Origin of the sequence: Streptomyces sp. cf386, assembly GCF_900103585.1 — a bacterium.
Lineage (GTDB): Bacteria > Actinomycetota > Actinomycetes > Streptomycetales > Streptomycetaceae > Streptomyces.
Genome location: NZ_FNHV01000005.1, coordinates 168,357 through 281,904 on the forward strand (window position 1 = coordinate 168,357; position 113,548 = coordinate 281,904).

Below are 113,548 nucleotides of genomic sequence, written 5' to 3' on the forward strand. Positions count from 1 at the left end.
TCCTCCAGGAGCTGGCTGAGGTTGCGGCCCTGAAGCAGCTCCATGACCAGGAACAGGATGCCGTCGGACTCGCCGAAGTCGTGGACGACGGTCACCCCTCGGTGCTGAAGGGCCGCGGCCACCCGGGCCTCGCGGCGAAACCGCTCCCGCAGGACTCGGGTGAAGGAGTGGTCGTGCTGGGGCCCCAGCGGCTTGAGGCACTTCACGGCGACGTGCCGGCCCAGCGACTCGTCGCGCGCACGCCACACCTCGCCCATACCGCCGCGCCCGATCAGATCGAGCAGCCGGTACCGGCCCTGGATCAGCCTGCTGTCCCCCATCTCCCGCGATCGCCCCCCGTCACGGTCGAGCCCGCCCTCCCCCGGCTCGTCCAGTATGGCGAGCTATCGCCCGAGTTTGTACGGTGCCGGGCGCGAGCCCGGGCCGAGCCGTGCCATGGCACGCAGGATGTGTTTGGGCGGGAGTTGCCAGCGCAGACGTGCGGGAACGCAGCGCAGCAGGGTGCCCGTGGCACGCAACTGACGGGTGACGGTGGCGGGTTTCGGGGCCGGTCTGCCGTACAGCTCATGGGCGTACGGCGGCAGAGCGGCGTACGCCAGGTGCGCCACGCGCCGCCACAACACCTCGCGCGCCGGGACGAGAAGGGGATGCGTCGGCGGACGGAGGAGGAAGTCGTCCACCGCGCGTGCCTCGGGTCCGCATACGAGCTCGGGCCGCACCTTCTCGAAGTACGCCTCCATCTCCTCCCGGTTCGCCGGTACGACGTCGGGGTCGAGGCCCACCAGGCGGGCGCTTACCCGGTGTTCGCCGATGTAGCGGTCGGCCTCGGCGTCGGTGAGACGGAACCCGGAGCGGCGGGCGACCCGCAGATAGGAGTCGATCTCGGCGCAGTGCACCCACAGCAGCAGTTCGGGTTCGTCGACGCCGTACCGCTCTCCCGTGTCGGGGTCGGTGGCGCCGAGCATGCTGTGGATCTTCCGCACCCGGGCGCCCGCCTTCTCGGCGGCCTCCGTGGTGCCGTAGGTGAGGGTGCCGACGAAGTTCGCGGTACGCAGCAGCCGGCCCCAGGCGTCCTTGCGGAAGTCGGAGTTCTGCATGACGCCGCGTACGGCGCGGGGGTGCAGGGCCTGGAGGTAGAGCGCGCGGACTCCGGCGACCCACATCATGGGGTCGCCGTGCATCTGCCAGGTGACCGAGTTCGGGGTGAACAGCCCGGGATCTCCCATGCCCGCAGGCTAACGCCGTACCCTCGGCATCCCCAGACCGATCCACGAGATGATCTCCCGCTGGATCTCGTTGTTGCCGCCGCCGAAGGTGAAGATCACGGCCGAGCGGTAGCCGCGCTCCAGCTCACCCTGCAGCACCGCCCCCGCCGAGCCCTCCTTCAGCGCTCCCGGCGCGGCGACGATCTCCATCAGCCAGGCGTAGGCGTCCCGGCGCGCCTCGGAGCCGTAGACCTTGACGGCGGAGGCGTCCTGTGGGGTGAGCGTGCCCTCCTGGACGGCGCTGACCATCTGCCAGTTGAGGAGCTTGAGGGCGTCCAGCTTGGTGTGGGTCTGGGCGAGGCGGCGGCGCACCCAGGGGAGGTCGATGACCCGGCGGCCGTCGGCGAGCTTGGTCTCCATGGCCCAGCGCTGGACGTCGTGCAGGGCGCGGATGGCCATGGTGCCGTGGGCGGCGAGGGTGACGCGCTCGTGGTTGAGCTGGTTGGTGATCAGGCGCCAGCCCTGGTTCTCGGCGCCGACGCGGCGGGAGACGGGGACGCGGATGTTCTCGTAGTAGCTGGCCGTGGTGTCGTGCGAGGCGAGGGTGTTGATGAGGGTGCAGGAGTAGCCGGGGTCGGTGGTCGGGACGAGCAGCATCGTGATGCCCTTGTGCGGCGGTGCGTCCGGGTCGGTGCGGACGGCCAGCCAAACCCAGTCGGCAGTGTCGCCGTTGGTCGTCCAGATCTTCTGGCCGTTGACGACATACTCGTCGCCGTCGCGCGCGGCCCGCGTCTTCAGCGAGGCCAGGTCCGTGCCCGCGTCGGGCTCGCTGTAGCCGATCGCGAAGTCGATCTCGCCGGAGAGGATCTTCGGCAGGAAGTACGCCTTCTGCTCGTCCGTGCCGAACTGCATGATCGTCGGGCCGACGGTGTTGAGCGCCATCAGGGGCAGCGGTACGCCCGCCTGGGCCGCCTCGTCGAAGAAGATGAACTGTTCGATCGTGGTCAGTCCGCGTCCGCCGTACTCCGTGGGCCAGCCCACGCCGAGCCAGCCGTCCGCGCCGAGCCGTCGGATGGTCTTGCGGTAGTGGCGCTTCTGGGCGGCCGGGTCGGTGAAGCGGGGATGCGCGAGGTCCGGGGCCAACTTGGCGAAGTAGTCACGCAGTTCGCTGCGCAGCCGCTGCTGCTCGGGTGTGTATTCGAGATGCACGGCGCCTCCAGGCTCCCAGGACCGGTCCTGACGGCGCACACCGTAGAACGTGTTCCAGAAATTGGGAATGGCGAGGAGCCGGGGGATCCGATGGACTCGGTCGAGCGGGCTCAGTCGAGCGTGGCCATGAACTCCGTGCAGGCCCGTGCGCAGTCCCGGCACGCCTGCGCGGCGTCCTCGGCGTCCGGGTGCCGGTCGAAGGCGTGGGCGCACTCCAGGTTCACCGTCCGGGTCCACTCCAGCTGGGCGCGCAGGGCGGTCTCGTCCAGTTGGTTCTGCTCGGCCAGCACCCGGCAGGTCGCGTCACACACCTCGGCGCACATGATGCCCTTGCGGCGCAGGAGTTCCTGCTCCTCGGTCCCGTCCGGATCCACCAGGCTCGCACGCAGGGCACAGGCCCGGGCGCACTCGGTGCAGGCCTGCGCGCACGCGAAACGGTCCTCCAGGAACTGGACGAGCTGCTGCTGGGTCGTTGTCTGTGTCACGCCGGTCGGGTAGCCGGTCCGGGGCGCGCCAAACCCGGGGCGGGTTCACGTGGGAGGCCAGGGGTACTCGCGGCCCATGACCAAGGCATCCATGACATCCATCGCCTCGACGGACCTCGGCTCGGGAGGTGCGTTCGGCATCGGGCTGCTCGTCGCCGGTCTGGCCGTCGTGGCGCTGCTCATCGGCGCGTTCGTGCTGGGCGCCCGGATCCGGCGCCGGGAACCGCCTCCGCCCCGCCCCGAGGAACAGCCCCGGCTGCCCGACGACGGCCCGGTCCACAAGGTCCGGGAGCACCGGGAGCCGGCCGAGGTGCCCAGGAGCGACCGTCGGCTGACCCCGCATGAGATGCCCGCCCACGGCAACAGCCCGACTCGTCCCGGCCGGTCGCAGGAACGGCGTCGCTGGGGCTAGGGCGGCAGCGGGTCGTTCGTCCGTCTGTCAGTGCCGGCCGTCGTCGGCGAACCTCCGCGCGAGGTCTCGGTAATGCTCCGCCATCTGCCCCGCCTGGGCGCCGGTGACGACAGCTCCCGGCATGGCCCCGAGCCGTTCGATCTCCTCCGCGAAGCGCAGGTGCCGGCCGTGGGCGTGCTCGCGGCAGGCCAGGCAGGTGACGCTCTCGGGCCGCGGTGAGGTCATGGCGTACGGCACCCGCAGCCCACAGCCGGTGGCGACCGTCTCCGGCAGGTCTCCGACCAGGCCGAACGTGGCAGCCAGGAGGTCACGCGCGTGTGCGTCGGAGCGGGGCAGCTTCTTCTCGACGTGGATGTGCGGACTGGCGGCGTCGTCCTTCGGCCCTGTGGGCGAGTCCATCGGTTCCTGCCTGACAGCTTCGGTGGGTCCGGGTCGGTCCACTCGCAGGGTACGTTCGCCCGGGCCGGCGGCCGGAGTGCGCGGCCCGTCATCGGTCAGTACGGTGCTTCCATGGCCGGCGACAAGGCGGAGAAGCTGCCGCGCAAGACGTACGAGAAGGAACTGCTGCGCCTGCAGACGGAGTTGGTGAAACTCCAGGAGTGGGTGCGTGCGGAGGGCGCCCGCCTGGTCATCGTGTTCGAGGGGCGGGACGCGGCGGGCAAGGGCGGCACCATCAAGCGGGTCACGGAGCACCTCAACCCGCGGGTGGCACGGATCGCGGCCCTGCCCAAGCCGACCGAGCGCGAGCGCAGCCAGTGGTACTTCCAGCGGTACATCGGGCATCTTCCGGCGGCCGGGGAGATCGTGCTCTTCGACCGCAGCTGGTACAACCGGGCCGGTGTCGAGCGCGTCATGGGCTTCTGCACCAAGCAGGAGTACCAGCTCTTCCTGCGCCAGTGCCCCCTCTTCGAGCGGATGCTGGTGGAGGCCGGGATCCTGCTGCGCAAGTACTGGTTCTCGGTGAGCGACGAGGAGCAGCAGGAACGTTTCCGGCGCCGCCTCGAGGACCCGGTGCGGCGCTGGAAGCTGTCCCCGATGGACCTGGACTCGATCACCCGCTGGGAGGATTACTCCCGTGCCAAGGACGAGATGATGGTGCACACCGACATCAGCGAGGCGCCCTGGTACGTCGTCGAGAGCGACGACAAACGCCGGGCCCGGCTGAACATGATCGCCCATCTGCTGAGCTCCGTGCCGTACCAGGACGTGCCCCCACCGGTCCTCGACCTGCCCGAGCGGCCGGAGTCGACCGGCTACCGGCGACCGCCGCGCGATCTGCAGAACTACGTCCCGGACCACGCGGCGGATCTCTGAGCCGGGCCCGCGGACGGGGCGCCGACCTCACTCCTGCCCTGACCGGACCACGGCGACCGGGCAGTGCGCGTGGTGCAGCAGGGCCTGGCTGACCGAGCCCAGGAGCAGCCCGGCGAACCCGCCCCGGCCGCGCGCCCCGGCCACCACGAGCCCGGCGTCGGCGCTGGCCTCGATGAGGGTGTGGCGGATCCGGCCGCGCACCAGCCTGCGGTCCACGGCGACGTCGGGGTACCGCTCGCGCAGCCCGCCCAGCGCCTCGGCCAGCACCCGTTCCTCCTCGTCGCGCAGCCGGCCCTCGTCGTACGTCACGAAGGGCGGGTCGGACGGTTGGTCGTAGGCCCGGTCGCTCCGGGCGCTCCAGGCGTGCAGCGCCACCAGGTCCGTTCCGTACGCGGCCGCATGGGCGAAGGCGAACTCGACGGCGCCCCGGGCCGCGGGCGAGCCGTCGACGGCGAGCAGGACCGGCCCGGCCGGGTCCGGCCTGCCGCGCACCACCAGCACCGGGCAGGCGCCGTGAGCGGCCAGCTGACCTGCGGTGGAGCCGAGCAGCAGCACGCCGAACCGGCTCAGGCCCCGGCTGCCGACCACGGCCAGGGACGCCGTGCGCGACTCGATCTCCAGCACCGTGACCGGCTCACCGACGACGATCTCGCGCGTGATCACGATGTGCGGCGCCGTCTCATGAGCGCGCCGCTCGGCCTTGGTGAGGGTGCCGTCGATCAGCTCGCGCACCCCGCCGCCGCTCGGTTCCCAGATCCGCCCGCCGGGCGGTATGTGCGCGGCCGGCCAGCCGAAGGCGTGCACCAGCCGGAGCCCCACGCCCCGCAGCCCGGCCTCACGCGCCGCGAGTTCCACGGCGGCCATGCTCGACGGTGAACCGTCCACTCCTACGACGACCGGGCCGCTCATCGCGCTCCCCCTTCCGTGCGGGATCCGCGGGCGCCGTACGACTCCTGCGCGCCGGGGTGGCGGCTCTCCGCGCCCGACCCGGCCGGGCCGTCGGCTCTTGTCTTCCAGCCTCCCCCTGCCGGGCGTCTCCCGCACCGGGCCGGGTCAGTCGGGAAGGACCAGCCGCCCCGTCTCCCCGGGCTGCAGGGTCACCTCGCGACCGGGCAGCCGTACGTCGATCGGTGAGACGTCGTGGGACGGGACCGCGATCTCCAGCAGTCCGCGTTCCAGACGCAGCCGTACGCCCCAGTTGCCCTGATAGCGCAGGGCGAACCCGTAGGAGGACAGCTCGGGCAGCGGCACGGGGTCGAGCCACAGGGCGCCGCCCCGGGTCTCCAGGCCGGTCAGCCCGCGCTGGACGAGGTCGAGGGTGCCGGCCATGGCGCCCAGGTGGATGCCTTCGCCGGTGGTGCCGCCCTGGACGTCGGCGATGTCGCCCTGCAGTGCCTCCTGGCAGAACTTCCACGCCTCGCCGCGCCGGCACCGGGCCAGGACCCAGCCGTGGACCAGGCCGCTGAGGGTGGAGCCGTGGCTGGTGCGGTGCATGTAGTAGTCGACGGTGCGCCGCCACATCTCCTCGTCCAGCCGGACACCCAACCGGCCGAAAAGGCCCCCCAGTTCGGCCGGTGAGAAGAGGTAGCCGAGCATGAGGACGTCGGCCTGTTTGGAGGCCTGGTAGCGGTTGACGGTGTCGCCCTCCGCCTCAAGGATCCGGTCCAGCCGCCGAATGTCGCCGTACCGCTCCCGGTACCCCTCCCAAGCAAGCTCGGCGAGCTCGCCGTAGCCCGCGAACTGGCTGATGACGCCGCCGTGGAACGGCACATGGAGCGTCCGCGAGACGTCCTCCCACCGTTCGAGTTCGCCCCCGTCCAGGCCGGTGCGCTCCACGAGCTCGCGCCGGCGGGGCTCCGGAAGGACGCCCAGCAGCTCCAGCGTGCGGGCGAGCACCCAGGCGGCCGTGACATTCGTGTACGCGTTGTCGTCGAGGCCAGGCGCGTCGGCACCGGGGTAGGACTCGTGGTACTCGTCGGGGCCGACGACGCCCTTGATGCGGTGGCGGCCCAGGCTCTCGTCGTAGACCGCCTTGTCCGCCCAGAAGCGGGCGATCTGCAACAGCATCTCGGCGCCCTTGGTGTGCAGGAACTCCATGTCGCCGCTCGCCTCGCAGTACTGCCACACGTTGTACGCGATCGCCGAACCGACATGATGCTGGAGACGGGAGTGGTCGGGCAGCCAGCGTCCCGAGCGCGGGTTGAGATGCAGCTGCTGGGTCTCCTCACGCCCGTCGCTGCCGCTCTGCCACGGGTACAGGGCACCCCGGCGGCCCGCTGCAACGGCAGCAGTACAGGCCTGTTCGAGGCGGCGGTGGCGGTAGCGGAGCAGGGCGCGGGAGACCTCCGGGAAGTGCAGGTTGAGGAAGGGCAGCACGAACAGCTCGTCCCAGAAGACATGGCCGCGGTAGGCCTCGCCGTGCAGTCCCCGGGCGGGCACGCCGACGTCGAGGTCGGCGGTGTGCGGGGAGAGGGTCTGCAGGACGTGGAAGAGGTGCAGCCGCAGGATGCGGCCCGACTCCCCGGGGGCGTCCAGTTCGGCGCGACGCCAGAGCTGACCCCAGGCTGTGCGGTGCGTGTCGGCCAGCGCCTCGAAGCCGGGGGCCCGGCCCACCCGGTCGACGGCGGCGTGCAGCGGGTCGCTGATCGCCGGGTCGCGGGAGGTGTGCAGGGCCACTGTCTTGTCGACGGTGACGGTGTGGCCGGGCACCATGTGGAGCGTCAACCTCTGGATGGCGTACGGCCGTTCATGGCGGATCGTGAGGGGCGTCTCGGCGCCGGCCTGAGCGGTCAGTCGGGCCGCGATGCCGATCCGGGTGTCGGAGGTGCGGGTACGGCAGCGCAGCCAGACCGTGTCCGGGGTGGCGGTGCCGGTGTGGATATGGGTGAGATGGCGGCCGTCGAGGTCCCGGTAGCGCGCCACGCCGGAGTTGGTGACCGAGCCGTCCAGGGCCGCCTCCACCTCCAGCGGGCCGGAGAACCCCTCGGCCGTGAACTCGGTGCGCAGGGCGGCGAGATGAGGGTCGCCCATGTGCACCAGCCGCTGCTGACGCACCGTCAACACCTGCTCGCCGCCGAGGTCGTACCGAGTCCGGCGCTCCAGCAGGCCCTCGGACAGATGCAACAGCTGCCGGTGGTCGAGCACGGGCGTGGAGTCGGGGGCGATCCAGTGGCCGCCGGGGAGACGGAAGCGCAGGGGCAGCCAGTTGGGGACGTTGACCATGTCCTCGTTCTGCACCTGGCGGCCCGCGACCTTGGAAGTGAGGCGGTTGTAGATGCCGGCCACATAGGTCCCCGGGTAGTGGACGTCGTCGGCGGCGCACTCGGGCAGCGCGCCCCGTGTGGCGAAGTAGCCGTTGCCCAGCGTGCACAGCGACTCCCGGAGCCGTTCGTCGGCGGGCTCGTAGCCCTCGTACTCCCAGCTCCAGCCGGTCGCTTCGTGCTCCGAGCTCCAGCCCGTCCCTTCGGCCTCCGGGCTCCGGTCGTCCGTCACTTCGGCGCTCCTCCCGCGCAGAGTTCTCCGAGGTCGTGTACGACGATGTCGGCGCCGTGCAGCAGCAGCCGGGCCCCGGTGTCCGCGCCGGCGGCCCGGTCCACGCCGACCACCAGGGCGAAGCCGCCGCGCCGGCCCGCCTCGACACCGGCCAGGGCGTCCTCGACGACGGCGGCCCGGTCGGCGGGGACACCGAGCCGGCGGACCGCCTCCAGAAACAGGTCGGGCTCCGGTTTGCCCGGCAGGCCCAGCCGGGCGGCCTCGCCGCCGTCCACCAAGGCGTCGAACAGGTCGAGCACCCCGGCCCGGCTCAGCAGCTCACCGGCGTGCCGGGAGGCGGAGGCGGCGGCCCGGGGCACTCCCGCGGCGCGCAGCGCCTGCACCAGCCGTACGGTCCCCGGGTAGGCGTCGACGCCTACCCGGGGACCGTACGGGTAGGCGTCGACGCCCTGCTCGCGCAGCCGCTGCGTGAAGAGGCGCTCCTTGTCCGCGGCGACGGCCCGTACCGTCTCCGCCGACGTCTCGATGCCGCGTGCGGCGAGGAAGGCCTCGGCTCCGTCGAGGCGGGACTTGCCGTCGACGTGGCGCAGATAGTCGTCCCGCTCGTCGAAGGGGCGGCGCAGGGCGGGGTCCTCGGGCGGGTGGGCGCGCAGGAAGGCGTCGAAGGCCTCCTTCCAGGCGGCGGCGTGCACCCTGGCCGAGTCGGTGATCACCCCGTCGGTGTCGAAGACGACGGCGCGCACGTCGCGCAAGGCGGGGGCGAGCGCGTCGCGGGACCTGTCAGGGATGCGGGGCCGCTGCACCGGTCATCCCCGCCGTGGCGGGACGGCGACCGGGCAGGGTGCGGCGCGGCAGCTCGCGGGTACGGCAATCAGGGGATGCCCGCTCGCGACGGCGTCTCGGAACGCGAACCGCACGGCCTCCTCACCTCCGCTCGACGTCTGTCCCGCGCCCGGCGGGATCCGCTCATGGGTACCCGCCAGGCCCGTCTTGTCACCTCCGGGCGCCACCTGCCGCCGTAACGGAGGCGAACGGCCCTGGCGCATCCGCCGCACCCGTGGTGTGCTGGAGGTGACGGGAAGGACCCAGCAAGACGCGGAGAAACGGCTGGCGGCCGTGCACCGCGCAATCAGGATCCGCGAGAAGTGGATGGGGCCCTTCCCGCCCCATGCTGTGGCCCGCCGCCACACTCCTCCTGACACATCACCGCCCGCCTGTGCGCTCTCCCCCTGCCGAGGGCGTCAGTCGCCCCGGTAGAGCGCGGTGAGCAGTTCGATCGCCGCCTGCGCGGCGGGATGCGGGTCGTCGCGCCACCAGGCCAGCCGGACGGCGATGGGCTCGGCGTCCCGTAGCGGCCGGTAGACGATGCCGGGGCGCGGGTACTGGTTGGCGGTGGCTTCAGCGGTCACACCGACGCAGCGGCCGGTGGCGATCACCGTGAGCCAGTCGTCGACGTCGTGCGTCTCCTCGGTCGCCGGGCGCGCATCGGACGGCCACAGGTCGGGAGTCGTGGTCCCGGTGCGGCGGTCGACGAGGAGGGTACGGTCGCTGAGGTCGGCCAGCCGGACGGCGCGGCGCCGGGCCAGTGGGTCGTCGGCGGCCACGGCGCACAGCCGCCGTTCCAGCCCGACTATGGCGGAGTCGAACCGCCGGTCGTCCACCGGCCGGCGTACGACGGAGAGGTCGCAGGTGCCCTCCGCGAGCCCCGCGGTGGCCGAGTTGTGGCGCACGAGCTGAAGATCGGTCCCTGGCTGCGCGGCGGCCCAGCGGCGCTGGAAGGCCGGGGTGTGCCGGCCGAGCGCCGCCCAGGCGTAGCCCATCCGCAGCCGGGCGTGCCCGGAGGTGGCCTCGCGGACCAGGTCGTCCAGCTCGCCCAGCACGCGCCGGGCGTGCGCCAGGACCCGCAGACCGGTGCCGGTCGGGGTCACCTCGCGGGAGGTCCGCCGCAACAGCCGTACGCCCAGGGCGCGTTCGAGGGAGGCCAGCGAGCGGGAGACGGCCGCCTGGGAGACGCCGAGGGCGATGGCGGCGTCGGTGAAGGTGCCTTCGTCGACGATCGCGACGAGACAGCGCAACTGCCTCAGCTCCACGTTCATGACCGAAGCATCCATGACTCAAGCGTATAGCTGGGCTCGTCAACGCATTTTGCGCAAGGACGGCACGGCCCCACGATGGGCGCATGCGCACCCGCCCCGCATCAGCGCCTGCCCCCGCGACCTCGCTCGCGGTCCCGCTCGCGGCCCCCGAGCCGGCCGGTGGACGTCTCGCCGGTGTGGCCACCATGGTCGGCAGCGGTCTGTCCAACCAGACCGGCGCCGCGATCGGCTCCCTCGCCTTCCCCGTCCTCGGTCCCGTCGGCGTCGTCGCCGTCCGCCAGTACGTCGCCGCCCTGGTCCTGCTGGCCGTCGGCAGGCCGAGGCTGCGCGAGTTCACGTGGGGTCAGTGGTGGCCGGTCATGCTGCTGGCCGTGGTGCTCGGCACCATGAACCTCTCGCTGTACTCGGCGATCGACCGCGTCGGCCTGGGCCTGGCGGTGACCCTGGAGTTCCTCGGCCCGCTCGCCATCGCCCTGGCGACCTCCCGCCGACGGGTGGACGTCTGTTGCGCGGTGATCGCCGCGGCCGGCGTCGTCACCCTGATGCGCCCCCAGCCCTCGGCCGACTACCTCGGGATGGCCCTGGGCCTGCTGGCCGCCGGCTGCTGGGCGTCGTACATCCTGCTCAACCGCACCGTCGGTCGGCGCATCCCCGGAGCGCAGGGCGCGGCGGCCGCGTCCTGTCTGTCCGCCCTGATGTTCCTGCCGATCGGCGTGGTCGTCGCCCTCCGGCATCCGCCGACGGCCGGCGCCGTCGCCTGCGCGGTCGCCGCCGGTGTCCTCTCGTCGGCCGTTCCGTACCTCGCGGACCTGTTCACCCTGCGTCATGTCCCGGCCCGCGCCTTCGGACTGTTCATGAGCGTCAACCCGGTCCTCGCGGCCGTGGTCGGCCTGATCGGTCTGGGCCAGGGGCTGGGGGCACCGGAGTGGGCGGGCATCGGCGCCATCGTGGCCGCCAACGCGCTCAGCATTCTGACGTCGAGGGGCTGACTCGGAGGCGGGTGCGGCGGTCCCGAAGCGCTTGCCGCCGGTCCGCTCACCGGACCAGCTCCGCGACCTTGGTGGTCTTGCCGAGGAGCCACTCCAGCGGTCCCCGGCGGAAGAGACGGGACCACAGCACGGCGAACACGGTGACCGCGACGATGAAGCCGAGCAGGACGTGCAGGGGGGATCCGGGCAGTTCCTCGATGCCGAGGAAGTGGATGGCGACCACGTGGAGGACGTAGGCGGTGAGGGACATCGTGCCGACCGCGATCACCGGGCGGACCAGCCGGTGGAAGCGCGGGAAGGCGTCGACGGCTGCGATGCACGCGATCAGGACCGCCAGGGCCACACCGGTGTTGGCCACGACCGACAGGGTCGTCTCACTGTGCGGCGAGGCCACCAGGAGACCGTACGGGGTGTCACCGCTCGGGTAGCCCCAGGTGTCGGACCACCAGGCCGACGCGGCCGATCCGCCCTCGCCCCAACCGCCGTCGCCCAGCTTCGACAGGGCGCCCGGGACCAGGTGCAGGGCCAGCCATGAGCCGCCGTAGCCGAGCACGGCCAGCACGACACCGGTGAGCGCGAGACGGACGCGTACGGCGGTGGCGGCCAGGTCGAGACGGGCCACGGCCATGCCGGCGATGACGAAGGGGATCCAGGTCAGGGCCGGGTAGCTGCCGGTGAACAGCAGCGACACGATGCCGTCGCCGCCTTCGGGCCAGGTTCCTATGCCGCCGCCCACTGCGTCACCCGAGCCGCCGTAGTCGCCGCCCGAGTTCAGGGACTGCTGGATGACGTGGAGGACCTGCGGCAGGATCAGCGCGCCCGCCGCGGCGATGATCGCCAGTGCGCGGGCGCCGAGCCGGTACAGCGGGAGCACCAGCAGGAAGTACAGGCCGTAGAAGGCGAGGATCACCTCGACCGGGGTGCCGCTCATGGTGAGCGCGGTGCCCACGACCAGCAGGACGAGCGCCCGGACGACGACCTTGGCGACCGCCTGACGGCCCGCCCGGCCCTTCTTCGGGGCACGCCGCCCCGTGATCAGCATGATCGAGAAGCCGGCCAGGAAGGCGAAGAGCGCGGAGGCACGGCCGTGCGCGAGCTCCATCAGGTGCCCGGTGACGCCGCCCTCGGAGGGGTCGGGGCCGACATGGGCCGCGTACATGCCGTAGACCGCGAGGCCTCGGGCCAGGTCCACGCCGATCAGGCGTCCCACCTGGGAGCGTCCGGTCCGCGCGGTCCCGGCAGGGTCACTCGCCGGGGTTCCGGGACGGGCGGCGTCGGGCGCGACGAGTGCCGTGTCATGTGCGTTCTGGGTCATGTTTCCCAGGCTGGAGAGCGGCCTGAGCCCGGTGTATCCGGCGAGTGTCCGGTCCGTCCCCGCCGACCGGCGGGTGCGCCCCCGCCGGAAGGAGGCCGCTACTTGATGAGCGCGTTGGCCACCACGACGATCACCCCGAGCAGCGCGTCCGCACAGCCGATGGTCAGCGCGGAGCCCCAGGAGCGACCCGCCGCGCGAGTCGCCGTGAGGCCCCAGGCGAAGAGCAGCGCGATGTTGAAGCCGAAGGCCACGTACTCGATGCCCGCGGACTGCCACCAGCCCCAGCCGGCCCCGAGCAGCATCACCGCCGTGGGCAGGGCCGCCGCCAGGACCGGCCACTCGTCCAGCAGGACACGCAGGGCTCCCCGCACGCCCGGCCGGGAGCCGTCGCCGCGCCGGGCGATGATGTGCGCGTAGCCGTGCGCGAGCGCCGAGGCCGCCGCGGTGATCAGCAGCCACTTGGCGTCGTTCAGGCGCTCGGCGCGGTCGGTGTCGCCGTACTGCGTGAGCGCGGCGACCAGCGAGCTGGCCAGCACGGCCCCGTACACACCTCCGAACAGCACGTTCGGCTGGGCCGCGGCGCGGCGCAGGCCGCGGACGCAGTGGCGGAGGGATGGGTGAACAGGCATCCGTCCACGACAACCGATCGGCCGCGGGCACCGCCATCCGTCACGCCACCGGAACCACCCCACCAGCCGGTCCCCATGAACCCCCCGGTCGGCTGGACCCGTCCCCCCGAGTGGCGGGAGTGCACGGCCGAGCCGTCTCACACGGAGCGTGGCGCTCTACGGTCGGGTTTACCGTCGGAGCGGCGATGCCGACGATCAGCATCGGCCGAGTGCGCGGCCGGAGCCGTACGCACAGCACAACGACGACAAGGCGGGACACGCGTGATCCGGGTAGTGGTGGTGGACGACGAGGCCCTGGTGCGGTCCGGCTTCAAGCTCATCCTCGGCGCGGCCGACGACATCGAGGTCGTCGCCACCACGCAGGGCGCCGAGGCGATCGACACGGTGCGCCGGGAGCGGCCGGACGTCGTGCTGCTCGACATCCGGATGCCGGACGTCGACGGGCTGACCGTGCTGCGGCAGCTGCGTAACCTGCCGGAGCCGCCGGTGGTGGCGATGCTGACGACGTTCGACGCCGACGAGTACATCCTCACCGCGCTGCGCACCGGCGCGGCCGGGTTCCTGCTCAAGGACACGGAGCCGGAGCAACTCGGCCAGCTGGTCCGGACGTTGGCCGCGGGCGGGGTGGTCCTGTCACCGAAGGCCTCCCGCGCCGTCTGGAAGAACCACCCCGGCGCCGCCACAGCGGACGACGCCGAGGCCGGCCGGGTGGCGCTGCTGACCGAACGCGAGCGCGAGGTGCTCGTACTGATCGCGGAGGGGCTCTCCAACGCCGACATCGGTGCCCGTATCCACCTCAGCGCGGGCACGGTCAAGGACCATGTGAGTGCCATTCTCACCAAGCTGCGGGTCGGCAGCCGGGTCCGGGCGGCCCTGCTCGCCCAGCGTGCCGGGCTGCTCGACGAAGCGCCGTGCTCGGGGTCGGAGCGATGACCGCGCGCCGGCCGTGGTGGGCGCGTGTCCCGGCTCCGGTCGTCGACGCCCTGGTGGTGGCCGTCGCGGTCGCTGACGTCTGGTTCAGCCTGGGGGACGAGGGCGGCGTGGAGCTGGCGACGGCCGCGCTCGCCTGTGTCGCGCTCGCCGTCCGCCGGCGCTTCCCGCTCGCGGTGTTCCTGCTGACGCTCCCGGCCAGCCTGATGCTGGACATCGTGTTCGCGCCGTTCGCCGCGCTGTTCACCCTGGCCGAGCGGTCCCGCTCCCGACGGCTCCTCATCACCTGCGCCGTGCTCTTCGCCCTCGCCTCCGCGGCCCCGTGGCCGCTCGACGAACTCGCCTCGCACGACCGCACCTGGACCCTGGTCTACTTCTTCTACACGCTGGCCACCGCCGCGACACCTGTCCTGCTGGGCCAACTCCTCCAGGCTCGAGGTGACCTGGCGGGCCGGCTCGTCGAGATCGAGGAGGCCCGCGAACACGAACGGCTGCTGCACTCCCAGGCGGTCCTGGCCCGTGAGCGTGCCCAACTCGCCCGCGAGATGCACGACGTCGTCTCCCACCAGGTCAGCCTGATCGCCGTACAGGCCGGTGCCCTCCAAGTCGCCGCCCAGGACCCGGACATCAAGGAGGGCGTCCGCACCATCCGCTCCCTGAGCGTCGACACGCTCGACGAACTGCGCCACATGGTCACCCTGCTGCGCGCCTCCGGCGGCCACGCCACCGAGCTGACCCCGCAGCCCACGCTTGCCGACCTCCGAGGGCTCGTCGCGACCAGCGGCATCACCGCGGACCTCACCGGCGAACTCCCGCCGGACATCGGCCCACCCGCCCAGCGGGCGCTGTACCGCACGGTCCAGGAAGCCCTCACCAACGTCCGCAAGCACGCCCCGGGAGCCACCGCGACCGTACGGCTGTGGCGGGCCGACGACGGTGCCGCTCTCGGCGTGACCGTGACGAACACGCCGCCCACTCGCCCTTCGCTGCCTCTCCCCGGCTCGCAGCAGGGTCTGGTCGGTCTCAGGGAGCGGGCCGAACTCCTCGACGGCACCTTCGAGTCCGGGCCCACCGCCGACGGCGGCTACCGGGTACGGCTGCGGATCCCGGCCCGCGCCGACTGACGTCCGCACCTCACCTCTCCCGCCCTGGTGGGAGTTGCCGTCAGACCCAGGTATGAACTGTCGTCCCACAGTGAACGCACAGTGTGCGATCACCCTCTTGCACGGCGAAACACCCCCCACCTGGAAGGGATACGCCGTGCGCAGACGTACGCGTATACGTACGACCCCTGCGGGACAGGTGCTCCTCGCCCTCACCGCGACCGGCTCCGTACTCGCCACCCCTCTCTCCCCCGCCTTCGCGGCGCCGTCGGCCGCGACCGCCGACCTCCGCGCGGACGTCGACCGCGACGGACGGGTCGATGTCACCGGGGCCACCGACACGGCCGGCGAGGACGGATGGTCCGTCGGCCGGGGAGCCGTCTACCTCCCCAACATCGACGACGACACCAAGCGCTGCCCGGTCAAGGGGCCGGACGGTCGGCCGCTGTCCGACGCCAAGCTGGCAGCCTGCAATGACGCCGCCGACAAGAAGGTCAACGGCAGTGCCGACGCCGCCGATCTCGCGCGGGTGCGCTCGGTGCCGATGCCGGGCCTCGCGTCCGGCGCCAAGGGCAGCGTGCAGGCGACGGCCGGGGCCAAGCACACCCGGGTCTTCCTCAAGCGCTCCGGTGCCTGGGTCCTGGTCACGGCCGACACCCGGCTGTCGGCGGCCGAGTTGCGCTCCGGCGTGGAGTTCGGCGTCGAGGCCACCGACATCATCCGGGACACCGCGAAGTGGGACGGCCGGGCGGTGATCCGGCTGAGCGTGACGTCCGCCGGCCGGACCACGTCCGACACGGTCACCCTGCGCGTCGCCCCGCTCCTGACCCACCACCACCTGCAGAACGCCCAGCAGGTCATGGTCACCAAGGTGCCCGGCAACAGCTCCGCCGACCAGCCCTACCGGCAGTTCGTGAAGAACCTGGAGACGGAGGTGCGGCGCGCCGGCATCACCAAGCCGCTCGTGACCTTCGAGAAGTACGGCGACATCTGGGCGCAGGACTTCGTCGAGCCCGCCTACGTCAGCATGGCCGGCCCGGGCGGGCGACGGCACGCGATGCGCGTGATGCTGCGCTCGGCTCAGCCCGATCGCGAGGCGGGCCGGGAGCTGTTCGAGAAGGTGCGCGGCCGGGACATCGGAGTGGTGCAGGTCTCCGGTGTGCGTGACTCGGAGGAGGGGACGCTCAACTCCACGGGGAACCTGGAGACCATTCCGCCCCACACGCACGGCGGACGCTCCTTCCCGGCCGGCCGCGTCATCATGGGCCACCGCAAGGACACCGGTTCCAAGCCGGCGCTGGCGATGCGCACCCTGCTGAAGTCCCAGGGCCTGCAGGACCCGCTCCTGCTGGACACCTCGTGGCTGGGCGTCGGCCATGTCGACGAGTTCGTGCAGTTCCTGCCCGCCGACACCCCGCGCGGCTGGCGCATAGGGGTCGCCGACCCGAAGGCCGGGCTGAAACTGCTGCGCGACGCACAGCGTGACGGTCACGGCGGAACCAAGATGTTCTCCGTGCCCCGTCTGGGAGACCAGCCGGCCCCGAAGGAGACCATCGACCAGACCCTCGCCTCCCGGCACTTCGTGGCCGACAACACCATGGCCGCTGAGCGCATCGAGGCCAACCTCGACATCCTCAGGCGCGAGACCGGCGTCACCGACGACGAGATCGTGCGGGTACCGGCCCTGTACACCCGGGAGTCCGCGATGTCGGCGGCCGACGGACAGGACGTGTCCGTGCCGCGTCTGACGCGGATGGGCGGGGACCCGGCGCTGGTGGACAAGCTCGGCCGGTACGGCCAGCAGAAGTGGCTGGACAAGGGCCCCGGCGCCTCCGCCGCCCCGGCCGCCGCCGTCCCGACCAGCGCCTACGTCCCCGGCGCCGTCAACGGCGTCCTGCTCGCCCGCGACCGCTATCTCGCCCCGCGCCAGTGGGGCCCGGTCATCGGCGGCAAGGACATCTTCACGCAGGCCGTCACCGCCGTGTACACACGGGCCGGTCTGAAGGTGTCGTACATCGACGACTGGTACACCTACCACCTGGGCATGGGCGAGGTGCACTGCGGCACCAACACCCTGCGGGACGCCTCCGCGGCCTGGTGGAAGTCGAACTGACGATTGCGTGGTCCGCGCCTGCCGGTGCGGGCGCGGACCACATCCTCTCCCGCGCGCCTACACCTCGATGTGCGAGCCCATGATGACCGTGCGGTCCCGCGGGAGACTGAAGTACTCGGCGGCGTCGGCCGTGATGTAGGACGTGGCGATGAACAGCCGCTTGCGCCAAGGGGCCATCGTGCGCGCCTTGCCGCGTCGGAGCTCGATCTTCGACAGGAAGTAGGACGCGTCGTCGAGCCGCAACGGCCCTTCGGTCGAGGACGGGTCGAGGAGCGCCAGGGTGCCGGGCACGTCCGGGATGTCCATGTAGCCGAACCGGGCGGTGACGTGGATGATCCCGTCGTCGGCATAGCCGAGGTCGTCCACGACGACCCGCTCGTCGGCCGGGACACGGGGCACCGGCTCGGTCTGCAGGGCGAGGATCACGACCTGCTCGTGCCGGACGTGGTTGTGCTCGACGTTGGCCCGCATGGCGAGCGGCGTCGTCTCCTTGCCCCGGTTGAGGAAGACGGCCGTGCCGGGGACGTGGCTCGTCGCGGCCTTGCCGCTGCGCAGGTCGTCGACGAACTCGGGCAGCGGCCCTTCGGCGCGCGCCCGTTCCGCGGTGACCACCTCGCGACCTCGCTGCCACGTCGTCATGACGGTGAACGCGGTGAGGCCGATCAGCAGCGGCAGCCACGCGCCGTGCACGAGCTTGGTCATGTTGGCCGCCACGAACAGCATGTCCACGAAGAGGAGCACGCCGCCGCCGACGGCGAGCAGCCACTTGGGTGTGCCCCATTTGGCGCGGGCGACGTAGAAGAACAGCAGGGTGGTGATGGTGATGGTGCCGGTGACCGCCATGCCGAACGCGTAGGCCAGCGCCTCCGAGGAGCGGAAGGCGAAGACCAGGGTGAGGACCGAGACCATCAGCAGCCAGTTGATCCAGGGGACGTAGATCTGGCCGATGGTCGATTCCGAGGTGTGCGCGATGCGCAGCCGCGGCAGGTAGCCGAGCTTGGCCGCCTGGGAGGCGACGGAGTACGCGCCGGTGATCACCGCCTGGGAGGCGATCACGGTCGCCGCCGTCGCCAGCAGAACCATCGGCCAGCGCCCCCAGTCGGGCACGAGCAGGAAGAACGGGCTGCTGATGTTGTCCGGATCGTCGAGGATCAGCGCGCCCTGCCCCATGTAGCTGAGGACACAGGCGGGCAGGACGAGGAACACCCAGCCTCGGGTGATCGCCCGGCGGCCGAAGTGCCCCATGTCCGCGTAGAGCGCCTCGGCGCCGGTGACGGCGAGGACGATCGCGGCCAGGGCGAAGAAGGCGGTACCCCAGTGACCGAACAGGAAGCCCAAAGCGTACGTCGGCGAGAGTGCCTTCAGGATGTCCGGGTGGTCGGTGATGCCGACGACGCCGCACGCGCCGATGGCCACGAACCAGGCGATCATGACCGGCCCGAAGACCCGGCCCACCGCCGCGGTTCCCCGGCGCTGCACCAGGAACAGCAGCACGATGATCACCGCGGTGATGGGGACGACCGCGCCCCCGAAGGACGGTTCGACGACCTTGAGCCCCTCGACCGCGGACAGCACCGAGATGGCCGGGGTGATCATGCTGTCGCCGAAGAAGAGCGACGCGCCGAAGATGCCGAGCGCGGCGAGGACCACGGCGGCTCTGCGGCCACGCTGGGCGTTCCATCGCCGCAGCAGGGTGATGAGCGCCATGATGCCGCCCTCGCCGTCGTTGTCGGCGCGCATCGCGAGCAGCACATAGGTGACCGTCACGATGATCATCACCGACCAGAACACCAGGGACACCACCCCGTACACGTTGTCCGTGCCGACCGGGACGGGGTGCGGGTCGTCGGGGTTGAACACGGTCTGGATGGTGTAGATCGGGCTGGTCCCGATGTCACCGAAGACCACACCGAGGGCGCCGACGACCACCGCGAGACGCACCGTGTCCCGTGCGCTCGCCGCGTGCGCGTGCGGCGGCCCCGCCGCGGATCCGTCGCCCGGCTCGGTCCCCTGCCGGTCATCGGCCATGGTGGTCTCCTCCTCGCGGGCGGCGGTGCCGTGGGCCAGGTGCGTCGGGGCGGCTCGCGCTCCGCTACCGCCTCCTGTGCTGAGCCGATCTTCGCTTCCTGGCGTCGGTCGGGCCACCTAGGCGCTGTCCGGCGGATCATGGGCGGAGCCATAACCTGATGGCCGCGGTCGTGACGGTGCCGTGGAAGACGTAGCCCCTCTTGTCGTAGCGGGTGGCGACGGCCCGGTAGTTCTTGAGGCGGTTGATGGTCCGCTCAACCTCGTTGCGGCGTTCGTAGATCTCGCTGTCGAAGCCTGCGGCCGGCCGCCCTTGCTGCCGCGCCGCTTACGGTGGGCCCGCTGGTCCTTCGGCTCGGGGATCGCGTGCTTGATCTGACGTCTTCGCAGATAACGGCGGTTTCGGCGTGAGCTGTATGCCTTGTCGCCGCCGCGGCGGTCAGGCCGGGTGCGCGGGTGCCCGCCCCGGGGACGGGGAAGGCGGATACGTTCGAGGACTTCGATCATCAGCGGGGCGTCACCGAACTGGCCCGGTGCGACCAGGAAGGACATGGGGCGGCATCCGCCTTCACCGGCGAGGTGGATCTTGCAGGTCAGGCCGCGCGGGGACCGGCCGCGTGCTGATGGGCTCGGCAGGACGTCGAGTCCACGCCGGCCATGCTCCAGTCGATCCGGCCGGCCAGATCGGCGTCCGCCTGGACGGCCCGCAGGATCCGGTCCCACGTGCCGTCCGCCGACCACCGCCGATGGCGCTCATAGACCGTCTTCCAGCTGCCGAAACGCTCGGGCAGGTCGCGCCACGGTATGGCGGTTCGGACCCGGAACAGGATCCCGTTGATCACTGTCCGGTGGTCATTCCATCGGCCACCACGCTGTCCTGCCGAAGGCAGATGCGGCTCCGGTCGAGCCCACTCCGCACTCGTCAGATCACCCCGCCCCACGTCGGGAACAACGAGCCGGCAACCCGACAGTCACATGATCCGCCGGACAGTGCCCAGGTGCCCCGGGAGCGACGGAGTCAGTCCTGCACCCCGGGCCCTTCATCCGTGCGCCTCACCTGGTGTCGCTCGTCCCGGTGCGGTCGGCGACGGCCGCCCGGCCCGCTTCCAGTCGGGCCGCCGGTATGCGGAACGGCGAGCAGGAGACATAGTCCAAGGCCACCCGGTGAAAGAAGTGGATGGAGTCGGGATCCCCGCCGTGCTCACCGCACACGCCGGTCTCCAGACGGGGGTTGACGGCCCGTCCGGCCTTGACGGCCAACTCCACGAGCCGCCCGACGCCTTCCTCGTCGATCGACTCGAACGGCGACACCCCGAAGACGCCCTTCTCCAGGTAGAGCGGGAAGAAGGAGGCCTCGGCGTCGTCGCGGGACAAGCCCCAGGTCGTCTGGGTGAGGTCATTGGTGCCGAAGGAGAAGAAGTCGGCGGCCCCGGCGATGCGTCCGGCGGTGAGGGCCGCGCGCGGCAGCTCGATCATCGTGCCGATCGGGCAGTCGAGGGTCACGCCGGTCTCGGCCGCGACCTCGGCGAGGACCCGTTCCGCCTCGGCGCGGGCCAGGCGCAGCTCCTCGACGGTGCCGACGAGAGGGATCATGATCTCGGCGTGCGGACGGCCACCCGCACCCAGGCGGTCCACGACGGCCTCTGCCACGGCCCGCACCTGCATGGCCATCAGGCCCGGCACGGCCAGGCCCAGCCGGACACCGCGCAGGCCCAGCATCGGGTTCTGCTCCTGCATGCGCTCGACGGCGGCCAGGAGTTCGCGATCGTGCGGGTCGGGGCTCGCCGCGGAGGCCAGGCGGACGGCGAGTTCGGTGCGGTCGGGCAGGAACTCGTGCAGCGGCGGGTCCAGCAGCCGGATCGTCACCGGCAGACCGTCCATCGCCGTCAGGATGCCGGTGAAGTCCACACGTTGGAGCGGGAGCAGAGCGGCCAAGGCCGCCTCGCGTGCCGTGTCGTCGCGGGCCAGGATCATCGCCTCGATCAGCGCCCTGCGCTCGCCGAGGAACATGTGCTCGGTGCGGCACAGGCCGATGCCCTGGGCGCCGAGGGCACGCGCGCGTGCGGCGTCCTCGGGGGTGTCGGCGTTGGCCCGCACGTCGAGGCGGCGCACGGAGTCGGCGTGGGCTAGCGCGTCCAGGACGGCCTCGGTGACCTGGTCGGTGCTCGCGTTGGTCTCCAGGGCGCGGCCGACCTCGGACGCCGTGAGCGGGAGCGCACCGAGGTGGACCGTGCCGGCGGTGCCGTCCACGGAGACGGTGTCGCCCTCGTGCACGACGACGCCCGACGTCGTGGTGAACCGGCGGCCGACCGGGTCGACGGACAGCGCCTCGGCGCCGCACACGCACACCTTGCCCATGCCACGCGCGACGACGGCGGCATGACTGGTCTTGCCGCCCCGGCTGGTCAGGACCGCCTCGGCGGCGATCATGCCGGGCAGATCGTCGGGGGTGGTCTCCCGGCGGACCAGGACCACGTGCTCGCCGGCCGCGGCACGTCGTACCGCCTCGGCGGAGTCGAAGACGACGGCACCGACCGCCGCGCCGGGCGAGGCGGGCACGCCGTGCGCCAGGGGCACGTCGGACGGGGTGGTGTCGAAGCGGGGGAACATCAGCCGGGTCAGGGCGGCGCCGTCGACACGCATCAGGGCCTCGTCGGCGGTGATGGTCCCTTCCTCCCGCAGGTCGTGGGCGATGTGGAAGGCGGCGTCGGCGGTGCGCTTGCCGACGCGGGTCTGCAGGATCCACAACTTGCCGCGCTCGACGGTGAACTCCACGTCGCACAGGTCGCGGTAGTGGTTCTCCAGGGTGCGCAGGTGGTCGCCGAGTTCGACGTACGCCCGCGGGTCGAGCGTCTTCAGCTCGCTCAGCGGCAGCGCGTCACGGACGCCGGAGACGACGTCCTCGCCCTGGGCGTCGGGCAGATAGTCGCCGTACACGCCCCGTTCGCCGGTGGCGGGATCGCGGGTGAAGGCGACGCCGGTGCCGGAGTCGCCCCCGAGATTGCCGAAGACCATCGCCTGAACGTTGACAGCCGTGCCGAGGTCGTCGGGGATGTGCTCGCGGTGGCGGTACACGCGGGCGCGTTCGACGTTCCACGAGTCGAAGACGGAACGGATGGCACGGGCCAGCTGCTCGGCGGGGTCCTGCGGGAAGTCCTCGCCGGTCTCCTTACGGATGATGTCCTTGAACTCCTCGGTGAGCGCGATGAGTTCGGCGGTGTCGAGGTCGTGGTCGGTGCCTACGGCGCGCTGCGCCTTGTGGGCGGCGAGGCCCTGTTCGAACAGGTCGCCGTCTACGCCCATCACGGTCCGGCCGAACATCTGGATCAGCCTGCGGTAGGAGTCCCAGGCGAACCGCTCCTGCCCGGAGGTCTTGGCGAGCCCGGTGACGGACCGGTCGTTGAGGCCGATGTCGAGGATGGTCTCCATCATGCCGGGCATGGAGAAGCGGGCGCCGGAGCGCACGGACACCAGCAGAGGGTCGTCGGGCGCGCCGAGGGTGCGGCCCATGGTCCGCTCCAGGCCGGCGAGGGCCTGGGCGGCCTCGACGCCGAGCTCGTCCGGTTCCTCACCCGTGGCCAGGTAGACCTTGCAGGCCTCGGTGGTGACGGTGAAGCCCGGCGGGACGGGCAGGCCGAGCTGCGTCATCTCGGCGAGGCCGGCTCCCTTGCCGCCGAGGAGGGCGGCCATCTCCCGGCTGCCCTCGGCGAATGCGTACACGTACTTGGTGGGCGCGCTCATCAGGGCCACGGCCTCTCACTCGTGGGGGACGACGGCCACGGGGCAGCCGACGTGATGGATGGCGGCGTGGGTGACGGGTCCTGCGCGGGGAACGGTCGGGCGTTCGGTCGTCCGGCGGCCGACCACGAGCAGACTCGCCCCGGTGGCTGCGCGGACCAGCACGGACTGGGCGCGGCCCTCGGTCACGGTCTCGGCGACGACGACCTCGGGGTACTTGTCCCGCCACGCCTGGAGGACTGCGGTCAGGAAACCGAGCCACTCGTCCGCCTGGGCGGGGCCGTCGACCAGACCGATGTCGCCTGCGCCGAGCCCGATCGGGGACGGAGCCTGCCAGGCGTGCACGACATGCAGGCGCGCGCCGCGCAGCCGGGCCGCCTCGAAGGCGAACTCGATCACCTCGTCGCAGGGGTCCCCGAGATCGATGCCCAGGACGACGTCCCGGTAGCCGGTGCGGGTCGACGGGCTGCCGTCGTCGGCCGGAAGGTGCTCGTCCGACGCCTCCCCCTCCGCCCGAACGAGGACGACCGGCCGGACGGCCCGGGCCACGACGCCCAAGGCGACCGATCCGACCAGGAACCCGGTGACACCACTGAGGCCGCGCGATCCCAGGACGAGCAGGTCGGCCTGTTCGGCGGCGTGCAGAAGGGCCGTGGTCGCAGGCCCCTCGATCTGTTCGTCGTCGAGTTTCACGCCGGGGCAGGTACGACGGATGCGGTTCTCGGCCTGGCGCAGCGCACGCCGGGCCAGATACCGCTGGGCGGCCGTCGCCGGCTCGCCGGCTCCTTGACGGGGGTGCCAGTTCCAGGCGTGCACCAGACGCAGCGGCCGGTCCCGGCGCACCGCCTCACGGGCGGACCACTCGGCTGCGGCGAGACTCTCGGCGGATCCGTCGACTCCAACAATGACGGGCGGAAGCATGGCGCGCACCTCCTGCTGTCGGTTGCTCTTCGGTGCCAGCGTCCTCCCCCGCCCTACCCGCGGGTATGGGCCGCCAGGGCTCCGATCCGGGCCCGTTCGGCCCCCTGCGTACGGGTCGCCCGCCCGGCAAAGCTGGACCTGGCCCGGGCCTCGAGTTCCCCCTGGGCGGAAGGCGGCACATCATGGAGCGAGTGATCATCACCGGCGTCGACCGGTCCGCACGCAGCCGTGCCGCGGCCGACTGGGCCGCGCGCGAGGCGTTGTTGCGTGGGCTGCCACTCCGTGTGGTGCATGTGTCGCCGCCGGACGGTCCGGATCCCGCCCAACAGTGGCCGTACCGTCCCGAGACGGTGGTGGACCGCGTGGTCGCCGAACTCGCCGACCGGCACCCGACGTTGACGGCCCAGGGCGTGAACCTCACCGGTGTTCCGGTGTCGGCCCTGCGCACCACGGCCGCGGATGCGGAGCTGTTGGTGCTGGGACTGCGCGGCGAGGGCAGTCATCCCAGGATCCCGGTGGGCTCGACCGCCACCGCCCTGGTCCGGGCGTGTGAGCGGCCCGTGGTGCTGGTGCCCGGCGCCTTCGCGGGTGACGGGCCGCTCGGCCGCTCCGACGGCGTGACCCTCGCGATCGATGCCCGCAACCTGGCGGGCGCCGCCGTCGGCCTCGCCTTCGAGGCGGCACGGCTGCGCCGCGCACGGCTCCATGCCGTGCACTCCTGGACGCTGCCCCCGCAGGCGGCGGAACGGCCTTTCCCCGTTCTGGAAGAGGACCGGGCCATGTGGGAGGACGACGAGGTGCAGCGGCTGTCGGACGCGCTGCGGCCGTGGCGCGGCAAGTATCCGGAGGTCGATGTCCTGGAGGACGTTGTGCTGCTCGCCCCGGAGGTGGCGCTTGTCCATGCCGCCGGGAACTCCGGCCTGGTCGTGGTCGGCCGCCGCTCGGGCGGTGCGGCGCTCGCGCTGCTGCGACATGCCATCTGCCCGGTCGCCGTAGTGCCGGAGCAGTCCGCAACGGTTCGTAGGTGCGACGAGGAGGGTCGGCCCGGAGGGTCGGGACCTTCGGCCCATGCGGCCTGCGACGGTCACGGCCCACCGTGAAGGCATGAGGAGCCGCGGTCGGATCGCCGTCATCGGCGTAGGGAACGAGTTCCGGCGCGACGACGGCGTGGGCTGGGCCGTGCTCGCCCGTCTGCGCGAGCGGGCCGGGGACCGGCCGTTGCCGGAGGACACCCACCTCGCGACCTGCGACGGCGATCCCGGACGGCTGATCGGCCTGTGGGAGGGCGCCCGCCTCGCGGTCGTCGTCGACGCGGCCCACGCCCACCCGGGAACCCCCGGCCGCGTGCACCGCCTCGAACTCGACGCGGGGCTCCTCGCACAGCCCTCCACGACCAGTTCGCACGGGCTGGGCCTCGGCGAGGCCGTCGAACTCGCACGGGTGCTGGGCCTGCTGCCGGAGCACCTGGTCGTGTACGCCGTGGAGGGCTCCGAGAGTGACATGGGTACGGGCCTCTCCCCCGCCGTCGCGGACGCAGTGGAGCCCCTCGTGGCAGCCGTTGAGGACGAGATCGCGCGGAACGGGGACGCGGCAGCCGGGAGGCCGGCATGACCGTGCGCCGCTTCCACGTGGAGGGCATCGTCCAGGGCGTCGGCTTCCGGCCGTTCGTCTACCGCACCGCGGCCGCGCTCGGCCTTGACGGCTGGGTGGCCAACGTCAACGGGCACGTGGAGGGCGAGGTCGCCGGACCGACGCGGGCGATCGAGGTGTTCGCCGCCCGGCTGCGCACGGACGCACCGGCCCTCGCCCGGGTGCGCCGCGTCCGGCTGACCGATGGCGAGCGCCAGTCGCCCTACGTCACCGGCTTCCAGGTACGGCAGAGCGCCCCCGGGGAAGCGGACGAGGCGCCCCGTGAGATACCGCCCGACGCGGCGATCTGCGACGCGTGCCTGAGCGAACTGCACGACCCCCACGACCGCCGCTACCGCTACCCGTTCATCAACTGCACCGACTGCGGCCCGCGCGCCACGATCATCGAGGGCCTGCCGTACGACCGGATCCGTACGACCATGCGCCGGTTCCCGCTGTGCGCCGCGTGCGCGGCCGAGTACGCCGATCCCGGCGACCGGCGCTTTCACGCCGAGCCCGTCGCCTGCCCAGTCTGCGGGCCACGGCTGGCATGGGAGGAGCTGCGCGGCGAGGAGGCGCTGCGGGCGGCGGTGAAGACGATCGACGGGGGCGGGATCACCGCGCTGAAGGGGCTGGGCGGTTACCAACTGGTGTGCGACGCGGGTGATCCCGCGGTCGTGGCGGAGCTGCGGCGCCGTAAGTGCCGACCGGCGAAGCCGTTCGCCGTGATGGTCGGGGACATCGAGGCGGCCGCGCGGCTGGCGCAGATCGGCGCCGCCGAGCGCCGGGCCCTGGCCTCTCCGGAGCGCCCCGTGGTGCTGCTCGGCAGCCGCCGGTGGCGTGGGCGAGGCGCCCCGCTCGCTCCGGAAGTCCACCCCGGCTTGACCCGGGTCGGCCTGTTCCTGCCCACCACCGGCCTGCACCACCTCCTGCTCGACGAGCTGGCCCGGCCGCTCGTGGTCACCAGCGGCAACCTCAGCGACGAGCCGATCGCCATCGAAGACCAGGAGGCCCAGGGTGCCCTTGCCGCCGTGGCGGACGGCTTCCTCACCCACGACCGCCCCATCCGTTCCCGGTACGACGACTCCGTCGTGCAGTTCACCGGGCGGACGAGGATCACCGTCCGCCGTGCGCGCGGGCTGGCTCCCGCCCCGCTGCCGCTGGCCGTACGGCAGCCGGTCGCCGGGGCGGGCGCGCAGCTGAAGCACACGTTCACTCTGGCCGCAGACGGCCGGGCCCGCATCGGGCCGCACACCGGGGACCTGGCCGATCTGACCACGTACGAGGCGTTCACGGCGTCGTACGAGCACCTCAAGGAGCTGACCGGCATCGAGCCGACCGTCCTCGCTCATGACCTGCACCCGGGCTATCTGTCCACGCAGTGGGCCGAGGCCCAGCCGCTGCGCCGCATCCCGGTGCAGCACCATCACGCGCATGTGGCCGCCTGCGCGGCCGAGCACGGGGTGCGGGGCCGGTTCCTCGGTGTCGCCTACGACGGGCTGGGGCTGGGTGACGACGGCACGCTGTGGGGCGGCGAGATCCTCGTCGCCGATCGATGCGGCTACCGCCGCGTGGGCAGGTTCGCCACCGCGCCCCTGCCCGGCGGCGACGCGGCGGTACGCCATCCCTCCCGCACCGCCCTCGGCCATCTGCTGGGCGGCGAGACGCTGGGCTCCCCGCACCCGTATCCCTGGCTCACCCAGCCCTTCACCGACCGGCTCGATCCGGCTGAGGTCACCACCGTGCGCTCCATGATCGCGCGGGACGTCAACTGCCCACGTGCGTCGAGTGCCGGACGGCTCTTCGACACGGCGGCCGCGCTGCTCGGCCTCGCCGACCGGGTGGGTTACGAGGGTGAGGCGGCCGTCCTGCTCGAAGCGGCGGCCGGTGAGGAGCATGCCGTACCGCTCGCCCATCGGGTCGTACGGGCGCAGGGCCTGTGGGTGTACGACTCCGCTCCGACCCTGGCCGACCTGCTGCGGCGGCGGCTGGACGGGGAGCCGGTGGCACGGCTGGCGGCGGCCTTCCATCTGACGCTTGCGATCGTCACCGCCGAACTGGTCGCCCAGGCCGTGACCGAGGGTGCGCCGCGCACGGTGTGTCTGGGTGGTGGCTGTTTCGTCAACCGGCGGCTGCTGACCGAGGTGAAGCGTCGGCTGCGCGCGCAGGGATTGCGGGTGCTGGTCGGCGGTCAGGTCCCGGTCGGGGACGGCGGCATCAGCTACGGCCAGGCGGCGGTCGCGGCCGCACGGCTGGCCGGGAAGGGGTGAACGCGTATGTGCCTGGGCATCCCCGGCCGGGTTCTGGAGATCCACGACGACGTCGGACTGCGCATGGCGACCGTCGACTTCGGCGGCATCCGGCGCGAGGTCTGCCTGAGCTGCACGCCCGAGGCGGGCGTCGGGTCGTACGTCATCGTGCATGTCGGCTTCGCGATCACGCAGGTCGACGAGGCGGAGGCACAGCGGACGCTCGAGGTGCTGCGGGCGATGGCGGGCGCGGTGGAGGGGGAGCTGGGAGAGCCGTTGCCCTGACCGGGTCCGGTCAGCCCGTCAAGAGGGCCGGTCAGCCCCTGCCGGAGGCACCCCGCGCAGTCGGAAGCTGATGGTGCACGGAACCGCCCGGACGAGGAGGACCGTCATGACCGCCCCCGCTGCCCCGGCCCTGCTCGACCAGGATGGACTGAACGCGCTGGTCGCGGCTCTGGTGGCGCAGGGACGAACCGTCATCGGGCCGACCGTCCGCGACGGCGCGATCGTGCTGGCCGAGCTGACCTCGGCGGACGCGCTCCCTTACGGCTGGGGCGTCGAACTCGACGCCGGACGTTATCGGCTCGCCCCTCGCGAGGACGGGGCGGCCTTCGCGCACAGCGCCGGCCCGCAGTCCTGGAAGTCCTACCTGCACCCGTCGCGGGAGCAGCTGTGGAGTGCCGACCGAACGCCCGAGGGCCCAGTCTCCTTCACCCCGCAAGAGCCGGAGGTGCCCTCGTACGCCTTCCTCGGCGTCCGCCCCTGCGACCTGCGGGCCATCGCGATCCAGGACCGCGTCCTGACCGGCGGACGCTACGCGGACGACGGCTATGGGAGGCGTCGATGCAAGGCGTTGCTGATCGCCGTCGAGTGCACCGAGCCCGGCGCGACCTGCTTCTGCGTATCCACCGGCGGCGGCCCCGCCGCCGACCCCGGGTACGACCTCGCGCTCACCGAGATCGTGGACGAGAACGGACACCGCTTCCTCGCCCGCGTCGGCAGCGATGAGGGCGCCGAGCTGCTGGACCGGATACCGCACCGCACCGCCGACCCGGTCACCCAGGGTACGGCCGACGCAGCAGTGGACGCGGCCCGCGACCGCATGGGCCGGTCACTGCCCCCGGTCGATCTGCACACCCTCATGGGCGCGAGCCTGACCGCCGAGCGCTGGGACGATGTCGCCGCCCGCTGTCTGACCTGCGGCAACTGCACCATGGTCTGCCCGACCTGCTTCTGCACCACCACCGAAGAGGTCACCGACCTCACCGGTGACCACACCGAGCGCTGGCAGCGCTGGGACTCCTGCTTCGACCTGGACTTCTCCCGTCTGCACGGCGGCCCGGTCCGCTCCTCCGCCCGCAGCCGCTACCGGCAGTGGCTCACCCACAAGCTCTCCACCTGGTACGACCAGTTCGGCACGTCCGGATGCGTCGGATGCGGGCGCTGCATCACCTGGTGCCCGGCCGGCATCGACATCACGGAGGAAGTCGCCGCCCTGGACGCGGAACAGGCCCAGCACGCCGAACACGCGGATCTCGGAACGGAGACGGACTGATGCCTCCCTCGCTCGCTCTGCGCATGAATCACGCGCTGCCCGTCGAGTACCGTGAGCGGCTTCTGCGCCTCGGCCGTGAGGTCCGCTTCCCGCCAGGCACCCGCCTGTTCGAGGAAGGCGGCCACGCCAACCGCTTCTGGATCATCCGGGACGGCACGGCTGCCCTTGACATGCATGTGCCCGGCCGTCGGCCGCCGGTCATCGAGACGCTCGGCGTCGGCGACCTCGTCGGCTGGTCCTGGCTGTACGAGCCGTTCGTGTGGCAGCTGGGCGCCGAGGCCCTGACGCCGCTTCGGGCCTACGAGTTCGACGCCGTCGCCGTCCGCCTCATGTGTCTGAACGACCCCGAGTTCGGGCGTGCGGTCGAGCACTGGGTCGGCCGGGTGCTGGCCCACCGGCTGAACGCGGCCCGCGCCCGGCTGGTCGACCTGTACGGGATCTACGAGACCAAGGAAGTGCGATGACGGCCGTACCGGTCCCCCATCGCGTGGTAGCCCGCCGGCCGGAGACCGCGGACACGGTCACGCTGTGCCTGGAACCGGTCGACGCGGCTCTGCCCGACTTCGCACCGGGACAGTTCGCGATGGTGCACTCCTTCGGCCGCGGCGAGATCCCCGTCTCCGCCAGCTCCGTCCAGGCCACGGGCGGCCTCGCGCACACGATCCGCTCGGTGGGCGCGGTCTCCGACGGGCTGTGCGCGACCCGGGTCGGCGACGTCGTCGGGATCCGTGGTCCTTACGGCAACAGCTGGGAACTTGAGGGGGCGCGCGGCAGTGACGTGCTGGTCGTCGCCGGCGGCATCGGTCTCGCTCCGCTGCGGCCGCTGATCCTCGGCGCACTGGCCGAGCCGGAAGCCTATCGCCGTGTCAACGTCCTGATCGGGGCGCGTGCCCCTGGCGATCTGATCGCCCGGAAGGAAGTGGCGGGCTGGGCCACGGCGTACACCGGAGTGACGGTCGATCAGCCCGACGCGGACTGGCGCGGAGACGTCGGCGTGGTCACCCAGCTGCTGGGGCGGGCGCACTTCGAGCCGGACAGCACCTGGGCGTTCGTGTGCGGGCCCGAACCGATGATCCGGGCCACCGCCCGCGAACTGGCCCAGCGCGGTGTCCCCCGCGACCGCATCCGCATCTCGCTGGAGCGGAACATGCGCTGTGCGACTGGACACTGCGGGCACTGCCAGCTCGGTCCCCTGCTGCTGTGCCAGGTGGGCCCCGTCGTGGACTGGGAGCGCGCCGAACCGCTCCTGTCGGTAAGGGAGTTGTGAGATGACCCCCAAGCTCGCCGTATTCAAACTGGCCTCCTGCGACGGCTGCCAGCTCACCCTGCTGGACTGCGAGGACGAACTCCTCGCGCTGGCGGGCGAGGTGGAGATCGCCCACTTCCCGGAGGCGTCCAGCAAGGTGACCCCCGGTCCGTACGACCTGTCCCTCGTCGAGGGCTCGGTCACCACGGCCGAGGACGCCGAGCGGGTCCGCGTGATCCGGGCGGCCTCGCGGCACCTGGTGACGATCGGGGCGTGTGCGACCGCCGGGGGCATTCAGGCGCTGCGGAACTTCGCGGATGTCGACGAGTACCGGCGGGTGGTGTACGCGCATCCCGAGTACGTCGAGACGCTGGCCACGTCCACTCCCGTATCGGCGCACGTGGATGTCGACTTCGAGCTGCGTGGCTGCCCGATCGACCGGCGTCAGCTCATCGAGGTGATCACCGCGTTCCTCGCCGGCCGCAAGCCGGACATCCCGGACCACAGCGTGTGCTTCGAGTGCAAGCGGCGTGGCACCGTCTGCGTCACCGTCGCCCATGGCACCCCCTGCCTCGGGCCGGTCACGCACGCCGGGTGCGGGGCCCTGTGCCCGGCGTACCACCGGGGCTGCTTCGGCTGCTTCGGGCCGTCCGGGTCGGTGAACCTGCCCGCGCTGATCCCGCTGCTGCGCCGCGACGGACTCGACGACGCCGCCGTGGAGCGGTTCCTGCACACCTTCAACGCCGCCGCGTTCGAGAAGTTCGAGAAGTCGGAGAAGGAGTCGGCCAAGTGACGCACCGCGGTTCCCGTCTGCTGCACGTCGGCTCGCTGTCCCGGGTCGAGGGCGAGGGGGCGCTGCGCCTGCACGTCCACGACGGCACGGTCACCGAGGCACAGCTGAACATCTACGAGCCGCCACGGTTCTTCGAGGCGTTCCTGCGCGGCCGTTCGTACACCGAGCCGCCGGACATCACGGCCCGGGTGTGCGGGATCTGCCCGGTGGCGTACCAGATGAGCGCGTGCGCGGCGATCGAGGACGCGTGTGGGGTGGCGGTGGATCCCGTGATCCGTGATCTGCGCCGGCTGCTGTACTGCGGCGAGTGGATCGAGAGCCAGGCCCTGCACATCTATCTGCTGCACGCCCCGGACTTCCTGGGCCGCGCGAGCGCGATCGAACTGGCCCGCACGCACCGGGCCGAGGTCGAGCGTGGGCTGAGGCTGAAGAAGGCCGGAAACTCGCTGATGGAGCTGCTCGGCGGCAGGGCCGTACATCCCGTGAACGTCCGTCTCGGCGGCTTCCACCGCGCACCTGCGGGCCAGGAACTCCGTCCGGTCGCCGAGGAGTTGAAACAGGCGCTCGACGACGCGTGGGACACCGTCCGCTGGGTCGCCGGCTTCGAGTTCCCGGACGCCCGGATCGAAGCCGACCTGCTGGCGCTGGCCGAACCGGGCACATACGCCATCGAGAGCGGGGCCCCGACCGTCCTGCGCACCGACGGCACCACGGGTTCCTTCCCCGTCCGGGACTTCACCGAGCACGTGACCGAGACACACGTACCGCGCTCCACGGCGCTGCACTCCCGGCTCGACGGACGGCTCCACCTCACCGGCTCCCTCGCCCGGTTCGCGATCAGCGGCCCGCTGCTGTCGCCGGTGGCGTTGCAGGCGTCCGTGGAGGCCGGGCTCGGTGATCCGCGTGAGGGGGCTGTGTGCCGTAATCCGTTCCGGTCGATCCTGGTGCGGGCCGTGGAAACGGTGTACGCCGTCGGCGAGGCGCTGCGGATCATCGAGACGTACGAGCCACCCGAGCGTCCGTACGCCGAGGTGCCGCCGGTGGCCGGGGTCGGGCACGGTGCCACGGAGGCTCCGCGCGGGGTGCTCTACCACCGCTACGAACTGGACGCCCACGGCATCGTCACCAGCGCACTGCTGGTGCCGCCCACCGCGCAGAACCAGGCCGCGATCGAGGACGACCTGCGGCGGCTGACCCAGGGGGCGATCGGCGAGGGCGACCCGGACGACGGCCAGTTGACAGCCCTGTGCGAGCGGGCGATCCGCAATCACGACCCGTGCATCTCCTGCTCCACCCACTTCCTCGACCTGACAATTGTCCGTACCTGAGAGACATGCGGGAGGTTGCGATGTCTGAATCTCCGTACACCGTGAGCGATGTGATGACCCACACCGTCGTCGCCGTCGGCAGCGAGGCGCCCTTCAAGGAGATCGTCGAGCTGCTCGACCAGTGGAAGGTCAGCGCCCTGCCGGTGCTGGCCGGTGAGGGGCGGGTCGTCGGAGTGGTCTCCGAGGCCGACCTGCTGCCCAAGGAGGAGTTCCGCAACGGCGACGAGACCGCCAGCGACCTCGCGCAGCGGCTCAAGGCGGCCGCGCTGACCGCAGGAGAGCTGATGAGCACCCCGGCGGTCACCGTGCACGCGGACGCCTCAGTGGCCGAGGCGGCACGCATCATGGCCCGTCGGCAGATCAAACGACTCCCGGTCGTGGACGGCGTCGGCATGCTGCAGGGCATCGTGAGCCGCGGTGATCTGCTGAAGGTGTTCCTGCGATCCGACGGGGAGATCGCCGACGAGATCCGCGGCAGCGTGCTGACCCATCTCCCGGTCACCACAGCGCTGGGGATCTCGGTCATCGAGGGCGTGGTCACGCTGAGCGGTTCGATGCCCGAGCGCGGGCTCGTGCCCGTCGTGGCCCGGGCCGTCCGTGCGGTCGAGGGAGTCGTCGACGTCCAGCTGGATCTGAGCCACCGATGAAAGGCCTGCACCATTGATGAAGTACCTCGACGAGTACCGCGATCCCGTACTGGCCCGGCATCTGCTGGACGAGTTGCGGCAGACCGCCACGCGCCCCTGGCGGATCATGGAGGTGTGCGGCGGCCAGACCCACACTCTCGTCCGCCAGGGCATCGACGAGCTGCTGCCGGCCGGGATGCGGATGATCCACGGACCGGGCTGCCCGGTCTGCGTGACCCCGCTGGAGACCCTGGACCGGGCCATGGCCATCGCCGCCCGGCCCGGCGTGATCCTCACCAGCTTCGGCGACATGCTGCGCGTGCCCGGCACGTACACCGACCTGCTGTCGCTGCGGGCGCGGGGAGCGGACGTCCGTGTGGTCTACGCCCCGGTGGACGCCGTACGCCTGGCCGCTGAGCACCCCGACAAGGAGATCGTCTTCCTCGCGGTCGGCTTCGAAACGACCGCGCCCGCCAACGCGATGGCGGTGCTGCACGCGGCCCGCCTCGGCCTGACGAACTTCTCGATACTGGTCAGCCACGTCCTGGTGCCGCCGGCGATGACCGCGCTGCTCGACGACCCGGACTGCGAGGTGCAGGCCTTCCTCGCGGCCGGGCATGTGTGCGCGGTGATGGGCTGGCGGGAGTACGAGCCGATCGCCGAGCGGTACCGGGTGCCGATCGTGGTCACCGGGTTCGAGCCGCTGGACCTGCTGGAGGGCATCCTCATGGCCGTACGGCAGCTGGAGTCGGGGCGGTTCGAGGTCGAGAACCAGTACGTGCGGGCCGTGCGGCGCTCCGGCAACACCGAGGCGCAGGACACGGTCCGTGAGGTGTTCCGCGTGACCGACCGGGCCTGGCGGGGCATCGGTGCGCTGCCCGACAGTGGGCTCGAACTCGCCGAGAAGTACCGGAAGTTCGATGCCGCCCGGCGCTTCGACGTGGGCGGGCTGTGCCCCGTCGAAGACGCCGAGTGCATCGCCGGCGCCATCCTCACCGGAGCCAAAGTGCCCACGGACTGCACCGCGTACGGCACCCGCTGCACGCCCCGCCATCCCCTCGGCGCGCCGATGGTGTCGTCCGAGGGCACGTGTGCGGCCTTCTACACGGCCGGACGCACTCCCGCGAGGAGGACGGCATGACCATCCAATGCCCCACCCCCCGCCACGACGACGAGGTCGTCCTGCTCGGCCACGGAGCCGGCGGCCGCCTCACCGCCGAGCTCCTCGACCGGCTGATCCTGCCCGCCCTCGACGGCGACACGGGTCCCATGGAGGACGCGGCGCTGCTGCCCGGCTACCGCGAACTGGTGATCAGCACAGACAGTTTCGTCGTCAGCCCGCTGTTCTTCCCCGGCGGCGACATCGGCGCCCTCGCCGTCCACGGCACGGTCAACGACCTCGCCATGCGGGGCGCGTGGCCTCTCGCACTGTCCGTGTCCCTCATCATCGAGGAGGGACTGCCGCTGACCGAACTCCGCACGGTCCTGGCCTCATTGGGGAAGGCCGCGCAGGACGCAGGAGTGCCCGTGGTCACCGGGGACACCAAGGTCGTGGGGCGCGGTGCCGCCGACAAACTGTTCATCAACACCACCGGTATCGGGCAGCGGCATGGTTCGCTTCATCCGTCCGCCGCGCTGGCCCGTCCCGGTGACGCGGTCCTGCTGTCCGGGCCGATCGGGCTGCACGGCACGACCGTGCTCAGCACTCGTGAGGGACTCGGCTTCGAGGGTGACATCGCCTCCGACACCCGGCCGCTGCACCGCCTGGTGCGAACCCTGGCGCCGCTCGGCGCCGACGTTCACGTACTGCGCGACCCGACGCGCGGCGGGCTCGCGGCGGCCCTCAACGAGATCGCCCGTGACTCGTCCGTCGCCGTCGAGATCGAGGAGAGCACGGTGCCGGTGCCCGAGGCGGTCGCCTCGGCATGCGACCTGCTGGGACTCGACCCTCTGGTCGTCGCCAACGAGGGCTGTCTGGTCGCCTTTGTCGCCGCCGACGCGGCCGAGGGGGCGCTGAGCGCGCTGCGGTTGGTGGACGAGGGCGCGGGCGCGGTGCGGATCGGCGAGGTGCTGCCGGACGGGCCGGCGGGGCGGGTGACGCTGCGGACGCTGGTGGGCGCGCGGCGGATCGTGGAGATGCCGCTCGGGGAGCAGCTGCCGCGGATCTGCTGAGAGTCGTCCGCTGAAGCTGCGAGGCATTCGCTGAAGGCATGTCAGCCGGCCTTGGGCCCCCACTGGGGACCGACCTTTTCCCACTCCGTGTCCCACTGCCGTAGCCGCCTGCTGTCCAGCCGAGTGGATACGCCCCAGCCGGCGAGTGCCACTGCCGCGCCGACACTCACCGCGACCGCCGTACCCAGCACGGCACCCTGGACTTCGGCCTGGTCGGGGCTCGCGGGCTCGGGCGTGAGAGCTCCCTTGTCGTTCACCCAGACCCGGGTCGTCTCCCCTGTCTCGGCGCCGGGATCGACACGAGCCAGTCCCGTCCGAGGGGTGCCGTCCGGGCCGTTCCACGGGACCATGGCCCAAGCGTGGCCGCTGCCAGCGCCTTCGGCGAAGGACGCGGACAGCTCCGCGTCCTCGGTGAGCGCGGCCGTGACGGGGCGCCGCTCGGCCCGTCGGCTGTCGATGTTCCGCTCGATGGCATGTGCGGTCAGGACGCCCGTGACGACGGCGCCCAGGGCCGCGCGAGTTCAGGTCAGGAACAGGAGCCAGGCCTCGACCGGAGAGCTGCGGCGCCTCAGGGGCTTGCGCCTCAGACGCCAGCGCAGTCGCCCGCTCCGGGTCATCGTCACCACCGGTCCGGTACGGCGTCATCGACCAGCACCTCGATGGTCGGGCGGCGGGACGTGGGCCACATACGGGCAGCCGTAGGGCCGAGGCGCAGGACCACCTGCGGGAATCGGCCGCCTACGAGGCGTTTCCGGATCTCCGCCCGCAGCGCGGGCAGTTCGAGGGGCTGGGTGTGGAAGGCAGCCACGACGTTTGTGGGCGGCTGCGTGGAGGAGGGCACGCTGGCGCGCCTGACCCGACCGGAGCCAGTCGGTGCGGCTGTCGTAGGGAGTGGACAGTACGGCGACGGTCCCGGTGCGTCCGATCCATCGGCGGCTCGGGCTGATGCGGTACCGGGCGAACTCGAGATGGTCGCGACCCGCAAGCAGGGTGGCGTCCGGGTGACGACGGCAGGCCTCGACGGGCACGCCTTCCGGGCCGACTGACCGGACGATCTCGGCGGCGTGGCGCGGATCCGCGCGGTGAACGTCCTCGGCGGTGCGCACCAGGTCGGCGAGCAGCCGGAGCTTCTCCGGTTCGTCGATGATCCGGAGGTCGGCGTCCTCGGCGCGGGCGTGGTCGCACAGCTCGTCGAGCAGGGTGTCGGGTACCGGCTCGGGCCCGAAGGGGCCGCGATGAGTGTGCGGGTGGGGCATCGCGAGGGCCAGCAGGGCCTCTTCGGGCGTGGCCGGAGCGTGGGCCGCATGGCCCACGTGGGCCAGGTAGCCGGAGTTCCCCGGTTCCGGAAGGAGGTCGACGGCGGGCCGGAAGCCCAGCCGGGGTACGGCGATCCGCGCGTTGAACAGGGGCGCCCCGCAGGCGATGACCGCCTCTCGGCCACCGGGATTGGCTGTTGTGCGGTGAAGGCGCCAGGGAGGCGGCGCGGGCCAGGTGCAGCGCAGCATGACCGGGACGCCCGTGGGAAGCACGCCCGGGGCTCTCGTACGCCCCGGACAGGGTGCTGCCCCTTTCGAGAGCTTTCCTGACCCGCGGAGCCTGGCTCAGCCCTTGGCTACCAGCTCGTCGGCGACCGTCCGCGCCCAGTCCTCGATGCGGTCGAAGTCCCGGAAGTCGCCGCCCTTTCCGTTCTTGACGATCATCCGGGCGACCCACCCCTTGGCGCCCTCCTCCAGGCAGCCGCCGAAGGTGACGTGCCCGTTGGCGTCGAGCCGGGTCATGGCCCGCTTCAGGCCGGGCACGGGCGGGATGTCCCGGTCGGAGGCCGAGGGGTCCAACGGGCCGCTGCTGAACACCCACAGCGGGCGTTCGACCAGTTCACGGCGGTGCCTGCGGAGGAACCGGCGGGATTCCCTGTGCCAGCGTCCTGCGTACAGTCCGCCGCCGACGACGACGGCGTCGTACGGGTCGACGCGGGCGACGGAACCGGCCGGCAGCGCCTCGGCTGTGAGGCCCTCCTTCCGCAGGACCTCGGCCACGGCCTCGGCTATCTGCGCGGTCGATCCGTTCGTCGTCCCGTAGGCGACCAGCACCTTGGTGGTCATGGTGCTCCGCCTCCTTTCACATGTTCACAGCTTGCGCAGCCAGTCGTCGGCGATGCCGTGCAGCGCCTGCTCGTCGGGCCGGACGTGCGAGTCGTCCAGCCGGTGGCTGAGCTTGTCGACGACCGCGACCACGCCGTCGATCTGACGGGTCATGGAGACGGCGATCTCCGTCTCGCTCTTGCGCTCCATCTGGCCCATGAGCGTGACCACGCCCTCGGTGACGGAGACGGCGATGCTGCGCGCCGGCAGCCACAGGGCCCGTACCAGAACCTCGTCGACGACCTCGGCGCGGATGTCCGCGTCCGGCCGCAGGAAGACCTGGAGCAGATCGCGGCGGGTGACGATGCCGACGAGCCGGTGCTCCTCGTCGAGGACGGGCAGCCGTTCGATGTGGTGCTGCGCCATGGTCCGGGCGGACTCGACGATGGTGTCGTCGGCGTGGACCGTGACGGCCGGCTCGGTCATCAGTTGGCCGGCGGTGCGGGCGCGGGCCTTCACGGCGCGCGCCCGGCCGGAGCGAGTCAGCCGGTCGAAGCGGAAGCGCTTCTTCGGCTCGTACGGGTCGGGCGTCTCGGCCTGCCGGACCATCAGGTCCGTCTCGGAGATGACGCCGATGACCTTCTCGTCGTCGTCGACGACGGGCAGTCCGCTGATGCGGTGGTCACCGAGCAGCCGGGCGACCTCCTTGAACGGGGTGCCGTACTCGGCGCGGACGACGTCCGTGGTCATCACGGAGCCGACCTTGTTGTGCTTCATGGTTGTCCCTCCTCAGCGGAGTCGGCGCAGATACGGGTCCTGGGGCCTGCGGGGCAGCAGGCGTACGCGCGCATCGAGCACGGTGACTCCGCCCGGTGTCGCGAGAACGGGGTTGAAGTCGGCCTCGGCCAGCTGCGGCAGGTCGCTCGCCATGCGGGACAGCCGCAGCAGCAGTTGTTCGAGGCCCTGGAGGTCCACCGGCCGGGCACCGTGCGCGCCGAACAGGAGCGGGGCGCAGCGCGGGGCCGTGATCAGGTCGTGGACGTCGTGGTCGGTGAGCGGGGCCAGCCGTGCGGCGTGGTCGGCGAGGACCTCCGTCGCGGTGCCGCCGAGCCCGAACAGGAGGAGGGGACCGAAGACCTGGTCCTGCACGACGCCGGCGAACAGCTCGGTGCCGCGGTCGGCGAGCGGCTGGATCACCACGCCCTCCAGCAGGCCGGCGAACCTGGTCTCCAAGTCACGGAAGGCGGCGCGGACTTGGGAATCCCCGCGGAGGTCGAGGTGGACGGCGTGCTCGGCGGTCTTGTGTACCAGGCCCGGCCAGTGGCCCTTCATCACGACGCGGCCGTCGGCGCCGCGCAGCCGCTCGGCGGCCAGGACGGCGTCGTTCTCGGTGTCGGCCCAGGCCCAGGCCAGCTGGGGAATGCCGTAGCAGCCGAGGAGTTCGGCGCATTCGCGGGGGTCGAGCCAGCCGCCGTCGGGGTGCCGGTCGAGGTAGGCCTCGACGAAGGCGTGGGCGCGGTTCGTCTCGACGCCGTCGAGGCCGGGGACCGTCCCGACGGGCCGGGCGAGCCAGGCGGCACGGCGGGCCGCGTGGGCCAGTGCGCGGGCCGCCGCCTGGGGTTCGGCGTAGGCAGGGATGGCGGTGTCCTCGGCGGCGGGCAGCAGTTCGACGGGCAGGGCCTGTTCGAGTCGGACGGCCACGATTGGCTTCGTCCGTCGTCCGGGCGCGCTGGTGAGGGCCCGGACGAGGTCGTCGCCCGTCGCCGCGGCGACCGCCGTGGGGACGAGGGCCACAAGGACCGCGTCGACACCGCCGTACCCCATGATCCGGTCCACACAGTCCGTGAGCTGCTCCTCCGTGACGGCGGCCGTGGCGTCCACGGGGTTGCCGGCGGCGGCGCCTGAGGGCAGGACGTCGAGCAGGGCATCGATCAGCTCGGTGCCGGGCGCCGGGAGTTCCAACCCGTTCTCGGCGCAGGCGTCGGCTGCGAGGACACCCGCTCCCCCGGCGTTGGTGACGATGGCGACGCGAGGTCCGCCGGGCAGGGGTTGGGCGTGCAACAGGGCGGCGGCTTCGAGGAGTTCGCCGATCGAGCGGGTGGCGGTGATGCCGGCCTGGGTGAACAGGGCCTGGCGGGTCATGGTGCGGGTCGCGGCGGCCGCGGTGTGGGAGGCGGCGGCGCGTCGGCCCTCGTCGGTGCGGCCGGCGTCGACGGTGAGTACCGGCATGCGGCGGGTGACGCGGCGAGCGGTGCGGGAGAAGGCGCGCGGGCTGCCGAAGGACTCCAGGTGCAGCAGGGCGAGGTCGGTGCGGCCGTCGCTCTCCCACCACTGGAGCATGTCGTTGCCGCTGACGTCGTACTTGTCACCGAGGGAGGCGAAGGAGGAGACGCCGATGCCGAGCCGGGACAGCCCGTCGAGCAGCGCGATGCCGACGCCGCCGGACTGCACGGCGACGCCCGCGGTGCCGGGGCGCGGGTGGCCGGCGGCGAAGGTGGCGTCCAGGCGCAGCTCCGGGTCGGTGTTGGAGATGCCCAGGCAGTTCGGCCCGACGAGCCGCATGCCGTACGCGCGGCACGCCGCCAGCAGGGCCCGCACCTGGTCGGCGTCCAGGCCTGCGGTGACGACGAGGAGGGCCCGTACGCCTGCCTTTCCGCAATCCTCCGCGGCGGCGGGGATCGCGGTTGCCGGTACGGCGAGCACCGCGAGGTCAGGGGTCTTTGGCAGGGCGCCGACCGAGGAGTGGCAGGGCACGCCCAGGATCGAGCTCGCGCGGGGGTTCACCGCGAACAGGCGGCCGGCGTAGCCGCCCGAGTGCAGGTGGTGCAGGATCGCCCGGCCCACCGATCCCGGCTTGCGTCCGGCCCCGACGACGGCGACCGTACGGGGCCGCAGCAGCGGCTCGAGGCTGGCGACGTCGGCGGCCCGGCCTCGTTCCTCGACGGCCGTGAGGTAGGTGTCGCTCTGGTCGAGGGCGATGGCGCAGCGCACCTCCGGGCCCTCGAAGCGGCGGGTCGTGCGCAGGCCGAGGTCGGCGAAGAGCTTCAGCACCTCGTGGTTCTCGCTGAGTGCGTCGGCCGTGAAGCTGGTGATGCCCTCGGCGCGGGCGGCGGAGACCAGGTGCTCGACGAGAAGGGTGCCGACGCCGCGGTGGTGGAGTCTGTCGGCAACCGCGATGGAGATCTCCGCCGGGTCCCCCGTCCCGCCGCTGTCGTACTCTGCGAGGCCGATCACCCGACCGCCCGTCTCGGCCAGCAGCACCCGGTACCCGGGGCGAGGCTCGGCGCAGGCCCGGTCCGCGGCCAGGCCGGCGGAGCGCCGGCTCGCGGCGAAGAACCTCAGGCGCAGGTTCTCCGGGGACATCTCCTCGTACAGCCCCTGCACCTGATCGTGATCGTCCCGCCGCACCGGACGGATGCACACGGTGGTGCCGTCCGCGAGCAGGGCGTGGACCGTGGGCCGACTGAGCGTGTCGTCCGTCATCGCGGTCTCCTCGGCGTTCCTCGGTGATTCCCCGACCCTTAAAGCGTCCAGCGGGACGGGCGGCGGCCCCATGGGCTGTCCGGGCGGTGTGGGTGGGCCGGTCGGCCCTCAAAGGAAGGCCGGGTGTCAGGCGATTCCGGTCCCGCCCGACAAAAGCCTGGTCAGACGTTCCAACTCCACTCCGCGATCTCCGGCAGATCGGTGCCGTGCTCGCGGATCCAGGCGTGGTGACGGGTGCGGGCGTCGGCCATCGACTGCCGTACGGCGGCGGCGCGGACGGCGAGGCCGGGGACGCGGTCGATGACGTCCATGACCAGGCGGTAGCGGTCGAGGTCGTTGCGGACGACCATGTCGAAGGGCGTGGTCGTGGTGCCGGACTCCTTGTACCCGCGCACGTGCATGTTCGGGTGGCCGGTGCGCCGGTAGGCGAGGCGGTGGATCAGCCAGGGATAGCCGTGGTAGGCGAAGATCACCGGCTTGTCCCGCGTGAACAGGCCGTCGTACTCGAAGTCGGTCATACCGTGCGGGTGCTCCTCGCGCGGCATGAGCCGGGTCATGTCGACGACGTTGACCACGCGCACGGCGAGGTCGGGCAGGTGGCGGCGCAGCAGTTGGGCTGCGGCCAGGACCTCCTGGGTGGGTACGTCACCGGCGCAGGCGAGCACGACGTCCGGTTCGCCGCCGTTCTCCGTGCCGGCCCAGTCCCAGATGCCGGCGCCGCGGGCACAGTGGGCGGCGGCCTGGTCCATGGAGAGCCAGTCGAAGCAGGGCTGCTTGCCCGCGACGATGACGTTGACGTAGTCGCGGCTGCGCAGGGCGTGGTCGGCGACGGAGAGGAGGGTGTTGGCGTCCGGCGGCAGATAGACCCGTACGACCTCGGGGCTCTTGTTGAGGACGTGGTCGACGAAGCCGGGATCCTGGTGGGAGAAACCGTTGTGGTCCTGCCGCCAGACGTGCGAGGTCAGCAGGTAGTTGAGGGAGGGGACGGGGGCCCGCCACGGCAGCCCCCTGGAGGTCTTCAGCCACTTGATGTGCTGGTTGACCATGGAGTCGACGATGTGCACGAACGCCTCGTAACAGGAGAACAGCCCGTGCCGGCCGGTGAGGAGATAGCCCTCCAGCCAGCCCTGGCAGAGGTGCTCGGACAGGATCTCCATCACCCGGCCGTGCCGGTCGAGATGCTCGTCGACCGGGAGGGTCTGCGCCTGCCAAGCCTTGCCGCTGGCGTTGAAGACGGCCTGCAGGCGGTTGGAGGCGGTCTCGTCCGGGCCGACGACCCTGAAGTCGCGGCGGGTCGCGGTGTCCTTCATGACCTGTTCCAGAAGATCTCCGAGGATCCGGGTCGGCTCGTGCAGGGTCGTGCCGGGCTTCTCGACCGGTACGGCGAAGCGGTCGAGGGACGGCAGCGGCAGCTCGTGCGCGAGCAGTCCGCCGTTGGCGTGCGGGGTGGCGCCTAGCCTGCGCGCGCCCTCGGGGACGCAGGCGAGGACGTCGGCGACGGGCCGGCCGTCGGCATCGAACAGCTCCTCGGGGCGGTACGAGCGCAGCCAGGTCTCCAACTGCCGCAGATGTTCCGGGTTTTCGCGTACGCCGGCCAGCGGGACCTGGTGCGAGCGCCAGGTGCCCTCCACCGGCAGCCCGTCGACCTCGGCCGGGCCGGTCCAGCCCTTGGGGGTACGCAGGACGATCACGGGCCAGTGCGCGCGCTCGCCGATGCCCTCTTCGCGGGCTGTGCGCTGGAGGAGGGCGATCCGGTCGAGGGCGTCATCAAGGGCGCGGGCCATGGCGCGGTGGACCACGTCCGGGTCGTCGCCGGTGACGTGGATCGGTTCGTGGCCGTAGCCGCGCAGGAGGGCGTCGAGCTCGTGCTCGGGCAGCCGGGACAGCACGGTCGGGTTGGCGATCTTGTAGCCGTTGAGGTGCAGGATCGGCAGCACGGCGCCGTCGTGGACCGGGTCGAGGAACTTGTTGGAGTGCCAGGAGGCGGCCAGCGGGCCCGTCTCCGCCTCGCCGTCACCGATCACGCAGGCGACCACCAGGTCCGGGTTGTCGAAGGCGGCACCGTAGGCGTGGGCGAGCGAGTAGCCGAGCTCGCCGCCCTCATGGATGGAACCCGGAACCTCCGGCGCCACATGACTCGGTACCCCGCCCGGGAAGGAGAACTGCCTGAACAGCCGCTCCATGCCGGGCACGTCGCGGGTGACGTCCGGGTAGGTCTCGCTGTAGCTGCCGTCCAGCCAGGAGCCCGCGAGCACGGATGGCCCGCCGTGACCCGGCCCCCACACGCACAGGGCGTCGAGCCCGCGCGCCCTGATGACACGGTTGAGGTGGGTGTACACGAGGTTCAGGCCCGGCGAAGTGCCCCAGTGGCCGAGCAACCGCGGCTTGATGTGCTCCGCCCGCAGCGGCTCGCGCAGCAGCGGGTTGGCCAGCAGATAGATCTGTCCGGCGGCCAGATAGTTGGCGGCCCGCCAGTGGGCATCCAGGGTGCGCAGCTCGTCGTCGGTCAGAACGGTGCTGTCCTGGTGTTCGAGCTCGGGCATCGGTGACTCCGTAAGTCGTCGAGTGCGTCGTCGACGGGGGTCGACGGGCGGTGGGAGGCGGCAGGGTCGCCAGGAGGGCCGAGAAGCTGCCGCGCAAGACGTACGAGAGGGAACTGCTGCGCCTGCAGACGGAGCGGGCGAAGCTGCTGGAGCGGTTGCGCGCAGATGGCGCCCGCCTCGTCGTCATCCTCGAGGGGCGGGAGGCGGCGGGCAAGGGCGGCAGCGTCAAGCGGGCCCCTGGGCATTTCAATCCGCGGGTTGCGCGGATCGCGGTCCTGGAGGACCCCGTGCGCCGCCGGAAGCTGTCCCCGCCGGTCCTGGAGATGCCGGAGCGCCCGGAGCCGATTGGCCACCGGTGCCCGCCACGCGGTCTGCCGACGTGCGTCCCGGACCACGCAGCGAGCCTCTGAGCCGGTCACGGCACTCACGCCGGCTGGGGTACGACGGCGACCGGGCAGGCGGAGTGGTGCAGTGCGGCGTGGGCGACGCGGCCGAGCTGGAGCCCGTGGTGGCCGGCCCGGCGCTTGGCCCCGACGATCAGGAGGTCGGCGTCGTGCGAGGCGTCCACGAGCACGCGGCGGGCGTGGCCCTCGACGGTACGGCGGCGCAGTTCCAGGTGGGGCGGGGCGTCCCGCAGGGCCTTGGCGAGGGTCTCCTCGGCGTGCTGCTCGTGCAGCCGGGCAGGTGCGTCGGCGAGCAGAGGGTGGTCGGTGGTCTCGTGCGCGGGGCACCGCCAGGCCCGTACGGCATCCAGGGGGACCCCGCGGCGCCTGGCCTCCTCGTAGGCGAAGCGCACGGCCGCCGAGTTCTCGGTGTCCTCGCCGACGGCCACGACGACGCGTCCGTGAACCGGGGGCGTGGCCTGGTTGTCGTGGCTGCCGCGCAGGACGACGACCGGGCAGTGGGCGTGCGCGGCAACCGTCAGGCTGACGGAGCCGAGCAGGGCCGCGGCGAGGCCGCTGCGGCCGCGGTTGCCGACGACGAGCGCGGAGGCGTTCCGGCTCTCCCGCACCAGGGCGTACTCGGGCTCCTCGAACACCACCTCGGCACTCACCTTCAGGTCCGGGTGGCGGTCGCGGGCCCGCTGGACGGCGGCGCCGGTGATCTCCTGGGGGAGCACCTGCGCCGAGGGCTCGCCGAGGTCCCTTGCGAGTGCGGCGCCTTCGTAGCGCTCCCACAGGCAGGCGTACACGACACGGAGCGGCACGCCGCGCACCACGGCCTCGTCTGACGCCCAGTCCGTTGCGCGCAGGCTCGGCTCGGAACCGTCGACGCCGACGACCAGAGGCAGGTCCACGGCGTTCACCTCCCCGCGCCGAGATCGAAGACGATCCGCGCCTTGACCTGACCGCGCAGCACCTCGTCGATGGACTCGTTGACGGAGGCCAGCGGGCGGGTCTCGCAGATGACCCTGGTGCGGCCGGCCGCGTGCAGTTGGAGGACCTCGGCGAGGTCCTGCCGGGTGCCGACGATCGAGCCGATCACCGAGGTGCCGTTCAGGACGGTGCCGAAGATCGGGATCTGAAGGGTGCCGTGCGCGGGAAGGGCGACCATGACGAGCTTGCCGCCGCGCCGCAGCCCGGAGTTGACGGCGGCGAAAGCGTCCTCGTTCACGGCGAGCGCGATGGCCGCGTGGGCGCCTCCGTACCGCTTGAGGACCTCGCCGACGTCGTGCTTGCGGGCGTCGATGACGAGGTCGGCACCCAGTTCGGCGGCGAGTTCGAGCTTCTCGTCGGTGACGTCGATGGCCGCGACCGTGGCCCCGGCGATCTTCGCGTACTGCACGGCCAGGTGACCGAGTCCGCCGACGCCGGAGATCGCGACGAGCTGAGAGGGCCGCACGTCGGCGACCTTGAGCGCCTTGTACGTGGTCACGCCGGCGCAGGTCAGCGGGGCGGCGTCGACGGCGGTGACGCCCTTCGGTACCGGCTGGGCGAAGTCGGCCCAGGCCAGCATCTTCTCGGCGTACCCGCCGTCGCAGCCGTAGCCGGTATTGATCTGCTGCTCGCACAGCGTCTCCCAGCCGGAGACGCAGTGCTCGCACCGGCCGCAGGCCTTGCCGAGCCACGGCACGGCGACTCGCTCGCCGATGCTCAGGTGCGTGACGCCCTCGCCGAGCTTCTCGACGAGGCCCACGCCCTCGTGGCCGGGCACGAAGGGCGGGCTGGGCTTGACGGGCCAGTCGCCTCGGGCGGCGTGGATGTCGGTGTGGCACAGCCCGGAGGCCTCGACCCGGATGCGGACCTGGCCGGGGCCGGGCTCGGGGTCGGGGCGGTCCTCGATGACGAGGGGCTCGCCGAAGGCTCGGACGACCGCTGCCTTCATGGGGTCAACTCCTTGGGTTTCGATGTCACTTGTGGGCCACGACCGCCACGGGGGCCGTGGCGTGGTGCAGGACGGCGTGGGTGACGGGCCCGATGTGAGCGCCGAACGGGCTGCGCCGGATGCGACGGCCGACGACGACCAAGGAGGCCTCGCGGGAGCCGTCCACCAATCGGACTCCGGGGCTGCCGGACGGGGTCTCCTCGGTGACGTCGACATTCGGGTACTTCTGCCGCCAGGGCCGCAGGGCCTCCGCCAGAGCGGCGGCCTGCTGCCGGGCGATCTCGTCGTGCAGCTGGGCGTCGGCGGAGAGGCCGTACACGTAGTACGGGGGCAGGTTCCAGCCGTGAATCGCCCGCAGGCCGGTCTCACGGCGGGCGGCCTCCGCGAAGGCGAACTCGATCACCGAGTCGTCGGGACTCGCCGCGTCGAGTCCGAGGACGACGGGCCGATAGGGCGTGGCGGCCGACGGGATGCCCGCCGGGTCCGGCTCGTGCTCGTCGGCGGCCTGTTCTCCGGCGCGAACGAGGACGACGGGCCGCTCGGCGTGCGCCACGACGGAGAGGCCGACGGAGCCGACCATGAACCCGCCGAATCCGCTGAGTCCGCGCGAGCCGAGGACCAGCAGTTCCGCGTCGGCGGCTGCCTTGACGAGGGTGTCGGCCGAGCCTCCGGTCAGCTGCTCGGTGGTCACCTCGATGCCGGGGTGGCGCAGCCTGATCCCCTCAGCTGCCTCGCGGGGCACCCGCTCGCTCCAGTGCTGCCGGGTCTCGGCGCCGAGCAGCGGAGCCTGGGCCATGGGCTCCGGGACGGGCTCCCATACATGGACGATCTTCAACGGCAGGCCGCGCAGCTTCGCCTCGCGGGCCGCCCACTCGGCCGCGGCCCGGCTTTCGGACGAGCCGTCGAGACCTACGACAACAGTGCGGACCATGGTTCTGCCTCCTGATCGGGGATCTGTTAACAGCTTGGGAGCCGGGTGGTCGCTCTTGCAGGGGCCGCTGGTCCCCGGCCGGGACCGACCGGCCCAGCGGCCCCTTGCCTTCAGCGCAGCCAGGGGTGACGTTCCACGATGGGTAGGCGTGCCCAGGCCTTGCCCAGCCCCCAGACCGCGCCCGCGCCCACGGCGGCAAGCCCGATCAGGACGACGGCGTAGACGACGTGGTACTCGGCGAACGGGTTGGTCGACATGCTCGGCGACCCGTCGGAGAGGTGCTTGGCCGGAGGCCACTCCGCGATCCACATCAAGGCCATCATCAGCGTGCCCGCGATCGCAGCCAGGCGGAGACCGATGCCGAGGATCAGCGCCACACCGATGCCGAGCAGGCCGAGCATGAACAGCCAGTCCGCCCAGGCGTCCCCGGCCCAGTCGTGGAAGGTCGACTCCATCGGACCGGCTGCGACCCCGCTGAGGAAGCCCTTGGTGGGCGAGCCACCGTCGACCCAGCCGTTGCCGGACTGAGTGGCGTACCCGAGGCCGAACGTCTTGTCGAGGAATGCCCACAGGAAGATGAACCCGGTCAGCAGTCGCAGTCCGGCGACGATGTAAGCGCTCGTCGCCGTGGTGTCGGCCGCCGCCTCAGCCGCCTTGGCCTTGCGCAGGGACGGGAGACGGAATCCCAGGTGGCGGTGCGGTTGATCGTGAACTGCCATCGTCTTGATCCCCCTCGGGACGGATTCGTTGTTGACGCCGTCCACTCTCGTGGCGCGGACATGCCGTCGCCCGGTGCCGAAGGTCCGTGTCCGTGGGGCTGAACGGCCCCTTCCTCGGGCCCTGTCGGCCGCCGGACCTGGAGGCGCGGACGTACCGGTCGGAGCGGTCGCGACGGATCCCGGAGGCAGTCGGCGCAAGGAGCCCCATGTCCCACGGCTCGGGCGGGCACGCCTCGGGGTGGCACCGCCTGATGCCTGCGATCCGTCGGCCGGCCCCCGGGGTCACCGCCCTCGCCGGCTACCGCCGCTCCTGGCTGCGCGGCGACCTGCTCGCCGGTGCCACGGTGGCCGCGTATCTCGTGCCGCAGGTGACGGCGTACGCAGGCGTGGCCGGGCTGCCGCCGGTCGCCGGGCTGTGGGCGATCCTGCCCGCGCTCGGCCTGTACGCCCCTGTTGGGCTCGTCCCGGCTGCTCTCGGTCGGCCCGAGGCGGCGACCGCGCTGATGACGGCGACCGCGGTGGCCCCACTGGCCGGCGCGGACCCCGACCCCTACACCACCCTGGCCGCCGCCCTCGCCGTGACGGCCGGCCTGCTGTGCCTGGCGGCCCGGCTGCTGCGCCTGGGCTTCGTCGCCGCCCTGCTGTCCCGCCCGGTCCTGATCGGCTATCTGGCGGGCGTGGCCCTGATCATGATCGTGGACCAGCTGCCCAAGCTCACCGGCATGGACACGGAGGGTTCGGGCTTCTTCCCGCAACTGTGGTCATTCGCAAGGAACTTGGGTCAGGCGCACCCAGGGACGATGGTCTTCTCCGCCGTCACGATCGCATTCCTGTTCACCCTGGCACGGCTGCTGCGGGGCCGTGCCGGGTCCCCTGCCGGCGGTGGTGCCGGGTACTGCGGCCGTGGCTGTCTTCGATCTCGACGAGGGGTACGGGATCAAGGTCATCGGCGAGGTCCCGGCCGGGCTGCGTTCTGTGGCGGCGGCCCACCTGAGCGAGCTCCCGCATCTGGCGCTGCCCGCTCTGGGCGTCCTGCCTGTCGCCTACACGGACTTCATCCTCACCGCCCACGCGTTCGCCGGTCGCGACGACGAGGCCGACCGCCTCGACGCCGACCAGGAGTTCCCGACGCTGGGCGCGAGCAATCTCGGCGCGGGCCGGCTGCAGGGCTTCCCGGTGAGCAGCCGTGCCGGCCGCTCCGCGCTCGCCTCCTCGGCGGGCGCCCGCAGCCAGGCGTACTCCCTGGTGGCGGGCATGGCAGTGCTCGCCGTGCTGCTGTTTCCCAGCCCGCTGCCGGTCCGCACGCCGTCGGCAGTACTGGGCGCGCTCGTCGTGTACTCGGCGACCGGCATGACGGACCTCGCGGGCTTCACCCGGCCGGCCGCCTTCCGGCGGCGGGAACTGCTGCTGGCGGTCGGCTGCCTGGTCGGCGTGCTCACGCTGGATCTGCTGTACGGCGTGCTCGTCGCCGTGGGTCTGTCCGTGGCCGAGTCGCTGAGCCGGGTGGCCCGGCCGCACGACGCCGTCGAGGGACTGGTGCCCGGGGTGGCCGGCATGCACGACGTGGACGACCATCCGCAGGCCCGCACCATCCCCGGGCTGCTTGTCCACCGCTACGACTGCCCGCTGTTCTTCGCCAACGCGCAGGAGTCCACCGCCGTGCTCTGGCCGCCGTCGACGAACAGACCGGCCCGGTGCGCTGGTTCGTCCTCAACACCGAGGCGAACGTCGAAGTGGACATCACCGCCCTGGACGCGGTGGACGACCTGCGCCGCGAGCTGACCCGGCGGGGCATAGTCTTCGCGCCGGCCCGGGTCAAGCAGGACCTGCTGGACGACCTGGAGGCCTACGGTCTCGCGGAGTCCGTGGGCAGGGAGCTGATCTTCCCGACCCTGCCGACGGCCGTGCGGCGTACCGGACGTGGTGCCGGGAGCGGTGACCGCCGTCAGCGGGTGTCAGGCGACCGGCAGATCGGGCCGCACGAGCGTCCCGGAACGGCCGTGCACGATCTCGTACGCCGCGTCCAGCGCCCCGATCGCGGCCAGCTGGCCGGTGTTCTCCACGAATCGGGCGGCGGCCTCGGCCTTGGGGCCCATCGACCCCTGCGGGATGGGGGTACCTCCCACGCCTTCAGGGCAGTGGGAGAGAGCGTCGCGCAGTTCGGCCGGCGTGGCGTCGAGGACGGGCCGCTGGTCGGGGGTGCCGTAGCCGGCGTAGACGTTGGGTACGTCGGTCAGCACGAGCAGGAAGTCCGCCTTCAGGTCCTCGGCCAGCCGGGCGGCTGCCAGGTCCTTGTCCACGACGGCGTCCACGCCGTGCAGCGCTCCGGTGGCCCAGTCGGCGACGACAGGGACGCCTCCGCCGCCCGCGCACACCACGACGGTCCCCATTTCCAGCAGAACCCGGACGGTATCGGCCTCCACGATCCGCTCGGGCGAGGGTGCGGGGACCACCCGCCGCCAGCCGTGCCGGTCCTCGGCCATGTGCCAGCCGTACTTCGCCGCCAGGAAGCGGGCGGGCTTCTCTGGGTAGATCGGCCCGACCAACTCGCTGGGGTGCTCGAAGGCGGGGTCGTCGACGTGTACCCGGGTGTGCGTGACGAGGGTGATGACCCTGCGGCCGGGCAGGACGTCGCGCAGGGTGCGGACCAGGAGGGTGCCGATCATGCCCTGCGTCTGGGCGCCGAGCAGATCCAGCGGGTAGGGGGAGGTGAGGGCCGCGTCGGCCGTGCTCTGGGCGGCGAGGAGGTCGAGCTGAGGGGCGTTGCCGTGGGTGACGACGAGTTCGTGGTCGTGGGCGAGGGCGGCGATCGCGGTGGCTACGCGGACAATGTTGGTGCACTGGACGTCCGCGTCGGGGCGTTCGCCCCGATGCAGCAGGGCGTTGCCGCCGAGGGCGACGACGATGCGCATGGTTTCCGCCCCTCCCTCGCCTCTCTCCGTGGCGTCTGCGCCGAGTAGCTCTCCATTCCCCATCATCGAACGACGGATCGCCCGTCCGCACAGGGTGCCGAAAGGCTCCCGCCGGCCGCCGGGTGGCCCGGTGCCGGGGCCGGGTGGCCCATGGCCCCGGCCATCGCGCGTGCTCACGCTGGAGGTGGTAGCTCCGTGCGTACGACCTGGAGGCATCCCATGAACGCACCCGCATCGACGAGCATGCCCCGGGCGCTGCCTGCCGAGCACCGGGAACGGCTGCTGCGAGTCGCCCGCGAGGTGTCCTACCCGCAGGGCGCCCGGCTCTTCGAGGAGGGCGGGCGTGCCGACCGGTTCTGGATCATCCGGACCGGCGCGGTCGAACTCGACATGCGCGTACCCGGCCGTCGGCCCGCCGTCATCGAGTCGCTCGGCCACAACGAACTCCTCGGCTGGTCCTGGCTGTACCCGCCGCACGTCTGGCATCTGGGCGCGGAGGCGGCCTCGCCGGTGCGGGCGTACGAGTTCGACGCCACCGCCGTACGCGCGATGTGCCAGAACGATCCCGAATTCGGCCGGAGCATCGCCCGGTGGGTGGGCGAGGTCGTGGCCCACCGCCTGCAGGCGGCCCGTGTCCGGTTGCTCGACCTGTACGCGCCGTACGGCAGCGGCGCCGTGCACTGACCGCGCCCGGCGGCGCGGACCGAAGCGATCGAGGAATTGGAGGAGTCATCGTGCCCGGATCCCCGCACATCGTGCGTGACGTGATGACGCGTGACGTCGCCGTCGTCGGCCGCGACGCCGCGTTCAAGGACATCGTGCGGACTCTGCAGGACCGCCGGGTCAGCGCCCTGCCCGTCGTGGACGGCGAGGGCCGGGTCCTCGGCGTCGTCTCCGAGGCCGATCTGCTGCACAAGGAGGAGTTCCGCGACAGCGACCCCGACCGGTACACGCAGCTGCGCCGGCTGTCCGACCTGGCGAAGGCCGGTTCGGTGACCGCGGGCGAGCTGATGACCCGTCCCGCCCTCACCGTCACCGCCGACGCGACGCTCGCCCAGGCCGCCCGCACCATGGCACGGGCCAAGGTCAAGCGCCTGCCCGTGGTCGACGCGGACGGACGCCTGGAAGGTGTCGTCAGCCGGGTCGACCTGCTGAAGGTGTTCCTGCGGCGCGACGAGGAGATCGCGGAGGAGGTGCGGCGGGAGGTCGTGGCCTACCTCTTCCCGGAGCCTGGACCGGCGGTACGGGTCGACGTCCTCGACGGCGTCGTGCGCCTGGGCGGCCAGATCCGGGACAAGTCGCTGGTGCCGGTGGCGGCACGGCTGGTGCGAGCGGTGGAGGGGGTTGTGGATGTGGTGTTCGAGCTGGACGGGCAGGACACCTCGACGCCGTGAGGCCGTGCAGCGCACGGCGCACACGCCCGTGGCAACCTACGCTGAGCAGGTCCTCCGGCCCGCCCTCTGAGGGGCAGAATGGAAGACGAACACCGGCAGCAAGGTCTCACCGCACGCACCACCGTCAGGGGCCGACAGGCCAGTGCGGAGGGGCCAGTCGGCGCGCCAAGGGGACGGGTTGGGCCGGTCGGCCCTAGTGGCCGAGGCCTGGACGCGTGATGATCGTCGTCAGGACGGCCCACAGGGCCGTCACACGCCCGGGGAACAAGGGGTCCAGATGACCGAGCCACGCACCTTCACCGCGCAGGACCCGATCCGCGTGTTCCTGCTGGACGACCACGAAGTCGTCCGGCGCGGGCTGTCCGACCTGCTGGACAGCGAGCCGGACATCTCCGTCGTCGGGGACGCCGCGAACGTCGAGCATGCCCTGGTAAGGGCCCCGGCGGTCCGCCCGCACGTGGCCGTGCTCGACGTACGTCTCCCGGACGGCGACGGCATCACCGTCTGCCGTGAGCTGCGCAGCCAGATGCCGGAGCTGGCGTGTCTGATGCTGACGTCGTTCGACGACGAGGACGCCCTGCTCGACGCGATCATGGCCGGGGCGTCCGGCTATGTGCTCAAGCAGATCAAGGGCTCGGACCTCGTGTCGGCGGTACGCACAGTCGCCTCGGGTCAGTCGATGCTCGACCCCGCGACGACGGCCCGGCTGATGCGCTCCCTGCGCACCGAGCCCGCACAGGCCCCGGCCGAGGCTCCGGAGCTCGCGGGGCTGTCCCCGCGCGAGCGGGAGATCCTCGCGCTGATCGGGGACGGTCTCACCAACCGCGAGATCGGCAAGAGGCTGTACCTGTCGGAGAAGACCGTCAAGAACCACATCTCCCGGCTGCTGGCCAAGCTGGGTGTCCAGCGCCGCGTCCAGGCTGCCGTGCTCGCCACGCACCTGGAGCAGCCCGAGCCGACGGGTGAACGTCCGGCACGCTGACGCGAACCGAGGCCGTACCGGACGCTGAACCGAACCGGCGCTGCTCTGCGTGCCGTTGGACCGTCCTGCTCCCACACCGATCCGAACCGAGGCCGCCCGACAGGCCGTTGGGCCCTCCGGCGCATTGTCGGGCCGTACGGCCCATGCCCTGACCGGTGCCGTGCGAGCCACCCTGGGGAGGGTCATCGAGCCGTCCCACCGTCCTTTCGGTGCGGGCGGGGAGGAGCCCCCATGCCCGCCATGCCCACTGCGGTCCCCGACGTCCGGACCCTGGAGACACTCGTCTCGGCAGCTTCGGCCGCGCCCTCGATCCACAACACCCAGCCCTGGCGGTTCCGCCTCGCCCCCGACAGCGACACGCTGGAGCTCCGGGCGGTGCCCGAGCGCGGCCTGCGCCACACCGACCCGTCGGGGCGCGCTCTGCACATGTCCGTGGGCTGCGCGCTGTTCAATCTCCGCATCGCCGTGGCGCACTTCGGCCGGGAGCCGGTGACCCGGCTGCTGCCCCGCCCCGACGAACCCGGCCTGCTCGCGACCGTGCGGCTGGGCGGTCCCGCCCGTTTCTCGGCGGTCCCTCGGCTGTACGACGCCCTGTGGCACCGGCACAGCAGCCGGCTGCCCTTCTCCGACCTGCCGATCTCCGGCTCCGTACTGGCCGAGCTCGCCGAGGCCGCTCACACCGAGGGTGCCGCGCTCGGCCGGCCCGGGGCCGATGTGGCCGACCAACTGCTGCGACTGACCCGAGAGGGGGAACAGCGCACCACGGCCGACCCTGACCGGTCCGCGGAGAGCCGCCGCTGGGTCCAGGAGCCGGACCACACCGGGCTCGGCATACCTCTGGCGGCCGTCGGGGCGCAGGATTACCGCGAGCACATACCCATGCGGGACTTCGCCGCCCACCGCCACCCTGCCGCCCTGACCGCCCGTCTCTTCGAGTCCCGGCCGACGATCGCGGTGCTGTCCACCGCGCACGACCGGCGCGCGGACTGGCTGCGCGCCGGGCAGGCCCTTGAACGCGTCCTGCTGGTGGCCACCGCCCACGGCATCCGGGCGTCACTGCTGCACCAGGCGATGGAGTGGCCCGACCTGCGCGGGCAGCTCGCGCCCGCCCCGCAGGACGACCGACGAGCCCACGCCCAGATGGTGATCCGCCTGGGCTACGGCCCTGAGGGTCCGCCGTCACCGCGGCGTACGGCGTCGCAGGCGCTGGAGGTCGCCGTACAGGCGATTCCCCGCTGAGCAGTGGGCGCTGAGCCGGCGGCGAGCCGAGGGAGCTTCCGCTTCACCGCCCCCGATCGCGCGAGCCACCGCACCCCACGCACACCCAACTCCACCAGCAGGACCGTGGATGCCGTCCCCAGGCACACCGCCCACTGCCCCGCATCGAGCGGCACCGTGCCGAACACCGTGCGCGCCCACGGCAGATGGACGGCGAGGACCTGCACCGCCAGCACACCGGCCAGGCACAGCCACAGCGTCCGGTTGCGGAACTGGTGGCGGCCGAGCAGAGGGCCGTCGTCGGCGCGGGCGTTGAGGGCGTTGAACAGCTGGAACAGGACGAACGTGGTGAACGCCATGGTCAGCGCGGTGTCGGTGTCGACCTGTTCGCGGGCGAGGGCCAGCACTGCCACCGTGCCCAGCGCCATGATCGCGCCGGCCCGGGTGACGGCCAGCAGGCGGCGGACGTCCAGGATCCGCTCGGCCGGGTCGCGCGGTGGATGGCGCATCACGTCGTCGCGGGCGGGGTCGACGGCCAGCGCCATGGCAGGCGGGCCGTCCATGATGATGTTGACCCACAGCAGCTGGGCCGCCGTCAGGGGGGCGGGCAGGCCCGCGAGGGAGGCGCCCAGCAGGGTCAGGATGGCGCCGACGTTGGTGGCCAGCTGGAAGCGGACGAACTTGACGATGTTGTCGTAGATCGCGCGTCCTTCGCGCACCGCCCGCACGATCGTGGAGAAGTCGTCGTCGGTGAGGACGACGTCGGCGGCCTCCTTGGCCACGTCCGTGCCGGTGCGACCCATCGCCACGCCGATGTGGGCGGCCCGCAGCGCCGCCGCGTCGTTCACGCCGTCGCCGGTCATGGCGACGATGTGACCGCGGGCCGTCAGGGCCCGCACGATCAGCACCTTGTGCTCCGGGGCGACCCGCGCGAACACGCCTATGTCGTCGATGCGTGCGGCCAGCTCGTCCTCGGCCATCCGGTCCAGCTCGGCGCCGGTCACCACCTGTCCGTCGATGTCGAGCTCGCGGGCGATGGCCGTGGCGGTGTCGGCGTGGTCACCGGTGATCATCTTCACCTCGACGCCCGCCGAACGGCACAGCGCCATCGCGTCCCGTGCCTGGGGACGCGGCGGATCGGCGATCCCGGCGACGGAGACGAGGGTGAGCCCCGGCAGCGCGGAGGGATCCGGCGTGCCGTCCACCAGGGCGGTGGCGGCGCCGAGGACGCGCAGCCCCGAACCGCCGAGCCGTGCGGTCACGGCCTCGACCTCGTCGCGGTGTCCGTCGTCCAGGGTACGCATGCCGTCGTCGGTCCGTACGTCGGTGCACAGGCCCAGCAGGACGTCGACCGCGCCCTTGACGTGGACGCGAGTGCGGCCGTCGGGTTCGGCGTGGAAGGTTGCCATGTACTTGGTGGCCGCGTCGAAGGGCAGCTCGCCGGTGCGCGGCAGCTCGGCCCGCAGACCGTCGGCGTCGACGCCGGTCTTGGCGGCAAGGACGACCAGTGCGGCCTCCGTGGGATCGCCCACGAAGCCGTCGTCGGTCAGGTGGGCGTCGTTGCAGAGGGCGAACGGCAGCACCGCGTACAGGAGTTGGTCGGCGCGGCCCTCGCCGCCGCGGACGGCGCCCTGGGTGCCGTAGCCCTCGCCGGTCACCTCGTAGAGCCGTCCCGCGGTCCAAAGGGCCCGCACGGTCATCTCGTTGAGGGTCAGCGTGCCGGTCTTGTCGCTGCACACGACTGTCGCCGAGCCGAGGGACTCAACCGAGGCCAGGCGTTTGACGATGGCGCCGCGCCGGGCCATGCGGTACACGCCGAGCGCGAGCGTCAGGGCCAGGACGGCGGGGAGCCCTTCGGGGATCGCGGCGACGGCAAGGGCCACGGCCCGCAGGGCGATGTCCCCCACTCCCTCGCCTCGGATCAGGGCGACGAGCGCGTAGGCGACGACCGCGACGCCGCTCAGCAGCGCGAGCCGGCGGCCTAAGCTGTCCAGCTGGATCTGGAGCGGGCTGGCCGGTTCGGCGCCGGTGCGCAACGCCTCGGCGATCGACCCGAGTTCGGTGCGCATACCGGTGGCCGTGACGATCATCTCGGCACGGCCCCGGGTCACCGCGGTGTTCATGAACAGCATGCTGCAGCGCTCGGCGAGCGGAACCGGGCCGGTCGCGGTGGCTTCGACGGCCATGGTGCTCTTGGCGACCGGCTGGGACTCTCCGGTCAGGGCCGCCTCGGCGACCTCCACCGACTCGGCGACGGTGAGCCGCCCGTCGGCGGGGACGCGGTCGCCGGCCTCCAGCAGAACTACGTCACCGGGTACGAGGGTGTGGGCCTCGGCCACTCGTTCCGTCCCGTCGCGGCGGACGCGGGCGGTGGGCACGAGCATCCGGCGCAGCGCCTCCAGACTGCGCTCGGCGCGTCGTTCCTGGAGGTAACCGAGGACGGCGTTGATCTGGAGGACGACGGTGATCACCAGGGCGTCCTTGATGTCGCCGATGGCCCCGGCCACCACGGCGGCGATCAGCAGGATCCCGATCAGCCAGTTGCGGAACTGGTCGAGGAACTTCAGCCATTCGGGCCGCCGGGCCGGTTCGGCCAGCCGGTTGGGTCCGAAGACCGTGGCGCGCTCGTCGGCCTCGCGCCTGCTCAGACCGGTCGCCGGGTCGACTCCGAGACGGGCCGCCACCTGCTCGGGGGCGAGCCGATGGACGTCCGCCCCCGCGACCGGCTCCGGCGCGACCTGTGCCGCAAGTCGCTCTCCCACGGTCACACCTCACCCGTCCGGACGACGGCGACCGGGCAGTGCGCGTGGTGCAGCACCGCCTGGCTGACCGAGCCCAGCAGCAGCCCGGCGAAACCGCCCCGGCCCCGCGCCCCGACCACGACGACCCCGGCCTCGGCGCTCGCCTCGATGAGCGAGTGCCGGATCCCGCCGCGCACCATCCGGCGGTGCACGGTGACGTCCGGGTACTTCTCCCCCAGCCCGCCCAGCGCCTCGGCGAGCACCCGCTGCTCCTCGTCGCGCAGCCGGTCCTCGTCGTACGTCACGAAGGGCGGGTCGCCCGGGCCGTCGTAGGCGCGCTCGGTCCGGGTGTTCCAGGCGTGCAGCGCGATCAGGTCCGTGCCGTGCAGGGAGGCCTGCGCGAAGGCGAACTCGACGGCTCCGCGTGCCGCGGGTGAGCCGTCGACGGCGAGGAGGACGGGCCCGGCTGGGTTGGGCCTGCCGCGCACCACCAGCACCGGGCAGGCGGCGTGGGCGGCCAGATGACCGGCGGTGGAGCCGAGCAGCAGGGCCCCGAACCGGCTCAGGCCCCGGCTGCCGACCACGGCCAGAGACGCCGCGCGCGACTCGATCTCCAGCACCATCACCGGTTCGCCGACCACGATCTCGCGCATGACCTCGATCCCCGGCGCGGCCTCGTGGGCGCGCCGCTCGGCCTTGGCGAGCGTGCCGTCGATCAGCTCGCGCAACCCGGCGCCGCTCGGCTCCCAGGGCCGCCCGGGCGGAACGTGCGCGGCCGGCCAGCCGAAGGCGTGGACCAGCCGGAGCCCCACCCCCCGCAGCCCGGCCTCGCGCGCCGCGACCTCCACGGCCGCCATGCTCGACGGCGAGCCGTCCACCCCCACCACTACCGGGCCGTTCATCGCACTCCCCTTTCCCGGGCGGGATCCTCGGACTGCGTACGACTTCCGCGTGCCAGGCCCGCCAGGCTCCGTCCGACGTGGCGAGGGCAGCGCCATGCGGCCGGGCCTCTGGCCCGGCGACCTCGGGCCGATGCCCTCGCCTCCCCCTTGTCCCCACAGATTCGCCCCGCCGGTCGGATCCCGCACAGGGGCCGTACGGGCCAGGGAACGCCCCCATCCGGCCCTCGTCCCGTCGATGGCCGGACTCCCACGCTGGAAGCACGGAGGGAGAACACGCGCGGCGGCGTGCAACAGGCTGCCGCGCCGATACCGGAGGTGCGTCATGACCGGACCTGTCGTCGTCGGACTCGACGGTTCGCCCGCGAGCGTGACGGCCGCGTGGTGGGCCGCCCGCGAAGCAGCGGACCGCCATCTGCCCCTGGTCCTGCTCCACTCCTGGACCACCCAGCCCTTGGACGTGCCCATCGCCCAGGAGGCGCACAACAAGCAGCGCTACGGCCGGGAGGTCCTGGAGCGGGCCTCTGCCGAACTCCTGCATCGCCACGGTGACCTGGCCCTGACCACGGAACTGGTGTCGGCTCCTGCCGCACACGCCCTCCTGGAGCGCGGCGAGAGCGCGTCGATGCTCGTGCTCGGCTCGCGCGGGCACGGTTCCGTGGCGAGCTTCCTGCTCGGCACCATCAGCCTGCACGTGCTGGGCCTGACGCCCTGTCCGGCCGTCGCCGTGCGGGCAGGCGATCCGGCCGTCGAGGCGGGCTGGGGTCACCCGGCGGCGCCGGACCGGAACGAGGTCGTGGTCGGCGTGCAGGAGCCGGGAGCGACGGCCGGCCCGCTGCTGGAGTTCGCGTTCACCGCGGCCGCGGCGCGCGGCGCGCGGCTGCGGGCCGTGCGGGCGCTGCCCCTGACCTCGCTCGTCACCCAGCTCGACGAGGACTTCGAGGCCGAGGAGCGCGTGCGGCTGGCCGAAGCACTGGCACCGTGGCGGGAGAAGTTCCCCGACGTCCCCGTCACCAAGCACGTGGCCACGGGCCCCGCCACGCAGGTGCTGCTCACGGCGTCCGACCGCGGCTGCCTCACCGTCGTGGGGCGCAGGCGCCATTCGTCGCACCTGACCTGGAAGCTCGGACCGGTCGCCCACGCGGCCCTGCATCACGTACCGTGCCCCGTCGCCGTCGTTCCGCACGACTGAGCCGCCCGGGGCGAGGACCGTCATGAACCGTTTCCTTCCCGGGAGGCCGTCGCACCGGCTGCTGACGGCCCTCTCCCGTATGCCGCCGCTCGAATCGCTCCTGCTGGCCGACACCGTCGTCGCTCTGACCGTCGGCGGTGCCTTCTGGCTCGCGGGCGCCACCGGCCTCGCCGAACTGTGCTGGGCCCTGGGCACGGTCGTCGCCGTAGGGCCGGCGATCGGCTGGGTGCTGGGCGCGTTGCGCCGCGGGCAGGCGGGCGTGGACCTGATCGCGGTCCTGGCGCTGGGCGGCACCCTTGCCGTGGGCGAGTACCTGGCCGGATCCCTGATCGCGCTGATGCTCGCCACCGGACGGGCACTGGAGGCGTCCGCTCGGCAACGGGCCTCGCGCGACCTGCGCGCCCTGCTGGAGCACGCGCCCCGCACCGCCCGGCGCCGCACCGGCACCGACGTGCGCGAGGTGCCCCTGGCCGTAGTCGCCGTCGGTGACCTGCTCGTGGTCGGGCCCGGCGAGGTCGTCCCCGTCGACGGGAGCGTGGCGGGTGACCCGGCCGAGCTCGACGAGTCGGTGCTCACCGGCGAACCGCTGGCTGTACGGCACCCGCCGGGCGAGTCGGTGCGCAGTGGTGCGGTCAACGCGGGCGGCGCCTTCGAACTGCGCGCCACCGCGACCGCGCAGGACAGCACGTACGCCGGGATCGTACGGCTGGCCCGGCAGGCCTCCGCAGAGTCGGCACCCGTGGTGCGGCTGGCCGACCGGTACGCGGCCTGGTTCCTGCCGCTCACCGTGGCCGTGGCTGGGTTGACCTGGCTGATCAGCGGTTCCGCCGTGCGGGCGGTGGCGGTTCTGGTGGTCGCCACGCCGTGCCCGCTGCTGCTGGCGGCGCCGGTGGCCGTGGTCTCCGGGCTGTCGCGGGCATCGCGCCTGGGCGTGGTCATCCGAGACGGCGGAGCCCTTGAGAACCTCGGCCGGGCCCGCACGCTGCTGCTGGACAAGACCGGCACGCTCACCGGCGGCCATCCCCGGGTGCTCGACGTGATCGCCGCCCACGGCTGGCAGCCGTCGCAGGTGCTGCGGCTGGCCGCCTCGCTCGACCAGTACTCGCCGCACGTCCTCGCGCGGGCCCTCGTCGACGCCGCCCGCGAGCGGGGACTGCGGCTGTCCGTGCCCGCTGACGTGTCCGAGGAGCCCGGCCGCGGCGCACGGGGCACCATCGCGGGGCGCCGGATGGGCGTAGGCGGCCTCGACACCGACGCCGAGAAGCCCGCCTGGGCCCGCTCGGCGGACAACCGGGCCGTCCTGGACGGGGCGACCGTCGTCTGGCTCACCGTGGACAGCCGACCGGTCGGTGCCGTCCTGCTGCGCGACGCGCTGCGCCACGACGCGCCACGCACGCTGCGCCGGCTGCGCTCGGCCGGCGTCGAACGGCTCGTCATGCTCACCGGCGACCGCCCCGAACCCGCCCACGAGGTCGGCGCCGTGCTCGGCCTCGACGACGTCCGGGCGGGCCTGTCCCCGGCCGGCAAGGTCACCGCGGTGCGCGCCGAACGCGACCGTGCGGTCACCGTGATGGTGGGCGACGGCGTCAACGACGCACCCGCCCTCGCCGCCGCCGACGTCGGCGTGGCGATGGGCGCGCGCGGCTCCACCGCGTCCTCGGAGACCGCCGACATCGTGCTGACCACCGACCGGGTGGACCGCCTGGCCGACGCGGTCGGCATCGCCGTACGATCCCGGCGTATCGCCGTGCAGAGCGCCCTCGGCGGCATGGCGCTGTCGCTGATCGCGATGGCCGCGGCCGCCCTCGGCTTCCTCCCGCCCGCCGTCGGCGCCCTGCTCCAGGAGGGCATCGATGTCGCGGTGATCCTCAACGCCCTGCGCGCGCTGGGCGACGACCGCAGGGCACGCCCCACGCTCCAGCCGTCCACGGAGGCCCTCATCCACCGCTTCGCGAGGGAGCACGACGACCTGCAGGACGTCCTGGAGGCCGTGCGCTCCGCCGCCGACCACCTCTCGGACAGCCCCGGACCACAGGCCCTCGCGGCCGTCCGCCATGTGCACCACCTGCTCACCGAACGGCTCCTGCCGCACGAGTACGCCGAGGAGCACCAGCTGTACCCGGCCCTCGCCCCCACGCTCGGCGGCCCCGAGGCCACCGCCACGATGAGCCGGGCCCACGTCGAGATCGACCGCCTCGCCCACCGCATCGCCACCCACCTCGCCCTGGCCGGGCCCGAAGGAATCCTGGCCCCGGAGCAACTCGACGACCTGCGGGCCTGCCTGTACGGGCTGCACACGGTGCTGCGGCTGCACTTCACGCAGGAGGAGGAGAACTACTTCTCGCTCGCGCCCTGAAAACGCCACGAACACGCCCTGCGGGCCCCGCCCGTGGAGGCGATGTCATGACCGTTCCCGGGCCACACCCGGACGCCACTCAGCCACCAGCGCCACCAGCTCGCGCGGGCTGCTGCGCCCCGACGCCGGGACCATGCACGTGGCGGGCCGTCCGGTGAGCACCGCCGCCGGCCCGGCCAAGCAACTCATCGGCCTCGTCCCTCAGGACGTGGCCCTGTACCCCCCGACCTGAGCGTCCGCGAGAACCTCCGCTTCTTCGGCCGCCTCCACCGGCTGCCGCGCCGTCAGTCGGAGCGCCGCGTCGACGAGGTGCTGGACCTCATCGACCTCGGTTCCCGGGACCGCGACGGCGTCGAGTCCCTGTCGGGCGGCATGCGCCGCCGCCTCAACATCGGGGCCGGGCTGGCGCATTCGCCGACGCTGCCGGTGCCGGACGAGCCGACCGTCGGCGTCGACCCGCCGAGCCGGCACGCGATCCTGGAGAGCGTCACCCGGTTCGGCGAGGAGGGCATGGCCGTCCTCTCCACCACGCACTAAAGGGAGGAGGCCGAGCGCCTCTGCGACCGGGTCGGCATCATCGACCGGGGCCGCCGGGTCGCCGAGGGCACCCCGCGCGAGCTGGTGGCGCTGGTGGCCGAGCGGGACCGGGTGCGGCTGACCGCCGCCGGCGGCCTCACGGCCTACCGTCCGGAGCGTCCAAGTGCCGGTGGAGCCCACGGGCAGCGCCGGGCACGGCGCCGTGTCCCCGGTGTCGGCCGTCCTGGCCGAGCACGCGGCACGGCTGCAGGCCGCCCTGTTCGCCGGTGACGAGGCCGGCGGGTCCTTCGACGAGAACCTCGCACTCGCCCGAGGCGCAAAGCAGGCCGCGTCCCCGACCGTCGTCCGCAGCGAGACCGTCAACGGCCAGAGCGACTTCCTGCCGCTCGGCTACAGCTACAGCACACCGACCATGCTGGTGCTGTTCGTGTTCATCAACGCACTGGCAGGCGGTGCTGCCATCGTGCAGACACGCCGGACGGGGGTGTACGCCCGCGCGCTCCCTGCACCCGTCGCCGCCCGCACCCTGGTGTTCGGCGAGACGATCGCCTGTCTGCTGCTGGCGGTCCTGCAGTCCCTGCTGATCGTCGGCGTCGGGGCGCCGGCCTTCAACGCGCAGTGGGGCGATCCCCCCGCCGCGGGCGTGCTGGTCACCGCATGGGCCGTGGTGGGGCACCGGCGCCGGTGTGCCGGCCGGGGCCCTGTTCCGTACGCCGGAGCAGGTGCACGCAATCGGCCCCACCCTCGGCATCGCGATGGGCATGCCGGGCGGCTGCATGTGGCCGCCGGCCGTGGCCCCCGACCGGCTGCGCGGCGCCGGACACGCGATGCCGCACGCCTGGGCCGTCGACGCGTGGACGACGCTCCTGTCCCGGGACGGGAACCTGGCCGCGATCCTGCGCGACGTGGGCATCCTCGCCGCCTCGCCACCGCCCTCCTCACCGTCGCGTCCCTGTCGCTGCGGCACCGGCTGACGACCGGCGCCGGGGCATGACCGCCGGCCGCCGCCGATCGGCCCTCGCGTGGGGCCGGTCGGCCCGCGCATCGGGCAACTCATCCGCGCTGTACTGGAGTTGAGGGACCCATTCGTTCCTCCTTCGCGAAAGGAGTCAAGGCATGGCTACGTCACGCACGTTCCGTCGCGTCGCGCTCGTCGGCGCGGCGGCGGCCGTCGGAGCCTCGGTGCCGGCGGCCGCGAGCGGCGGCGTCCGGGCGGACACTCCGGCCACCGTCACCACGGTCACCACCGCCCCTGCTCGCAGCGGGAGCCCGACGAGCACGGTCGACCGGGTCGCCGACTTCTACGGCGCCTACATCGACGTCCTGTTCGACTCCGGGCGCGGCCGGCTGGCCGACTCCCTGCGCGGCCACTACCTCACCGAGCAGCTGCGCAGCGTCCTGGCTCGCTGGGAGGCCGCCCACCACAGGGACGGCGTGCTGCGCGCCAAGGGCGTGCCGATCGCCTGGAAGGTGGTCTACAACGACAGCGGGATGGGGCACTGCTGGACCCGGGTCACGCTCACCTGGCAGGACTCCGGGAACCGGGTGCACCGCACGCGGTTGATGGTGCAGTCCGACCTGGCGACGCGGCTCATCTCGGGTATCAAGGCAGCCTGACAGCCGGGGGCGGCCCGCTCAACGGCCGCGGGTGTCGCGGCCGAAGGGCGGTCGACGGCCGCCCCGGCTGACGGTCAGTCCGGCTGACGGTCAGTCCGGGAGTTCCAGCCGGGCCGTCTCCCCGGGTTCGACACTGACCGCGCGGTCCGGCAGCCGTACGTCGATGGCGGACGCGTCCGAGGAGGGAACGGCGATCTCCAGCTTCCCGCGCTCCAGGCGCAGTCGTACGCCCCAGTGCCCCTGGTAGCGCAGAGCGAAGCCGTACGAGGACAGTTCCGGCAGCGGCACCGGATCGAGCCACAGCGCCCCCTCGCGGGTCTCCAGGCCGGTCAGCCCGCGCTGGACGAGGTCGAGGGTGCCGGCCATGGCGCCCAGGTGGATGCCTTCGCCGGTGGTGCCGCCCTGGACGTCGGCGATGTCGCCCTGCAGTGCCTCCTGGCAGAACTTCCACGCCTCGGCGCGCCGTGCCCGGGCCAGGACCCAGCCGTGGACCAGGCCGCTGAGGGTGGAGCCGTGGCTGGTGCGGTGCATGTAGTAGTCGACGGTGCGCCGCCACATCTCCTCGTCCAGCCGGACACCCAACCGGCCGAAAAGGCCCCCCAGTTCGGCCGGTGAGAAGAGGTAGCCGAGCATGAGGACATCGGCCTGCTTGGAGGCCTGGTAGCGGTTGACGGTGTCGCCCTCCGCCTCAAGGATCCGGTCCAGCCGCCGAATGTCGCCGTACCGCTCCCGGTACCCCTCCCAAGCAAGCTCGGCGAGCTCGCCGTAGCCCGCGAACTGGCTGATGACGCCGCCGTGGAACGGCACATGGAGCGTCCGCGAGACGTCCTCCCACCGTTCGAGTTCGCCCCCGTCCAGGCCGGTGCGCTCCACGAGCTCGCGCCGGCGGGGCTCCGGAAGGACGCCCAGCAGCTCCAGCGTGCGGGCGAGCACCCAGGCGGCCGTGACATTCGTGTACGCGTTGTCGTCGAGGCCAGGCGCGTCGGCACCGGGGTAGGACTCGTGGTACTCGTCGGGGCCGACCACGCCCCTGATGCGGTGCCGTCCGAGGCTGTCGTCGTAGACGGCCTTGTCCGCCCAGAAGCGGGCGATCTGCAACAGCATCTCGGCGCCCTTGGTGTGCAGGAACTCCATGTCGCCGCTCGCCTCGCAGTACTGCCACACGTTGTACGCGATCGCCGAACCGACATGATGCTGGAGACGGGAGTGGTCGGGCAGCCAGCGTCCCGAGCGCGGGTTGAGATGCAGCTGCTGGGTCTCCTCACGCCCGTCGCTGCCGCTCTGCCACGGGTACAGGGCACCCCGGCGGCCCGCTGCAACGGCAGCAGTACAGGCCTGTTCGAGGCGGCGGTGGCGGTAGCGCAGTAGGGCCCGGGAGACCTCCGGGAAGTGCAGGTTGAGGAAGGGCAGCACGAACAGCTCGTCCCAGAAGACATGGCCGCGGTAGGCCTCGCCGTGCAGTCCCCGGGCGGGCACGCCGACGTCGAGGTCGGCGGTGTGCGGGGAGAGGGTCTGCAGGACGTGGAAGAGGTGCAGCCGCAGGATGCGGCCCGACTGACCCGCGACGTCGAGTTCGGCGCGACGCCAGAGCTGGTCCCAGGCCGTGAGGTGGGTTTCGAGCAGGTCGTCGAAGCCGGGTGCCCGGCCCACCCGGTCGACGGCGGCGTGCAGCGGGTCGCTGATGGCCGGGTCGCGGGAGGTGTGCAGGGCGACGACCTTGTCGACGGTCGCCGGGCGGCCCTCCACCAGTTCCAGACAGGTGTGCTGGGTGGTACGGGTGCTCTTGTTCCGGATCGAGACCGGCGGGTCGGCGGTCAGCCGGGCGGCCATGCCGATCCGGATGTCCGAGGTACGGGTGCGACAGCGCAGCCAGACCGTGTCCGCGGCGGCGGTGCCCGCGTGCACGTGCGTGAGGTGGTGGCCGTCCAGGTCGCGGTAGCGCGGGACACCGGCGTTGGTGACGCCGCCGTCGAGCAGCGCCTCGACCTCGAGTTCGCCGGAGAAGCCCTCGGCTGTGAACTCGGTACGCAGCGCTGCCAGATGCGGATCGGCCATGTGGACGATCCGCTGCTGACGCACCGCCAGCACCCGGCCCCCGCCGAGGTCGTAGCGGGTGCGCCGTTCGAGCATGCCCGAGGCCAGGCGCAGGTCCAGGCGGTGGGTGAGCACCGGGTCGGTGTCGGGGTTGAGCCACTGGCCGTCGCGCAGGCGGAAGCGCAGCGGCAGCCAGTTCGGGACGTTGACCATGTCCTCGTTCTCGACCCGACGGCCCGCCACGTCGGAGGTGAGCCGGTTGTAGATGCCCGCGATGTAGGTGCCCGGGGAGTGGATCTCGTCGGGCGCGCACTCCGGGAGCGCGCCCCGGGTGGCGAAGTAGCCGTTGCCGAGGGTGCACAGAGATTCCCTCAGGCGTTGCTGCGCGGGATCGTAGCCTTCGTACTCCCAGGTCCAGCCCGTCACTTCGACGCTCCTCGCACCAGCAGTTCCGCCAGATCCCGTACGACGATGTCGGCACCGTGCCGCCGCAGCCGCTCCCCCGAGTCCCCGGAGGCGGCCCGGTCCACCCCGACGACGAGAGCGAACCCGCCGCTGCGCCCGGCCTCGACACCGGCCAGGGCGTCCTCCACGACGGCGGCGCGGCCGGCGGGAACCCCGAGCCGATCGACTGCCGTGAGGAACAAGTCGGGCCGCGGCTTGCCCGGCAGGTTCAGCCGGGCGGCCTCGCCACCGTCCACGAGGACGTCGAAGAGCTCGCGCACCCCGGCCCGGGCGAGCAGCTCTCCGGCGTGGCGGGAGGCCGAGGCCGCCGCGACGGGCACCCCCGCCCGGCGAAGGGCACGCACCAGCCGCACCGTTCCCGGGTAGGCGTCCACGCCGTGTGCGCGCAGCCGCTCGGTGAACAGCCGCTCCTTGTCGGAGGCGACGTCCCGCACCGTCTCGTCCGACGCATCGATACCGCGCGAGGCGAGGAAGGCGGCGGCCCCGTCGAGGCGGGACTTGCCGTCCACGAACCGGAGGTAGTCGTCCCGGACGTCGAAAGGGAGACGCCGCGCAGGATCCGCCGGCGGATGCGCGCGCAGGAAGGCGTCGAACGCCGTCTTCCACGCTGCCGCGTGCACCCGCGCCGAGTCGGTGATCACTCCGTCGGTGTCGAAGACGACGGCTCGGATGTCCCGTAAGACGGGTGCGAGTGCGTCCGGGGACGTCGTCGGGGTGAGGGGGCGCTCCATGGTCATGGTCACTCCGGTTGCGGTACGACGGCTACGGGGCAGGGAGCATGGTGCAGCAGCGTGTGCCCCACCCGGCCCAGCTGAAGCCCGAAGTGGCCGGACCGGCGCCGCGCTCCGACCACGACGAGGTCGGCGGCCGCCGACCGGCGCAGGAGCACCCGGTGGGCCGGTCCCTCCACCGTGTCGCGACGCACCGGTACGCCGGGGTGGTCCGCCATCGGGTCGTGGAGCACGGCGTCGAGCAGGGCGGACGCCCGTTCCTTCTGGTGGTGGGCCGGCTCGCCGGTGCTCACGTGGTGGTCGACCGACTCCTGGACGGGAACACGCCAGGCCCGCACGACATCGAGCGTGCATCGGCGTGCCTCGGCCTCGCGGAAGGCGAATCGCATCGCCTCACCGGCGATCGAGGGGTCGGCCGCGCCGAGCAGGATCCGCCCGTGGGTGTCTGCCAGGCCGGCCTTCACACCGCGGACCACGATCACCGGTCCGTGGGCGCGAGCCGCCACGGCCAGGCCGACCGATCCCAGGAGCAGGCCGGCGAACTCACCGCGGCCGCGTGATCCGGTCACCACGGCGAAGGCGTGATGGGCTTCGCCCAGAAGCGCGTTCGCCGCCTCGTCGGGGACCACGTCGACCGAGACCTTCACCTCGGGGTTGCGTCGATGGGCGCGTTCGGCCGCGGTGCCGACGAGGGTCTCCGCCATGACTCGCTCAGCCGGGCGTTCCGCTCCGGCGGAGGCCACGTTGCCCTCGTACCGCTCCCACAGGGACGCGTACACCAGGCGCAGCGGCAGACCGTGCCGGGCCGCCTCGTCCACGGCCCAGTCGACCGCGCCGAGACTCGGCTCCGATCCGTCGACGCCTACGACCAGGGGCAGCTCCATCGCGCCCACCGCCTTCCGTCGGGCCGCAGGGGGATGCGGCGCGGGTCCACTCCACCCTCGCACTTCGGGTCCGGCGGCAGCAGGGGTGAGTCGGCCCCATCCGGGGCCGTTGGGCCCATGCAGGGGTGCCGGGGAGCACCGGTGCGGGAGAGAACGCCGGGCCGACCCGCACACCGGCGGCATGAGGGCCGATCGGCCCGGCGGCCTGCCCGAGCAGCCCTTGGAACGTCCCGCGCCTGGGTGAAGGCTGGAGGTGAACGCCTGGCGGGTCGTCAGGACCGAGATCCGCCGAGGGCCGGACGCGGCGCTCGGCACCGGGCGCCCCCCGAGGAGGGCAGCGTTGATGCCTCTCATCCTGATCGGCGCGGTCGTACTGGACCCCAGCCTGGACTTCGGGTGACGACCACGACGACCACCGGGCGTTACCGCTCGTGATCACCACCCGCCTGGAAGGGACCGATCATGGCCACGGAAACACTGCATCCTGTCCACCCCGCCCGGCTGACCGCGACCCTCGACACCGGCCTGTCGCGTTGGCTCTGGCTGGTGAAGTGGCTGCTCGCCCTGCCCCACTTCGTCGTCCTCGCCTTCCTGTGGGTGGCGTTCGTCGTTGTGAGCGTGGTGGCGTTCTTCGCCGTCCTGTTCACCGGGCGTTATCCGCGAGCGCTGTTCGACTTCAATGCGGGTGTGCTGCGCTGGAGCTGGCGCGTGGCGTACTACGCGTACGGGGCGCTGGGCACCGACCGCTATCCGCCGTTCACCCTCGCCGACGTGCCCGACTACCCGACCCACTGGGAAGTGGCGTACCCCGAGCAACTGTCCCGGGGCCTGGTCCTGGTGAAGTGGTGGCTGCTGGCGATCCCCCACTACCTGGTGCTGGGGTTCTTCCTCGGCGGCGCCCGGATGGTCTGGTTCTCGGGCGGGCTGATCGGGTTGCTCGCTCTGTTCGCCGGCGTCTCCCTGGCCGCCACTGCCCGCTACCCACGCGGCATCTTCGATCTGGTCATCGGCCTCAACCGGTGGGCGCTGCGGGTGGCAGCCTACGCGGCCCTCCTCACCGACGTGTACCCGCCGTTCCGGCTCGACCTCGGTGGCGACGAACCGGAGTCACTGCGATGATCACCACCCTGGTCTCGACGTTCCTGTTCGTGCACGGGCTGCTCCATCTGACCGTCTGGCTACCCCACGGCACCACCGAGCAGCCGGTCAACCCCCGGTACTCGTGGGTGCTCGCCTCGGCGGGACTGCCTCAGGCACGGGATGGGGGTGCCCCCGGTCGAGCGAAGTCGAGACTGGGGGAGAGCCGGGCGGCCGTCGCCCTCGCTTCCGTCACCACCATGCTCTACGTCATCGCGGGCGCGGCCACCGCTGCGCAGAGCAGCGGCTGGACGGCCGCGGCGGTGCTCGCGGCCTCGGTCGGTCTGGTGCTGAAGTCCCTGTGGTTCAACCCGTGGCTGTCCCTGGGCGTACTCCTCGACGCGGCCGTCATCGCCGCCGTGGCGACGAGCTGGCCGGGCTCGCTGTACTGAGCCCGCCCGAGCCCGCCATCGCAAGGGCCCGTTGGGCACGGGCCCAGAGCCGCTCGGCCCACTCGTCGCCCGCCCGGTTCGGGAGAGGGTGGCAGCAGAGGCCATCCAGGGAGGCAGCCATGACCGAACACGCCGACGGAATCGTGGTGGGCGTCGACGGTTCCGAGGCGTCCGTGGCCGCGCTGCGCTGGGCGGCGGAGCAGGCACGGGCCCTCGGCACGCCGGTCGTTGCCGTGCACGCCTGGGAACCGGCCACGGCCGGGTTCGCGCCCTACGCGCCGGCGTCGGCCCGTCCGACGGTCTCGGAGCAGCGCGAGCGAGCCGCCGAGGTCCTCGCCTCGGCCGTACGTCAGGCCTTCGGCCCCCGCGTCGGCCCCGACCTGCGTGCCGTCGTGGCGGAGGGGCCTGCCGCACGGGTACTCCTGCGGTACGCACGCGGCGCTCTGCTACTGGTCCTCGGCCGCAGGGCCCACGGGCAGTGGGAGCTCCCGGCGGTCGGCACAGTCGGCCGCGATTGTCTGCGGCACGCCACGGTCCCCGTGGTGACGGTGCCCGCCCCCGACCGCCATGCGGCACGGCTCCGGGCGGTCGGCACCACTCCCGACGTACGGACCGGAGCCGCGTGACGGGGCGGCGCGGCTCGCGGTACCGCCCCCTGAGGAGATGAGCGCGATGCATGTCCTGGTGGGTTACGCGACCGCGCACGGCTCGACCCGCGGTGTCGCCGAGCGGCTGGCCGCCGGCCTTGGCCGCGCCGGGCTGAGGGCCGACGTGCGGCCCCTGGACGTCGTCGACGACGCCGACACGTACGGCGCATTCGTCCTCGGCAGCGCCGTGCACAACCAGAGCTGGCTCGACCCGGCCGGGAAGTTCGTGCGCGACAACCTGGGGCTGCTCGGCCCCCGCCCCATGTGGCTCTTCAGCGTCGGAATGCCAGGAGCGCTGCGCGGGCCGTGGAAGCGACTGGGGCCGATGGAGGCCCCGGTGATCGTCCGGAGCCTGCCCACAGATCTCTCGTACAGGGATCACCGGCTCTTCTCCGGCGTCATCCACGCCTCCCAGCTGCCGCTCGGCGGACGGATCCGGTTCCGTCTGATGGGCGGCCGGTACGGCGACCACCGCGAATGGGACGCCATCGACGGCTGGGCGGCCGAGATCGCCGGAGAACTGCTCCGCACATGATGGCTCGTACATGACGGTTCGCACATGACGACTCCCCGCCGTGCGGGCGGCGGGGAGTCGTGGCGTGTCCGTCCGCGGTCCCCGGCGATCCGAGTGCCTCAGCAGCGGACGGACGGGCGGTGGTCGGCGGTCTCGGTCCGGTGCGGGGCCCGCGTCGGCGGCACCGGCGGCCGGAGCGCCCGGCGGTTCTGCCGACGCAGCGCGAGCGTGTCGAACAGCGCGGCAAGAGCAAAGGTCACCCCCATCGCCACGAACAGCAGGAGCGTGAACCGCTCCCGGAACTCCGGCGTGAGACTCGTGCCCACGGTCCTCGCCCCCTCGGGTCGGCATCGTTCCCTCTCATCTCCAGCCAACTCCGATACGGCTCCCGGCGCATGAGCCATACGTCCCGAACGGAGGGCTGGAGCGGCCCTTGCTCTGACGGCGTCCGCCCTCACCTCGTCCCCTGGGGCCGACCGGCCCTGATGCCTGGCAGCATGGCCCATGAGCCGGGGTCAGTGGCCTCAGGGTCCGGGAGCCGGCGGCGCACAAGGCCTGCTGGTACACGCGGTGCGGGGAGGACCGACATTCCGCGGGGACGGCCTTCCAGGAGGCGACGATCACGTGGCGGGTACAGGAGGCCAAGCGCTCCTCGGCACCGCGTCGGCCGGAGCCCCAGGACCTGCGCACGCCGTCCGGGCGGCTCCCCTACCGAGGTTCCCGGTCATGGTGGGGTTACCGGACGAGCACGCGCTCCCCGGAGCACAGTACGACGGCGGTCCAGCCCAGGGTCCGATCGATCCGGTCGCGCAGGGCCGCGGCGGCGTCGGGCTCCCCGTGCACCAGATAGGTGGCGTTCGGGGCGGGCGCGCCGCGCAGCCAGTCGATGATCTGTCCGGCATCGGCGTGTGCCGAGGAGTGCGGTACGTCCGCGACCTGGGCACGCACCGGAACGTACTCACCGAACATCTTGAGCACCTTGGCGCCCTCGACGAGATCGCGGCCGCGGGTGCCCTGAGCCGCGAAGCCCACGACGACGACGGCGTTGCGCGCATCGGGCACCAGCCGCCGCAGATGGTGCAGGACGCGCCCTCCGGTGGCCATGCCGGACGCCGAGACGATGACGGCCGGACCGCTCTCGTGGCCGAGTTCGACGGATTCCTGGATCGACCGCACGGTCCGGAACGGCTCGGGGCTCAGTGCCGCCGTGCCGGCGATGGCGATCTCGGACGCAGTTCGGGCGCCCGGGTGAGGACGGCATCCCGGTACACGTCGAGGGCTGCCAGGGCCATGGGGCTGTCGACGTACACGAGCACCGACGCCGGCAGCCGGCCCGCGCTGCGGAGTTAGGCGAGTTCGTGCAGGACCACCTCAGTTCGGTCGAGGGCGAATGCCGGTATGACGACGGTCCCCCCCCCCCCCCCCCCGCGTGCCAGGGTCCGGATCACGACGTCGGCGAGGTGGGCTCGGGCGGCCTGGTCCTCGTGCCGCCGGTTGCTGTAGGTCGACTCCATCAGCAGCACGTCCGCCCCGGAGAACGGCTCCGGCGGACGCAGCAGCGGATGGCCGGGGCGGCCGAGGTCGCCGCTGACGGCGAGGGTGTGGCCGTCCTTATGCCGGCCGGGATCATGTCCGGGTGCCCTCCTCCTGGGCGCTCACCACAGTGGTCATGACTCGGCCTTCTTCGATCGGGGATACGGCACCGCGGCTGCGTTTCTCAAGAAGGGCCGGGGAGAGCGCGAAAAGACGCGTGTCCGTGGCCGGGTGACCAGCCGGCCACGCACACGCTGTGCGGCTTCGGCGCGCAACGGCGCTCAGACGAGCCGCACGGGGATGGTCCTGGTGCCCGCCTTCGCCTCCGGCACCGGAACCGTGATGGTCAGGACACCGTCCTTGTAGTCCGCGGTCGCCTCGTCGCCCGTGGCTCCGGCCGGCAGCCGGACGGAACGGGTGAACGTGCCCGTAGCGGAACTCCGTGTGGTGCTTCTCCTTGGTCTCCTCGGTGCGCTCGGCCCGCAGTGTGAGCACGCCTTCCGTGATGGTGATCTCGACGTCCTCGGCAGGGTCGATGCCAGGAAGCTCGGCCCGCAGCACGTACGTTCCGTCCGTAAGGCGCTCCTCGATGCGGATGCCGTGTGTCCCCGGTACGGTGTGGACCGTGGGGAGCCCGCTCTCTACCCAACCGAACAGGTCGGGGAGTGTGGGCCAGCCGGGCAGCCGCTCGATCATGCCGCTCATGTCGCCCTCCTCTTTTCTCTTCCTACTTCCAGCGTGACGCGGCGAGGCGGGGGCGCGCCTGGGCCGACCGGTCCCGTGGGAGACCCGATCGGCCCCCGTCGGCCGCTCGTCTTCTTCGACCAGTTCGCCGGCGTCACCGTGCGGTCGCCGAAACCCGGCCGTAGTCGCGGTCGGGTTCCTCGGTGCGTTCTCGGTGAGCATGGCGGAGTCAGGGCGCGCCGCCGCGCGCACGGCGAGGCCGTGCGCGGCCACGCGATTCTGTCGGCGCCGGAGGGGGTTGCGACGCCACCGCCAGAACCAGCCCTGCGGCACGCGCGCACGACAAGTCTTCGCCATCGGACGGCACCGCCTCGCACACGTCACCCTGGCCTCGGGATCACCCCCGGGATCCGCTGCACCGGCACCCGCGTCGACGACGTGCTCGCCGCCCAGCGGGACGGCGGCTTCGACGCCGTGTTCCTGGCCGTGGGCGCGGGCCTCGGCAGGGGTACCTACATCCCCGCGGGTGACAGCGCGCACATCCTCGACGCGGTGGCTCTGCTGGGCAGCCTGGAGGGCGAGGAACCTCCCCTGCTGGGCCGCACGGTCGCGGTCTACGGCGGCAAAAGGCCACGGACGCGGCCCGCACCGCGCGCAGGCTGGGCGCGACCGACGCCGTGGTGGTCTACCGGCGTACCCGGGACCGGATGCCCGCGCACGACGAGGAGGTCGAGGAGGCGCTGGAGGAGGGCATGCGGATGAAGTGGCTGTCCACCCTCAAGCATGCGGACGGCGGTCGCCTCACCATCGAGCGGATGCGGCTCGACGAGTCAGGATTCCCGCAGCCCACGGGCAAGTTCGACGAGCTGGCCGCCGACACGGTTGTGCTGGCGTTGGGGCAGGACTGCGATCTGTCCCTGCTGAAAGGCGTGCCGGAACTGACGGTGGACCACGGCACGGTGCAGGTCGCCGAGGGACTGGCGACCCGGCATCAGGGCATCTTCGCCGGAGGCGACATGGTGCCGGCCGAGCGGACGGTGACCGTGGCCGTGGCCGTGGGGCATGGCAAGAAGGTCGCGCGACACATCGACGCGTATCTGCGCAGGACTTCGTACGAGCCGGGTGTCAAGCACGCTCCGGCCGACTTCGACCGGCTCAATACCTGGTACTACTCGGACGCACCCGCGTCGGTTCGGCCCGGCCTCGAACTGGCCCGGCGTGTCTCGACGTTCGACGAGGTGGTGCAGGGGCTCGACGAGTCCAACGCCCTGTTCGAGGCCCGGCGCTGCAGGTCGTGCGGGAACTGCTTCGAATGCGACAACTGTTACGGCGTCTGCCCGGACAACGCGATCACCAAGCCGGGCCCCGGCAAGGGTTTCGCGATCGACCTGGACTACTGCAAGGGGTGCGGCTCTGTGTCGCCGAGTGCCCGTCCGGTGCGATGGAGATGGTGCCGGAGGAGTGACCGGAGTCCCAGGGGGTAGTCGGCGTCGGCGCGTTCGGTCCGGCCGTTCTGGATGCGGACGACGAGCGCGGCGGGTGCGCGGCCACCCAGGATCTCGGCGTCCTGCGGACGCAGCGTCACGTCCCCGCCCTTCAGCCGGGGTGCCGACGTTGCCCGGCCGAGCCCGTCCCGAAGGCCGAGGGCAGTCATGCCTTGCAGGGACCCGGCGGGACTTCGACGTCGACGTGGGTGTGGGCGACGGTGCTTGAGTGGTGGCCGGTCAACCGTATGTCATCCAGACGGGCGCGGGCAGACACGTCCGGGATACGGCCGAGCGTGGCGTGGTCACCCGTGATGGTCACTGTGCCGAGATGCCGGTCGTCCAGGTCGAGCAGGGCCGGTCCTCCTCGCTGTCGATGTCGATGTCCTTGCCGAGGGCCTGGCCCGCTGCGGGCGGACAGGCGGCTGTGCGGCAGCATGCGGGGGGCGAACTCGGCGACTGTGGCGGTGAGCAGGACGAGGGCGAGGGCCGCGGCAGTGACGGAGAGGGTGCGGTGCCGCCGGAACGCCGAGCGGATCATTCCTGGTCCCCCCCCCGTGGCGACCGGCCCGGCGGACGGACCGGGCAGCGCCCGGATCGGCGGTGGATGCCGGCCCCTCGGGATCCAGGTGCGGCAGGAGCCGGGCGGCTGGCCACTGGTACACCCGGCCGAGCCGGTACATGGTGCGGTTGGCTGCCTCACCGGGGGCATCCCGCATGAGGCAGTGTGCAAGTCCTTAGGTTGGTTCGCGGCAGAGATCGCGTTCAGGCGGTACACGCTGCGTAGGCACGAAGGTGAATGCGCCAATGCCTCACCGAGCGGCAGGCGATATACACCTCCCAGCCGATCACTGAGCGGCCATGCGCACGCGAGCGGGGAACAATTCAGGCCTGCACAGCGCTGACGCTTATACCCCACCGGGTATTCGAGCCCGAGGCGACGCCCGCCGGGCCGGCCGTCACCGACCCGACGAAGGAGCGTGAGGAAGATGGAGAAGGCAGAACGTGACTGGCCCTCAACGGCCGGAGGCACCTCTCTCGTCACAACCTGCGGGCGCCGGATCGCCGTGCGATGCCTGCGACTCGCGCCTGCGAACCCGCCCATCAGCCGGGTCACCCTGGACGTGGGTCGGGATCAAGGCGGCGAGCCGGGCGTGTGGGCGGCGCTCACCGCCGACGAGGCACGCGATCTGGCCCACCTGCTCCTGCTGCACGCCCGCCTGGCCGAGCGGGGCGCCGGGTTCAGGGAGGTGCCGAGCTTCCCATCACACCGTGAGTGAAGCGGAGCACCGCCGCGGGCACGCCTCAGTGGCACAGCAAGGCCAAGAGACCTAGTCCGCTGCGGTCGCCTCAGGTGTAGATGATCTGGCCTCCGGCCGCGTGCTCGTAGAACTCGCCGACGTTGATGATGCCCCCACCTGGTCGACCGGGTCACCCTTGGCAAGTTCGAAAGGTCGACGGATGCCTGGCAGGCGTAGATGCCCGCGCGGGTGTCGGCGATCATCTCGATGAACTCGGGGATGGGCGGGATGCCGAGCTTGTCCATCTTGCGTTCCATGTACCGCGTGACCAGGTCCGGAAGGTCTGCCTCGATCCCCTCGGCACGGGCGCCGTTGGCCATGATCAGGGCCGGGTAGATCCCTTCCAGGGATCACGTGGCCTGGGGATTCCGGCGATCTTCACAGCCGTCGTCGCCGGATCCTTGGGGAACAGTTGGTACAGCTCCTCGACGCTCACACCAGAGGTCTTGCCGAGCACGCGCACGGGGGGCCCGTGCCCTTGGCGGCGTACTGCTCGCGCATGAAGCGGATGACTGTCCAGTGCTGGTCGGTCAGCGCCTCAATGCCTGACTCGCGGGCGATCTGCTCGGCCATCGGCTCGATCCACCGGCCGGGGTCGATGAAGAAACCCTCCTCGTCGACGGGGACGGCCGCGTCGTCGTACATGGCGGTAGGCATGGTCGGATCCGTTCCGGGAGTCATGCGCGGATGTGCCGCTTGCCGCGCTCGGGCATCTCCACGCCGACGCCGGGCAGTTCCCGGCCGGGCAGCAGGCTGTGCAAGTACGGCCACTCGAAGGCCTGCTTGCCGAGGTGATGGGCGTGCGACTCCTTCAGCAGCGGCAGGCCCATCGCGGTCGGGAAGTGGCCGGGCAGCGGCTCGGTGTCGTAGTTGAAGTCGATGAGCAGAGCCTTGTGGAAGCCGGTCTCCACGAAGCAGTTGGCGTGCCCGTCGTAGGAGGCGTCCAGCGGCTCTCCGGTCAGGAGGCGGCCAATGTTGTGCGCCAGCTTCTCGCCCTCGAAGTGCGCCACCGATCCGGCCTTGGACGCCGGCACGTCTGCCGCGTCGCCGATCGCGAACACCTCGGGGCGATCGGAGTGCTGGAGGCTGTGCTGGTCGACGGAGATGAAGCCCAGCTCGTCGCCGAGCCCCTCGGAACGGCCCACGTACGCGGCACCACCGTGCAGCGGCACCACCACCGCGAGATCGACGGGCAGCTCACGTTCGTCTACGACACCAGCCGCCCGCCGGCACCATCGACTCGCCCAGGGTGAACTCGGTGACCAGCTCGATGCCCTTGTCCTCCAGAAGGCCGCCGCGCGTCCGTGCGGCGACGGGCTCGGTGAAGGCGGCATCCAGCGGGGTGACGTAGGTCAGCCGGACCTTGTCCCGGATACCTCGCCGCTGGTAGTACCAGTCGGCGAGGAAGGCGAACTCAAGTGGCGCGACAGGGCACTTGACCGGCAGATCCGCTACGTCGACCACGACGCGGCCCCCGTCGAATCGCTCCAGCGCGTTGTGCAGCCCCACCGCGCCGGGCAGGTCCTAGAAGGTGAAGACCCGCTCGCCCCAGCCGGGACCGGTCAGCCCTTCGGTCGCCGCGGGCAGAAGCGTGGCTCCGGTGGCGACCACGAGGACGTCGTAGCCCAGCCGGATGCCACGGCTGAGGTGCACAGTCCGCGCTTCCAGGTCGACCCGCTCGATCCGCGCCTGCTTGTAGTCGATGGCGGCATGCAGCTGCCGCGGACGAGAGCGGACCAGGTGGTGCGGATGGGCGAGCCCGAACGCGACGAACAGTAGGCCGGGCTGGTACAGGTGGTCGTCGTCCTGGTCGACGACCGTGATCCGGCACTCGCGCTCGCCCCACGTGCGACGCAGGCGGTTGGCCGTCATGGTGCCGGCGGTTCAACCGCCGAGAATCACGATGTGTGTGCCCATACCCCCACTGTCGTACGGCAGATGAGGGTCAGACATGGGCCGCGGGTCCCGACGCGAGCACCCACCCGGGTATGTCTTCGACTCACCCGGCCGATCCCATTCCTGCTCTGCCCACTCGCCGCCGACCCCCCTGAGAAAATACCCGGCAGGGTACATCTGCACGACAGCTCGCACGAGGGCCGAACGGCCCCTCGGCGCCCTGTCGGCCTCTCGATCCGCCGCCTCGTTCGCGGTCGAGCGGAATACGGCGGCAATCGGCACCAGCGAGGAGGTTCGAAGACGTCTTCCGCGGACGGGCAGCCGCGCACGACACGTCACCGCTCCATACCTTCCCCGCGCAGCGGGCCCACGACGGAGCCTCGACCGAATGCCTCTCCGCCGCCGAAGCGGCCCTGCGGTGCGGCTGGTTCGGTGCCCTCTTCCTCAAAGATCACCCGAGTCGCCGCTCCGCCTGGGGTCAGCCCCGGCCTGCGGGGCTGTCGGCACGAGCGCCGAACTGGTCGTGGTGCCCGAGCGGCTGCTGTGGCCACGTGAAGGCCCGGGTGTCCTGCCGCGCTACGCCGACCCCGCATTCCATCGCAACCCCTGCCCCCTGACGATCCTGTATGCCGGCGGCCAGATCGGCCGGTTCGCCGGGCTGCCGCGGCTTGGGGAGGCGCCGACCCTTGGCTCCCAGAAACCGCGGGCTGACCCCGGCGCTCTCGTTACTCGTCATGCTTCCGCGCCGACCCGGGTGCGCAGGTTGTGGAACTGGCGGGTCTGCATGATGAAGTGCGCGGGCTCCCCCAGCAACAGGTCGAAGGGCCGGGTGAGCGGACGTGGGTGGCTCTGGCCGCGCGTGCGGACCACGAGGCGGGTGTCGCCGTCGGCGGTCGGCAGCAGGTGGAAGCCCCAGATCCCGTTGACGCGCGCCTGCGGGAGAACATCCCACTGCGGATCGAAGGAGTGGCCGGAGGGCAGGCGCAGGTCCGAGCGCAGCACAAGGGTCCGGTTCGGCTCCAGGCGGGCCACGGTGAACCAGGACTGGCCGTCCCGTGTCGTCTTCAGGCGTTGTCCCTCCTCCAGGTGCTGCCACTCGGGCGCGATGTGGTCCGCACTGGGTTCTCCGTAGTGGTCCAGGAGGTCCCAGCTGTACCAGCCTGCGCGGTCGTATCCCATCTGGACCAGCCAGGGCCAGACCTTCTCGGGTGGTGCCGGAAGGGTGGTGGCCATGGTTGAGGTGCTGTCGGCGTCGGTGAAGAGTTCGTCGCCGGGGTAGGCACGGGCGGTCTCGTCGTGTGCCGCCCCCCAGGTCAGCAGCCTCGGCCGCAACCGCAGCGCGTAGAGCGCCAGTGCGGCGGAGGCCGCCATGAGGGGGAGCAGACGGGATCCCGGTCGCCGTCGGCATGATCGCTGCTCGGACATCGTGTCCTCCCTGGTCGCCGGGAGCGGGCCTTGTGTCGACGGGTCTCGAGGGCGGCCGAAGACCGATGCGCGGGGATGGACGGGCCGCGCACCGGTGGTAGTACAGAGGCTGCCGGACTACTCGGTACGGCGGTCCTCGATACGGGTGACCGGCGACTTCTCCGAGCCGGCGACCGGCGCTTCGGGCGACCGGGCCTCTGCGGGAGCCTGTCGTTCCCTCCCGTCATACCAGGTACGAGGCGGCCCGTGCGAGGGCCGATGGGACCTTCCGGAGGGCCGGTCGGCCCTCCGGAAGGTCCCATCGGCCCGGCGATCAGCTCCCCCTCGCCACTGCGCGGAGCCATGCGACGATCAGGCATCTGAGGGGACCGCACTGCTCGCCCGAACGCACAGCCCGCGTCCGCGCCCCGTGCCCGCCGGCCCCGCATCCGCTGCTGAACCGGGGCGTGCCGATACCGCCCACGCCTGCACGCCCCTGCACGCCGCCGCCGACCGGCTGCGCCGCGAAACCAGCCTGCCCGTCGCGTACTTCGGGGCCCACCCCGGCGCAGCCGACAGAGCAACGCATACGCCAAGCGGCTCGGCCTGAGACGGCCGATGCCACCTGGGCAGACGCCTGCCGGGGCCGTCAGGCCGAACGGCCCCGGTGCGACCATGCGGGTCAGCCGACGAACTCGCCCACGGCCGTCTTCAGTTCGGCAAGTCCCTTCTTCGCGTCGGAGAAGAACATCCCGGTCTTCGGGTCGGTGTAGAGCTCGTTGTCGATGCCCGCGTAGCCATGCCCCATCGAGCGTTTGATGACGACGACGCTCTTCGCCTTGTCGACGTCGAGGATCGGCATGCCCGAGATCGCGTTGCCCGGGCGGCGGGCGATCGGGTTCGTCACGTCGTTCGCGCCGATGACGAGAGCGACGTGGGCGGGAAGCCGGGGTTGATGTCATCCATCTCCTTCAGCTGGGTGTAGGGCACGTTCGCCTCCGCCAGCAGCACGTTCATATGGCCCGGCGTGCGGCCGGCGACCGGGTGAACCGCGTAGCTGACGTCGATGCCGTGGTCGGTCAGCAGCTTGGCCAGGTCACCGAGTTCGTGCTGGGCCTGGGCGGGAGCCCCGGATCCCGTCGCCGCGGATGTGCCGTCGCCGGTGCCGAAGCCGCCGATCACCATGTTGGCCATGGAGCGGTTCATGGCGTCGGCCATCAGCTTGGTGAGGATGCCACCCGAGGCGCTGACCAGCATGCCCGCGATGATCAGCGCGGTCTCGTCCAGGACGAAGCCCGCCATCGCGACCGCCGGCCCCGTGAAGGCGTTGAGCAGGGCGATGACCACCGGCATGTCGGCACCACCGATCGGCACAGCACGGTCTCTCCGTGAACGGGAACGGGCGCCGGAACGTCATGACGGCCCTCCCTCGCTGGAGGCTCTGCTTCTCACTCCCCAGCGTCGTCCGGTCGCCGGGATGACGGGATGGGCCGGATGGACGTGGCAGTCGGCCGGACGGCCCAGATCCACGCCTCCGCCTGAAGGGGAAGGGGGTATGCCGGGCCCGCCGACAACGCGGTGCGCGTCCCCAGCACGACCTCCGTCGGCCTGACGCGGGCCCGACACGGGCAGGGTGACCCACCCTGCCCTTCCCGAGGGGCCGCACGAGGCGTTCCATCCGCCGATGTGGCCTCGTGAGCCGGGTCTCAGCCTGACACCGCGGGCCATGACCCGACAGAACCGAAGGGCCCATACAACAAGGCCGATAGGCCCCAAACTCCGGCGCTTCCTACCGCTCTTCCGCCGTCAGCGGCACCCGCCACACCAGTGTGCTGCCGCCGCCCTCGGGGGTGATCACGTTCAGCTCACCGCCCAGTTGCCGGCCCCGCTCGGCCATGTTGGCCAGGCCGCTGCGCCGCCCGTCGGCCGGGATGCCGACGCCGTTGTCGGACACCGTCAGCCGCACCTCACGGCCGTCGGTCTCCAGCGCGACCTCGGCGCGGTCGGCATGGGCGTGCCGGCCGACGTTGGTCAGGGCCTCGGACAGCACGGCCTCCACGTGGTCGGCGACCTCCCGAGGCACATCGGTGTCCAGCAGGCCCTCCATGCGGACGCTGGGCGCGAAGCCCAGCATGGGAGCGGCCTCGCCGGCCACGCGGACCACGCGGCCCCGCAGCCCGCTCCCCGAGGCACCGTCGCGGGCACGCAGACCGAAGATCGTCGACCGGATGATCTTGATGGTCTCATCCAGGTCCTCCACCGCCCGCGCCACGCGCTCCGAGGCCTCCTTGTGCTCGATGAACCGACCGGCGCTCTGCAACGTCATGCCCGTCGCGAACAGCCGCTGGATCGCGAGGTCGTGCAGATCCCGGGCGATCCGGTCGCGGTCCTGGAGCAGGGCGATCTGCTCCGCGTCCTGGCGGCGCTCGGCCAGCTCCATCGCGATCGCGGCCTGGGCGGCGAAGCCCCGGAGCGGCACGATCTCCTTCTCGGAGAACGGCGGGCGCCCCACCTCACGCACCAGCAGCACGACACCGCGCACGCCGTCGCCCACCCCGATGGGCACGGCCACAGCGGCCCCGAGCCCGTCGAAGCGGGGGGAGGCAGCCGGCACACGCTCGTCGTGGGTGACGTCCGGGCTGGTGACAGGGGTGGCGGTGGAAAAGGCCTGGCCGATCAGGCTTCCGTTCATGGGCAGCACGAGCCCTTGATGGGCCTCGGCGCCCTGCCCGACGGCCAGCTCCACCTCCAGCGCGTCGGTGTCCTCCAGGGGCATGGCGACCACAGCGAGGGCTGCGCCGGTGATCTCCCTGGCGCGTTCGGCGATCAGGCCGAGGGCCTCGCCGCGCTCACCGCCGGACATCAGGCTGTGGGTGAGTTCGCCGTTGGCCTGCAGCCAGCGTTCCCGCAGCCGGGACTCCTCGTAGAGGCGGGCGTTGTCGATGGCGACGCCGGCCGCGACGGCCAGCGTCGACAGGACCGACTCGTCCTCCTCGTCGAACTGCACCCCGCCCCGCTTCTCGGTCAGGTACAGGTTGCCGAAGACCTGGTCGCGCACCCGGATCGGGGCGCCGAGGAACGTGTTCATCGGCGGGTGGTGTGCCGGGAACCCGTACGAGGCGGGATGTTCGGAGATCTTCGTCAGCCGCAGCGGCTCGGGGTGGCGGATCAGCTCGCCGAGGATGCCGTGGCCCTCCGGGAAGGGGCCGATGCGGGCGATCTGTTCCTCGGAGACGCCGACGGTGTGGAAGGCGGACAGCCGCTTGCCGTCCGGCCCGATCACGCCCAGGGCCGCGTACTCGGCGTCCACCAGCACCGCGGCGGCCTCCACGATGCTGTGCAGTGCCTGTTCGAGATCCAGTTCCCGGCCGACCGAGAGCACCGCCTCCAGGAGGCTGTGCACCCGGTCACGTGTGCCGCGAGCCGCGTCGAGGCGGGCCTGCAGTTCCTCCAGCAGTTCGTCCAGCTTCAGCTGCGGCAGCCGTACGCGGGCCTGACCAGCCTGCTCTTGGCTCTCCACCGGTGCGCCTCCACGTCCCCTCGACCCGCCCCACCGCCGACCGTTTCGGTCAACTGCCACGGTAGCGGTCCAGGCAAGGGACTGTACGGAATCAGGCCCGGTGGCCAGGGGGGTGCCCGGTCAGTCGCCTGAGAGCCGGGCGGCAACGTACTCGGTGAGGTCGAGGAGCCGGTTGGTGTAGCCCCACTCGTTGTCGTACCAGCCGAAGACCTTGACCAGATCGCCGTGCGCCTGGGTCAGCGGCGCGTCCAGGACGCAGGAGGCAGGGTCGCCCACGATGTCGCGGGAGACGATCGGGGCGTCGGACACGCGCAGGACGCCCTTCAGCGGCCCGTCAGCGGCCTCCCGGAACGCGGCGTTGACCTCGTCCACGGTGACTGGACGGTCGAGGACCACGCTCAGGTCGGTCAGCGAGCCGTCCTCGACCGGCACGCGTACGGCGATGCCGTCCAGGGTCCCGGCCAGTTCCGGCAGGACCAGGCCGACGGCGCGGGCGGCTCCGGTGGACGTGGGGATGATGTTGACGGCGGCGCTGCGGCCGCGCCGCAGGTCCTTGTGCGGGCCATCGAGGACGACCTGGTCGTTGGTGTAGCCGTGGATGGTGGTCATCAGCCCCTTGACGATGCCGAAGTGCTGGTCGAGGACCATCACCATGGGCGCCACGCAGTTGGTGGTGCACGAGGCGTTGGAGACCACGTGGTCGTGTTCCGGGTCGTACGTTCCCTCGTTGACGCCCATCACCACGGTGGCGTCGACGCCCTTGCCCGGCACGGACAGCAGCACCTTGCGCGCCCCCGCCCCGAGGTGCGCTCCGGCCCGTTCCCGGGTGCGGAAGCGGCCGGTCGACTCGATGACGATGTCCACTCCGAGGACGCCCCACGACAGTGCGGCCGGGTCGCGCTCGGCGGTCACGGCAATACGGTGGCCGTTCACGGTGATCGAGTCGTCGCCGTGCTCGACGGGGCGGCCGATACGGCCGTACGTCGAGTCGTACGCCAGCAGATGGGCCAGCGCCGCCGACGAGGTGATGTCGTTGATCGCCACGACCTCCACCGGGGTTCCGGCGGAGGCCTCCGCACGATCCAGTACGCAGCGCAGGTAGTTGCGGCCGATCCGGCCGAATCCGTTGATGCCCACACGCACGCTCATGTCCGTCGTCCTCCCGATCGGTGTCCGTGGTGATGTCCGGTGCTGCCAGCCTCCGATCTGCCGATCCGTTGCGGGAGGGCCGTACGGGGCCGGGACACGGGACGTCCGGCCCCAATCCGCCACCGTCGAGCCGCCCTTCAGAGGCCTGCTGCTCGAGCCGCTCCTCAGTGCGTGTGTCTGAAGCGGCCATGCCCGGCCTTGGTACTGGAACATCGGTACGGCCGTTGGCACTGAGATTCATCACGGGGTCTAGCTGCGGGCCTCCGCGTTCGGCTGAGGCTGGGCCTGGAGGCGTTCGCGCAGGTCGATCTCCTCGGGCGTGAGCGGGTCCTCGGGACGGCGGATGCGGACGGGCTTGGCTCGGAGCAGCAGACCGCCGTCCGCCGTGGTTGCCCTTGGCCGCCGCGGCGACCTGGCCTTCGAGGGGCTTCTCCCGGATGTAGTTCCGCTCGATCTGCCCGGCGACCGCGAGGACGGCGAAGAACATCGCGCCCATGCCGTTGGGGTCGTAGATACCGGTGAGCGGGCCTGTGAGTAGTTCGAGCTGGATGCCCCCGGCCTGGAGCTCGGCGGACAGCGTCATCAGCTCGGCCGCGTTCCTGGCCAGAGGCTTGAGTTCGTGAACGGTGAAGATGACCGGCGTCTCAGGCGCGCCCTCCTTGAACTGATGGGCCAGGGCGAGCGCCTTCTCCAGCTCGGGCCGCACCTTGATGCGGGTGCTGATCTGCTCGGCAGGCGCTGCCGGCGGGCGCGTCACAGTTCGGGCAGTCGTAACGTTCCACCGCTTCGGGGGCTCTCGCAGAATTCTCACAGACGATTTGCGAGAGTCCACGGTTTCCTGAATTCAGGATTCTGTGCGCACCTGCATCGTCGCTGACGGATTGATCGCCGCGAGCGGCGGGTCGTGCGGCGTCTCCCCCGAGTGGCTGGGACGATGCCGGTCATGGCACCGGGAACAGGCACTGCCGAGGGGTCTGCGAAGGCGCGACTCGTCCTGCTGGCTCTGGCGGCCGGTCAGTTCCTCATGGCTCTGGACAGCTCTGTCATGAACGTCTCCATCGCGACGGTGGCAGAAGATGTCGGCACGACGGTGGCGGGGATTCAGGGGGCCATCACGGCCTACACCCTGGTGATGGCGATGTTCATGATCCCCGGCGGCAAGGTCGGGGCACTGATCGGCCGGAAACGCGCGTTCATGATCGGGTGCGTCATCTACGGATGCGGCTCCCTGACCACCGCCCTCGCACCCAACCTTCCCGTGCTGCTCATCGGCTGGGCGTTCCTGGAGGGCATCGGGGCCGCGCTGATCCTGCCGGCGATCGTGGCGCTCGTGGCGCGCAACTTCCCCACGGAACGCCGTCCCGCCGCCTACGGGATGGTCGCCGCGGCCGGCGCGATCGCCATCGCGGTCGGCCCGCTCGTCGGCGGTGTCGCGACGACGTACTTCTCCTGGCGCTGGGTCTTCGCAGGCGAGGTCCTCATGGTAGTGGGCATCCTCCTCCTCGCCCGCCCGATCGCCGACGCAGTGAGCGACGAACGTCCCCGCATCGACCTCATCGGTACGGTGCTCTCCGCCCTCGGGCTCGGGAGCTTCGTCTACGGCGTGCTCCGCTCCGACGAGTGGGGCTGGTTCCAGCCCAAACCCGACGCGCCCGCCCTGCTCGGGGTCTCCCTGACGGTGTGGCTGATGCTGCTGGGCACCGGACTCATCTGGCTGTTCCTCCGCTGGGAGGCCCGCCTCGTGAAGCAGCACAAGGAACCGCTCCTCGACCCCGCCATGCTGCAGAACAAGCAGCTGAACGGGGGGCTGACGATGTTCTTCTTCCAGTACCTCGTCCAGATGGGTGTGTTCTTCCTCGTCCCGCTCTACCTGTCGGTCGCCCTGGGCCTGTCCGCACTGGAAACCGGCGCCCGCCTCCTGCCGCTCTCGGCGACCCTGCTCGCCGCCGCGGTCCTCATCCCGCGCTTCCTCCCGGACGTCTCACCCCGACGAGTGGTACGCCTCGGAATCCTCGCGCTGCTCGTCGGTGCGGTGGTCCTGATGGCCGCGCTCGACGCGGACGCCGGCGCGGAAGTGGTCACGATCCCCATGCTCCTGATCGGGCTCGGGATGGGCGCCCTCGCCTCCCAGCTGGGATCCGTCACCGTCTCCGCGATGCCGGAGGAACAGAGCGCGGAAGTCGGAGGTGTCCAGAACGCCGTCACCAACCTCGGCGCCTCGATCGGCACCGCACTCGCCGGATCGATCCTGATCGCCTCGCTCACGTCGTCCTTCCTGACGAGCGTCGAGCAGGATCCCGCAGTCCCCGCCAGCGTGAAGAGCCAGGCGACCGTCGAACTCCAAAGCGGCGTCCCCTTCCTCTCCGACGCCCAGCTGCAGAGCGCCCTCGAAGAAGCCGGCGCCAGTGCGGAGCAGACGCAGCGGGTACTGGACGCGAACGCCGCCGCGCGACTCGACGGACTGCGCGCCGCCCTCGCAATCCTCGCCTTCGCCGCACTCATCGCCCTCTTCTTCACACAGCGCATCCCCACCACCCAACCCGGCTCGACCAAGCCATAACGGGCCGCTGCGTGAACGGGAACCTGGGTCGTCACCGCTGGCAGGTCCTGCTTTCCTGCGCGCGTTCGCTGGTGACGGCAGCACTCCTCGTGGTCGCGTATCCACACCATCACGCTGTCGCCGTGGCCCGGGCTGAGGGCCATGGAGGCCATGGCGATCACCGTGCCGCTCTTCGTCCTACTGTTCGCCGCCGCCTGCTTCCTGCTGGAACACAGCGCTCCGGACAGCTTCAGCGAACCGCTGTCGCGCACGTCAGGACGAAGGTCGAGGCACCCTCGACCGACCAGGGCTGCCCGGCGTCACCGGCGAGGTGCGGGTCTCCCGGGCCGCGGCCCAGCACGTCGAGCAGCCGTGGTCCGCGGCGGACGAGATCCGGGTGGGCAACACCCAGCCGGTCGCGCATGCCCGGGGGCGACGGCCCACGCACTCGCCGACCGCCTGCAGGACCGACTGCGCGGCCAGGCCGACCGTGCGACACACCGGGGTGAGGCGAACCGCAGGTCGGCGACACCGCCGCCGTGGCGTGGCGGGCCGGCGGAGGGGCGGGACGGGCAGGCTCGCCGCACGGAACGGGCCAGCCGGAACAGGCAGGACGGGTAGCCACGGCCGGGTCGGGAGAACAAGCAGCGCCGCGCGGAGCGGCACGGGACCGAGCCCCGTGCCGCACTGCCGATGTCAGTGCGGCCAGTTGGCGGCTCCGCGTGGCAGAACTTCCTGCTGGGACGGGGCGGGGCATGCGCACCCCATCGTCCTCGTACCAACCGCCCGAACAGGCCGTCCGGTCGCCGGCGAGGGCCGAACGGCCCTAGCGTCGACCGCGCCGCCGCGGTTCGAATGATCTGATCGGAAATGAGCCGCACACGAAGCCGCCCCATCCGCCCTCGGCCGCCACAACCCCGCGCCGCGTGACGGAACCGGTGAGCCGGTCGGAGACATGAAGCAGTGAGAGACGAACAGCTACGGAAGCCCACCATGGCCTACGACAACGGCCTGCCGATCGCCCCGGGACCACGCCGGAGTATCGACCTGACAAGCACCGAAGCGCTGCGGCTCCTGGGCAGCGTGTCCTTCGGGCGGATCGTCTTCACCCAGCACGCTCTGCCGACTGTCCGCCCTGTCAACCATGTCCTGGACGAGGGTGACATCGTCATCCGCACCCACGAGGCAGCGGCCCTGACGTCACGGGCCCGGCAGGCGGGCGCACCGGGGGTCGTGGTGGCGTACGAGGCAGATGCCATCGATCCGGACACGCACATCGGCTGGAGCGTGGTCGTCACCGGCTACGCGCACCTAGTGACCGACGCCCGCGATCTGGCCCGATACCGGGACATTCTCCACCCCTGGGTGGGCCAGGCCATGGACTACGCGGTCCGAATCCGCCCCGACCTGGTCACCGGAGTCCGGCTCGCCCCCGTCGAGGCCTGATCCGTCTCTCCGGTCAGTCGTGTGGCACCACCGCGACCGGCGCGATCGCGCGTTGAAGCACCTCGTGCGTCACGGGACCGATGTGCGGTCGGACCGACGCGTGGCGCCGCCTGCACCCGAGGACGACCAGTGAGACGTCCCGGGAGGCGTCCGCGAGATGCGCGCCCGGCCTGCCGATCACGGCCTCCTCCGTCACCTCGACCCCGGGAATCTTCGCCCGCCACGGGCGCAGCGTCTCGGTCGGAATCTCCTCGAGCTCCACGGCCGGCCCGTCCCCCTCCCTCACCCACGGGGAGGGCGTCGCGCTCCAACCGTGCACGACCCGCAGCCTGGTGGCACGACGCGCGGCCGCGTCGAACCCGAATTCCAGAACCGCCTCAGTAGAGCGTCCCGGCAGGCGCAGGGCCGAGTACGACATCGCGGTACGGGGTTGCCTCGGATGCCCCCGCGCGTGTCCGCCCGGTACACCCGGTGTTCGTCCACGACGCCGGCTCCGGCGCGGACGAGGACGATGGGCCCCTCGGCCCGGCCCACCACAGGGAGTGCCACAGAGCCGAAGAGGCGTCCGGCGGCCCGCCCGAGCCCGCGCGACCCCAGCACCAGCACCTCGACCTCTCGCGCGGCCGCCGACAAGACCGTCGTGGGCTGTCCGGAGAGCTGCTCGGCGGTGATCCTCAGACCGGGGTGACGGTACGTCAGGGACACCTCGGCGTCGTGCAGCATGCGGGCGGAGCGGTCGTCTCCCGGGAGGGCCACGGCTTCCGTCGCGAACGGCGCGTAGGCGTGCGGCTGCTGTTCCCCGGCGTGCACGACACGCAGCGGGACCGCCCGCAGGTGTGCCTCGCGGGCTGCCCAGTCGGCAGCGGCGAGGCTCTCCGGGGAGCCGTCGAGGCCGACGGTGACGGTACGGGACATGAGCGGGCCTCCTTCGGTGTGTGAGCCCCACCCCTGTGTCCCGAGCCCTGCGGCAGGAGGAACCACAGGTCCCTGAGTGCAGCCGATGGTCCTGTGTGACGGCCGTCCTGACGTGCGTGGACTTGCCTGAAGAGCCGGCGGTCCCGAACGGCAGGGTGTTCGCCGGTCAGCCGATTGTCGGTACCAGCACCACTGGGCAGTGGGAGCGGTGCAGGAGTGTGTGTGCGACCGGGCCCAGTCGTGGCCCGAGCCCGCTCGTACGGCGGTGTGTGCCGATGACGACGACGGCCGACTCGTGCGTGGCGTCCAGCAGGGCCTGGGCCGGTCCTCTGCGGACCGTGTGGGTCTCGACGGCGACCTGGGGATGCTCTTCCCGCAGCTGGGCCAGGTTGAAGCGCGGCACGGCGTCCTCGGCCAGGTCGTTCTGGGCGCGCCGCCGTTGCCCGGGGCTCGTCGCGGGGATCAGGGAGGGCATTTCGGGGGTGACGTGCCGGTGGGTCGAGTGCACGACCTGCAGCCGGGCACCTCGCCGTTGCGCCTCGTGGAAGGCGTAGGAGGCCGCGCCTGCGTCGGAGTCGTCCTCCAGGCCGAGCAGCACGCTGCGCTCGCCGTCGCACGGGTGGTCACCGCGCACGACGAGCAGGGGGCCGTGCACATGCGCGGCCAGTCGCAGACTCACCGAGCCGGCCAGCAGCCCGGTGACGCCGCCCAAGCCGCGTGTGCCAACGACGGTCAGGTCGGCGCCCTCGCTCTCGCGTACGAGAGCCCGCACGGCGCCGCCCTCCGCGGCCTTGGTCACCACGGACAGGGTCGGATGACGTTCCCGGACGTGTGCGGCGGCCGATGCGAGGACGGGTTCGGCCTCGTCGCGGTCGGGCACCGCGTACACGACGCGCAGTTCGGCGCCACGGCGCTCAGCCTCGCCCGAGGCCCAGTCCAAGGCACGTACGGCGTTCAGGGAACCGTCCACTCCGACGACCACATGGTGGAGGGTCATCTCTCTCTCCCTTCTGTTCGGCTCCGTGTTCCCGATGCTCGTCCTTCCGCGACGTCGCGAGCAGGGGCCACGCGAACCCGGTGGCATGCCGTACGGCCCCCGCCACAGGGCCGTTCGGCCCCGCACCGGAGAAGCGAGAGAGGCCCCCTCCGGGTCAGGAGGAGAGGTCCAGCCCGTACATGCTGCGTCCACCGACGAGTTCGCGGCCGGTCACCAGCTCGGGTTCGATACGGATGAACACGTCCCGGGGCGAAGGCGCCCAGGAGCGCGGGCCGGTGCGAACCAGACGCTCGTGCTCGGCCGGGTCGGTGACGATCGTGGCGGAGCCGGTGACCACGACGCTCCAGCCCGAGTGCGTGGCCGCGTCGACCTCGTCGGCCTCGAGGGCGACCACCGTGCCGTCGATCGCGCGCACCAGTTCGGAGGTGGCCGCGGTGCGCAGCAGCACGGCGCCGTCGGCGTCCAGGCAGAAGTTGACGGGCAGTACCGCGGGCAGTGCCTGGCGCGTGTGCACGATCCGGCCGACTGGCACCTTCGCCAGCAGGCGGAGACACTCCTGCCGTTCGAGTTCGCGGAATCCGTCGTTGCGGTACATGAGTCAGTCCGTCTTTCGCCTGATGCGTATGGTGCGGCGGTGCGATGGGATGTCCATCGTTCGCCCCTCGGGGGCCGCGGTCGAGGGCCATCGGTCCCGTTCGTTCCGGACAACAGCCCTCATTGCGCCGTGATCCGCCGTCCGGTGATATCGCGGGGTTCGATGCGCACCCACTGATCGCGCTCCCCGCCCGCCCAGGGCCTGCTGTAGGCCTGTTCGTCGAGCCGACGCGCCTCATCGGGGTCCGTCACGGTTCGCGCGTGCCCGCGTACAAGCACGCTCCAGCCCTGGCCGAACGCGTCGTCGATGCGGTCGGCCTCGAAGGCGACCTGGCAGCCGGCAGCCTGCGACGGTGTCGTGCCGGGGGCGGTCCGGAAGACGACGGCGCCGTCCACGACGCTGTAGTTGACGGGAACGACGACCGGCCCGGTGACGGTGGGCACGGCGATGCGTCCGACGCCGTGGGTCGACAGCAGGGCGCGGCACTCCCGCGTGGACAGTTCGGTTGTGCCGGGGCGTCGGGACGCATGGGGAGCGGTGCCGGGCGGCAGATCGGTGTCGCCGCCGGTGAGTTCCCTGACGGTGGTGTGGAGGGTCTCCGCCAGTACGTGGAGGGCGCCCCTGCCCGGTGCGGCGGCCGGGTGCTCCTCCAGGTACTGCAGGTAGCTGGGGGCCATGCCCGCTCGGTCGGCCGTCTCCTCCCGGGAGACGCCGAGTTCTGCGCGTCGCCGGGCGAGTCGGCGCCCGAGGTCGCCCACGGGTGCCGCTTCGGTCGCCCTGGACGGGAGCTGTTCGGTCACGGCCCGTCACCTCCTCTCGTCAGGCCGCCGGGAGTGCGACCACGTCGTGCTGCTCTCCGCCGAGGACGACCTTGAGGGCACCGGTGTCGGCGGCCCTGCCGAAGACGTCGTACGCCTCCTCCATGAGGTCGAGCGGAAAGGTATGGGTGACGAGCTGCGAGGTGGGCAGTCGGTCGGCCGCCGCCATGCGCAGCAGGGTCGGTGTGGAGTGGGTGTCGACGAGGCCGGTGGTGATGGTCACGTTCTTGATCCACAGGTCTTCGAGGTGCAGGGTCGCGGGCCTGCCATGCACGCCGATGTTGGCGACGTGCCCGCCGGGCCGGACCATGCGCGTGCACATCTCGAAGCTCTCGGGCACGCCGACGGCCTCGATGACCACGTCGGCGCCCAGCCCGTCGGTGAGGTCGGCGATCAGCTGCTCGGGGGCCTCGCGGGCGTCGGCCACGGCATCGGCGCCGAGCTGCCGGGCCGCCTCCAGCCGGGCGGGGGCCAGGTCCACGACGACGATCCGCTCGGGCGCGAACAGACGGGCCGTGGCGATGGCCGCGAGCCCGATGGGGCCGGCGCCGACGACGGCGACGGTGTCACCGGGCCGTACCTGCCCGTTGAGCACGCCCACTTCATAAGCGGTCGGGAAGATGTCGGCGAGCAGGACGGCGTCCTTGCCGTCCAGGGTGCCAGGCAGCGCGTGGACGGACAGGTCGGCGTGCGGTACACGCACGTACTCGGCCTGGGTGCCGTCGATCAGATGGCCGAGGATCCAGCCCCCGCCGCCCCGGCACTGGCCGTACATGGCCTTGCGGCAGTAGGAGCAACGGCCGCAGGCGGTGATGCAGGAGACCAGGACGCGGTCCCCGGGCCGTGCGGTGCGCACGTCGGCTCCGGTTTCCACGACCTCGCCGACCGCCTCGTGCCCGAGCACCGTGCCGGGGCGCACCTCGGGCACGTCACCCTTGAGGATGTGCAGGTCGGTGCCGCAGATGGTGACGGTTTCGACGCGCACGATCGCGTCGGTGGGGTCCTTGAGGCCGGGGTCCGGGACGTCCTCCCAGGAGGAGTGTCGGGGACCGTGGAAGACGAAGCCCTTCATGACGATCCTTCCTTCCTCGGTCCCCCCTGGTCGGCGGCCCCAGGCTGAGCCCGGGACCAAGGCGGTGGCTGTTTGCGCCGCAGGTCCAGCTTGTCCCGCGCCCGGGCGCTCAGGCTTGGGCCGGTCGGCCCCGATCTCCGGGCCGGACGGCGCGATGCGCGACATAGGTCCGGTCGGCCCCGCGGGATCGGGCGGACTGGGCCGACCGGCCCTTCCCTCCGCCCGGCCGCGCGGGATTCCCTTTGCCCATGTCCGAGAACCACACCAGGTCCACGCCGCCTCTCTCGGTGCGCGTCGTCGCTGGAACGACGGTGGTGGAGCTGCGCGGCGAGATCGACCTCCTCGCGGCACCTGCTCTGGCGGCACGGCTGGACTCGCTGACCGCCGGGACGTGTCCCGATCTGGTGCTCGACCTGCGTTCCGTGTCCTTCATCGACTGCACGGGGCTCGGCGTCCTGTGCCGGGCCCGCAACCGCGTCCTGGACCGGCGGGGCCGACTCCGTCTGGTCAGCCACAACGCGTGCTTCCTGCGCGTACTGCGCATCACCGGTCTGGCGGGCGTGTTCGAGGTCAACCCCGGCTTGCCCACCCCCCTCGAGGCGAACGTCGTCACCGTCCCGGCAGGTTGACCGGCCCCGACCGGCTACCCGCTCACCGCCCCGGCGTCGAGCACCGTACGCGCCGACCGCCGCGGAGTGGCGGGACCCTCGGGGCCGTAGCCGAGTCGTACGAGCATGTGCGCGTGATCGGACCTTGGGTTCGCGGACTCACGCAGATCGGGCCACTCCATCGCCTGGTGCAGGAGGGACGCGCGCAGTCCGTGAGCCGTGGCGACCAGGAGGACGCGTTCGAGGGCCTGCCCAGCGCGCAGCCAGTCGGTGCGACGGTCGTGCTCGGTGGTCAGCACGGCGACAACGGGGGTCGTCTCGTAGACGCGAGCGGGGAGCCGGTCGGGATGGCGTTGAGCGGTGAAGTCGCGCATGGGGAGCCGCTCCCGGGCGTCCTGCGGGCCGAGCGCCGCCCATGGCAGGCCGGTGTCGGCCGCCGCGTACGGGTCCCCGCGCACCCACCGGCGGCTCTCGGCGCTGCGGTCGGTGTCCAGGCGGTTGCGCTGCTCGCCGTCCGCGGTGAGCGCCAGCAGGCGCGCGGTCTCGCCGTGCTCGGGGAAGAAGAGCCACGCGCCCTCCGCGCCGGCCGCCGCGGCGAGTTCGACGCGCAGACCCGGCGGGATCGGCCGGTCGGAGAACGGGAAGCGACTGCTGTGTCGACGCCAGATGGCCCCGTACAGGTCGCTGTCGCCTCGGCCCGGGCCACCGGGGGCGGGCTCGGTCGGCCGGACGGATGCAAGCAGGTCCGGTTCCTCGGGGCAGGGCAGCAGGTGGGTGACCGGATCCCAGCCGAAGTGGGCCATTGCGACTCGGAGGTTGAGCACGCAGGCGCCCACCGACAGATGCAGGGCCCGGCCTTCCGCGTCTGTGTGCCGCAGTCCGCCTTCAGGGGCGGCTCGCACAGAGAAGGTGACCGTTTCCGGATCCAGACGGAAGCGCCACGGCTGGGAGTTGTGGATCGAGGGCGCGGCGACCGCGGCCGAGACGCACGTCTCCAGTACCGCGGCATCGAAGGATGTGCTGCGCATGGTGTCCTCCCCTCTCGCCGGAGTGGTGCTGTCTTCGAGCGTGAGCACCCGGCCGCGACGCAGCGAGGGGCCGACGGTCCTTCGTGAGGGCCTGGCGGGCCATACATCCGCCGCGGGGACCTCTGGCTGATCAGGGCTGAACGTCCCGGTGCGGTACGCAAGTTGGTCCCGGTCGGTCCCCTGAGACCGCCTGATCGGCCCATGCCGGCGCGGGGCGCCCGCTGGCACGGTCAGGACAACGAAGACGCGGAGGAGGTGCGGACCGATGAGCGACGGCACATGCGCGAAGAAGCGGTTGTGGCGGTGGCGCAGCAACCCCTTGCGACGGCGTGACGACATCATGGAGGCCTGGATCGTGCTGGCCCTCTGGGCGGTCGTCCTGGTGGGTGGCACGCTGGTCGGCCTGGTGACGGCCCACGCCGCCGACGAGGTGTTCGCCCGGCAGCGCGCCGAACGGACCTCCGTGCGGGCCGTGGTCCTCGCCGACGTCCCCGCCTCGGCCACCAAGGCAGGTGGGACACGTGCGCTGGCGAGGATCAGCTGGACGACACCCGACGGCACCACGCGTACCGACAGGACCCTGGTGGACACGAGGCAGAAGGCCGGCGCCGAGGTCGTGGCGTGGCTGGACGGCCAGGGCGACCTCGCCGCCGAGCCGCCGAGCTCCGCGGAGGCCGCCGTCGAGGCCGGCGTCCTGGGCACGGCCGCCGCGCTCGGACTGGCCGGCGCGGCGGTCGGCGCCGGGGCCCTCGTCCGGTGGAGGCTCGACCGGCGACGCATCGACCAGTGGCGCCGGGAGTGGGACCTGGTAGGGCCCCAGTGGGGGCACAAGACCGGGTGAACCTGGGCACGCGTGGCCAGCCGCCGTATGCGCTCGAACCCGATCCGCGGGGGCCGAGCGGCCCGATTTCAGGGCCATCCGGTGCTGACCAGGTCCTGGATGGCTCTCCTGCGGACGACTGGCTCCTGCCGCGCTTGCCATGTGATGGCTGTCGGCTGTCACCCCGGGGAAGGGAGGAGCGACATGCAGCACCGTACGGTTGCCGATCTGATGCCCCGCGATGTCGTCCGGGCCCGGCGCGACACGCCGTTCAAGGAGATCGTCGAGCTGTTGGCGGAGAACGACGTCACCGCCGTACCGGTGGTGGACGACCTGGACCACCCCCTGGGCGTCGTGTCCGAGACCGACCTGCTGCGCAAGTGCTCCGCGCAGGCCGACCCGTCCGGGCGCGCACCGACCTGCTGCGAATCTTCCTGCGCGGGGACGACGCCATCCACGACGAGATCACCCGGGACGTGCTGCGGCAGACCTTGGACCTCGCGCCTTCGGACGTGACGGTCGAGGTGCGCGATGGGCAGGTGATACTCGGAGGTTCCGTCGAGGTGAGCAGCCTGATCCCCATCATCGAGCGGCTGTGCAGAAATGTCGACGGCGTGGTCTCGGTCTCCGCGCACATCGAGTACCGCATCGACGCCTCCCGGGCTTCCTCCACCGGAGCATGAGCACCGCGGTGGCGATCACGGCGGCAACGTCTTCCGGGCCGATATGACTTCGCCTCTGACCTCGTACAGGTCAGTGGTGGTCACGCCGGACATTGGCGTCACCCCTGCGCCTTCCCTCTGTGTGATCGGCTGATGGCAAGGGCTCGGTCATGTGGCCGAAGGCCCTCGGCGGCAGGCCACAAGGCGGGTCGCCGACGGGGCCACTGTCGCTCATGCTGGAGGAGAGTCACATGTCTCCTCGAGTTCACATCCGCGGAGGTGAACCGAATGACTCTGCCCTTTCGGTACAGGCCGGAGGGCCTGCGGGGGCGGGCCTCCTCCCAGCCTGAGCCGATCGCTGCCGAGTGCGACAAGCTCCTCGATCGGATGAACCGGCTCCTGAAGTCCGCCTCGCGTCGTGGACCGAGCCCATGGCGCGGCACCTCGCGCCGCACCGGGCGCTGCTGCCCGCTGACGTGAAGGCCGATGACGGCTGACCCACCCACCGCCGGCGAGGCACAGCCGGCGGGTGCGGGCCCGCCGACGTCATACGCAGAGAAGGAAAGGAAGCCATGAAGGTCGGAGTGCTGACCGGTGGCGGCGACTGCCCCGGCCTCAACGCCGTGATCCGCAGCGTCGTCCGCAAGGGCATCCAGGAGTACGGCTTCGATTTCGTCGGCTTGCGGGACGGCTGGCTCGGTGCCCTTCAGGGCAATGTGGTGCCGCTGGACATCTCGAGCGTGCGTGGGATCCTTCCACGCGGCGGAACCATCCTCGGTTCCTCCCGCACCAACCCGTTCAAACATGAGGACGCGGTGCAGCGCATCCAGGACGTCCTTGCCGCGCACCAGGTGGACGCACTCATCGTGATCGGCGGCGAGGACACGCTCGGTGTCGCCGCCGAGCTGAGCCATCAGGGCGTCAATCTGGTCGGCGTGCCGAAAACCATCGACAACGACGTGTCCGGCACCGACTACACCTTCGGCTTCGACACGGCCGTAGGCATCGCGACGGAGGCAATCGACCGCCTCCACACCACTGCCGAGTCGCACATGCGCACCCTGGTGGTGGAGGTGATGGGCAGGCACTCCGGGTGGATCGCCCTGCACGCCGGCGTGGCGGGCGGCGCCAACGTGATCCTCATCCCGGAGCGGCCGTTCGACATCGATCAGGTCTGTACGTGGGTGAAGAACCGATTCAAGATCCACTATGCGCCGATCGTCGTCGCCGCCGAGGGAGCCGTCCCCATCGAGGGGCAGATGATCCTCAAGGACCGGACGCTGGACGAGTTCGGCCACGTGCGGCTGTCGGGCATCGGCGAGTGGCTTGCCCAGGAGATCGAGGAACGCACGGGCACGGATGCCCGGACCACCGTCCTCGGCCACGTCCAGCGCGGCGGTACGCCCAGCGCGTTCGACCGTTGGCTGGCCACACGCTTCGGGCTGCACGCCGTCGACGCGGTCAAGGACGGCGATTACGGCAAGTTGGTCGCCCTGCAGGGCACCCAGATCATCCGCATCCCTCTCGACGGCACCAGGGCGAGGACCAAGCTGGTGGATCCGTCGCTGTACGACGAGTTCGAGGTGTTCTTCGGCTGATCCCCTCCCCCGTCAGCCGACGTGCGGCACGACCGCCACCGGGCAGCGGGTGTGGTGCAGTACGGCATGGGTCACCGGCCCCAGTCGGCCTTCGGGCGCGTGCGGGTCGGTTCGGCGGCCCACGACCAGCAGGTCCGCTCCCCGGGACGCGTTCAGGAGTGCTTGCGCGGGGTGGAGCAGGACGACATCGGTGCGGGTCGTCACCTCCGGATACTTGTCCTGCCGCGTGCTCAGGGCGTCGGACAGTCGCAGGACCTCTTGGTCCTCCCAGGTGGCGCGGTCCTCCTCGGTCACGAACAGCTTCTGGGGAGACACGGCCTCGGCGGGAAGAGCCCAGGCCTGAACCACCCGCAGACGCGCCCCGCGCGCCTCAGCTGCCGAGAACGCGAAGTCCACCACCTCACCGACCGGACGGTGTGCGTCGAAACCCACCACCAGCTGGGGCACATCGCCTGCCTTCAGCGTCCCGTCTCCGAAGCCCGCAACCGGCCGTTCGGGCACCAGCACCACGGGGCAAGCGGCTGCCGCCGCGACACGAAGGGCCACCGAACCGACCGCGAGCCCGTCGAAGCCGCCCGAGCCTCGTGCTCCGACCACGAGAAGCCCCGCGTCGCGGGCCGCGCCGAGAAGTGCCATGGCCGGGGCGTCGGCGGCCTGCTCGCCCCGCGCCTGGAGGTCCGGGTAGCGGGCGACGAGGTCGGCGATCGCCCGCTGGAGCATGCGCTCACCCACGTGGTGCAGAGTTTCCGTGGCCTGGACCGGTACGGCATCGCCCGGAAGCGGTGGAGCGGCGTGCACGAGCCACAGCGGAACGCCGCGCAGCAGCGCTTCCCGCGCGGCCCAGTCGGCTGCGGCCAGGCTGCGTTCGGAGCCGTCGATACCCGCCAGCACAGGGTGACCCATCGCGTCCTCCTTCGCCGGCCGTGCACGTCCGCAGGCGAGGCCCGCGACTCCTTCGGCCCTTCCTCCACTGTTTCACGGCGGGCCCCGAAGGTCCCGGCGAAAGAGCCGTCCGGCCCCTCCGCTGCGCTCCACCCCGGCGCGTCAATGGAAGAAACGCAGCATTCGGGAGGTGGCAGTGCCGACGTTGAGCGTCGCCGAGACGGACACGGCCGTCCGGCGGACACAAGAAGGAGAGGGACCATGACCTACGGCACACAGGTGCGCAACGAGCTGCGGACGCCCGCCCGAGAGCTGCGAAAAGCAATCCCGCAGGTGTACGAGGGGTACCGGCAGCTACACGACAGCGTGCTCGCCGCCGGCGCGCTGGATGCCAAGACCAAGGAACTGATCGCGCTGGCCATCGCGGTGAGCAAGGAGTGCGACGGCTGCATCGCCGCCCATGCCCACGCCGCGGTCCGGCAGGACGCCACCGAGCAGGAGGCGGCCGAGGCGATCGGGGTCGCGATCCTGATGAACGGCGGGCCCGGCACCGTGTACGGCCCCCGTGCCTTCGCCGCGTTCCGCGAGTTCCACGCGGAGGCGAACCCGTGACGACGGCTGACAGTCGGCTCCCAGTACATGGTCGTGGGGGGGGGACAGCGCGCAGCCGAGCAGGACGGCGCTGCGCCGGGCGACCTGCCAGACGGAGCTGACCGGCGCGGAGGAGGTGCGGGTGCTGTACGCGTGGCGGGTGGTGTACGCCTGCTGCATGTCCGTTGACTACTCCGCCGCAGGCTTTCGGGGCAAGCGCGCCGGGAGCAGCTCGTGGAGGCCCCCCTGCGGTGACGGCCAAGTCCGTCGTCCGTATGTAGGCCGTTCGACCTCCGTGAGGGCCGAACGGGCTCTGTCGAGCGGTCATGCCGCTCCGCATGGTGGACAGTGAACCCGCGAAGGCGGCACTGCGAAGCTCCGGCTTTCCCTCACGGTTCGCGCGCGACGCACATCCGGCAGGAGGCGGAACGATGACCGACATCCATGGCTTGCTCGGCGACGAGGCCAAAGACCTGCTGACCCACACCGCCCAGGGGATTCCCAAGACAGACCTGGTGCTGCCGGGTCATGACTTCGTCGACCGGGTCGTGGCCGGGAGCGACCGCTCACCCCGGGTGCTGCGCAACCTGCAGTCTCTCTTCGACCACGGCCGTCTGGCCGGCACGGGGTACGTGTCGGTCCTGCCTGTCGACCAGGGCATCGAGCACTCCGCGGTATCCGCGTTCGCCGCGAACCCCCGCTATCTCGACCCGAAGAACATCGTCGAACTCGCCATCGAGGGCGGCTGCAACGCGGTCGCCAGCACGCTCGGCGTGCTCGGCGCCGTCTCGCGGCGCTACGCGCACAAGATCCCCTTCATCGTGAAACTCAACCACAACGAGCTGCTGACCTACCCGAACCACTACGACCAGATCCTGTTCGGCAACGTCCAACAGTGCTTCGACCTCGGCGCAGCCGGGGTCGGCGCCACGGTCTACTTCGGATCGGAGCAGTCCGACCGCCAGTTGCAGGAGGTCAGCGAGGTCTTCGCGCACGCCCACGAACTGGGCATGTTCACCGTGCTGTGGTGCTATCTGCGCAACTCGGCGTTCAAGAAGGACGGCGTGGACTACTCGGTGTCAGCCGACCTCACGGGCCAGGCCAACCATCTCGGTGTGACCATCGAGGCCGACATCGTCAAGCAGAAGCAGCCCGAGAACAACGGGGGCTACCGCGCGCTGGACTTCGGCAGGACCGATCCGATCCTGTACGGCACACTCACCACCGACCACCCGATCGACCTGACCCGCTGGCAGGTGGCCAACTGCTACATGGGCCGCGTCGGACTGATCAACAGCGGCGGCGCCTCGGCCGGAACGGGCGACCACGCGCAGGCCGTACGGACCGCAGTGATCAACAAGCGAGCCGGCGGCACCGGCCTCATCACCGGCCGCAAAGCCTTCCAGCGACCCACCGGCGAAGGCATCGAACTCCTCCACGCCGTCCAGGACGTCTACCTCGACGACAGCATCACCATCGCCTGACGGAGACATGGCGCTTCGGCAGCCGGGACGGCGAACTGCAGCTGCACGCCGACACATCACCGCGTCTTCCAGCCACTGGTCCAGACGGCCGGTGTTGGTCCTCAGCTGTGGCGCCGTCCGGCCGGCCGACTGGCATTGCGGCCGGACGTCCCCCGTCAAAGTCCGAGTGGCCCATCCCCCGGCGCCCTCCCGAGCCCGACGATGGGAGTGCGGCACACGAAGCGCGGGGAGGTGCGCTGTGAACTGCTACGACTGCGTACGTGTGGGCACCATGGCATCCGGTGACGCGGTGTGCCACCGCTGCGGGATCGGGGTGCGCACCCAGCGCGCACACGTGACCGGCGAAGTGGCGCATCCCGCCGCCGCCACGAAGCTCAGCCACGGGCGAAGCCCTGCTCGGCATCCGTCATGCCTGGTTCGCCGCGCGGCCGATGCGTTCGGCCAGGTAGGGCGTGCCGGGGCGACCGCCTTGGACCGAGCATCACGGAGAGAAGGCGCTCGGCCCCACCGCCGGCGGACGGGATTCCGGCTTGCGGGGCTGGGCCCGCTGAGTGGGTGGGACCGATGAAGGCATCGCTGCCTCTGGGGCGGATCGCCGGCGTCCGCGTCGGCCTGAACTGGAGCGTGCTGGTCATCATCGCCCTGGTGACCGTCACGCTCGCGGAAGGCCGCTTCCCCGACGCTCACCCCGACCACTCCGCCTGGGTCTACTGGGCACTGGCGCTGCTGGCGGCGGTTGTGTTCCTGGCCTCGCTGCTGGCCCACGAGCTCGCGCACGCCATCGTCGCCCGCCGAAACGGTGTCAAGGTCGACGGCATCACCTTGTGGATGCTCGGCGGCGTGGCCCGCCTGCACAGCGATGCGCGTACGCCCGGCGCGGAACTGCGCATCGCGGGGGTGGGACCGCTGACGAGCGCCGTCGCCGGCGGGTTGCTCCTGGGACTGGCCGTATGGCTGGACAGCCTGCACGCCTCGGGGCTCGCCGTCGAGGCGGTCGCCTGGCTGGCCGGCATCAACATCGTGCTCGCCGTCTTCAACGCACTGCCCGCCGCCCCGCTGGACGGCGGACGGCTGCTGCGCGCGTACTTGTGGCACCGCACCGGGGACCGGCTGCGGGCCACCCGCGGCGCCGCGGCCGCAGGCCGCATGCTGGGCTGGTTCATGATCGTGACCGGATTCGCGGCGATGATCTTCGCCGGGGATCTGTCCGGGCTGTGGCCCGCCCTGATCGGCTGGTTCCTCATCGCCGCCGCAACCGCCGAGGAACGCCAGGCCGAACTGCGCGGCGTCCTGGACGACACCCCCGTCAGCCGCGTAATGACCCGCGCACCGGTCACTGTCCCGACCACCACGCTCCTCGCGTCCTTCCTGGCCGAAGGCCCCTTCGGCCACTACCGCCACTCCGCGTTCCCCGTCCTCGCCCCGGACGGCACAGCGGCCGGTCTGGTCACCGTCCGCCTCATCAACCGCGCCCCCTTCCAAGCGCGTTCCACCACCACGATCGGCGACGTGATGCGCCCGCTGCCGGACGTGACCACGGCGAGCCCGGACGACCCGGTCGTGGATCTACTGCCGCGCCTGGAGGCCAGCCGGGACCACAGGGCCCTGGTCCTCGACGACGGTCACCTGGTCGGCATCGTCACCCTCGTCGACATCACCCGCGCTCTCTCCTGGCCGGCCACAGCCACCCGCCCCAGGACCTGACACCCCCGCACCCGCGCGCCGACGATGCCGTGCGCGCAGAAGGAGGTGCGCCATGAAGTCAGCCTCACCGGGCCGTGATCGCCGCACTCCGACGCCTTGTCGAGCGGACGCCGGGCCACCGGGGCAGATCAAGGTCGCCCACCGCCGTGCATGCCGCGCATGCCGCGCATCATGAAGATCATCATCAGCGGGCAGGCCAGCGCGATCGCCCCGAGGAAGAGCGTGGCGGCCGGCACGCCGAGGGCCAGGGCACCGACCACGGCGATCGCGACCGCGATCGCGTACAGGCCGTAATTGCGTTATCGGTTGGTGGTCATCACGGGCCTCCTTCAACCGTGCCCGTCGGTGGCCGGGTCAGCCCTTGCCGAGCCGGGGACCGGCGCCGGCATGGAGAACGGACAGGCGGCGCCGGTATTCGTCCTCGTCGATCTCTCCGCGAGCGAAGCGTTCAGCGAGGAGTTGCTCGGGGGTGGGTCCGTGCGTCGGGGTTCCGGTCTGCGGCGTCTGAGACGTGTCCGGTCGGGCCAGGGCCCTGAAGGCCAGGACACCGATGGTGATGATCAGCGCCCAGAAGAGGACCATGCTGACCGACATGGCGAACCAGCCCCATCCGTTGAGATCGTGGTCGTACCAGAACATCGATCGCTCACTTCCTCATGGGCTGCGGGAGAGCCGTGGCCCGGTGCCGGCGGCCTCCCACCGCCTCATCTCCACGATCACCCCGGCCTACCGGCCCGTCATGGGCCGATGAGGCCAACACTCCTGGGCCGTTGGGCCCGTTACCCCGCGGGGGTATCCGGTGGAGCCTGAGAAGCAGCCGGACAGAGAGAAGGTCTGCCATGGATACCGCCGGCATCGTCACGGTGACCCTGGCCGTCGTGCTCGTCGCCGCGCTGGGCTGGTTCTTCTTCGGCCCGCGCCGCGCCCGCACTGCCCGGGTCGAGGGCGGGGTTCAGCTGGTGGAGGTGACCGTGCGGGGCGGTTACAGCCCCGACGTGATCCGGGTGCGGCAGGGTATGCCGGTGGAGCTGGTCTTCGACCGGCAGGAGTCCGGGGAGTGCACGAACCGGGTCGTCTTCCCGGACCTGCGGGTCAGCGCCGGGCTACCCGCGCACCAGCGCACCACCGTGCGGCTGCGGCCCGAGCGGGCGGGGTCGTTCGGGTTCGCGTGTGGGATGAACATGATCCACGGCACGCTCGTGGTGGACCCCGGCGAAGGCCCGGCCGATGAGGCACCGCCGTCCCCTGGAGCGGATACGGCACCGGAGGACCGTACCTCCGCCGCGGACGCCGAGGCGGCGGAGGTCGCCGAGCGGCGCGCGGAGATCACAGACCTGGGCCGCCGGGTCGCCCTGGGCGCTGTGCTGACCCTGCCGGTGCTGTTCGCCGTGATGGCCGATGAACTCTTCGGCGCCGACTGGGTGCCGGGCTGGATGCTGAACCACTGGGTGCAGCTGGCGCTGATCACCCCGGTGATGTTCTTCACCGGGTGGCCGATCCACCGCATCGGCTGGCTCACCCTGCGCCACCGCAGTGCCGACATGAACTCCCTGATCGCACTGGGCACTTCGGCCGCCTACGGCTACAGTCTGCTGGTCACCCTTGCCCCGTCGCTGCTGCCCGAGGGCGTCCGCGAGGTGTACTTCGAGGCCGTCGGCGTGATCCTCACGCTGATCGTCCTGGGCCGTCTGCTGGAGGCTCGCGCCAAGGCCGGCACCGGTGAAGCCATCCGCGCCCTGCTGGGGCTGCAGGCCCGTACCGCCCGGGTCGTGCGCGACGGCAGCGAAACCGAGATCCCCGTGGACGAGGTCGTCGTGGACGACGAGATCGCCATCCGCCCCGGCGAGAAGATCCCCGTCGACGCCGAGGTGCTCTCCGGGGCCTCGGCAGTGGACGAGTCGATGGTCACCGGCGAGCCGATGCCCGTGACCAAGCGCGCCGGGGACACCGTCATCGGTGCCACGGTCAATACGACCGGCTCCCTGCGGGTGCGGGCCGCCAAGGTCGGCGCCGACACGATGCTCGCCCAGATCATCCGGCTGGTGCAGCAGGCCCAGGCGTCCAAGGCGCCCATCCAGCGACTCGCCGACGCGATCTCCGCCTACTTCGTGCCCGCCGTCATCGCCGTCGCGATCGCCACCTTCACGCTCTGGTACGTCGTCGGCCCCTCCCCCGCACTCACCCTGGCCCTGGTCTCCTCCGTGGCCGTCCTGATCATCGCCTGCCCCTGCGCGCTCGGGCTCGCCACGCCGCTGTCCGTCATGGTCGGCACCGGCAAGGGCGCGCAGGCCGGCATCCTGATCCGCTCCGCCGAAGCCCTGGAGACCGCGCACAAACTGGACACCGTCGTCCTCGACAAGACCGGCACCGTCACCGCGGGCAAGCCAGTCCTCACCGACGTCCGGCCGACCGACGGCTTCACCGAGGAGGAGTTGCTGGCACTGGTGGCCGCCTCCGAAGCCGACAGCGAGCATCCCCTCGCTGCCGCGATCATCGTGGGCGCCCGTGAGCGTGGACTTGCCGTGCCCGGCGCTTCCGCCTTCGACTCGGTCACCGGCAAGGGCGTACAGGCCACCGTGGACGGCAGGAGGGTGCTCGTCGGCACGGCCCGGCTGCTCGCCGACATGGGCATCGAAGCCGCTCATCTCACCGCAGCCGCCGACGACCTCTCGGCGCAGGGCAAGACGCCGATCCTCGCCGCCGTCGACGGACGCCCGGCAGGCGTGCTGGCCGTCGCCGACACCGTCAAGGAGGATTCCACCCAGGCCATCGCCGCGCTGCACGGCCTCGGCATCGAGACCGTGATCCTCACCGGCGACAACGCCCGCACCGCCGCCGCGATCGCCGAACAGGTCGGTGTACGACGGGTGCTGGCCGAAGTCCTGCCGGAGCACAAGGCCGAGGAGATCCGCCGGCTTCAGGGCGAGGGCCGCACCGTCGGCATGGTCGGCGACGGCATCAACGACGCCCCCGCGCTCGCCCAGGCCGACGTGGGCCTGGCGATCGGCACCGGCACGGACGTCGCCATCGAGGCCGCCGACATCACCCTGATCTCCGGTTCGCTGTCGGGTGTCGTCACGGCGATCCGTCTCTCCCGCGCGACCATGCGCAACATCAAGCAGAACCTGTTCTTCGCCCTGGTCTACAACGCCCTCGGCATCCCCGTCGCCGCCGGTGCCCTCTACCCGCTGTGGGGCATCCTCCTGAGCCCGATCATCGCCGCCGCGGCCATGGCCCTGTCCTCCCTGTCCGTCGTCACCAACGCCTCCCGGCTGCGCCGCTGGCGCCCCGAACCGCTGCCGGAGGCCGAAGTGACGGACGTACGACCAATGGTCGGGTCCGGCGCGGTCCCGTACGCCCCTTTGGTGGCCGACCCGGTGTGCGGCATGCGGATCGACCCCGCCACCGCACCAGAACACCGGGACACCCCTCACGGCACCCTGCACTTCTGCTCCGGCCCCTGCGCGGCCACCTACGACACCGAGCCGCACTGTCATGACGCCGCGGCAGTTCAGCCCAAGGACGCCCATCCCCGACGCGGTGAGCACTGAGTCCCGCATTACCCCCCAGGGGTACAGTGGGTGCACGGCACAGCAGCGGAAAGGCATGGAAGCGATGACGGCACGCCGAGCCCGGCGGATCAGCGCATACGGCGGAACGGTCCGCCGTATGCGTGCTGCCGTCATCACACTGTTCGCGGTTCTCACGGTGCTCATCCACCACGAGACGACGGCCGGGACAGCCGCCCCGACACCAACCTCCGGTACCTCCGCGTCTGTCGCCGCGAGCGCGATGTCCCAACACCACCAGGGTCATACGTCGGCCATGCACGCCTCTACTCCCGCGCCCCCGGCCTCCGACCGCGGCGAGGGCGCCTGTTCGGCCATGGCCTCACAGCACTGCTCGGCCGCCGACGTCAATACGGTGCGCCTCACGCCGCCAACCGCTCTGTGCCTTTACTGCGCCGACGATTCCGCGCTCGGTCTGCCCTTTGGCCGTATGGCGCCCGGAACGCCCAGCCGCGCGCCTCCCGACCTGTCCGCCCTCTCTCGGTTCCTGCTGTAGGCCCACGGCCTCCGCGCGCCCGCGCGCGGACGGCCCGTCCCGCACGCGACCCCGTCAGGCACGTCGAGAAGAGACTCACACCATGAACGACATCAGCCGCCGCTCCCTCCTGCTGGCCGCCCTCGGCGCCGCGGGAGCGAGCACGCTCGCCGCCTGCACCAACGGCTCCGGCAGTACACCCGCCCTGGTCAGCCCCTCCGGCTCGGCGGTGGCAGCCGCCGAGAAGCGGCGCGCCGGCACCGGGACGGTACGCAACATGAGCCTCACCGCCGCGCCCGCCGTGCTCGACCTCGGCGGCGGGGTCACGGCCAAGAGCTGGGCGTTCAGCGGGCAGGTGCCGGGCAAGGAAATCCGGGTCTCCGTCGGCGACACCCTGGCCGCCGAGCTCTCCAACCAACTGCCGAACAAAACCACCACCTCCCTCCACTGGCACGGCATCGCCCTGCGCAACGACATGGACGGCGCACCCCCGGTCACCCAGCGCGCCGTACGGGCAGGCTCCAACTTCACCTACCGCTTCATCACCGGTACTCCCGGGACGTACTTCGTCCACCCCCACGTCGGCGTCCAACTCGACCGCGGTCTGTACGCCCCGTTGATCGTCGAGGACCCCAACGAGCCGCTGTCCTATGACGACGAGTGGGTCGTGGTCCTGGACGACTGGATCGACGGCGTCACCGGCACCCCCGACGAGGTCTACGACGAACTGCGGCAGGGCATGGCCGGAGGCATGCACATGGGCGGGTTCATGCTGATGGGCGCCACGAGCGACCTGCTCGGCGGCGACGCCGGCGACGTGAAGTACCCGTACCACCTGGTCAACGGCCGGGTCGCCGCCGACCCCGTCGTCCACAGGGGAAGGCCCGGCAAGCGGGTCCGGCTACGCATCATCAACGCGGGCGGGGACACTGCCTATCGTGTCGCGCTCGGCGACCACCGGATGACCGTCACCCACACCGACGGGTATCCCGTCGAGCACCAGGAAGTCGACGCGCTGCTGATCGGCATGGGTGAGCGATACGACGTCCTGGTCACCCTCGGCGACGGCGTCTTCCCGCTCGTCGCACTGGCCGAGGGCAAGGGCGCCGCGGGCAGGGCGCTGGTTCGCACCGGTGCCGGCACAGCCCCGCGACCGGGCGTGCGGCCGCAGGAGCTGGACGGGAAGATCCTCACCGCCGCGCAGCTGCGGGCGACCGACGACATCCGGCTGACCTCGAAGACACCCGATCGCGTCCACCGCGTCGAGCTGACCGGCGACATGCATCACTACAACTGGGCCATCAACGGCGAACAGTTGGACATGAGCGATCCGGCCGCCCACCCGCTGATCGTCGAAGCCGGTGAGCGGGTCCGACTGGACTTCGTCAACCGCAGCACGATGTGGCACCCGATACACCTGCACGGCCACACCTACCAGCTCGGCACCGACGGCCCGCGCAAGGACACCGCCATCGTGCTGCCGAAGAAGACGGTGTCGGTCGTCTTCGATGCCGACAACCCGGGGCAGTGGATGCTCCACTGCCACAACGCCTACCACGCGGAGGCCGGGATGATGGCCGTCCTCGCCTATCGGGCCTGACGTAGGGGGATTGCCCCGCCCCTTCCAGGAAGGTGCCCGCACCCAGGGAGGTCCGGGCGGCGCGTGCCTCGACAGCGGACCGAGGGGTGCTCCACCAGTGAGCACCCCATCCAGCTCCTCTCTGAGGTCATGCACCCGCGAAGGCATGGCATGGCGGCGCTCGGCGGCAGGGGTGAGGCTGGAAGGACAGCGAACGGGCAGCGACGCGGGAGATCTTCTGGAGGCGGCCATGGCAGGTGGTGCGGACGGACGTCGGCCGATCGTGGTGGGCGTCGACCCCGATCCTTCGAAGCGGCTTGCGTTGGCCTGGGCCACCGACGAGGCGGATCGGCGTCGCGTGCCGCTGCGGCTCGTCCACGCCCAGGGCGTGCCGACCCGCGGCTATCGATCGGGAGAGGTGCGGCCGTCCTGGGAGGAGTGGAACCAGGCGCTGCACGGCCTGGGTGACCAGGTGCTCAAGGAGGCGGTCGCCTTCGTCGAGGCGCGGCGGCCGACGGTTGAGGTGTCGACGTTGCTGGCGGAGGGTGAGCCGGCGTGGGTGCTGCGCGAGGAGGCGCGCAGCGCCGCCCTGGTCGTGGTGGGCTCCTGGCAGCTGAGCAGAAGGCGTGAAATGTTCAGCTCCGCCTCCGTGGCGCTCCCGCTCACTGCCCACGCTGCCTGCCCGGTTGCGGTCGTACCGGAGCCGGAGCACGTCACCCAGCAGCCCGCGTACTTCGTGGTCGGCGTCGACGGCAGTCCGCATTCGGCCGCGGCGGTGGATGTGGCGTTCGAGGAGGCGGCCCTGCACGGAGGTCTCCTGCGGGCCTTGTATGTGTGGCATCCGCCGCTCCTCGGTGCCCTGGACGAGGACGCCGCGGTTCTGGAGTGCCGCCGTGTGCTGTCCGAGACGGTCGCGGGCCGCACCGCGACATACCCGGACGTGGAGCTGCACCACGATGTCGTCCGCGGCCACCCGGTGCAGGTCCTGACGGAGGCCTCGGAACACGCCCTGGGACTGGTGGTGGGAACCCGGGGGCACGGAGGATTCACGGGCATACTGCTGGGCTCGGTGAGTCAGGGAGTGCTGCACCACGCCCGCTGTCCCGTCATCACGGTCCCCGTGTGAGCCGACGAACGGCCCGGGGCCTCTGCCCCGAACGGCCCTGGTGATGTCGGCGGACCCGGCACACGATGAGAGTTCGCTGCCGTTCATGGGCGGCGAACCGGCGAGACGGCAGCCGCATTCCTTGGAGTCCGCGATGGCAGCTTCAGCCCCGTTCCTCCGCGCGATCCGGCCGATTCCACCGGTGCCGAAGCCCTCGTCACCGTACGGGATCGGATGATGCGCACCGGTACGGACCCGCTGGTACCGGGGGGCGGGAGGGGCGAGGTGGTCGGTGCCGCGTCAGGTTCCGGTCCGCGTCCTCCGGTACGGGAACTTGCCGCCGGTGACGTCTTTTCCGCGCTGGACACGTCACGACGCGGCCTGTCGGCGGCTCAGGCCCGAGCGCGGCAGGAGCAGTACGGGGCCAACGAACTGCCGCGTGCGGGGCGCCGCGCCGTGTGGCGGCAGCTGGTCGCGCAGTTCACGGACCTCTTCGCGGTGGTGCTGATCGTCGCGTCGGGGATCACCTTCCTGGCGTACGGACTGGAAGAGCCGCAGGACGTGGGCACCCTGCAACTGGCGGTGGCGATCCTGGGCGTGGTGCTGCTGAACGCCGTCATCGGCTTCGCGCAGGAGTACTCGGCCGAGCGGACGGCCCAGGCGCTGGAGGCGATGGTGCCCCACACCTGCAGGGTGCTGCGCGGCGGCGAACGGCGGGAGCTGCCGGCCCGGGAGCTGGTGCCGGGCGACGTGGTCCTGCTGGAAGCCGGCGATGCGGTGTCTGCGGACTGCCGGGTGGTCGAGGCGCACGAACTCGCAGTGAACAACGCGCCGTTGACCGGGGAGAGCGACGCCGTGGGCCGTACGGCCGATGCGGTGGCGGCCGGACCGCCGCTTCATGTCCGCAACTGCGTGTTCATGGGGACCGACGTCGTCGCCGGGTCCGGGCGGGCCGTCGTCTTCGCCACCGGTCCGACGACCGAGTTCGGGCGGATCTACCGGCTGGCCGCCGCTGCCCCGCGGCAGAAGACCCCGCTGCAGCTCCAGGTGGCCTCGATGGCGCGACGGGTGGCGGGGGCGGCTCTGGCGATCGGTGCCCTGATGTTCGCCGTGCGGCTGCCCGCCGGGGAGTCCGTGGTGTCCTCGTTCGTGTTCGCACTGGGGGTCATGGTGGCCCTGGTGCCGGAAGGGCTGCCCGCCACCCTCTCGGTGTCCCTGGCGATCGGCGTACGGCGGATGGCGCGCCGCCGTGCCCTGATCAAACAGCTATTGGCGGTGGAGGCGCTCGGGTCGACCACGGTCGTGTGCACCGACAAGACCGGGACACTCACGCAGGCGGAGATGACCGTCACCCGGGTCTGGGCCGGGGGTGCGCCGCACCCCGTGAGCGGTGTGGGGTACGCCCCGGACGGCGAGGTCGCCGACGTGGTGCCGGTGCGCGAGCTGCTTCGGGTGGCGGGCCTGTGCTGCAACGCCCGGATGGTACCGCCCACCGGCCCGGAGGGTCGGGAGCACTGGCGGGTGCTCGGTGACACCACCGAGGGAGCACTGCTCGTCGTCGCCGCCAAGGCCGGGCTCGACCTGGCCGCGGAAGAGACGGCGGCCCCGCGAGTGACCGAGTTTCCCTTCGACTCGGCCCGCAAGCTGATGACCACGGTGCACAAAAGCGGCGCTCGCTACCAGGCGTGCGTCAAGGGAGCGCCCTTGGAGCTGCTGGAGCGGTGCACCGACGTGGAGTGGGAAGGCCGGCGCGGGCCGCTGACCGAGCAGGAACGGGCGGCGGTCGTCGGGGCGGGTGACGCGCTGGCGTCGCAAGGGCTGCGGGTGCTGGCCGTCGCGCGGCGGGAGCTGGACGTGCCCCGCCCCACCCAGGACGAGGCCGAGTCCGGACTCACGCTGCTGGGCCTGGTCGGCATGCTGGACCCGCCGCGTCCGGAGGTCACCGACGCGGTCACCGCCTGCCGCCGTGCAGGCATCCGGATCGTCATGGTCACCGGCGACCACCCGCTCACCGGGGAAGCTGTGGCTCGCCGCGTGGGAATCGTACGGCGGCCGGATCCGCTCGTGGTGACGGGCGCCCGGCTGGACACCATGGACGACGAGGCGCTCGACGCGCTGCTCGCCGAGCCGTCCGAGCTGCTGCTGTGCCGGGTCAGCCCGGAGCACAAGATGCGCGTGGTCACCGCCTTCCAGCGGCGCGGCGAGGTGGTGGCGGTCACGGGCGACGGGGCGAACGACGCCCCCGCGCTCAAGCACGCGGACATCGGCGTGGCGATGGGGGCATCGGGCACCGACGTGGCCCGGGAGGCGGCTTCGGTGGTGCTGCTCGACGACTCGTTCGCCTCCATCGCGGCCGCGGTGCGGCTCGGCCGGGCGGTCTACCAGAACATCCGCAAGTTCCTCGTCTACCTCTTCAGCCACAACATCGGGGAGCTGGTACCGATCCTGGCGGCGACCTTCGCCGGATTCCCGCTGGTGCCCATCAGTGCGGTACAGATCCTGGCGATCGACCTGGGATCCGATGTGCTGCCCGCCCTGGCCCTGGGCGCGGAGCCGCCGGAGCCCGACGTGATGGACCGCCCGCCGCGTTCTCGCCGGGAACGTCTGTTCTCGGCCGCCGTGGTGGGGCGGATCCTGTTCCTGGGCGGCATCCAGGCGGTCTGCGTGACCGGCGTGTTCTTCTGGCACATCGGTTCCTCGGGCATCCCGTTCGACGACTTCACCGAGGACACCCTCGTCTACCAGGAAGCGATCACCATGGTCCAGGCCGGGATCGTGCTCAGCCAGTTCTTCAACGCGCTCGCCGTGCGCACCGACCGGCAGAGCATTCTGAAAGTCGGTCTGCTGTCCAATCCGGCGCTACTGGCGGCGGGTGGTTTCGGCGTGGCCCTCATGGCCGCGATCAGCTATCTGCCGCTGCTGCAGGCCGTGTTCAACACCGCCCCGCTCGACCCGGCCGACTGGGCGGTCCTGGCCGGGCTCGGCACCCTGCCCCTGATCGCGGACGAGGCCCGGAAGGGGTGGCTGCGCCGACGCGCCGACCGCCGGAAAGGAGCCCCACGATGAAGGTGATCGTCGTCGGCTGCGGACGGGTGGGCTCCACCCTCGCCGATCTGCTCGCCACGGAAGGGCACGACGTGCAGGTCGTCGACCGGCGTCCCAAGGCGGCCCGGCGGCTGCCCGACAGCCCTCGCATCCGCTTCCACGAGGGCAACGGCTACAGCCGCGCCGTGCTCCGCACCGCCGGGATCGAGCACGCGGACGCGTTCGTGGCCGTCACCTCCGGCGACAACAGCAACATCGTCAGCGCGCGCACAGCGAAGGAGACGTACCGGGTGCCGATCGTCCTCGCCCGCATCTACGACCCCCGGCGCGCCGACATCTACCGCGAACTCGGCATCCCCACCATTGCCAGCGTCCGCTGGACCGTGCACCAGATCCACCAGATGCTGCTGCACCGCCATCTGAGCCCCGAACTCAGCTTCGGCAACGGAGAGACCCTGCTCGTCCGCTCCGAGGTGCCCGGCTACCTCGTCGGGCGGCGGCTGACCGAGTTCGACGTCGACGGCGAGATCCGGGTCGTCGAGGTCACCCGCGCGGGCCGCTCTTTGATCCCCGCGCACAGCACGCTCGCGCAGGCGGGCGACCTGGTCACCTTCGCCGTCGCCGCCACCGCGCTCGGCAGGCTGCGCGGTTTTCTCGACAAGGAGCTGGGGACGTGAACGTGCTCATCGCCGGCGCGGGACGGCTCGGCACCCAGATCGCACAGGTGCTCTCCGCGGCCCGCAACGAGGTCACGCTGATCGACATCGACGACGACCGGGTGGCCGAACTGGAAGGCCGGATCCAGGTGCGGCTGATGGCGGGCGACGCCTGCGAGCCCGTCCTCCTGGAGCACGCTGGTGCCCTGACCGCCGACCTCGTCATCGCCACGACCGGGGACGACGAGGACAACCTCGTCATCAGTCTGCTCGCCAAGCGGCAGTTCTTGGTGCCCCGCGTGGCCGCCCGGGTGAATGACGCCGACAACGCATGGCTGTTCGACGAACGCTGGGGCGTCGACGTCGCCGTTCCCGCCGCCACCCCGCTGATCTCCCTCATCGAGGAGGCCACCGGGGCCACCGACACGGTCGCCCTGCTGCGGCTCAGCAAGGCCGGCGTCGACGTCATCGAGACGGCCATCACGCCGCAGTCCAGGGCTGTGGGCCGGGTTCTGCGCGACATCCGGCTGCCTGAAGGGACGGTCGTCGCCACGATCGTCCGCGGGGGACAGCCCACTGTGCCGGATCCGGCGATCCGGCTCGCGGTCGGGGATGAACTCCTGCTCGTCTCGCACTCCGCGACCGAACAGGAGATCCACGCGGCGTTCCAGTGAACCGCCCCGGATCCGGAGCGCCGAGCGGTCACCGCCCGCCCGTCCGAGCCGCCCAGCGCCGCCGGACGCTGTCCTCGTGTTCGGCCTGCTCCAGGGCCAGGTCGACCCGGTCGAGCGCCTCCCGCAGGCGGGGGATCCAGTGGCGCCGCAGGGCACGCACCCGGTGCCGGGTGCTGAGGACCTCCGCGCCCACCGCCTCGGCGGCGGCGTGGGCGGCGGCGTACTCGGCAGCGGCGCGCACGGCACGGCCGTAGGCCGCCTCCGCAAGGACGAGCGCCGTGTTGGAGGGCGCGGCGGCGGTGGGCGGACGGGCGGGTACGGACGTGGAGACCGCCGCCGGATGACGTACCCCCATGGATACGGTCCAGTGCACCGTGACCTCGGCGGGGCCGATGCCCGCAGCGGCGGAGTCGAGGGCCTGTTCCCCGCCCAGGAGCAGTCCCCGCAGCAGCCAGCCCTCGGCCTCGGGCAGCAGGTCTTGCCAGGCCCGGCCGGCTTCCTCCTCCGCACGCAGCAGCCGCTGGTGCTCGGAGCGCAGGATGCGCAGCTTCTGCTCCAGCAGGTCGGCTCCGCGCACGGCGACATCGAGGCTGTGCCGCAGGCGCAGCCGTCCGGCACGACCGGGCGGCGTACGGCGGCGGGTGCCGGTCATCGGGACGCCCCCTCGTCACTGTCCTCGTGGTCGTCGAGGTCCTTCGCCCCGTGGGCGTCGAGCAGCCGGGCGGGAAGCATGGAGAGCTGGCTGCGGGGCAGGGTGAGCAGGGCCCGCCAGCCGCGGTCCAGCGAGGTGTCGAGGTCGCGGGGTTCGTCGCTGCGCTGGTCGGCGAAGTCCCGCAGGAACGCCTCCTCGTAGTCCAGGTAGCGGCGATCGGTGGGGCTCAGCGCCGCCTGGCCGACCAGGTCGGCGAGATCGCGGACCCGCCGGGCGCGGGCGAGGGCGGCCAGCAACTGGGCCGCGACGTCGAGGTGATCGTCGCGGGTACGGCCGGGGCCGGCGCCCTTGCGCATCAGCCGGGAGAGGGAGGACAGGGCGTCCAGCGGCGGGTAGACGCCCCGCGCCTGTGTTTCGGGCGAGAGCACGATCTGGCCCTCGGTGATGTAGCCGGTCAGGTCCGGCACCGGGTGGGTGATGTCGCCCGCGGGCATGGTGAGCACCGGCAGGACGGTGACCGAGCCCGGGCGGCCCCGGATGCGTCCGCAGCGTTCGTACAGGGAGGCCAGGTCGCTGTACAGATAGCCCGGGTAGGCGCGGCGGGCGGGGATCTCCCCGCGGGCGGCGGAGACCTCGCGCAGGGCCTCGGCGTACGTCGTCATGTCGGTCATCACCACGAGGACGTGCCGCCCCACGGTGAAGGCGAGGTGCTCGGCGACGGTGAGCGCGATCCGCGGGGTGAGGATCCGTTCGAT

The 113,548-nt window shown here is 71.9% G+C and carries 102 protein-coding genes and 7 pseudogenes (2 of these 109 only partly in view); 52 read left to right on the plus strand and 57 right to left on the minus strand.

Translation table 11 applies throughout. The features are described from left to right. From BLU79_RS14660 to BLU79_RS14675, 4 genes are all read right to left on the minus strand, one after another. Positions 1-320: the 5' end (the start) of a serine/threonine-protein kinase gene (locus BLU79_RS14660; protein WP_093906189.1), read on the minus strand. The gene continues 1,945 nt to the left of window position 1, outside the view; 320 of the gene's 2,265 nt are visible here — the first part of the coding sequence; the start codon lies at positions 318-320; its stop codon lies off the left edge, out of view. A gap of 63 nt (positions 321-383) precedes the next feature. Further along, on the minus strand, positions 384-1,226 hold the full coding sequence (locus BLU79_RS14665; RefSeq protein ID WP_093906190.1) for an oxygenase MpaB family protein: 843 nt from the start codon (positions 1,224-1,226) through the stop codon (positions 384-386). Positions 1,227-1,235: 9 nt separating this feature from the next. Beyond that, positions 1,236-2,414 carry an acyl-CoA dehydrogenase family protein gene (locus BLU79_RS14670; RefSeq protein ID WP_093906191.1) on the minus strand — a complete coding sequence of 393 codons (1,179 nt, stop codon included), beginning with the start codon at positions 2,412-2,414 and terminating at the stop codon, positions 1,236-1,238. 110 nt (positions 2,415-2,524) lie between these two features. Further along, positions 2,525-2,899, minus strand: a complete 375-nt coding sequence (locus BLU79_RS14675) for a four-helix bundle copper-binding protein (RefSeq protein WP_093906192.1) — start codon at positions 2,897-2,899, stop codon at positions 2,525-2,527. Positions 2,900-2,975: 76 nt separating this feature from the next. Between BLU79_RS14675 and BLU79_RS14680 the strand changes: the two genes are divergently transcribed. Further along, positions 2,976-3,311, plus strand: coding sequence for a DUF6479 family protein (locus BLU79_RS14680; protein WP_256333300.1), 336 nt, complete (start codon positions 2,976-2,978; stop codon positions 3,309-3,311). 27 nt (positions 3,312-3,338) lie between these two features. Here the strand turns inward: BLU79_RS14680 and BLU79_RS14685 are convergent, their stop codons facing one another. After that, positions 3,339-3,710, minus strand: coding sequence for a hypothetical protein (locus BLU79_RS14685; RefSeq protein ID WP_093906193.1), 372 nt, complete (start codon positions 3,708-3,710; stop codon positions 3,339-3,341). A 111-nt stretch (positions 3,711-3,821) separates the two neighbouring features. Here BLU79_RS14685 and ppk2 point away from each other — a divergent pair, with 111 nt between their 5' ends. After that, positions 3,822-4,625, plus strand: coding sequence for a polyphosphate kinase 2 (ppk2, locus tag BLU79_RS14690; protein WP_093906194.1), 804 nt, complete (start codon positions 3,822-3,824; stop codon positions 4,623-4,625). A gap of 27 nt (positions 4,626-4,652) precedes the next feature. Here the strand turns inward: ppk2 and BLU79_RS14695 are convergent, their stop codons facing one another. From BLU79_RS14695 to BLU79_RS14715, 4 genes are all read right to left on the minus strand, one after another. Then, positions 4,653-5,534: a universal stress protein gene (locus BLU79_RS14695; RefSeq protein ID WP_093906195.1), complete on the minus strand. Its 882-nt coding sequence runs from the start codon at positions 5,532-5,534 to the stop codon at positions 4,653-4,655. A 144-nt stretch (positions 5,535-5,678) separates the two neighbouring features. Continuing rightward, positions 5,679-8,117: a glycoside hydrolase family 65 protein gene (locus BLU79_RS14700; RefSeq protein WP_093906196.1), complete on the minus strand. Its 2,439-nt coding sequence runs from the start codon at positions 8,115-8,117 to the stop codon at positions 5,679-5,681. Then, a complete protein-coding gene (locus tag BLU79_RS14705) occupies positions 8,114-8,920 on the minus strand; it encodes an HAD family hydrolase (protein WP_256333301.1) in 807 nt (268 codons plus the stop codon). Before BLU79_RS14705 ends, BLU79_RS14700 begins: the two co-directional genes overlap by 4 nt. 438 nt (positions 8,921-9,358) lie before the next feature. Next, positions 9,359-10,213 carry a LysR family transcriptional regulator gene (locus tag BLU79_RS14715; RefSeq protein ID WP_093906198.1) on the minus strand — a complete coding sequence of 285 codons (855 nt, stop codon included), beginning with the start codon at positions 10,211-10,213 and terminating at the stop codon, positions 9,359-9,361. Positions 10,214-10,296: 83 nt separating this feature from the next. On the opposite strand from BLU79_RS14715, the gene BLU79_RS14720 reads away from it, so the two are divergent. After that, the gene (locus tag BLU79_RS14720; RefSeq protein WP_093906199.1) at positions 10,297-11,202 is read left to right on the plus strand and encodes an EamA family transporter; all 906 of its coding nucleotides are present in this window, start codon (positions 10,297-10,299) and stop codon (positions 11,200-11,202) included. Positions 11,203-11,248: 46 nt separating this feature from the next. Here BLU79_RS14720 and BLU79_RS14725 read toward each other — a convergent pair whose 3' ends face one another. Together BLU79_RS14725 and BLU79_RS14730 are read right to left on the minus strand one after the other, a co-directional pair. Then, a complete protein-coding gene (locus BLU79_RS14725) occupies positions 11,249-12,517 on the minus strand; it encodes a DUF418 domain-containing protein (RefSeq protein ID WP_093906200.1) in 1,269 nt (422 codons plus the stop codon). A gap of 98 nt (positions 12,518-12,615) precedes the next feature. After that, positions 12,616-13,146: a hypothetical protein gene (locus tag BLU79_RS14730; protein WP_093906201.1), complete on the minus strand. Its 531-nt coding sequence runs from the start codon at positions 13,144-13,146 to the stop codon at positions 12,616-12,618. A 261-nt stretch (positions 13,147-13,407) separates the two neighbouring features. Between BLU79_RS14730 and BLU79_RS14735 the strand changes: the two genes are divergently transcribed. From BLU79_RS14735 to BLU79_RS14745, 3 genes are all read left to right on the plus strand, one after another. Next, positions 13,408-14,079 (plus strand): response regulator, encoded by a 672-nt coding sequence (locus BLU79_RS14735; protein WP_093906202.1) that lies wholly within the window; start codon positions 13,408-13,410, stop codon positions 14,077-14,079. Then, the gene (locus tag BLU79_RS14740) at positions 14,076-15,200 is read left to right on the plus strand and encodes a sensor histidine kinase (RefSeq protein ID WP_093906472.1); all 1,125 of its coding nucleotides are present in this window, start codon (positions 14,076-14,078) and stop codon (positions 15,198-15,200) included. The genes BLU79_RS14735 and BLU79_RS14740 overlap by 4 nt, the downstream gene beginning before the upstream one ends. A 136-nt stretch (positions 15,201-15,336) precedes the next feature. After that, positions 15,337-17,292 (plus strand): protein-arginine deiminase domain-containing protein, encoded by a 1,956-nt coding sequence (locus tag BLU79_RS14745; protein ID WP_256333302.1) that lies wholly within the window; start codon positions 15,337-15,339, stop codon positions 17,290-17,292. A 57-nt stretch (positions 17,293-17,349) separates the two neighbouring features. Here BLU79_RS14745 and BLU79_RS14750 read toward each other — a convergent pair whose 3' ends face one another. The 4 genes and pseudogenes from BLU79_RS14750 to BLU79_RS14765 form a co-directional block, all read right to left on the minus strand. Further along, positions 17,350-19,320 (minus strand): potassium transporter Kup, encoded by a 1,971-nt coding sequence (locus BLU79_RS14750; RefSeq protein WP_093906204.1) that lies wholly within the window; start codon positions 19,318-19,320, stop codon positions 17,350-17,352. A 136-nt stretch (positions 19,321-19,456) separates the two neighbouring features. Further along, positions 19,457-20,258 (minus strand): annotated as a pseudogene (locus BLU79_RS14755) (IS5 family transposase). A 112-nt stretch (positions 20,259-20,370) separates the two neighbouring features. Beyond that, a complete protein-coding gene (gene ppdK, locus BLU79_RS14760; RefSeq protein ID WP_093906473.1) occupies positions 20,371-23,058 on the minus strand; it encodes a pyruvate, phosphate dikinase in 2,688 nt (895 codons plus the stop codon). A 15-nt stretch (positions 23,059-23,073) separates the two neighbouring features. Next, a complete protein-coding gene (locus BLU79_RS14765; protein WP_093906205.1) occupies positions 23,074-23,976 on the minus strand; it encodes a universal stress protein in 903 nt (300 codons plus the stop codon). 182 nt (positions 23,977-24,158) lie between these two features. On the opposite strand from BLU79_RS14765, the gene BLU79_RS14770 reads away from it, so the two are divergent. From BLU79_RS14770 to hypE, 12 genes are all read left to right on the plus strand, one after another. Beyond that, positions 24,159-25,076: a universal stress protein gene (locus BLU79_RS14770; RefSeq protein ID WP_093906206.1), complete on the plus strand. Its 918-nt coding sequence runs from the start codon at positions 24,159-24,161 to the stop codon at positions 25,074-25,076. Positions 25,077-25,080: 4 nt separating this feature from the next. Continuing rightward, complete coding sequence (locus BLU79_RS14775; protein ID WP_093906474.1) at positions 25,081-25,587, plus strand: hydrogenase maturation protease; 507 nt, start codon at positions 25,081-25,083, stop codon at positions 25,585-25,587. Further along, positions 25,584-27,875: a carbamoyltransferase HypF gene (gene hypF, locus BLU79_RS14780; RefSeq protein WP_093906207.1), complete on the plus strand. Its 2,292-nt coding sequence runs from the start codon at positions 25,584-25,586 to the stop codon at positions 27,873-27,875. Before BLU79_RS14775 ends, hypF begins: the two co-directional genes overlap by 4 nt. Positions 27,876-27,881: 6 nt before the next feature. Beyond that, positions 27,882-28,139 carry a HypC/HybG/HupF family hydrogenase formation chaperone gene (locus tag BLU79_RS14785; protein ID WP_093906208.1) on the plus strand — a complete coding sequence of 86 codons (258 nt, stop codon included), beginning with the start codon at positions 27,882-27,884 and terminating at the stop codon, positions 28,137-28,139. 106 nt (positions 28,140-28,245) lie between these two features. Beyond that, complete coding sequence (locus BLU79_RS14790) at positions 28,246-29,409, plus strand: 4Fe-4S dicluster domain-containing protein (protein ID WP_093906209.1); 1,164 nt, start codon at positions 28,246-28,248, stop codon at positions 29,407-29,409. Further along, a complete protein-coding gene (locus tag BLU79_RS14795; RefSeq protein ID WP_093906210.1) occupies positions 29,409-29,873 on the plus strand; it encodes a Crp/Fnr family transcriptional regulator in 465 nt (154 codons plus the stop codon). The genes BLU79_RS14790 and BLU79_RS14795 overlap by 1 nt, the downstream gene beginning before the upstream one ends. Further along, positions 29,870-30,676, plus strand: coding sequence for an FAD/NAD(P)-binding protein (locus BLU79_RS14800; protein WP_093906211.1), 807 nt, complete (start codon positions 29,870-29,872; stop codon positions 30,674-30,676). Before BLU79_RS14795 ends, BLU79_RS14800 begins: the two co-directional genes overlap by 4 nt. A 1-nt stretch (position 30,677) precedes the next feature. Continuing rightward, positions 30,678-31,448 carry an NADH-quinone oxidoreductase subunit B family protein gene (locus tag BLU79_RS14805; RefSeq protein ID WP_093906212.1) on the plus strand — a complete coding sequence of 257 codons (771 nt, stop codon included), beginning with the start codon at positions 30,678-30,680 and terminating at the stop codon, positions 31,446-31,448. Next, positions 31,445-32,776 carry a Ni/Fe hydrogenase subunit alpha gene (locus tag BLU79_RS14810; RefSeq protein ID WP_093906213.1) on the plus strand — a complete coding sequence of 444 codons (1,332 nt, stop codon included), beginning with the start codon at positions 31,445-31,447 and terminating at the stop codon, positions 32,774-32,776. The genes BLU79_RS14805 and BLU79_RS14810 overlap by 4 nt, the downstream gene beginning before the upstream one ends. A gap of 20 nt (positions 32,777-32,796) precedes the next feature. Continuing rightward, positions 32,797-33,423, plus strand: coding sequence for a CBS domain-containing protein (locus BLU79_RS14815; protein WP_093906214.1), 627 nt, complete (start codon positions 32,797-32,799; stop codon positions 33,421-33,423). Positions 33,424-33,439: 16 nt separating this feature from the next. Further along, complete coding sequence (gene hypD / locus BLU79_RS14820) at positions 33,440-34,543, plus strand: hydrogenase formation protein HypD (RefSeq protein ID WP_093906215.1); 1,104 nt, start codon at positions 33,440-33,442, stop codon at positions 34,541-34,543. Beyond that, a complete protein-coding gene (hypE, locus tag BLU79_RS14825) occupies positions 34,540-35,574 on the plus strand; it encodes a hydrogenase expression/formation protein HypE (RefSeq protein ID WP_093906216.1) in 1,035 nt (344 codons plus the stop codon). The genes hypD and hypE overlap by 4 nt, the downstream gene beginning before the upstream one ends. A 41-nt stretch (positions 35,575-35,615) precedes the next feature. On the opposite strand, the gene BLU79_RS14830 is transcribed toward hypE, so the two are convergent. The 6 genes from BLU79_RS14830 to BLU79_RS14855 all read right to left on the minus strand — a co-directional run bounded on the left by BLU79_RS14830 (position 35,616) and on the right by BLU79_RS14855 (position 43,681). Beyond that, positions 35,616-35,924: an Rv1733c family protein gene (locus BLU79_RS14830; RefSeq protein ID WP_093906217.1), complete on the minus strand. Its 309-nt coding sequence runs from the start codon at positions 35,922-35,924 to the stop codon at positions 35,616-35,618. A gap of 291 nt (positions 35,925-36,215) precedes the next feature. Continuing rightward, positions 36,216-37,103: a nitroreductase family protein gene (locus tag BLU79_RS14835; RefSeq protein ID WP_256333303.1), complete on the minus strand. Its 888-nt coding sequence runs from the start codon at positions 37,101-37,103 to the stop codon at positions 36,216-36,218. 72 nt (positions 37,104-37,175) lie between these two features. Then, a complete protein-coding gene (locus BLU79_RS14840) occupies positions 37,176-37,676 on the minus strand; it encodes a flavodoxin domain-containing protein (RefSeq protein WP_093906218.1) in 501 nt (166 codons plus the stop codon). Between the two features lie 24 nt (positions 37,677-37,700). Next, entirely contained in the window at positions 37,701-38,432 is a 732-nt protein-coding gene (locus BLU79_RS14845) for a CBS domain-containing protein (RefSeq protein WP_093906219.1), read from the minus strand. Between the two features lie 12 nt (positions 38,433-38,444). Continuing rightward, a complete protein-coding gene (locus BLU79_RS14850) occupies positions 38,445-41,138 on the minus strand; it encodes a bifunctional acetate--CoA ligase family protein/GNAT family N-acetyltransferase (protein WP_093906220.1) in 2,694 nt (897 codons plus the stop codon). A 161-nt stretch (positions 41,139-41,299) separates the two neighbouring features. Beyond that, positions 41,300-43,681: a phosphoketolase family protein gene (locus tag BLU79_RS14855; protein ID WP_093906221.1), complete on the minus strand. Its 2,382-nt coding sequence runs from the start codon at positions 43,679-43,681 to the stop codon at positions 41,300-41,302. A gap of 50 nt (positions 43,682-43,731) precedes the next feature. On the opposite strand from BLU79_RS14855, the pseudogene BLU79_RS14860 reads away from it, so the two are divergent. Further along, positions 43,732-43,983 (plus strand): annotated as a pseudogene (locus tag BLU79_RS14860) (polyphosphate kinase 2); the annotation flags it as partial. 122 nt (positions 43,984-44,105) lie between these two features. On the opposite strand, the gene BLU79_RS14865 reads toward BLU79_RS14860, so the two are convergent. The 4 genes from BLU79_RS14865 to BLU79_RS14880 form a co-directional block, all read right to left on the minus strand. After that, the gene (locus tag BLU79_RS14865; RefSeq protein WP_093906223.1) at positions 44,106-44,987 is read right to left on the minus strand and encodes a universal stress protein; all 882 of its coding nucleotides are present in this window, start codon (positions 44,985-44,987) and stop codon (positions 44,106-44,108) included. Next, on the minus strand, positions 44,984-46,006 hold the full coding sequence (locus tag BLU79_RS14870) for a zinc-dependent alcohol dehydrogenase (protein WP_093906224.1): 1,023 nt from the start codon (positions 46,004-46,006) through the stop codon (positions 44,984-44,986). The genes BLU79_RS14865 and BLU79_RS14870 overlap by 4 nt, the downstream gene beginning before the upstream one ends. A 25-nt stretch (positions 46,007-46,031) precedes the next feature. Further along, positions 46,032-46,937, minus strand: coding sequence for a universal stress protein (locus tag BLU79_RS14875; RefSeq protein ID WP_093906225.1), 906 nt, complete (start codon positions 46,935-46,937; stop codon positions 46,032-46,034). A 110-nt stretch (positions 46,938-47,047) separates the two neighbouring features. After that, positions 47,048-47,656: a DoxX family protein gene (locus BLU79_RS14880; protein ID WP_093906475.1), complete on the minus strand. Its 609-nt coding sequence runs from the start codon at positions 47,654-47,656 to the stop codon at positions 47,048-47,050. 251 nt (positions 47,657-47,907) lie between these two features. Between BLU79_RS14880 and BLU79_RS49955 the strand changes: the two are divergent. Next, positions 47,908-48,447 (plus strand): annotated as a pseudogene (locus tag BLU79_RS49955) (SulP family inorganic anion transporter); the annotation flags it as partial. A 112-nt stretch (positions 48,448-48,559) separates the two neighbouring features. Continuing rightward, entirely contained in the window at positions 48,560-49,438 is an 879-nt protein-coding gene (locus BLU79_RS49960; protein ID WP_371131867.1) for a SulP family inorganic anion transporter, read from the plus strand. Positions 49,439-49,611: 173 nt separating this feature from the next. On the opposite strand, the gene BLU79_RS14890 is transcribed toward BLU79_RS49960, so the two are convergent. Next, positions 49,612-50,568, minus strand: coding sequence for a carbamate kinase (locus tag BLU79_RS14890; RefSeq protein ID WP_093906226.1), 957 nt, complete (start codon positions 50,566-50,568; stop codon positions 49,612-49,614). 219 nt (positions 50,569-50,787) lie between these two features. Here BLU79_RS14890 and BLU79_RS14895 point away from each other — a divergent pair, with 219 nt between their 5' ends. The 4 genes from BLU79_RS14895 (at position 50,788) to BLU79_RS14910 (ending at position 54,183) form a co-directional block, all read left to right on the plus strand. Continuing rightward, the gene (locus BLU79_RS14895; RefSeq protein WP_093906227.1) at positions 50,788-51,252 is read left to right on the plus strand and encodes a cyclic nucleotide-binding domain-containing protein; all 465 of its coding nucleotides are present in this window, start codon (positions 50,788-50,790) and stop codon (positions 51,250-51,252) included. 50 nt (positions 51,253-51,302) lie between these two features. Beyond that, positions 51,303-51,962 (plus strand): CBS domain-containing protein, encoded by a 660-nt coding sequence (locus tag BLU79_RS14900; RefSeq protein WP_093906228.1) that lies wholly within the window; start codon positions 51,303-51,305, stop codon positions 51,960-51,962. Positions 51,963-52,239: 277 nt separating this feature from the next. Next, complete coding sequence (locus BLU79_RS14905) at positions 52,240-52,944, plus strand: response regulator (RefSeq protein ID WP_093906229.1); 705 nt, start codon at positions 52,240-52,242, stop codon at positions 52,942-52,944. A 240-nt stretch (positions 52,945-53,184) separates the two neighbouring features. Next, the gene (locus BLU79_RS14910; protein ID WP_093906476.1) at positions 53,185-54,183 is read left to right on the plus strand and encodes an Acg family FMN-binding oxidoreductase; all 999 of its coding nucleotides are present in this window, start codon (positions 53,185-53,187) and stop codon (positions 54,181-54,183) included. Here the strand turns inward: BLU79_RS14910 and BLU79_RS14915 are convergent. Then, positions 54,102-56,924 carry a cation-translocating P-type ATPase gene (locus BLU79_RS14915; protein WP_093906230.1) on the minus strand — a complete coding sequence of 941 codons (2,823 nt, stop codon included), beginning with the start codon at positions 56,922-56,924 and terminating at the stop codon, positions 54,102-54,104. The genes BLU79_RS14910 and BLU79_RS14915 overlap by 82 nt on opposite strands. 2 nt (positions 56,925-56,926) lie before the next feature. Further along, positions 56,927-57,805, minus strand: a complete 879-nt coding sequence (locus BLU79_RS14920; RefSeq protein WP_093906231.1) for a universal stress protein — start codon at positions 57,803-57,805, stop codon at positions 56,927-56,929. A gap of 322 nt (positions 57,806-58,127) precedes the next feature. Between BLU79_RS14920 and BLU79_RS14925 the strand changes: the two genes are divergently transcribed. From BLU79_RS14925 to BLU79_RS14945, 5 genes are all read left to right on the plus strand, one after another. Next, on the plus strand, positions 58,128-58,994 hold the full coding sequence (locus tag BLU79_RS14925) for a universal stress protein (RefSeq protein WP_093906232.1): 867 nt from the start codon (positions 58,128-58,130) through the stop codon (positions 58,992-58,994). Between the two features lie 22 nt (positions 58,995-59,016). Beyond that, positions 59,017-61,350, plus strand: a complete 2,334-nt coding sequence (locus BLU79_RS14930) for a heavy metal translocating P-type ATPase (RefSeq protein WP_093906233.1) — start codon at positions 59,017-59,019, stop codon at positions 61,348-61,350. 228 nt (positions 61,351-61,578) lie between these two features. After that, positions 61,579-61,887, plus strand: coding sequence for an ATP-binding cassette domain-containing protein (locus BLU79_RS48595; RefSeq protein ID WP_218137779.1), 309 nt, complete (start codon positions 61,579-61,581; stop codon positions 61,885-61,887). Between the two features lie 163 nt (positions 61,888-62,050). Continuing rightward, positions 62,051-62,881 carry a hypothetical protein gene (locus BLU79_RS14940; protein WP_093906234.1) on the plus strand — a complete coding sequence of 277 codons (831 nt, stop codon included), beginning with the start codon at positions 62,051-62,053 and terminating at the stop codon, positions 62,879-62,881. Between the two features lie 122 nt (positions 62,882-63,003). Then, the gene (locus tag BLU79_RS14945) at positions 63,004-63,504 is read left to right on the plus strand and encodes a hypothetical protein (protein ID WP_093906235.1); all 501 of its coding nucleotides are present in this window, start codon (positions 63,004-63,006) and stop codon (positions 63,502-63,504) included. A 90-nt stretch (positions 63,505-63,594) separates the two neighbouring features. Here BLU79_RS14945 and BLU79_RS14950 read toward each other — a convergent pair whose 3' ends face one another. Genes BLU79_RS14950 through BLU79_RS14960 form a run of 3 tightly spaced genes read right to left on the minus strand, consistent with a single transcriptional unit; the run spans position 63,595 to position 67,618 of the window. Next, positions 63,595-65,964: a glycoside hydrolase family 65 protein gene (locus BLU79_RS14950; protein ID WP_093906236.1), complete on the minus strand. Its 2,370-nt coding sequence runs from the start codon at positions 65,962-65,964 to the stop codon at positions 63,595-63,597. After that, complete coding sequence (locus BLU79_RS14955) at positions 65,961-66,740, minus strand: HAD family hydrolase (RefSeq protein WP_093906237.1); 780 nt, start codon at positions 66,738-66,740, stop codon at positions 65,961-65,963. The genes BLU79_RS14950 and BLU79_RS14955 overlap by 4 nt, the downstream gene beginning before the upstream one ends. Before the next feature lie 2 nt (positions 66,741-66,742). Then, on the minus strand, positions 66,743-67,618 hold the full coding sequence (locus tag BLU79_RS14960; protein WP_093906238.1) for a universal stress protein: 876 nt from the start codon (positions 67,616-67,618) through the stop codon (positions 66,743-66,745). Positions 67,619-68,080: 462 nt separating this feature from the next. Here BLU79_RS14960 and BLU79_RS14965 point away from each other — a divergent pair, with 462 nt between their 5' ends. From BLU79_RS14965 to BLU79_RS14980, 4 genes are all read left to right on the plus strand, one after another. Further along, positions 68,081-68,737, plus strand: coding sequence for a DUF4389 domain-containing protein (locus BLU79_RS14965; protein WP_093906239.1), 657 nt, complete (start codon positions 68,081-68,083; stop codon positions 68,735-68,737). Further along, complete coding sequence (locus tag BLU79_RS14970; protein ID WP_093906240.1) at positions 68,734-69,147, plus strand: hypothetical protein; 414 nt, start codon at positions 68,734-68,736, stop codon at positions 69,145-69,147. The genes BLU79_RS14965 and BLU79_RS14970 overlap by 4 nt, the downstream gene beginning before the upstream one ends. Before the next feature lie 119 nt (positions 69,148-69,266). After that, a complete protein-coding gene (locus BLU79_RS14975) occupies positions 69,267-69,773 on the plus strand; it encodes a universal stress protein (RefSeq protein ID WP_093906241.1) in 507 nt (168 codons plus the stop codon). A 37-nt stretch (positions 69,774-69,810) separates the two neighbouring features. Then, a complete protein-coding gene (locus BLU79_RS14980; RefSeq protein ID WP_093906242.1) occupies positions 69,811-70,329 on the plus strand; it encodes a flavodoxin domain-containing protein in 519 nt (172 codons plus the stop codon). Between the two features lie 98 nt (positions 70,330-70,427). On the opposite strand, the gene BLU79_RS14985 is transcribed toward BLU79_RS14980, so the two are convergent. The 3 genes from BLU79_RS14985 to BLU79_RS49965 form a co-directional block, all read right to left on the minus strand. After that, positions 70,428-70,634, minus strand: a complete 207-nt coding sequence (locus tag BLU79_RS14985; protein WP_093906243.1) for a hypothetical protein — start codon at positions 70,632-70,634, stop codon at positions 70,428-70,430. Between the two features lie 409 nt (positions 70,635-71,043). Beyond that, complete coding sequence (locus tag BLU79_RS49015) at positions 71,044-71,484, minus strand: MBL fold metallo-hydrolase RNA specificity domain-containing protein (protein WP_256333304.1); 441 nt, start codon at positions 71,482-71,484, stop codon at positions 71,044-71,046. 638 nt (positions 71,485-72,122) lie between these two features. Continuing rightward, a complete protein-coding gene (locus BLU79_RS49965; protein ID WP_371131872.1) occupies positions 72,123-72,383 on the minus strand; it encodes an Hsp20/alpha crystallin family protein in 261 nt (86 codons plus the stop codon). A gap of 822 nt (positions 72,384-73,205) precedes the next feature. Between BLU79_RS49965 and BLU79_RS15000 the strand changes: the two genes are divergently transcribed. Then, the gene (locus tag BLU79_RS15000) at positions 73,206-74,009 is read left to right on the plus strand and encodes an FAD-dependent oxidoreductase (RefSeq protein WP_256333305.1); all 804 of its coding nucleotides are present in this window, start codon (positions 73,206-73,208) and stop codon (positions 74,007-74,009) included. 166 nt (positions 74,010-74,175) lie between these two features. Here the strand turns inward: BLU79_RS15000 and BLU79_RS15005 are convergent, their stop codons facing one another. Next, positions 74,176-74,550, minus strand: coding sequence for a hypothetical protein (locus BLU79_RS15005; RefSeq protein WP_093906244.1), 375 nt, complete (start codon positions 74,548-74,550; stop codon positions 74,176-74,178). 448 nt (positions 74,551-74,998) lie between these two features. Here BLU79_RS15005 and BLU79_RS15010 point away from each other — a divergent pair, with 448 nt between their 5' ends. After that, positions 74,999-75,289, plus strand: coding sequence for a hypothetical protein (locus BLU79_RS15010; protein WP_093906245.1), 291 nt, complete (start codon positions 74,999-75,001; stop codon positions 75,287-75,289). A gap of 343 nt (positions 75,290-75,632) precedes the next feature. Here BLU79_RS15010 and BLU79_RS49970 read toward each other — a convergent pair. From BLU79_RS49970 to BLU79_RS49980, 9 genes and pseudogenes are all read right to left on the minus strand, one after another. After that, positions 75,633-75,991: pseudogene (locus tag BLU79_RS49970) on the minus strand (TusE/DsrC/DsvC family sulfur relay protein). Then, positions 75,988-76,488: a hypothetical protein gene (locus BLU79_RS49030; protein ID WP_256333308.1), complete on the minus strand. Its 501-nt coding sequence runs from the start codon at positions 76,486-76,488 to the stop codon at positions 75,988-75,990. Before BLU79_RS49030 ends, BLU79_RS49970 begins: the two are co-directional and overlap by 4 nt. Positions 76,489-76,507: 19 nt before the next feature. Continuing rightward, positions 76,508-76,819 (minus strand): hypothetical protein, encoded by a 312-nt coding sequence (locus BLU79_RS49035; RefSeq protein WP_256333309.1) that lies wholly within the window; start codon positions 76,817-76,819, stop codon positions 76,508-76,510. Positions 76,820-76,834: 15 nt separating this feature from the next. Continuing rightward, entirely contained in the window at positions 76,835-77,182 is a 348-nt protein-coding gene (locus BLU79_RS49040) for an NAD(P)/FAD-dependent oxidoreductase (protein WP_256333310.1), read from the minus strand. 756 nt (positions 77,183-77,938) lie between these two features. After that, the gene (locus BLU79_RS15030) at positions 77,939-78,631 is read right to left on the minus strand and encodes a hypothetical protein (protein WP_093906246.1); all 693 of its coding nucleotides are present in this window, start codon (positions 78,629-78,631) and stop codon (positions 77,939-77,941) included. Between the two features lie 661 nt (positions 78,632-79,292). Next, positions 79,293-79,963 (minus strand): annotated as a pseudogene (locus BLU79_RS49975) (NAD(P)(+) transhydrogenase (Re/Si-specific) subunit beta). Between the two features lie 436 nt (positions 79,964-80,399). After that, a complete protein-coding gene (locus BLU79_RS15040; protein ID WP_093906247.1) occupies positions 80,400-82,130 on the minus strand; it encodes a sensor histidine kinase in 1,731 nt (576 codons plus the stop codon). Positions 82,131-82,250: 120 nt separating this feature from the next. Beyond that, complete coding sequence (gap, locus tag BLU79_RS15045; RefSeq protein WP_093906248.1) at positions 82,251-83,279, minus strand: type I glyceraldehyde-3-phosphate dehydrogenase; 1,029 nt, start codon at positions 83,277-83,279, stop codon at positions 82,251-82,253. Between the two features lie 400 nt (positions 83,280-83,679). Further along, a pseudogene (locus BLU79_RS49980) lies at positions 83,680-84,111 on the minus strand (recombinase family protein); the annotation flags it as partial. 111 nt (positions 84,112-84,222) lie between these two features. On the opposite strand from BLU79_RS49980, the gene BLU79_RS15055 reads away from it, so the two are divergent. Further along, positions 84,223-85,839, plus strand: coding sequence for an MFS transporter (locus tag BLU79_RS15055; RefSeq protein ID WP_093906249.1), 1,617 nt, complete (start codon positions 84,223-84,225; stop codon positions 85,837-85,839). Positions 85,840-86,068: 229 nt separating this feature from the next. Here BLU79_RS15055 and BLU79_RS49985 read toward each other — a convergent pair whose 3' ends face one another. Then, positions 86,069-86,242, minus strand: a complete 174-nt coding sequence (locus BLU79_RS49985) for a hypothetical protein (protein ID WP_177001024.1) — start codon at positions 86,240-86,242, stop codon at positions 86,069-86,071. 569 nt (positions 86,243-86,811) lie between these two features. Between BLU79_RS49985 and BLU79_RS15070 the strand changes: the two genes are divergently transcribed. Next, on the plus strand, positions 86,812-87,264 hold the full coding sequence (locus BLU79_RS15070) for a pyridoxamine 5'-phosphate oxidase family protein (RefSeq protein WP_177001025.1): 453 nt from the start codon (positions 86,812-86,814) through the stop codon (positions 87,262-87,264). A 13-nt stretch (positions 87,265-87,277) separates the two neighbouring features. Here the strand turns inward: BLU79_RS15070 and BLU79_RS49990 are convergent, their stop codons facing one another. From BLU79_RS49990 to BLU79_RS15095, 6 genes are all read right to left on the minus strand, one after another. Next, positions 87,278-87,661 carry a universal stress protein gene (locus BLU79_RS49990; protein ID WP_371131873.1) on the minus strand — a complete coding sequence of 128 codons (384 nt, stop codon included), beginning with the start codon at positions 87,659-87,661 and terminating at the stop codon, positions 87,278-87,280. Continuing rightward, positions 87,547-88,179, minus strand: a complete 633-nt coding sequence (locus BLU79_RS15075) for a universal stress protein (protein WP_371131868.1) — start codon at positions 88,177-88,179, stop codon at positions 87,547-87,549. The genes BLU79_RS49990 and BLU79_RS15075 overlap by 115 nt, the downstream gene beginning before the upstream one ends. A gap of 166 nt (positions 88,180-88,345) precedes the next feature. Then, the gene (locus BLU79_RS15080) at positions 88,346-89,176 is read right to left on the minus strand and encodes a universal stress protein (protein WP_177001026.1); all 831 of its coding nucleotides are present in this window, start codon (positions 89,174-89,176) and stop codon (positions 88,346-88,348) included. A gap of 154 nt (positions 89,177-89,330) precedes the next feature. Then, complete coding sequence (locus BLU79_RS15085) at positions 89,331-89,771, minus strand: pyridoxamine 5'-phosphate oxidase family protein (protein WP_093906251.1); 441 nt, start codon at positions 89,769-89,771, stop codon at positions 89,331-89,333. 119 nt (positions 89,772-89,890) lie between these two features. Beyond that, on the minus strand, positions 89,891-90,571 hold the full coding sequence (locus BLU79_RS15090; protein ID WP_093906252.1) for a pyridoxamine 5'-phosphate oxidase family protein: 681 nt from the start codon (positions 90,569-90,571) through the stop codon (positions 89,891-89,893). A gap of 19 nt (positions 90,572-90,590) precedes the next feature. Beyond that, positions 90,591-91,661, minus strand: coding sequence for a zinc-dependent alcohol dehydrogenase family protein (locus BLU79_RS15095; protein ID WP_093906253.1), 1,071 nt, complete (start codon positions 91,659-91,661; stop codon positions 90,591-90,593). 248 nt (positions 91,662-91,909) lie between these two features. On the opposite strand from BLU79_RS15095, the gene BLU79_RS15100 reads away from it, so the two are divergent. Continuing rightward, positions 91,910-92,290: an STAS domain-containing protein gene (locus tag BLU79_RS15100; RefSeq protein ID WP_093906254.1), complete on the plus strand. Its 381-nt coding sequence runs from the start codon at positions 91,910-91,912 to the stop codon at positions 92,288-92,290. 14 nt (positions 92,291-92,304) lie between these two features. Here BLU79_RS15100 and BLU79_RS15105 read toward each other — a convergent pair whose 3' ends face one another. Then, a complete protein-coding gene (locus BLU79_RS15105) occupies positions 92,305-93,297 on the minus strand; it encodes an Acg family FMN-binding oxidoreductase (RefSeq protein ID WP_093906478.1) in 993 nt (330 codons plus the stop codon). 265 nt (positions 93,298-93,562) lie between these two features. Here BLU79_RS15105 and BLU79_RS15110 point away from each other — a divergent pair, with 265 nt between their 5' ends. The 3 genes and pseudogenes from BLU79_RS15110 to BLU79_RS15120 all read left to right on the plus strand — a co-directional run bounded on the left by BLU79_RS15110 (position 93,563) and on the right by BLU79_RS15120 (position 96,377). Continuing rightward, on the plus strand, positions 93,563-94,138 hold the full coding sequence (locus BLU79_RS15110) for an Rv1733c family protein (RefSeq protein WP_093906255.1): 576 nt from the start codon (positions 93,563-93,565) through the stop codon (positions 94,136-94,138). 183 nt (positions 94,139-94,321) lie between these two features. Continuing rightward, a pseudogene (locus BLU79_RS15115) lies at positions 94,322-94,800 on the plus strand (CBS domain-containing protein). Positions 94,801-95,351: 551 nt separating this feature from the next. Continuing rightward, positions 95,352-96,377, plus strand: coding sequence for a 6-phosphofructokinase (locus BLU79_RS15120; protein ID WP_093906256.1), 1,026 nt, complete (start codon positions 95,352-95,354; stop codon positions 96,375-96,377). 12 nt (positions 96,378-96,389) lie between these two features. On the opposite strand, the gene BLU79_RS15125 is transcribed toward BLU79_RS15120, so the two are convergent. Continuing rightward, entirely contained in the window at positions 96,390-97,280 is an 891-nt protein-coding gene (locus BLU79_RS15125) for a universal stress protein (RefSeq protein WP_093906257.1), read from the minus strand. Positions 97,281-97,520: 240 nt separating this feature from the next. Between BLU79_RS15125 and BLU79_RS15130 the strand changes: the two genes are divergently transcribed. The 3 genes from BLU79_RS15130 (at position 97,521) to BLU79_RS15140 (ending at position 101,038) form a co-directional block, all read left to right on the plus strand. Next, on the plus strand, positions 97,521-97,871 hold the full coding sequence (locus BLU79_RS15130) for a carboxymuconolactone decarboxylase family protein (RefSeq protein WP_093906258.1): 351 nt from the start codon (positions 97,521-97,523) through the stop codon (positions 97,869-97,871). Positions 97,872-98,281: 410 nt separating this feature from the next. Beyond that, the gene (locus BLU79_RS15135) at positions 98,282-99,334 is read left to right on the plus strand and encodes a class I fructose-bisphosphate aldolase (RefSeq protein ID WP_093906259.1); all 1,053 of its coding nucleotides are present in this window, start codon (positions 98,282-98,284) and stop codon (positions 99,332-99,334) included. 564 nt (positions 99,335-99,898) lie between these two features. Then, positions 99,899-101,038 carry a site-2 protease family protein gene (locus BLU79_RS15140; RefSeq protein WP_093906260.1) on the plus strand — a complete coding sequence of 380 codons (1,140 nt, stop codon included), beginning with the start codon at positions 99,899-99,901 and terminating at the stop codon, positions 101,036-101,038. A 128-nt stretch (positions 101,039-101,166) separates the two neighbouring features. Here the strand turns inward: BLU79_RS15140 and BLU79_RS15145 are convergent, their stop codons facing one another. Together BLU79_RS15145 and BLU79_RS15150 are read right to left on the minus strand one after the other, a co-directional pair. Beyond that, a complete protein-coding gene (locus BLU79_RS15145; RefSeq protein ID WP_218137773.1) occupies positions 101,167-101,298 on the minus strand; it encodes a DUF2933 domain-containing protein in 132 nt (43 codons plus the stop codon). Between the two features lie 94 nt (positions 101,299-101,392). After that, positions 101,393-101,677, minus strand: a complete 285-nt coding sequence (locus tag BLU79_RS15150; RefSeq protein ID WP_093906262.1) for an SHOCT domain-containing protein — start codon at positions 101,675-101,677, stop codon at positions 101,393-101,395. Positions 101,678-101,877: 200 nt separating this feature from the next. Here BLU79_RS15150 and BLU79_RS15155 point away from each other — a divergent pair, with 200 nt between their 5' ends. The 7 genes from BLU79_RS15155 to BLU79_RS15185 all read left to right on the plus strand — a co-directional run bounded on the left by BLU79_RS15155 (position 101,878) and on the right by BLU79_RS15185 (position 112,141). Then, complete coding sequence (locus BLU79_RS15155; RefSeq protein ID WP_093906263.1) at positions 101,878-104,589, plus strand: heavy metal translocating P-type ATPase; 2,712 nt, start codon at positions 101,878-101,880, stop codon at positions 104,587-104,589. Positions 104,590-104,653: 64 nt separating this feature from the next. After that, positions 104,654-105,103 carry a hypothetical protein gene (locus tag BLU79_RS15160; protein WP_143052499.1) on the plus strand — a complete coding sequence of 150 codons (450 nt, stop codon included), beginning with the start codon at positions 104,654-104,656 and terminating at the stop codon, positions 105,101-105,103. Positions 105,104-105,185: 82 nt separating this feature from the next. Then, positions 105,186-106,682 carry a multicopper oxidase family protein gene (locus BLU79_RS15165; protein ID WP_093906265.1) on the plus strand — a complete coding sequence of 499 codons (1,497 nt, stop codon included), beginning with the start codon at positions 105,186-105,188 and terminating at the stop codon, positions 106,680-106,682. 229 nt (positions 106,683-106,911) lie between these two features. Further along, a complete protein-coding gene (locus BLU79_RS15170; RefSeq protein WP_093906266.1) occupies positions 106,912-107,787 on the plus strand; it encodes a universal stress protein in 876 nt (291 codons plus the stop codon). Positions 107,788-108,000: 213 nt separating this feature from the next. Beyond that, the gene (locus BLU79_RS15175) at positions 108,001-110,832 is read left to right on the plus strand and encodes a cation-translocating P-type ATPase (RefSeq protein ID WP_093906267.1); all 2,832 of its coding nucleotides are present in this window, start codon (positions 108,001-108,003) and stop codon (positions 110,830-110,832) included. Further along, positions 110,829-111,488 carry a potassium channel family protein gene (locus tag BLU79_RS15180; protein ID WP_093906268.1) on the plus strand — a complete coding sequence of 220 codons (660 nt, stop codon included), beginning with the start codon at positions 110,829-110,831 and terminating at the stop codon, positions 111,486-111,488. The genes BLU79_RS15175 and BLU79_RS15180 overlap by 4 nt, the downstream gene beginning before the upstream one ends. Next, positions 111,485-112,141: a potassium channel family protein gene (locus tag BLU79_RS15185; protein WP_093906269.1), complete on the plus strand. Its 657-nt coding sequence runs from the start codon at positions 111,485-111,487 to the stop codon at positions 112,139-112,141. The genes BLU79_RS15180 and BLU79_RS15185 overlap by 4 nt, the downstream gene beginning before the upstream one ends. Positions 112,142-112,169: 28 nt before the next feature. On the opposite strand, the gene BLU79_RS15190 is transcribed toward BLU79_RS15185, so the two are convergent. Continuing rightward, positions 112,170-112,793, minus strand: a complete 624-nt coding sequence (locus BLU79_RS15190; RefSeq protein WP_177001027.1) for a V-type ATP synthase subunit D — start codon at positions 112,791-112,793, stop codon at positions 112,170-112,172. Beyond that, positions 112,790-113,548: the 3' portion of a V-type ATP synthase subunit B gene (locus tag BLU79_RS15195; protein ID WP_093906270.1), read on the minus strand. It continues 660 nt past the right edge of the window; 759 of the gene's 1,419 nt are visible here — the last part of the coding sequence; the start codon falls outside the window, past its right edge; the stop codon is at positions 112,790-112,792. The genes BLU79_RS15190 and BLU79_RS15195 overlap by 4 nt, the downstream gene beginning before the upstream one ends.

Bases quoted from the DNA above. Each gene is read 5' to 3' on its own strand.
- BLU79_RS14665 (WP_093906190.1), bottom strand. From the start codon at position 1,226: ATGGGAGATCCCGGGCTGTTCACCCCGAACTCGGTCACCTGGCAGATG.
- BLU79_RS14680 (WP_256333300.1), top strand. From the start codon at position 2,976: ATGACCAAGGCATCCATGACATCCATCGCCTCGACGGACCTCGGCTCG.
- BLU79_RS14685 (WP_093906193.1), bottom strand. From the start codon at position 3,710: ATGGACTCGCCCACAGGGCCGAAGGACGACGCCGCCAGTCCGCACATC.
- ppk2 (WP_093906194.1), top strand. From the start codon at position 3,822: ATGGCCGGCGACAAGGCGGAGAAGCTGCCGCGCAAGACGTACGAGAAG.
- BLU79_RS14695 (WP_093906195.1), bottom strand. From the start codon at position 5,534: ATGAGCGGCCCGGTCGTCGTAGGAGTGGACGGTTCACCGTCGAGCATG.
- BLU79_RS14715 (WP_093906198.1), bottom strand. From the start codon at position 10,213: ATGAACGTGGAGCTGAGGCAGTTGCGCTGTCTCGTCGCGATCGTCGAC.
- BLU79_RS14720 (WP_093906199.1), top strand. From the start codon at position 10,297: ATGCGCACCCGCCCCGCATCAGCGCCTGCCCCCGCGACCTCGCTCGCG.
- BLU79_RS14725 (WP_093906200.1), bottom strand. From the start codon at position 12,517: ATGACCCAGAACGCACATGACACGGCACTCGTCGCGCCCGACGCCGCC.
- BLU79_RS14730 (WP_093906201.1), bottom strand. From the start codon at position 13,146: ATGCCTGTTCACCCATCCCTCCGCCACTGCGTCCGCGGCCTGCGCCGC.
- BLU79_RS14740 (WP_093906472.1), top strand. From the start codon at position 14,076: ATGACCGCGCGCCGGCCGTGGTGGGCGCGTGTCCCGGCTCCGGTCGTC.
- BLU79_RS14750 (WP_093906204.1), bottom strand. From the start codon at position 19,320: ATGGCCGATGACCGGCAGGGGACCGAGCCGGGCGACGGATCCGCGGCG.
- ppdK (WP_093906473.1), bottom strand. From the start codon at position 23,058: ATGAGCGCGCCCACCAAGTACGTGTACGCATTCGCCGAGGGCAGCCGG.
- BLU79_RS14765 (WP_093906205.1), bottom strand. From the start codon at position 23,976: ATGCTTCCGCCCGTCATTGTTGGAGTCGACGGATCCGCCGAGAGTCTC.
- BLU79_RS14770 (WP_093906206.1), top strand. From the start codon at position 24,159: ATGGAGCGAGTGATCATCACCGGCGTCGACCGGTCCGCACGCAGCCGT.
- BLU79_RS14775 (WP_093906474.1), top strand. From the start codon at position 25,081: ATGAGGAGCCGCGGTCGGATCGCCGTCATCGGCGTAGGGAACGAGTTC.
- hypF (WP_093906207.1), top strand. From the start codon at position 25,584: ATGACCGTGCGCCGCTTCCACGTGGAGGGCATCGTCCAGGGCGTCGGC.
- BLU79_RS14785 (WP_093906208.1), top strand. From the start codon at position 27,882: ATGTGCCTGGGCATCCCCGGCCGGGTTCTGGAGATCCACGACGACGTC.
- BLU79_RS14790 (WP_093906209.1), top strand. From the start codon at position 28,246: ATGACCGCCCCCGCTGCCCCGGCCCTGCTCGACCAGGATGGACTGAAC.
- BLU79_RS14795 (WP_093906210.1), top strand. From the start codon at position 29,409: ATGCCTCCCTCGCTCGCTCTGCGCATGAATCACGCGCTGCCCGTCGAG.
- BLU79_RS14800 (WP_093906211.1), top strand. From the start codon at position 29,870: ATGACGGCCGTACCGGTCCCCCATCGCGTGGTAGCCCGCCGGCCGGAG.
- BLU79_RS14805 (WP_093906212.1), top strand. From the start codon at position 30,678: ATGACCCCCAAGCTCGCCGTATTCAAACTGGCCTCCTGCGACGGCTGC.
- BLU79_RS14815 (WP_093906214.1), top strand. From the start codon at position 32,797: ATGTCTGAATCTCCGTACACCGTGAGCGATGTGATGACCCACACCGTC.
- hypD (WP_093906215.1), top strand. From the start codon at position 33,440: ATGAAGTACCTCGACGAGTACCGCGATCCCGTACTGGCCCGGCATCTG.
- hypE (WP_093906216.1), top strand. From the start codon at position 34,540: ATGACCATCCAATGCCCCACCCCCCGCCACGACGACGAGGTCGTCCTG.
- BLU79_RS14830 (WP_093906217.1), bottom strand. From the start codon at position 35,924: ATGGTCCCGTGGAACGGCCCGGACGGCACCCCTCGGACGGGACTGGCT.
- BLU79_RS14840 (WP_093906218.1), bottom strand. From the start codon at position 37,676: ATGACCACCAAGGTGCTGGTCGCCTACGGGACGACGAACGGATCGACC.
- BLU79_RS14845 (WP_093906219.1), bottom strand. From the start codon at position 38,432: ATGAAGCACAACAAGGTCGGCTCCGTGATGACCACGGACGTCGTCCGC.
- BLU79_RS14850 (WP_093906220.1), bottom strand. From the start codon at position 41,138: ATGACGGACGACACGCTCAGTCGGCCCACGGTCCACGCCCTGCTCGCG.
- BLU79_RS14855 (WP_093906221.1), bottom strand. From the start codon at position 43,681: ATGCCCGAGCTCGAACACCAGGACAGCACCGTTCTGACCGACGACGAG.
- BLU79_RS14870 (WP_093906224.1), bottom strand. From the start codon at position 46,006: ATGAAGGCAGCGGTCGTCCGAGCCTTCGGCGAGCCCCTCGTCATCGAG.
- BLU79_RS14875 (WP_093906225.1), bottom strand. From the start codon at position 46,937: ATGGTCCGCACTGTTGTCGTAGGTCTCGACGGCTCGTCCGAAAGCCGG.
- BLU79_RS14880 (WP_093906475.1), bottom strand. From the start codon at position 47,656: ATGGCAGTTCACGATCAACCGCACCGCCACCTGGGATTCCGTCTCCCG.
- BLU79_RS14890 (WP_093906226.1), bottom strand. From the start codon at position 50,568: ATGCGCATCGTCGTCGCCCTCGGCGGCAACGCCCTGCTGCATCGGGGC.
- BLU79_RS14895 (WP_093906227.1), top strand. From the start codon at position 50,788: ATGAACGCACCCGCATCGACGAGCATGCCCCGGGCGCTGCCTGCCGAG.
- BLU79_RS14905 (WP_093906229.1), top strand. From the start codon at position 52,240: ATGACCGAGCCACGCACCTTCACCGCGCAGGACCCGATCCGCGTGTTC.
- BLU79_RS14910 (WP_093906476.1), top strand. From the start codon at position 53,185: ATGCCCACTGCGGTCCCCGACGTCCGGACCCTGGAGACACTCGTCTCG.
- BLU79_RS14920 (WP_093906231.1), bottom strand. From the start codon at position 57,805: ATGAACGGCCCGGTAGTGGTGGGGGTGGACGGCTCGCCGTCGAGCATG.
- BLU79_RS14925 (WP_093906232.1), top strand. From the start codon at position 58,128: ATGACCGGACCTGTCGTCGTCGGACTCGACGGTTCGCCCGCGAGCGTG.
- BLU79_RS14930 (WP_093906233.1), top strand. From the start codon at position 59,017: ATGAACCGTTTCCTTCCCGGGAGGCCGTCGCACCGGCTGCTGACGGCC.
- BLU79_RS14945 (WP_093906235.1), top strand. From the start codon at position 63,004: ATGGCTACGTCACGCACGTTCCGTCGCGTCGCGCTCGTCGGCGCGGCG.
- BLU79_RS14955 (WP_093906237.1), bottom strand. From the start codon at position 66,740: ATGACCATGGAGCGCCCCCTCACCCCGACGACGTCCCCGGACGCACTC.
- BLU79_RS14960 (WP_093906238.1), bottom strand. From the start codon at position 67,618: ATGGAGCTGCCCCTGGTCGTAGGCGTCGACGGATCGGAGCCGAGTCTC.
- BLU79_RS14965 (WP_093906239.1), top strand. From the start codon at position 68,081: ATGGCCACGGAAACACTGCATCCTGTCCACCCCGCCCGGCTGACCGCG.
- BLU79_RS14970 (WP_093906240.1), top strand. From the start codon at position 68,734: ATGATCACCACCCTGGTCTCGACGTTCCTGTTCGTGCACGGGCTGCTC.
- BLU79_RS14975 (WP_093906241.1), top strand. From the start codon at position 69,267: ATGACCGAACACGCCGACGGAATCGTGGTGGGCGTCGACGGTTCCGAG.
- BLU79_RS14980 (WP_093906242.1), top strand. From the start codon at position 69,811: ATGAGCGCGATGCATGTCCTGGTGGGTTACGCGACCGCGCACGGCTCG.
- BLU79_RS15005 (WP_093906244.1), bottom strand. From the start codon at position 74,550: ATGATCCGCTCGGCGTTCCGGCGGCACCGCACCCTCTCCGTCACTGCC.
- BLU79_RS15010 (WP_093906245.1), top strand. From the start codon at position 74,999: ATGGAGAAGGCAGAACGTGACTGGCCCTCAACGGCCGGAGGCACCTCT.
- BLU79_RS49040 (WP_256333310.1), bottom strand. From the start codon at position 77,182: ATGACGGCCAACCGCCTGCGTCGCACGTGGGGCGAGCGCGAGTGCCGG.
- BLU79_RS15030 (WP_093906246.1), bottom strand. From the start codon at position 78,631: ATGTCCGAGCAGCGATCATGCCGACGGCGACCGGGATCCCGTCTGCTC.
- gap (WP_093906248.1), bottom strand. From the start codon at position 83,279: ATGAGCGTGCGTGTGGGCATCAACGGATTCGGCCGGATCGGCCGCAAC.
- BLU79_RS15055 (WP_093906249.1), top strand. From the start codon at position 84,223: ATGGCACCGGGAACAGGCACTGCCGAGGGGTCTGCGAAGGCGCGACTC.
- BLU79_RS49985 (WP_177001024.1), bottom strand. From the start codon at position 86,242: ATGCGCGACCGGCTGGGTGTTGCCCACCCGGATCTCGTCCGCCGCGGA.
- BLU79_RS15070 (WP_177001025.1), top strand. From the start codon at position 86,812: ATGGCCTACGACAACGGCCTGCCGATCGCCCCGGGACCACGCCGGAGT.
- BLU79_RS15075 (WP_371131868.1), bottom strand. From the start codon at position 88,179: ATGTCCCGTACCGTCACCGTCGGCCTCGACGGCTCCCCGGAGAGCCTC.
- BLU79_RS15080 (WP_177001026.1), bottom strand. From the start codon at position 89,176: ATGACCCTCCACCATGTGGTCGTCGGAGTGGACGGTTCCCTGAACGCC.
- BLU79_RS15085 (WP_093906251.1), bottom strand. From the start codon at position 89,771: ATGTACCGCAACGACGGATTCCGCGAACTCGAACGGCAGGAGTGTCTC.
- BLU79_RS15095 (WP_093906253.1), bottom strand. From the start codon at position 91,661: ATGAAGGGCTTCGTCTTCCACGGTCCCCGACACTCCTCCTGGGAGGAC.
- BLU79_RS15100 (WP_093906254.1), top strand. From the start codon at position 91,910: ATGTCCGAGAACCACACCAGGTCCACGCCGCCTCTCTCGGTGCGCGTC.
- BLU79_RS15105 (WP_093906478.1), bottom strand. From the start codon at position 93,297: ATGCGCAGCACATCCTTCGATGCCGCGGTACTGGAGACGTGCGTCTCG.
- BLU79_RS15110 (WP_093906255.1), top strand. From the start codon at position 93,563: ATGAGCGACGGCACATGCGCGAAGAAGCGGTTGTGGCGGTGGCGCAGC.
- BLU79_RS15120 (WP_093906256.1), top strand. From the start codon at position 95,352: ATGAAGGTCGGAGTGCTGACCGGTGGCGGCGACTGCCCCGGCCTCAAC.
- BLU79_RS15125 (WP_093906257.1), bottom strand. From the start codon at position 97,280: ATGGGTCACCCTGTGCTGGCGGGTATCGACGGCTCCGAACGCAGCCTG.
- BLU79_RS15130 (WP_093906258.1), top strand. From the start codon at position 97,521: ATGACCTACGGCACACAGGTGCGCAACGAGCTGCGGACGCCCGCCCGA.
- BLU79_RS15135 (WP_093906259.1), top strand. From the start codon at position 98,282: ATGACCGACATCCATGGCTTGCTCGGCGACGAGGCCAAAGACCTGCTG.
- BLU79_RS15140 (WP_093906260.1), top strand. From the start codon at position 99,899: ATGAAGGCATCGCTGCCTCTGGGGCGGATCGCCGGCGTCCGCGTCGGC.
- BLU79_RS15150 (WP_093906262.1), bottom strand. From the start codon at position 101,677: ATGTTCTGGTACGACCACGATCTCAACGGATGGGGCTGGTTCGCCATG.
- BLU79_RS15155 (WP_093906263.1), top strand. From the start codon at position 101,878: ATGGATACCGCCGGCATCGTCACGGTGACCCTGGCCGTCGTGCTCGTC.
- BLU79_RS15160 (WP_143052499.1), top strand. From the start codon at position 104,654: ATGACGGCACGCCGAGCCCGGCGGATCAGCGCATACGGCGGAACGGTC.
- BLU79_RS15165 (WP_093906265.1), top strand. From the start codon at position 105,186: ATGAACGACATCAGCCGCCGCTCCCTCCTGCTGGCCGCCCTCGGCGCC.
- BLU79_RS15170 (WP_093906266.1), top strand. From the start codon at position 106,912: ATGGCAGGTGGTGCGGACGGACGTCGGCCGATCGTGGTGGGCGTCGAC.
- BLU79_RS15175 (WP_093906267.1), top strand. From the start codon at position 108,001: ATGATGCGCACCGGTACGGACCCGCTGGTACCGGGGGGCGGGAGGGGC.
- BLU79_RS15180 (WP_093906268.1), top strand. From the start codon at position 110,829: ATGAAGGTGATCGTCGTCGGCTGCGGACGGGTGGGCTCCACCCTCGCC.
- BLU79_RS15190 (WP_177001027.1), bottom strand. From the start codon at position 112,793: ATGACCGGCACCCGCCGCCGTACGCCGCCCGGTCGTGCCGGACGGCTG.